Annotated in this window: 67 protein-coding genes and 2 pseudogenes (2 of these 69 only partly in view); 25 read left to right on the top strand and 44 right to left on the bottom strand. The window is 51.1% G+C overall.

Annotated features, from left to right (window positions below; genetic code table 11):
• The 4 genes from NSQ73_RS14700 to NSQ73_RS14685 all read left to right on the top strand — a co-directional run.
• Positions 1 to 71: the 3' portion of a cyclophilin-like fold protein gene (locus NSQ73_RS14700; protein ID WP_336100985.1), read on the top strand. Its footprint begins 466 nt before the window's first position; 71 of the gene's 537 nt are visible here — the last part of the coding sequence; its start codon lies off the left edge, out of view; it ends in the stop codon at positions 69 to 71.
• A gap of 84 nt (positions 72 to 155) precedes the next feature.
• On the top strand, positions 156 to 1,175 hold the full coding sequence (locus NSQ73_RS14695) for an SDR family NAD(P)-dependent oxidoreductase (RefSeq protein WP_340987002.1): 1,020 nt from the start codon (positions 156 to 158) through the stop codon (positions 1,173 to 1,175).
• A gap of 175 nt (positions 1,176 to 1,350) precedes the next feature.
• Positions 1,351 to 2,199 carry an SDR family NAD(P)-dependent oxidoreductase gene (locus tag NSQ73_RS14690; protein WP_336100981.1) on the top strand — a complete coding sequence of 283 codons (849 nt, stop codon included), beginning with the start codon at positions 1,351 to 1,353 and terminating at the stop codon, positions 2,197 to 2,199.
• A complete protein-coding gene (locus NSQ73_RS14685) occupies positions 2,189 to 3,367 on the top strand; it encodes an MFS transporter (RefSeq protein WP_340987001.1) in 1,179 nt (392 codons plus the stop codon). The genes NSQ73_RS14690 and NSQ73_RS14685 overlap by 11 nt, the downstream gene beginning before the upstream one ends.
• Before the next feature lie 63 nt (positions 3,368 to 3,430).
• On the opposite strand, the gene NSQ73_RS34970 is transcribed toward NSQ73_RS14685, so the two are convergent.
• Positions 3,431 to 3,631, bottom strand: a complete 201-nt coding sequence (locus tag NSQ73_RS34970; RefSeq protein WP_418793862.1) for a TetR-like C-terminal domain-containing protein — start codon at positions 3,629 to 3,631, stop codon at positions 3,431 to 3,433.
• 1,012 nt (positions 3,632 to 4,643) lie between these two features.
• Here NSQ73_RS34970 and licT point away from each other — a divergent pair.
• The 3 genes from licT to NSQ73_RS14665 all read left to right on the top strand — a co-directional run bounded on the left by licT (position 4,644) and on the right by NSQ73_RS14665 (position 9,065).
• Positions 4,644 to 5,498: a BglG family transcription antiterminator LicT gene (licT, locus tag NSQ73_RS14675; protein ID WP_336100976.1), complete on the top strand. Its 855-nt coding sequence runs from the start codon at positions 4,644 to 4,646 to the stop codon at positions 5,496 to 5,498.
• A gap of 151 nt (positions 5,499 to 5,649) precedes the next feature.
• The gene (locus NSQ73_RS14670; protein WP_340987000.1) at positions 5,650 to 7,512 is read left to right on the top strand and encodes a beta-glucoside-specific PTS transporter subunit IIABC; all 1,863 of its coding nucleotides are present in this window, start codon (positions 5,650 to 5,652) and stop codon (positions 7,510 to 7,512) included.
• 35 nt (positions 7,513 to 7,547) lie between these two features.
• Positions 7,548 to 9,065 carry a glycoside hydrolase family 43 protein gene (locus NSQ73_RS14665; protein ID WP_340986999.1) on the top strand — a complete coding sequence of 506 codons (1,518 nt, stop codon included), beginning with the start codon at positions 7,548 to 7,550 and terminating at the stop codon, positions 9,063 to 9,065.
• Positions 9,066 to 9,935: 870 nt separating this feature from the next.
• Here NSQ73_RS14665 and srlD read toward each other — a convergent pair.
• The 6 genes from srlD to NSQ73_RS14635 are packed head-to-tail and all read right to left on the bottom strand — an operon-like array spanning position 9,936 to position 14,113.
• A complete protein-coding gene (gene srlD / locus NSQ73_RS14660) occupies positions 9,936 to 10,715 on the bottom strand; it encodes a sorbitol-6-phosphate dehydrogenase (protein ID WP_340986998.1) in 780 nt (259 codons plus the stop codon).
• A gap of 21 nt (positions 10,716 to 10,736) precedes the next feature.
• A complete protein-coding gene (locus tag NSQ73_RS14655; protein WP_340986997.1) occupies positions 10,737 to 11,102 on the bottom strand; it encodes a PTS glucitol/sorbitol transporter subunit IIA in 366 nt (121 codons plus the stop codon).
• A gap of 14 nt (positions 11,103 to 11,116) precedes the next feature.
• Positions 11,117 to 12,121: a PTS glucitol/sorbitol transporter subunit IIB gene (srlE, locus tag NSQ73_RS14650; protein WP_042219936.1), complete on the bottom strand. Its 1,005-nt coding sequence runs from the start codon at positions 12,119 to 12,121 to the stop codon at positions 11,117 to 11,119.
• 18 nt (positions 12,122 to 12,139) lie between these two features.
• Positions 12,140 to 12,685: a PTS glucitol/sorbitol transporter subunit IIC gene (gene srlA / locus NSQ73_RS14645; RefSeq protein WP_340986996.1), complete on the bottom strand. Its 546-nt coding sequence runs from the start codon at positions 12,683 to 12,685 to the stop codon at positions 12,140 to 12,142.
• Positions 12,686 to 12,701: 16 nt separating this feature from the next.
• Positions 12,702 to 13,124 carry a transcriptional regulator GutM gene (locus tag NSQ73_RS14640; protein ID WP_340986995.1) on the bottom strand — a complete coding sequence of 141 codons (423 nt, stop codon included), beginning with the start codon at positions 13,122 to 13,124 and terminating at the stop codon, positions 12,702 to 12,704.
• A gap of 26 nt (positions 13,125 to 13,150) precedes the next feature.
• Positions 13,151 to 14,113 (bottom strand): sugar-binding transcriptional regulator, encoded by a 963-nt coding sequence (locus NSQ73_RS14635; RefSeq protein ID WP_340986994.1) that lies wholly within the window; start codon positions 14,111 to 14,113, stop codon positions 13,151 to 13,153.
• Positions 14,114 to 14,920: 807 nt separating this feature from the next.
• Here NSQ73_RS14635 and NSQ73_RS14630 point away from each other — a divergent pair.
• Positions 14,921 to 15,109 (top strand): hypothetical protein, encoded by a 189-nt coding sequence (locus NSQ73_RS14630; RefSeq protein WP_340986993.1) that lies wholly within the window; start codon positions 14,921 to 14,923, stop codon positions 15,107 to 15,109.
• Positions 15,110 to 15,326: 217 nt separating this feature from the next.
• Here NSQ73_RS14630 and NSQ73_RS14625 read toward each other — a convergent pair.
• A pseudogene (locus tag NSQ73_RS14625) lies at positions 15,327 to 15,568 on the bottom strand (TetR/AcrR family transcriptional regulator); the annotation flags it as partial.
• Positions 15,569 to 15,794: 226 nt separating this feature from the next.
• Here NSQ73_RS14625 and NSQ73_RS14620 point away from each other — a divergent pair.
• The 17 genes from NSQ73_RS14620 to NSQ73_RS14540 all read left to right on the top strand — a co-directional run bounded on the left by NSQ73_RS14620 (position 15,795) and on the right by NSQ73_RS14540 (position 35,530).
• On the top strand, positions 15,795 to 16,514 hold the full coding sequence (locus NSQ73_RS14620) for an MFS transporter (RefSeq protein WP_340986992.1): 720 nt from the start codon (positions 15,795 to 15,797) through the stop codon (positions 16,512 to 16,514).
• On the top strand, positions 16,514 to 16,714 hold the full coding sequence (locus NSQ73_RS14615) for a carboxymuconolactone decarboxylase family protein (RefSeq protein WP_340986991.1): 201 nt from the start codon (positions 16,514 to 16,516) through the stop codon (positions 16,712 to 16,714). Before NSQ73_RS14620 ends, NSQ73_RS14615 begins: the two co-directional genes overlap by 1 nt.
• A 37-nt stretch (positions 16,715 to 16,751) precedes the next feature.
• Positions 16,752 to 17,621, top strand: a complete 870-nt coding sequence (locus NSQ73_RS14610) for an aldo/keto reductase (RefSeq protein WP_340986990.1) — start codon at positions 16,752 to 16,754, stop codon at positions 17,619 to 17,621.
• 40 nt (positions 17,622 to 17,661) lie between these two features.
• On the top strand, positions 17,662 to 18,069 hold the full coding sequence (locus NSQ73_RS14605; protein WP_336100961.1) for a cupin domain-containing protein: 408 nt from the start codon (positions 17,662 to 17,664) through the stop codon (positions 18,067 to 18,069).
• 704 nt (positions 18,070 to 18,773) lie between these two features.
• A complete protein-coding gene (locus tag NSQ73_RS14600; protein ID WP_340986989.1) occupies positions 18,774 to 19,052 on the top strand; it encodes an ArsR/SmtB family transcription factor in 279 nt (92 codons plus the stop codon).
• Between the two features lie 66 nt (positions 19,053 to 19,118).
• Positions 19,119 to 20,300, top strand: a complete 1,182-nt coding sequence (locus NSQ73_RS14595; RefSeq protein WP_340986988.1) for an MFS transporter — start codon at positions 19,119 to 19,121, stop codon at positions 20,298 to 20,300.
• A 329-nt stretch (positions 20,301 to 20,629) separates the two neighbouring features.
• The gene (locus NSQ73_RS14590) at positions 20,630 to 21,979 is read left to right on the top strand and encodes an NtaA/DmoA family FMN-dependent monooxygenase (protein ID WP_340986987.1); all 1,350 of its coding nucleotides are present in this window, start codon (positions 20,630 to 20,632) and stop codon (positions 21,977 to 21,979) included.
• Positions 21,980 to 22,131: 152 nt separating this feature from the next.
• The gene (locus NSQ73_RS14585; protein WP_340986986.1) at positions 22,132 to 24,132 is read left to right on the top strand and encodes an oxidoreductase; all 2,001 of its coding nucleotides are present in this window, start codon (positions 22,132 to 22,134) and stop codon (positions 24,130 to 24,132) included.
• 665 nt (positions 24,133 to 24,797) lie between these two features.
• Entirely contained in the window at positions 24,798 to 26,168 is a 1,371-nt protein-coding gene (locus tag NSQ73_RS14580) for a hypothetical protein (protein WP_340986985.1), read from the top strand.
• A 21-nt stretch (positions 26,169 to 26,189) separates the two neighbouring features.
• Positions 26,190 to 26,561: a hypothetical protein gene (locus NSQ73_RS14575; protein ID WP_340986984.1), complete on the top strand. Its 372-nt coding sequence runs from the start codon at positions 26,190 to 26,192 to the stop codon at positions 26,559 to 26,561.
• Between the two features lie 25 nt (positions 26,562 to 26,586).
• Positions 26,587 to 26,949 (top strand): hypothetical protein, encoded by a 363-nt coding sequence (locus NSQ73_RS14570; RefSeq protein WP_340986983.1) that lies wholly within the window; start codon positions 26,587 to 26,589, stop codon positions 26,947 to 26,949.
• Positions 26,950 to 27,417: 468 nt separating this feature from the next.
• Positions 27,418 to 28,518 carry a hypothetical protein gene (locus NSQ73_RS14565; protein WP_340986982.1) on the top strand — a complete coding sequence of 367 codons (1,101 nt, stop codon included), beginning with the start codon at positions 27,418 to 27,420 and terminating at the stop codon, positions 28,516 to 28,518.
• Between the two features lie 1,137 nt (positions 28,519 to 29,655).
• Entirely contained in the window at positions 29,656 to 30,474 is an 819-nt protein-coding gene (locus NSQ73_RS14560) for a YkgJ family cysteine cluster protein (protein WP_340986981.1), read from the top strand.
• A gap of 19 nt (positions 30,475 to 30,493) precedes the next feature.
• Positions 30,494 to 30,988 carry a hypothetical protein gene (locus tag NSQ73_RS14555; RefSeq protein ID WP_340986980.1) on the top strand — a complete coding sequence of 165 codons (495 nt, stop codon included), beginning with the start codon at positions 30,494 to 30,496 and terminating at the stop codon, positions 30,986 to 30,988.
• A 26-nt stretch (positions 30,989 to 31,014) separates the two neighbouring features.
• The gene (locus NSQ73_RS14550; RefSeq protein WP_340986979.1) at positions 31,015 to 31,908 is read left to right on the top strand and encodes a hypothetical protein; all 894 of its coding nucleotides are present in this window, start codon (positions 31,015 to 31,017) and stop codon (positions 31,906 to 31,908) included.
• Complete coding sequence (locus NSQ73_RS14545; protein ID WP_340986978.1) at positions 31,898 to 33,991, top strand: AAA family ATPase; 2,094 nt, start codon at positions 31,898 to 31,900, stop codon at positions 33,989 to 33,991. The genes NSQ73_RS14550 and NSQ73_RS14545 overlap by 11 nt, the downstream gene beginning before the upstream one ends.
• A gap of 936 nt (positions 33,992 to 34,927) precedes the next feature.
• Complete coding sequence (locus NSQ73_RS14540) at positions 34,928 to 35,530, top strand: hypothetical protein (protein WP_340986977.1); 603 nt, start codon at positions 34,928 to 34,930, stop codon at positions 35,528 to 35,530.
• Positions 35,531 to 35,734: 204 nt separating this feature from the next.
• Here the strand turns inward: NSQ73_RS14540 and NSQ73_RS14535 are convergent.
• From NSQ73_RS14535 to NSQ73_RS14360, 36 genes and pseudogenes are all read right to left on the bottom strand, one after another.
• Positions 35,735 to 36,706: pseudogene (locus NSQ73_RS14535) on the bottom strand (aldo/keto reductase).
• 16 nt (positions 36,707 to 36,722) lie between these two features.
• Positions 36,723 to 37,145, bottom strand: coding sequence for a MerR family transcriptional regulator (locus tag NSQ73_RS14530; protein ID WP_340986976.1), 423 nt, complete (start codon positions 37,143 to 37,145; stop codon positions 36,723 to 36,725).
• 129 nt (positions 37,146 to 37,274) lie between these two features.
• Positions 37,275 to 37,838: a GNAT family N-acetyltransferase gene (locus NSQ73_RS14525; RefSeq protein ID WP_340986975.1), complete on the bottom strand. Its 564-nt coding sequence runs from the start codon at positions 37,836 to 37,838 to the stop codon at positions 37,275 to 37,277.
• Between the two features lie 65 nt (positions 37,839 to 37,903).
• On the bottom strand, positions 37,904 to 38,356 hold the full coding sequence (locus NSQ73_RS14520) for a hypothetical protein (RefSeq protein WP_340986974.1): 453 nt from the start codon (positions 38,354 to 38,356) through the stop codon (positions 37,904 to 37,906).
• Positions 38,357 to 38,529: 173 nt separating this feature from the next.
• A complete protein-coding gene (locus tag NSQ73_RS14515; protein ID WP_340986973.1) occupies positions 38,530 to 40,488 on the bottom strand; it encodes an ABC transporter permease in 1,959 nt (652 codons plus the stop codon).
• Positions 40,478 to 41,245: an ABC transporter ATP-binding protein gene (locus tag NSQ73_RS14510; protein ID WP_039291976.1), complete on the bottom strand. Its 768-nt coding sequence runs from the start codon at positions 41,243 to 41,245 to the stop codon at positions 40,478 to 40,480. Before NSQ73_RS14510 ends, NSQ73_RS14515 begins: the two co-directional genes overlap by 11 nt.
• A gap of 87 nt (positions 41,246 to 41,332) precedes the next feature.
• Positions 41,333 to 42,364, bottom strand: a complete 1,032-nt coding sequence (locus tag NSQ73_RS14505) for a sensor histidine kinase (protein WP_340986972.1) — start codon at positions 42,362 to 42,364, stop codon at positions 41,333 to 41,335.
• Positions 42,361 to 43,065 carry a response regulator transcription factor gene (locus NSQ73_RS14500; RefSeq protein ID WP_042137605.1) on the bottom strand — a complete coding sequence of 235 codons (705 nt, stop codon included), beginning with the start codon at positions 43,063 to 43,065 and terminating at the stop codon, positions 42,361 to 42,363. Before NSQ73_RS14500 ends, NSQ73_RS14505 begins: the two co-directional genes overlap by 4 nt.
• Positions 43,066 to 43,110: 45 nt before the next feature.
• A complete protein-coding gene (locus tag NSQ73_RS14495; RefSeq protein WP_171715731.1) occupies positions 43,111 to 43,359 on the bottom strand; it encodes a phosphopantetheine-binding protein in 249 nt (82 codons plus the stop codon).
• On the bottom strand, positions 43,356 to 44,726 hold the full coding sequence (locus tag NSQ73_RS14490; protein WP_340986971.1) for a radical SAM protein: 1,371 nt from the start codon (positions 44,724 to 44,726) through the stop codon (positions 43,356 to 43,358). The genes NSQ73_RS14495 and NSQ73_RS14490 overlap by 4 nt, the downstream gene beginning before the upstream one ends.
• The gene (locus NSQ73_RS14485) at positions 44,723 to 47,653 is read right to left on the bottom strand and encodes a non-ribosomal peptide synthetase (protein WP_340986970.1); all 2,931 of its coding nucleotides are present in this window, start codon (positions 47,651 to 47,653) and stop codon (positions 44,723 to 44,725) included. Before NSQ73_RS14485 ends, NSQ73_RS14490 begins: the two co-directional genes overlap by 4 nt.
• 5 nt (positions 47,654 to 47,658) lie before the next feature.
• Positions 47,659 to 47,922 (bottom strand): acyl carrier protein, encoded by a 264-nt coding sequence (locus NSQ73_RS14480; protein WP_340989274.1) that lies wholly within the window; start codon positions 47,920 to 47,922, stop codon positions 47,659 to 47,661.
• A gap of 30 nt (positions 47,923 to 47,952) precedes the next feature.
• Positions 47,953 to 49,560 (bottom strand): amino acid adenylation domain-containing protein, encoded by a 1,608-nt coding sequence (locus NSQ73_RS14475; RefSeq protein ID WP_340986969.1) that lies wholly within the window; start codon positions 49,558 to 49,560, stop codon positions 47,953 to 47,955.
• Complete coding sequence (locus NSQ73_RS14470; RefSeq protein ID WP_340986968.1) at positions 49,553 to 50,707, bottom strand: acyl-CoA dehydrogenase family protein; 1,155 nt, start codon at positions 50,705 to 50,707, stop codon at positions 49,553 to 49,555. The genes NSQ73_RS14475 and NSQ73_RS14470 overlap by 8 nt, the downstream gene beginning before the upstream one ends.
• Before the next feature lie 74 nt (positions 50,708 to 50,781).
• Complete coding sequence (locus tag NSQ73_RS14465; RefSeq protein ID WP_340986967.1) at positions 50,782 to 52,410, bottom strand: class I adenylate-forming enzyme family protein; 1,629 nt, start codon at positions 52,408 to 52,410, stop codon at positions 50,782 to 50,784.
• Between the two features lie 22 nt (positions 52,411 to 52,432).
• On the bottom strand, positions 52,433 to 53,467 hold the full coding sequence (locus NSQ73_RS14460) for a hypothetical protein (RefSeq protein WP_340986966.1): 1,035 nt from the start codon (positions 53,465 to 53,467) through the stop codon (positions 52,433 to 52,435).
• A 16-nt stretch (positions 53,468 to 53,483) separates the two neighbouring features.
• On the bottom strand, positions 53,484 to 54,557 hold the full coding sequence (locus NSQ73_RS14455; RefSeq protein ID WP_340986965.1) for a 3-oxoacyl-ACP synthase III family protein: 1,074 nt from the start codon (positions 54,555 to 54,557) through the stop codon (positions 53,484 to 53,486).
• A 26-nt stretch (positions 54,558 to 54,583) separates the two neighbouring features.
• The gene (locus NSQ73_RS14450; RefSeq protein ID WP_042137619.1) at positions 54,584 to 54,853 is read right to left on the bottom strand and encodes an acyl carrier protein; all 270 of its coding nucleotides are present in this window, start codon (positions 54,851 to 54,853) and stop codon (positions 54,584 to 54,586) included.
• A 4-nt stretch (positions 54,854 to 54,857) separates the two neighbouring features.
• A complete protein-coding gene (locus tag NSQ73_RS14445) occupies positions 54,858 to 55,880 on the bottom strand; it encodes an electron transfer flavoprotein subunit alpha/FixB family protein (RefSeq protein ID WP_340986964.1) in 1,023 nt (340 codons plus the stop codon).
• 139 nt (positions 55,881 to 56,019) lie between these two features.
• Positions 56,020 to 56,718, bottom strand: coding sequence for an electron transfer flavoprotein subunit beta/FixA family protein (locus NSQ73_RS14440; protein WP_340986963.1), 699 nt, complete (start codon positions 56,716 to 56,718; stop codon positions 56,020 to 56,022).
• Between the two features lie 85 nt (positions 56,719 to 56,803).
• A complete protein-coding gene (locus NSQ73_RS14435) occupies positions 56,804 to 57,316 on the bottom strand; it encodes a flavodoxin domain-containing protein (protein ID WP_042137623.1) in 513 nt (170 codons plus the stop codon).
• A 33-nt stretch (positions 57,317 to 57,349) separates the two neighbouring features.
• Positions 57,350 to 58,123: a 4'-phosphopantetheinyl transferase family protein gene (locus tag NSQ73_RS14430; RefSeq protein WP_340986961.1), complete on the bottom strand. Its 774-nt coding sequence runs from the start codon at positions 58,121 to 58,123 to the stop codon at positions 57,350 to 57,352.
• 10 nt (positions 58,124 to 58,133) lie between these two features.
• Entirely contained in the window at positions 58,134 to 58,916 is a 783-nt protein-coding gene (locus tag NSQ73_RS14425; RefSeq protein ID WP_340989272.1) for an enoyl-CoA hydratase-related protein, read from the bottom strand.
• A 12-nt stretch (positions 58,917 to 58,928) separates the two neighbouring features.
• A complete protein-coding gene (locus NSQ73_RS14420) occupies positions 58,929 to 60,161 on the bottom strand; it encodes a hydroxymethylglutaryl-CoA synthase family protein (RefSeq protein WP_336101711.1) in 1,233 nt (410 codons plus the stop codon).
• Complete coding sequence (locus NSQ73_RS14415; protein ID WP_340986960.1) at positions 60,162 to 61,466, bottom strand: beta-ketoacyl synthase N-terminal-like domain-containing protein; 1,305 nt, start codon at positions 61,464 to 61,466, stop codon at positions 60,162 to 60,164.
• Positions 61,453 to 61,692: an acyl carrier protein gene (locus tag NSQ73_RS14410; RefSeq protein WP_039291935.1), complete on the bottom strand. Its 240-nt coding sequence runs from the start codon at positions 61,690 to 61,692 to the stop codon at positions 61,453 to 61,455. Before NSQ73_RS14410 ends, NSQ73_RS14415 begins: the two co-directional genes overlap by 14 nt.
• Positions 61,689 to 65,270 carry an ACP S-malonyltransferase gene (fabD, locus tag NSQ73_RS14405; RefSeq protein ID WP_340986959.1) on the bottom strand — a complete coding sequence of 1,194 codons (3,582 nt, stop codon included), beginning with the start codon at positions 65,268 to 65,270 and terminating at the stop codon, positions 61,689 to 61,691. Before fabD ends, NSQ73_RS14410 begins: the two co-directional genes overlap by 4 nt.
• Positions 65,271 to 65,296: 26 nt before the next feature.
• Positions 65,297 to 65,974 carry an MBL fold metallo-hydrolase gene (locus NSQ73_RS14400; protein WP_340986958.1) on the bottom strand — a complete coding sequence of 226 codons (678 nt, stop codon included), beginning with the start codon at positions 65,972 to 65,974 and terminating at the stop codon, positions 65,297 to 65,299.
• A 141-nt stretch (positions 65,975 to 66,115) separates the two neighbouring features.
• A complete protein-coding gene (locus NSQ73_RS14395; RefSeq protein WP_340986957.1) occupies positions 66,116 to 68,674 on the bottom strand; it encodes an alpha/beta fold hydrolase in 2,559 nt (852 codons plus the stop codon).
• Positions 68,671 to 77,676, bottom strand: coding sequence for an SDR family NAD(P)-dependent oxidoreductase (locus NSQ73_RS14390; protein ID WP_340986956.1), 9,006 nt, complete (start codon positions 77,674 to 77,676; stop codon positions 68,671 to 68,673). Before NSQ73_RS14390 ends, NSQ73_RS14395 begins: the two co-directional genes overlap by 4 nt.
• A 53-nt stretch (positions 77,677 to 77,729) precedes the next feature.
• Entirely contained in the window at positions 77,730 to 86,975 is a 9,246-nt protein-coding gene (locus NSQ73_RS14385) for an SDR family NAD(P)-dependent oxidoreductase (protein WP_340986955.1), read from the bottom strand.
• Positions 86,976 to 90,791, bottom strand: coding sequence for a beta-ketoacyl synthase N-terminal-like domain-containing protein (locus NSQ73_RS14380; protein WP_340986954.1), 3,816 nt, complete (start codon positions 90,789 to 90,791; stop codon positions 86,976 to 86,978).
• Positions 90,788 to 103,174, bottom strand: a complete 12,387-nt coding sequence (locus NSQ73_RS14375; RefSeq protein WP_340986953.1) for an SDR family NAD(P)-dependent oxidoreductase — start codon at positions 103,172 to 103,174, stop codon at positions 90,788 to 90,790. Before NSQ73_RS14375 ends, NSQ73_RS14380 begins: the two co-directional genes overlap by 4 nt.
• Before the next feature lie 60 nt (positions 103,175 to 103,234).
• The gene (locus NSQ73_RS14370) at positions 103,235 to 105,430 is read right to left on the bottom strand and encodes a type I polyketide synthase (RefSeq protein ID WP_340986952.1); all 2,196 of its coding nucleotides are present in this window, start codon (positions 105,428 to 105,430) and stop codon (positions 103,235 to 103,237) included.
• The gene (locus NSQ73_RS14365) at positions 105,423 to 111,875 is read right to left on the bottom strand and encodes an SDR family NAD(P)-dependent oxidoreductase (RefSeq protein WP_340986951.1); all 6,453 of its coding nucleotides are present in this window, start codon (positions 111,873 to 111,875) and stop codon (positions 105,423 to 105,425) included. The genes NSQ73_RS14370 and NSQ73_RS14365 overlap by 8 nt, the downstream gene beginning before the upstream one ends.
• A gap of 34 nt (positions 111,876 to 111,909) precedes the next feature.
• Positions 111,910 to 115,343, bottom strand: the 3' portion of a protein-coding gene (locus NSQ73_RS14360; RefSeq protein WP_340986950.1) for a beta-ketoacyl synthase N-terminal-like domain-containing protein. It continues 2,872 nt past the right edge of the window; only the last 3,434 of its 6,306 coding nucleotides appear in the window; its start codon lies beyond the right edge, outside the window — the gene reads right to left on this strand; its stop codon occupies positions 111,910 to 111,912.

Here is a 115,343-nt window from a genome sequence, read left to right as displayed (position 1 = left end):
TTGAGGGTGACTTATCTATTTTGAGAGGTAATACTGAATCAGTAATGGTGACAATAGAACGAGTAGAATAGATTTTTCAATAAAATAAAATCCAAGTGAAATAAGGGGAGTGAAACTAGAATAAAGAATATTAGTAAATATATGGAGGAAAAATATTGAGATTTAAACGATTAATAGCAGGATTGGTTGTTGTGATTGTTGGAGGACTACTTATAAATACACTTATTCAATCTAATCAGCCTAATCAAAATCCTAGCGTAACTGTAAATAATGAAACTCCTGATAACGGAGATAGTGAAAATAACAGCAGCCAAAATGAAGGGACTGAAGGGAGATTCGGTTTGGGAACATACAATACAGAAGAAGTGGTTGAAGAACTTCTATATATAGAAGAAAACACCGAACCAGTTGATAAAGCCTATCGAAAGAAAATTTTTATTACTGGATCAACAGGTGGGTTAGGAGAACTGGCTGCTAAGTATCTTATAGAGAGAGGTCATGAGGTTGTCGTTCATGCTCGAAATGAAAGTCGTGCAGAAGATGTTCGAAGAGACTTACCAGAAGCACTTGGTGTAGTTATTGGGGATTTCTCTGACCTAGAACAAACAAGGCAGTTGGCGGATCAAATTAATGCATTTGGTACGTTCGATGTCATTATTCATAATGCAGGTGTATACGGTGCTCCATCAGAAGAGATGTTAAATGTTAATTCTCTATCCCCGTATATTCTGACTAGTTTAGTAAATAAACCACAGCATCTGATTTACATTTCGTCAGATCAACATTTAGGAGGAAACCTTAAAGTTGAAGAAATCGTAAATGATGCCCCTAATATTAACTACAATGATACTAAACTTCAAATTCTCACTTTAGCAATGACCGTGTCTCGTTATTGGCCAGACATTCAAGTGAATGCAATTCAACCAGGATGGGTTCCGACTTTAATGGGATTCCATAATGGTAATACTACTACACCTGATGACTTACGTGCTGGATACATGACTTATGTTTGGCTGGCTGAAGGTATCGAAGAAGGCACGGATGTTACAGGAAAATACTTTTTTCAAAGTAAGGAAGATCCAAGGGTTAATTCAGTTATTTATGATGCAACTGCTCAGGATCAGTTAATTGAAGCATATGAAACTAAGACAGGAACTTCTTTCCCAAGAGATTAAATAGTTAGTTTAGTCTCATTTCGTGCGTTCCTCTCATTTGCTTTAACACACCCAGAAAAACAGTTCCGATCACCGTTATAGGCGGGACATCGGCGACGATCCGGGTTTTGCCTCGGAGCAGCCGATAATCGGCGTAATTTAAATATATTCATCACATGATTGGAGGCTGGAGGGAATGAATTACATGAATACAACAAAGGTTTGGTTTATCACGGGAGCAGGTCGAGGTATGGGTGCCCATTTCGTGAAAGCAGCTTTAAACGCCGGGCACAAGGTTGTGGCTACCGGCCGTAATCCGGATGCGGTGACTAAGGCAATCGGCGAAGCCGAGAATCTATTGGTCGTCCAATTGGACGTTACCCGACCTGCCGATGCAGAGTCTGCAGTCAAGGCGGCAATCGACCGGTTCGGGACTGTCGATGTGCTGGTCAATAATGCCGCACACTTCTATGGAGGCTTCTTCGAGGAACTGACCCCGGACCAAATCGAAGATCAGCTACAGGTGGCTTTGATTGGCCCGATGAACGTTACCCGGGCGGTGTTACCTGGAATGCGCAAGCAGCGTTCCGGCCATATCATCTCGATTTCTTCGGGCGCCGGCATTTCCGGATTCGAATTTAATTCCGCCTATTGTGCTTCGAAATTTGCGCTTGAGGGGTGGATGGAGTCGTTAGCGCCTGAAACAGCTCCATTCAGCATTCATACGACCATTGTCAACCCGGGATTTTTCCGTACGGAACTTCTTACAGAGTCGTCGTCGACTTACGCCAAACCGTCGATCGAGGACTACGCTGACGGCAGGGCTAGCTACATGACATTTTTTAAAAGCCAGAACGGGCAACAGTCCGGCGACCCGAACAAGCTCGCCAAAGCACTCCTCATGATTACAAGCGAAGTTAAGCCGCCGCGACGCTTTATTGCAGGCGCCGACGCGATCGGCATTGCAGAGCAGAAGATTGCCGACCTCCGGTCGCAGATCGATGCCTACCGTGATCTCTCGACGTCTATGGCCTATGAAGACTAATCGAAATCATTTAATTGTCTATATATTGACTTTGGGTGTATTCGGTATCTTGAATACCGAGATGGGCGTGATTGGAATCTTGCCGTTGATTGCGGAACACTACCAGGTCAGCATCTCCACCGCAGGGCTCCTCGTGAGTCTATTTGCGCTTGCGGTTGCCATATCCGGTCCCATTTTGCCTTTGTTGTTTTCACGAATGAACCGCAAGCATGTCATGTTGCTTGTGCTTGGTATTTTTATTGTGGGCAGCCTTGTCTCCGTCTTTACAACAAACTTTACCGTATTATTGATTGTTCGTGTCGTCCCAGCTTTTTTCCATCCTGTTTATTGTTCATTGGCATTTACCGTCGCGGCGGCGTCGGTCCGCAAGGAAGAAGCTTCGAAGGCAGTGGCCAAAGTATTCATTGGCGTGTCTGCAGGGATGGTGCTTGGCGTACCGGTCTCGAGCTTGATTGGCACCTACACTTCGCTTGCCTATGCGATGTTGTTCTTTGCTGCCGTAACGACAGTGGCATTCGTCGCGACCCTCCTGTTCGTACCATCAATGCCTGTTGCAGAAAGGCTCTCTTATGGCACTCAATTGCGTATATTAAGAAGATCCGTTACCTGGCTTTCCATTGCAGGTGTCATCTTCATGAACGGAGCTGTATTCGGAGTGTACAGTTACCTTGCTGAGTATCTGAAAACCGTGACGAATTATGCCTGGAACACAATCAGTTTGATGTTATTCCTATACGGTTCAACCAATATTGTTGGAAACATGATTGCAGGGAAGCTGCTTGCTAATCATGCATTAAGAACGGTAAAATCTTATCCATTTGCAATGGGAGCAGTTTACATCATGCTTTTTCTCATGGGACAGTTCAGCGTACCGATGGCCTTTATTATTTTGATGTGGGGATTCTTGGGCGGCATAGGAGGCAACATCACTCAATATTGGATTGTGTCTGCAGCGCCGGAGGCTCCCGAATTCGCGAACGGCGTCTTTCTGACATCTGCCAACTTGGGTACAACGATTGGCGCAGCTGTATGCGGAATATTCGTATCGGGAATAAGTACGCAATACGTCGTAATGGGGGGGATTTTGTTCTTAGTATTAAGCATAGCAACGATATATCCAAGGGTTTATTTGTACAGACGAATGGAGGATTCCAATGTTGTAGGATAATCAAATAGCTCTTAGGTAATCCCTTACCTTCTTGTCATTCATATTATCACAGGTGATTCGGATTCATGCCCTAACTAGCCTAATCATGGTTGGACAAGGAGTGGGATGAGCGTAATAGCCCTCTAGGTCCGAGTCCAACGGCAGAAACATTCCCACTTGATTTGCCATGACATGAGGTGGATAAGGCATACCTTTCCTTATCCACCATTCCACTATCCCTACAAAAGCTGTTCCTATAAAGCAACCCATAACATCTTCATTCAATCCGTGATTTCTTTCTTCATTTATATTTACTCCATTTCACATGCATATTCGTTGATTATCAATGTAATGAAGATATATAGTTGCACGGTTAAAATTCGCCCTGTTAGGCTCACAATATTTTCTTAAATAATCAACACTTACTGATGATTTGTATAATAATCGACAAATATCGTTAATTTAACGATTGCAATTAGCTTGATTCTATATAATATTATATACATATGTCGCCTAAACGATCAATATCGATTATATACCGAAAAGATGGAATTGGGAGAAGCCCACATATTATGTTCAAAATTTTTAGTTTTACACGAAAGTAACGTGTTAGCTCTTTACGATCGATTTGGCATCTAATCTTTTCGTCTGGGTAGCAGAATGTAGTTTGGCTGCTTACAGAAAACGGGGAGGTGGTTATTTATAAATGACAAAGTATCCAATTATCATCAGGGAAAACGATAAGTTGCACAGCAAACGGGCGATTAGACATATTGAGATGGGATTCATACACGAGGGAAACAGAGTTACTCGCATTCATACGGTTTGGAAATTGGAACATGGCCCTATCATGGTTCATGAATATACCACAAATAACCAACCTTCGAGCACTATATGCTTTTTCGATACCATTGATGATTACATCGAAGTATTTGAAGATGTTGATTGGATTATGGGAGCTCCCTTGATAATGTAATAGAGGAACTCGTTACCAAGAGTCCTGGAAGGATACAACCATTCAACAATAAATAGAATTCCATCAGCCACAGGTATCATGGTTTAGTCTGTTCGATTCCGTCTTGCAATTAAGCATTTCTCGTTTCGTTTCAAAACAATCACGTGCTAAAATATTGTACTTTTTTTAAGTTGAAAACGATTTACTTTTTTGTTATACTGACCTCACAACAATTAGGATTGTTACTGTGTACACAGGCAAAACCTAAATTGAGTCAGAGCATTTAGTTCTGAATCGATTTAGGTTTATTTTTTATTAAATGTTAAAGGGCGAATGTTACGAATGATTATCAAACGGATTTTCAATAATAACGTCGTTTTGGTGGAAAAAGAAAACCGCACTGAGATGGTAATCATGGGCAAAGGAGTTGCTTTTCAGAAAAAAGCAGGCGAAGTTCTCGATGAAACCCTGATCGAAAAAACATTCGTACTTGAGACCAGGGAACTTGCGGCAAAGCTGTCGGAGCTGCTCAGCGAGATTCCCACCAGGTATTTGGAATTGACGGACCAAATTGTAACACTTGCTGAACAGCAACTTCAGCATAAGCTGAGCAATAATATCTACTTAACGTTAACAGATCATATCAGCTACTCTATTACCCGGATCGGCGAAGGGATGCAGATCAAGAATGCCCTGCTCTGGGAAATCCAAAGATTCTACAAAAAGGAATTTGCGGTTGGATTGAAGGCACTTCATATCATTGAATCTGTTACTGGGGTAACGCTACCTGAAGATGAGGCGGGATTTATTGCTCTTCATTTTGTGAATGCAGCTCAGGGCGGTCATGAAATGCAAGAAACAATAGCTGTGACCAAAATTGTCAAGGATGTGCTGAACATCGTCAAATATGATTACGGGATCGAGTTCAACGAGGATTCTTTAAGCTATACGCGATTTGTGACGCACCTGAAATATTTTGTGTACCGGTCCTTGCGCAATGAGTTGTTGCATGAAGAAGAAGACTTCCTATTTGAACAGTTGAAGGGGAAATTCCCTAAGACCTACCATACCACCAGAAAGATCCAAGAATACTTGCATAAAAGCCACCACATCGAGCTCACCAAAGAAGAGATGGTCTACTGTATGCTTCATATCCGGCGGGTCACCAGCCGCGAGGAAGCCAAAACTGAAGAGTAGTCAGGATTGTTACTGCTTAGGCAGGCTAAACCTGATCCAATATTGTCAAAGGGGGATTTCTCTCCGCAGGCAATGTTGGTTCGGGTTTTTTCTATTTCTATAAATGTTCTTATCAAGATGTGCTGTTAATTCTAAAAGAGGAGTGAGTAAGATGAACAATCGTGAATTGGCCAATAATATTCTGGAAAATGTGGGTGGAGAGAAGAATGTGTCTTCCGTAATACACTGTACCACACGGCTTCGCTTCAGGTTGAATGATGTCTCCTTAGCGCAAAAGGCAGCGCTGCAAAACACAAAGGAAATTATAAGTGTGGTAGAAAGCGGTGGGGAATTTCAGGTGGTCATTGGCAGCCATGTATCTGAGGTATATAAAGAATTACCGGCTATAGGAGCTGTGAAAGCTTCAGGGGCAAAAGCTGATTCCAACAAAGAAAAATGGAGTGCACGAATATTCGGGATTATCTCTGGCACATTTACTCCACTATTGTCAGCCCTGATTGGATCAGGATTGGTAAAAGCCATGCTGGTTGTATTTACAAGTCTGGGGTGGATGTCTACAGAAAGCGGCGCTTACCATATCTGGTCTGCCGCAGGGAATGCCGTCTTCTATTTCATGCCGGTACTGGTTGCGATTACGCTCGCCCTTAAGTTGGGGGCTAACCCGTATGTCAGCGCGATTATTGGAGTAGCGTTGCTGGAGCCGAACTTTACTGGGCTGCTGTCAGCGCAGGGTCCCGTTGACTTTTTGGGTATTCCTATTCTGACTGCGGACTACTCAGGCCAAATCTTCCCGGTGTTTATCTCAATTGGCATTTATGCCGCGCTGGAACGGTTCCTGCTAAGAATTGTTCCTAAAAATCTGCAGTTGATTATTGTCCCAACGGTATCCATAGCCATTGTCGTGCCATTGACTGCTCTATTACTTGGGCCATTCGGAGTATATGTCGGGGACGGGATCGCTGCAGGAATTGACTTTCTCATGAATACCAGCGGCTTGCTGACCGGAGCCGTGATCGGGGCAAGCTTCACTTTTCTGGTTGTGCTGGGATTGCACTGGGGTTTGTTCCCGGTAGTAATGGCTGACATCGCTTCCACAGGACATACGAAGATCCTGGTTATGACCGCTGCAGCTAATATGGCGCAGATTGGCATTGCACTGGGGATATACTTGAAAACAAAAAATAAAGAACTCAAACAAGCTTCAGGTCCAGCTGCTCTGGCGGGAATCGTGGCAGGTGTTACTGAACCTATCGTTTACGGGCTCCTCTTGCGTTACAGACGGACAATTCCCATGATTATTATTGCGGGAGCTATCGGCGGTGCCATAAGTGGTGCAGCTAATGTAGAGATGACCGGTTTTGTATTTGCAAATATTTTTTCACTAGGCGCGTTCTCACCGCTCGTTCCATTATTGATTTCTTTTATTATAACGATTGCCATTTCAGCTATTCTTGTCGTAGTCTTCGGCTATGAGAGCAAAACAGATGCCGCACAGACAGAAGAGCTAGCGGATGCTGCTTCGGCGCTTGTACAACAACCCATTTATACAGAAGCAGAGGAAATTGTGGGCAGTCCATTAAGTGGACAGGTTAAGCCGCTAAGTGCAGTGAATGATGAGGTTTTCTCATCAGGAGCAATGGGTAAAGGGATTGCGGTTGAGCCAGGTGAAGGAAAGATATACTCTCCGGTAGATGGTGTTATCTCAAGAATGTTCCCTACGAAGCACGCTGTTCTAATTACTACAGAAGCAGGGGCTGAGCTCCTAATTCATGTCGGAATTAACACTGTGAAACTGAAAGGTGAACATTATCAGGCCCATGTTATGGAGAATGCAAGGGTCCAAAAAGGGGACCTGCTGTTGGAATTCGATATAGACAAAATTAAAGCGGCAGGCTTTGAGCTTACGACGCCGATCATTGTAACGAATACGGATCAGTTTATAGATGTAGTTGTTTTAAGCATGAACGAAACTATCCAGCCTGGAGCTGATTTAATGTCGATACTTATAAAATAACCATAGTGGGACACACAAAATGGAGGTGGGCTGGTATGCAATATATGAATCCGGTCATTCCGGGCTTTCACCCTGACCCGAGCATATGTAGAGTAGGTGAAGATTACTATCTGGTGTCCAGTTCCTTTCATTATTTTCCGGGCGTGCCCATCTTCCATAGCCGGGACCTTATTCACTGGCAGCAGATCGGGCATTGTCTGGACCGGAAAGAACAAATCAATCTCGCCCGTATTCCCAGCTCCTATGGAATATTCGCACCTACTCTGCGACACATTAAGGGATATTTCTATATGATTACCACGAATGTAAGAAGAATAGAGGGCGGGAATTTCTACGTACGTGCACTCAAACCTAGTGGTCCCTGGTCTGAACCTGTTTGGCTGGATTGGCCCGGAATTGATCCTTCCCTATTCTGTGATGAAGATGGAAAGGTGTATATTACTGGCACCAATGACTTCGAAGGTGAAGAAGCGGGAATCTATCAGGCGGAAATTGATCTGGAATCAGGCAGATTACTGTCGACTCGCCGTTTAATCTGGAAGGGGACGGGAGGGAAGTCTCCTGAAGGCCCCCACCTCTATGTCATTCAAGGGGAATACTATCTTATGATTTCCGAAGGGGGCACGGAATATGGCCATATGGTAACGATTGCCCGCAGTTCGCAGCTATATGGCCCCTTTGAAGCTGACCCGGAGAATCCCATTCTCAGTCACCGCAGCTTAAGCTGTTCGGTTCAGGCTACAGGACATGCTGATCTTGTACAGGCTCATGATGGAAGCTGGTGGGCTGTGTGTCTAGGGATACGCCCAGTGTCAAGGAAGCATCATTTGGGGCGAGAGACCTTTCTCGCACCTGTCCAGTGGTCTGAAGAAGGGTGGCCTGTAATCGGGACGAAAGGCAGTATTGACTTACAGATGGCCGCACCAGCCTTTATGTCCGCCGAATCAGCGATACCTGTTACACGTGAACACTTTTCTGAACAGAAGCTGTCAGACAACTGGAATTTCATACGGAATCCATACTCAGCAGATTGGTCACTTACCGAACGTCCAGGCTGGCTGACACTCAGGGGTTCTCGCTTAACTCTAGATGACCCGGATTCCCCGGCGTTTGTAGGCCGTAGACAGCAGCATATGGAGTGCACTGTTTCGTCTCTGATCGAGTTTGATCCTGCTCTTGAAGGCGATGAAGCAGGCTTGACGGTCATCATGGATGAAAGATTTCACTATGAAATCGCTTTGGCATTTAAGAATGGACGAAAGGTTGTCCTGCTGCGCAGAAGACTCGGAACGCTGTCGAACATCGAAGCGGAAGTAGAATACACAAGTCAGAGTATAATCCTGGAAGTCGAGGCTGATCCGAAACTGTATACCTTTGCCTTCTATGTTCCGAACGGGGAAAGAATAATACTTGGACAAGGGGAATGTGGCTTGCTCTCTAGTGAAGTTGCAGGGGGTTTTACAGGAGTATATTTCGGATTATACGCCACTGGTAACGGCAAGAATGCCGGAAGTCCTGCATACATTGATTGGTTTGATTACAATGCAAGATGACTTTCTATAAGTTAAACAGGATCGGCCTCATCCAGTACCGGTAACGGAAGCAAGTCGTGGACGTACAACAGCGTGACGGCTGAATATGAGCTTAGGCTAATATTTAATAAAAGTTATGTTGAAAATTCTACGTGTTATAATACCCGTATGGGTATATCCGTATTTTGCGAAATAGGGGGAACGCGAGGGAAACAGAGTTACTCGCATTCATACGGTTTGGAAATTGGAACATGGTCCTATCATGGTCCATGAATATACCACAAATAACCAACCTTCGAGCACTATATGCTTTTACGATACCATAGATGATTACATAGAAGTATTTGAAGATATTGATTGGATTATGGGAGCTCCCTTGATAATGTAATAAAGGAACTCGTTACCAAGAGTCTTGGAAGGATACACGACAATTCAACAAAGAATAGAATTCCAGAAGCCACAGGTATCATGGTTTAGTCTGTTCGGTTCCGCCATGCAGTTAAGCATATCTCGTTTCGTTTCAAAAATAATGATCTGCCGGAGGATCTTCCTGCTGCAACTACGGAGCGCCCTTTATATGGCTATAAAAACAACAACCGAAATAACCGGTTGTTGTTTTATTGTTTGATTAATAATTCGGCTGCTGCTAAGGGTAAGGGAAAAACGAACTCTTCCGAGAAGCCGATTTTTCAACGCAAATATGAATCCAAATCTGCGCCACGCATTGCGTTTAGGGTATGTCGCATTTTCTCAAAAAGGACGTCATTTAATTGGACAATTTCAATCTGACCTTAAAAGGATTAATTCATTTTATCAAGTGAAAGAGGGCAAGAGGCACCTGGGGTGCTTCTTGCCCTCTTTTGCAAACGATGCCCTTTTTTGCGTGTTTGGCTAGTGCATCACCTGGCCTCCGGTTACATTGATAGCCTGGCCTGTCATGTAGGAGGCTTTATCGGAAGCGTAGAAGATAACCGCATTGGCGATATCGTCATAGGTGCAGCCTCTTTTAAGAGGGACTTTGTCCGTATACACCTGCTCCACTTCTTCAGGAGCAATGCCGAGTTTAGCGGCATACTGGGGAAGCAGGCTTTGGAACATGGGTGATTTCAGCAGATTTCCAGGCATGATCGCGTTTACGCGGATATTGTGTTCGGCCAGATCCAGCGCTAGGCTCTGGGTAAGGCCCACGCCACCGAACTTAGAAGCGGAATAAGCAGAGTTATGCTTGCTTCCGACTTTGCCTGATTTCGAGTTGATTTGAATGATGTTGCCGCTGCCTTGCTCAATCATGATCTTGGACACTTCGCGCGCGCAGAGGAAATATCCGGTCAGATTGACATCAACCGTCTGATTCCAATCTTCAAGTCCGAAATCCGTAATTTTACGGCTTTTGGCCACACCAGCCACATACACCAGCAGATCGATGCGATTAAAGGCAAACACAGCTTGCTGGACCATTTCGACAACCTCAAGTTCGTTCGTGAAATTCACCTGAACCGCCAAGGTTTCAACCTTATATCGCTCGCCAGTTTCCTTCGCTACTCTTTGGGCATTTTCTTCATTAATATCCGCGACCACAATTTCATACCCTTCTTCAGCCAAACGATGACAGAGCGACTCGCCCAGACTTTGTCCGCCTCCGGCAACCAGTGCTACTTTTTTTTCACTCATATCTCTATCTCCCTTAATGAATTATTTTTTTATAATTTCGATTTCGCTGCCGATTTCAGGTTTGTGAAAAGCGGTATTCTCCAAATACAGCGTTCCTGGAAGGCCTTCGTCTTCCTTGCCGTCAAATTGAAGCGTGATATGTCCGAGCTGCTGCAGGTTCAGGGCCACTTTATTCCCGACGGATGTGATGGTGTAAGATTTGCCTCCTAAACGAAATAGATCTCCTTTTTGAATCTCGCCATTCACTTTCGAGAGCTCAATCAGCAGGCAGTATTCCGCCACATCCTCGGGAGCATCGTTTCCAAACAGCACAAATACTTTATCTTCCATAAAATCAAAAGCTGCTGATCCGAACTTTGTAATACGGGTCTTATATATGGTCTGCATTAAGCGTTCCTCCATTATTGGTATAATCCAAAGCTGGCCAGCCAGGCGATGAACACCGTAGGCGCACCGGTAAGAAAACGCGAGTAGAGTACTGAAGGAACTCCGACTTCAATCGTCTCAACCTCGGCTTCAGCGAGTCCAAGCCCTACAGGCACGAAATCTGCAGCAGCCTGGGAATTGATGGCGAAGAGTGCGGGGAGGGCCAGATGGGCAGGAATGTTACCTTTTCCGATTTCAACGCCAATTAATGTTCCGATTACCTGTGCTATAACTCCTCCAGGTCCTAGAAACGGGGACAGCAGAGGGAAGGAGCAGATCAGCGATATCAACAGCAAACCCGGAAGTGATCCGGCCAGAGGAGAAAGGAATTTGGCAATGATATCTCCGATGCCTGAAGCATTAATGATACCGATAAGCATGGCTACGAAGGCCATGAAAGGTAGAATCGTTTTAATAACAGTCTCAATTGTTTCCCGGCCGGCCTGGTAGAAGACACCTATAATAGAGCCCATAGCCATACCTACACGGGCAAGCAGACCTTTTGGCTTATGCTGTTCACTAATTTTCTTGTTTGCGCTATACTTAGGTTGTGTAATTTCTTTATCAACGATTTTTTCGGCTTGGGCTGTATGGGGTGTTGCAGCACCTTCATACGGCTCAATGTTCGAAACCTTAACCCCTGAAACATAGATATCTTCCGTAATATGTTTGGCTAAGGGTCCGCTTTTGCCGGTCGGTAGCAGATTAATGGTCAGGATTCCTTTTTGCGGATAGAGGCCACATCTTAAGGTTCCGCCGCAGTCAATAACTACACAAATGATTTCCTGCTCGGGGACACTAGTTTTGAATCCATCCACCAGTTCAGCACCTGTTAATTCTCCGATCCGTTCTGCGATTGCCGGCCTTGTTCCTCCCGTCACGTAGACTACTTTGTTCTTCACCTCTGTCGGGGTGATAATGAGTGGTCCGCCAAAACCGCCGGGTCCGGCTGATACCCTCACTGATTTGTAAGTCTCCATTTCATTTCTCCCTCCTTCCTAAAGATTCACAGTCTCTTTTAATTTGACACTTTGCTGCTTCGATACATAAGCTGTGGTTAAATCTGTGACCCAGCCTCTGAGGAAGTTCGTTACTATACCCACGAGGAAGTAGCGTACTGCTAACTCCGTAGTATCGAGTCCCAGAGTGGTTATGCCAGCCGCAATGCCCAGAAATACGAATAGTTCGCCTGGATTCACATGTGGAAACAGTCCGTTATGGGTATGGCAGGAATAAGAAGCTGCGGCATAATAGCTGGGTTTATATTTCTCTGGCAGAAATCTTCCCAAAGATAAGGTCATCGGGTTCGCCAAAATGAAAGTACCTATGACAGGAAGGACAAAATAGCGTGTGAAGGGATTCCTGGCTGATTTACGTGCGACTTTTTCAACCTTATCCTGACCAATCAATTGAATCAGCGAGTTCATGGCTACCAGCAGCATAATAAGCAGGGGAATAATTCCTGTGACCAGGCTCATAAACGTTTCACCGCCGGCACGGAACAAATCCATGAATCCTGAAGCCAAATTTGTAACTACATTCATACTAACCTCACCTCTTTTATTTTTTTGCGGGCATTAACCGCTCAAGCCAGGATTGTCTGACCTTAAGCTCACCCCCCTTCAGGATAATATCGCAGTTGTTCAGCGCATCCATGATGGCGGCACGGGTCAGCCGGTTGCAATGGAGTATATCTTGCTCAGTCAATCCGAGCAGATGCCGGCCTTCAAATCCCTTGAGACGTCGTACCCTGGAAAAGACTGTAACACCTTGCATTTGAGCGGCCTGCAGAATTCTGGCATCCTTATCAATGGCGAACATCACCACTGTTCCGGCTCTGAATTTCCCGGTTTTTTTGCCGATGGCTACGCGTCCGAGTCTTCTAAACTCTGTATATTTTTTATTGAAATTCCTGATTTGCAAAAGTCCCAGCATTCCCTGCAGCAGCCAGGCGAGAGCGGCTATTATAATCAGTAAGCCCATCCGGATCATTCCCCCCCGTAGTAGTGTTAAACAGCTGCATTCCCGGCCAACCGAAGCACCTCGGCGGCGGTCTCTTCGTTGGTGACCAGGGCATTGATATATTTGCCGCGGATGGCTCCAAGAATCGAAGGTGCTTTCTCGACGGATTCGGCCAGTGCCAATGTAAATCGGGTATCACGCAGCCGTTCAAGCGGAATGGCAATTGTACGCTCGGCCAGCTCCGAATTCACCACATTTCCCAGTGAATCATAGAACCTAGAACAGATATCACCGACAGCATCATGGCTGTTCAAATGTTTGATTTCCTTATCTCCCAAAAAGCCGGTCCAGATCATATTGGAGTTGCTGATGGGGGCACCAATACCAACTACTGCAACGGTAAGCTTATCCCATAGATCATTGATTTTCCGGAAGTAGTTGGAGTTAATGATTTCATTCCTGGTTTCCTTGCGTTCGAGAACAGCCGCTGCATCAATCATATGTGCTTCGCCGCCAAAATCCGTTGCGATGCTGTAGACGATTGCATTGACGTGATATTTGGTGTCCATATCTCCTGGGCCTCCAACAAGAGGTACAAAATGCGCCGATCTCTGCGGACAATCGTTAAATTCCCCTATAAGGCTGCCCATCGTTCTTCCCCAGGCAAACCCGACAACATCCTCGTCTTTAATCAACTTGCTCAGCAGTTCAGCACCGGCTTTGGCAACAGATTTAATTTTGTCGTTACCGGACATGCTATCTCTGGAAGCGACGATAATCACCTTCTGCAGACCAAACAACTGCTTGAGGCGGTTCTCCATTTCGGAATGGGTACGGTCCTCATCTATAATGTTGATCTGCACAACGCCTTCATCCCGTGCCTTTTTGAGCAGACGGCTGATGGAGGTACGGTAGATCCCCAGACGTTTGGAAATATCACTCTGGGTCAAATCCTCCAGGTAATACATCTTCGCGACCTGAACCAATAATTTCTTCTCTTCTTCATTCATTTGATTAGCCTCACTCTCGTATAACCTGCACAAATGTGCTTATTTATTTAATCAAATGTGCATTAACTTGGGTTTAGTATACGCTTACAGTTAATTCCCGTCAATATCATTGCCATAATTTTTTACGATTTTCGAACCAATTTCTGCAGATGAGCATTCTATAGTATTTCTTAATTCCAAAATGAATGAGAGAAGCAATTGAGAATGCTCATGATAGGCCGTCTATAAGAACGACTTCAATATTAAATATGAGAAATACTGGAACATGATGAAGAACCCTAACGACGGTCTAAGGGGTCCCGACAACATTTTAATGAAAATATACGCTAAGCCCTCGTATGTAACCGGCTTAGTGTTTTTTCTTACTCTAAGCCACCCGGATGGCCATGCTTCACGCGCCTTCTATATGCAGAAAGTAAATGACGATGGTTTAGCAACGAATAATGATCTAAACGGAAATGGAACGGCTGAATACAACTTTTCCATTCAGAACACGGCAACAAGCTATTACCGTAAACGGGCTGCAGGCAGGGAAGCGGTATCGTTTAATGGTTGTAGATTGGGCCGTCGCCGGTAATATGGGGCAATATCATTATATTTACTTTACGACGAACCAACCACCGGCTGCTGATTTTGATTGCTCACCTAAACCGGTCTATAATGGTGACGATTTTAAGCTAAAAAACCTATTTGTTTCGGACGGAGATGCGATGACGTACTCCTGGATGATCTCTGGACAAGCAGGCTACTACAACAAATCCTTTACCACAAACGACGTCACGATACCAGGCTCAGTAACTAAGAATCATGCCTCACAAGTATGTCGTTTCGTTACAGGCGACAGATGCACTTGGTCTGGCCAGTGAAGTGAAAAGTAAGACGATTATGGTCAATGAGCTTGGCATATTGGCAACCGTGACCCATACACCCGAATGGGAGGATACCGGTACGTGCTCCACAAAAGCGCAGACCGTGAGAGCAACAGCTAAGTATTAAGCTCGACCGATAAAATAGCCTGGTTCGGTTATATTGGAAAGGAGATCGCGGATGTTGAGCTGGAGACCATCTCAAACGGGGATTACGTCTTTAGCTTTGTGGACACCTACTAAGGCGAAATTAATGTTGAGTTAACTGTCTGATAAAAATAAAGTGTTTTCTTTGTGCTTTGATTAAGATAGGGTGCCTTTTTAAGCATTACATGCTACCCGCATACCCAATCCATCTCACATGCCCAATCGCTAATTTCTCGCAAGGCCTGAATATGTTCCTCGATAAGCTTGTTTAAAAGGTCGAACTTGTCTTGGTAATGGAGACAAATCGTAGCGCGGCGTACATTCCCTTATCAGAAATATCCTGTATGGTAATGTCATCGAAGCTATTTTTCGACATAAGTTCGATTACCGCTTTCTTAATGGCATCTTGCGACTTGAGAATTCTTCTGTCTATTATAGGCATTCTAGATGTATCCACCTTTTCCTGAATAATTGACACATTTAAACGGTATGTCGATTAATCGACAAACCAAGGGTTTTTAACGATTGAATCCAATTGAATTTGGTTTATTATATACACATGTCGATTAATCAATCAACATCGATTAATTTATTATGATACGAGGTGAGTATAGTATAAAAAATCATACGATGAAAATATACATGCTTGCTTTCATCAGTTTTTTTGTGTGTACCTCGGAGTATGTAATCGCAGGTATTTTGGACAACATTTCTCAGTGGGCTCATATTTCAGTGGCTGCGGCTGGACAGTTGATTACTGTATTTGCGTAGCCAATGCCATTGGATCACCACTATTCGTCATAGCGACAGCAAAATTAGACCGGCGGAAACTTATGATTTTAGCGCTCTGGATCGTTGTGATTGGAAGCGTCATGACGATTATGCTCCCTGGTTTTGGCTTTCTGATCGTTTCACGAATCGTTCTGGCTATCGGCGCAGGTGTTTTTGTCATTGCCGTCAAAACGATAGCTGCAAAGCTCGCGGCACCAGGCAAGCAAGCCGGAGCGATCGGCACGGTCATCCTCGGATTCAGTGCAGCCTTAATCGTCGGTGTCCCGATCGGCCGGGTTGTGGCTGCGGTATTCGATTGGAAATTTATTTTTGTGGGCATTGGCATTCTTAGCATATTGGCCGTTTTTGCGGTGTGCCGAATGATCCCGGCTACAGAAGGAGAAGCTGCTGTTCCGCTTCGGAAGCAGATTGCCCTTATGAAAAGCCCGATGATATTGACGGGTTTCGGATTCACTTTTTTCTGGCAATTGGGTTATGCCATTCTTTGTGCCTATATCGTTCCATTCCTGCTTAATGTCACCATGATGGGAGGGCATCAGATTAGTCTGGCGCTGTTCATCTTCGGCATCGCGACTTTAGTCGCGGACTCGATTTGATGACAAGGGAGCTATTGACGCTTTGCATCCTGTGTGCGCTTGGAGGCGCCGATGGACAAGTCAAGGCACATTTACAGGGAAATATAGGCCATGACAAGCAAACCTTGATTGCTGCGATTACCCAATGCCTTCCCTATATAGGCTTTCCGCGCACACTAAATGCATTAGCCTGCGTGAATGAAATCATTCCTGAAGTTTAAGTTTAATAAACCAACCATTCAAAGGAGTCAAAAACATATGTTTAACGAAACGTACGAACTATCTAACGGTGTAGTCATTCCCAAATTAGGACTTGGCACCTGGCTGCTTAACGATGAACAGGCTGAACAGGCTGTATGCGATGCGATATCGATCGGATATCGCCATATCGATACGGCTCAGGCTTATGCGAATGAAGTTAGCGTGAGTAAGGGAATCCGTTCCTGCGGCGTCAACCGAAAAGAACTTTTCATTACGACAAAGGTTGCCGCAGAAGCAAAGAGCTATGATGCAGCCACGCAGTCCATTAATGAGTCTCTAGCTAAATTGGGTCTGGATTACATTGATCTTTTGATTATTCACAGCCCACAGCCATGGAGCGAGTTCCGTGAGGGGAACCGTTATTTCAATGAAAATAAAGAAGTATGGAAAGCCATGGAGGATGCTTATAAAGCAGGCAAAGTTAAGTCCATCGGTCTTTCTAACTTCCTTCAAGACGATGTGGAGAATATACTTTCGAACTGTGAGATCAAGCCTATGGTCAATCAGATCTTGGCACATGTAAGCAACACACCATTCAAGTTAATTCAATTTTGCCAGAAGAATGACATCTTGGTCGAAGCATATTCACCAATCGCACACGGTGCAATCCTTGATCATGCAGAGGTTAAGGCAATAGCAGTGAAGTATGGTGTATCTGTTGCTCAGCTTAGCTTGCGATACGATATCCAGCTTGGTCTTGTAGTCATCCCAAAGACGGCAAATCCGGACCATATGAGAAACAATGCAGAGCTTGATTTTGTGATCAGCGTTGAGGACATGAAGACTTTGAAGCAGATCGAGGCTATTCAGAACTACGGCGAGCACAGCTTCTTTCCGGTCTTTGGGGAGAATAATAAAGTAAATTAATCAGCAGATACTCATTTTGATTGAAATTGGAGGATGCGAAATGGCTAAACATGAAGAGGTCCAAAATGGCGTGATTTTTTCCGTGGGAGAGAAGAACGAAGCTTTTGCAAAATATTTTGTTGGACAGAGTTACCTGAAATCGTTGGTTGCCGATCCTAAAGTTAATGTTGGCGTTGGGAATGTGACCTTTGAACCCGGCTGCAGAAATAACTGGCATATCCATCGAAATGGGTTTCAGCTTTTATTGATAACTGGTGGTGAAGGCTGGTACCAGGAAGATGGGAAAACTCCCCAATTCCTGAAAGCCGGCGATGTTATTGTTACCCATGATGGCGTGAAACACTGGCATGGCGCTACAAAAGACAGCTGGTTTGAACATATTGCAATTACTGCGGGCACACCAGAATGGTTAGAGCCCGTATCAGATGAGGAATACAACAAACTTTAAGTGAAGAAAGCACCAGGAAACCCAAGCTGCCGTTTCCTGGTGCTTAACAAATTATGTTAGGACTAATTTAGCAAAAATGGAGTGGATTAGACAGTATGAGGCAAGTAATCGATCAACAAATGCAAACCGGGGAAAGGGCTATTTTAAAAGTAAAGGTCTTAATATCACGAATTCTGTTTTTGCTGATGTGTAAGAGGACAAGAACATAAACATAATAAAATCCACGCTGGGCGTGGTTTTTTTGATTTATGGATACATGTTCTTGTCCCGAGCAAAGGACAAGAACATGTATCCATTGCCGAAAATGGACAAGAACATATATCTATTGCCGCAAGAAGCGGAGAGAGGTTCTAAGGAGACATTTTGATGTTTATCAAAGTACACATCAATTCAGGTGCATTTACCCAGATACCGAGAGAAAGTCTTCTCCTAATCTGGGGACAGTTGTAAGCAGTCAAACAAGTAGTTCATAATGTGGCTGTCCCAAGCAGCCATTTCATGGCTTTTGGGACAACCCTGATTTTATAAAATGTGAACCGGAATATTTTCTCAAGTATTAGGTAATATAACAGATGTCGTTCAGAGTTAAGTAAAAGACGATAGAAGTCCCATATTGACAGGTAAATAACAGTTGTGTTACGATATTTCCGCAATCATAGAAATATACATTACCCTAGCCTTTGCGGCAAGAGGAGGATATTTAGATGCATCAAGAAGAAGACATCAAACAAGCTGCCAAAGTGCACAAAGCATTAGGAGAACCGATCCGCTTAAAAATCACTATCATGCTGGCCGAGGGTCAACCCTTGTGTTGCCACGATATGGGTACAAGGTTAGGCAGGGTTCCAGGCTCTACGCTATCTCATCATCTGAAACAATTGACAGAATGCGGACTTCTCGAATCGAGCAAGGAAGGAACTTATATTTACTACTCGTTGAACCGGGAGGTCGCTAAACGGTATTTTCCAGAGATAGAATCATAATTATTTGACCATTATTTCCATGATTTTAGAAATATAGAATATTAAATAGGATGTGGCTAAGAGAACATGGTTAATAGCTGGAAAATGAAAGTATATATGCTGACTCTTATCAGCTTTTTGGTGGGCACTTCACAATATGTGCCCGTAGGTATTTTGGATAAAGTAGCTGCTTCCGTTGGCGTATCGGTATCTGCCGCTGGTCAACTAGTCACCATATTCGCACTTGCAAATGCCCTTGGAACACCGATTGTTATGTTGGCTACAGCAAAGATAGATCGGCGTAAACTGTTGATGATTGCTCTCGCAATAATCGTTATAGGTAGTGCTTTGACCCTGGCTCTTCCAGGTTTCGGGTTTCTAATGGTTTCACGTGTTGTACTTGCAATTGGAACAGGCGTTTTTCTTGTTACGGCCTTTTCCTTCGCTTCAAAACTGGCGCCCCCTGGACATCAGGCCGGTGCCATTGCTACGGTTACCACGGGATTCAGTACAGCTCTTATTCTTGGAGTACCTATCGGGCGTGTAATCGCTTCAGCTTTCGACTGGAAGGCTATCTTTTGGGGGATCGGTGTCCTATGTTTGCTGGCGATCTTTGCCGTAGCACGGACAATCCCAGCTACCCAAGGGGATGCTCCAGTACCACTTAGTAAGCAACTCGCTCTATTGAAGAATCCAAAGATTGCTATTGCTCTTAGCGTCACTTTCTTCTTATTTATCGGATACGCGGTGTTTTATACGTATATTACGCCGTTCCTGAATGCCGTCTCGCCGATGAGCGAACAGGCAGTGAGCATAACTCTGTTTGGGTTCGGGATTGCAACCATGATCGGTTCCAAGCTTGGTGGCTTTATGGCAGATAGAGTAGGAATTACTCGCACTCTTGTCGGCGGGATGTCCATAAATGCTGTTGTCCTCTTATTATTGTCTACAATTGCCGGCCCGTCAGTTATCACCTTACCTTTACTCATGCTCTGGGCTATCGCTTCATGGACGTCAGGACCTACCTTGCAATACAATCTTGTTTCACTCGCTCCCGAAGCTTCTGGCATTATGCTTAGCTTAAACAGCTCATTCTTGCAACTTGGGATGGCGGCTGGTGCGGGTATCGGAGGATTGGCCACTGGTGGTTTGTCTATCCAATCAACTAGTTGGATTGGTGCTGCTGCAGTCTTAATTGCAATTATTACTTTACTCGTTTCAGTAGGTTCTTCCCGTTCAACTGTACAAATTCAAAAAGGGCAGTCCTAATATTCTTAAACCGTGTATATCCATACCACACCGAAATGAAATCATAATTAAAATGACCCGATCTTTTCAATTTTTCGCCGATTCTATCCGAGAGGTGCTAGGTGTATCTGATCAATTAAAATTGCTTTTGGGAATTTCATTCGGTTATCCCGGCAAAGAATCCCCGGTGAATAATTACCAGATGGGCCGTGCTCCACTTAATGAGAGTATAACTTTTCACAGTTAACAATAAGTCACTATCTATCACAATTTGAGCGGGGATACGGCATTGTTCGATTCAAAACTTTGTAAATGCACTCAAGAGTTTGTTATAGCAAAGGAGTGGAAAGATGAATAAAAGTAAACATATGCAAATCGCATTGAACTTGGTTTCGGGTTACGGTGCAGAGCCCAGTGCTTGGAGATATCCTGGCAGCATTCCAGCGGCGTATACAAATATCAATCATTTTGTGAAGTTGGCCAAAATAGCTGAAAAAGGCAAAATTCAAATGATCTTCATTGCCGATTTCCCTGCATTAACAGTAGATCTGGAAACAAAAAACCCAACATCTACATTAGATCCAATGCTGGCATTAATGGCGATAGCTCTTGAAACAGATCGAATCGGGCTGGTTGCAACTTTATCAACGACCTTCAACCATCCTTATAATATAGCTCGTCAATTTAAAGCTTTGGATGTAATTAGTCATGGACGTGTGGGATGGAATGCCGTAACAACATCGAGTCCTGTAGCAGCTGCGAATTTTGGTGTCTCTGTATCTGAACGTAAAGAACGATATGAAATGGCTGATGAATCCATACAAATCGTACAAGCATTATGGGGAAGTTGGCATGAAGATGCCTGGACGTTAGATGTAGACAATGGTCAATACGCTGACATGGATAAGATACAGCCAATTAATCTATCTGGGAACTATTTTGCTTCTCGTGGTCCATTGCCTATCCCGCCTTCTGAGCAAGGCCAGCCGGTTATTTTTCAAGCAGGCGGTGGGAGAGAAGGTCTAGAACAAGCGGGTAAGTTTGCTTCTGGAGTATATCAAAATCCTTTTGATATTGAGTCTGCTCGTTCTCATAGGGAATTGATTCGTGAAAGTGCTATTCGGCATAATCGTAATCCTGATGCTGTCAAACTATTTGCCGGATTTATGTTCTCTATTGGCTCAACAGCAGAAGAAGCTTTGGAGCGGAGAAGGAAGTTAATGCATCTTGCTCCTGAAGAAATTCCAAGCAGGGTCAATTATCTGGGAGCCATGATCGGATTGCCGTTATCTGTGAATACAATAGATATTGATCAATCCATTCCAACAGAAATGCTAAATCGAGCGTATGCAAGCCCTCATGATCCGCGTTCTCCAAGAGCTCTGCAACTGGCTCAACAAGGTCTTTCCATCCGGGACATTTTAGCGCATGGTGTGATAAATTATCATCCGGTTGTTGCAGGTACTCCAACACAGATAGCAGATTTTTTAGAAGAATGGTTTTTGGCAGGAGCATGTGATGGGTTTTCTATTTCACCGGATGTCGCAAATGATGGCGTTACCGATTTTGTTAACCTGGTGATTCCGATATTACAGGAACGAGGTTTATTCCATGAAGATTATGAAGGTAGCACTTTACGTGAAAATATGGGAGTTCCATACCAATATGGAATTGATTCGATCTCAATACCATCATATTAAGCATTATTAGAAACTGATCTACAATATGACCGCAAATAAACTTAACTGTACATGTTTGCGGCCATTTTGTATGCACGATTGCGTTTTCCATCCTAACGGATGTTTAAACATATATTAAAAGTGAAAAAAATCACAAAAATGGAGGTATTATTATGTCTTTAAAGTATCCCGCTTTATTTAAACCATTCTATATTGGAAAATGTAAAATTAAAAATCGTGTTGTAATGTCCCCCATGCATATTACAGGCAGAATGGATGAAGATGGCATACTAACAGATGCTGCAATTGATTATTACGAAGTAAGAGCCAAAGGCGGCGCTGGACTGATCATTACAGGTGGTCATAATCCAGATTGTGACCTAGTGGAGCATTCCCCATTTAAAAATCCTACCTCATTTGTAAGCCAAACCAAAAAATTAGTGGACAAGTTACATACCTATGATACAAAACTATTTGTTCAAATTGGCCTAGGGGCGGGGCGTGTTAGTTTTCCCGACAATATTGCCCCAGGGAAAAATAATTTGGCTGCTCCCTCTGCTATTCCCAATCGTTGGAATCAAGATATTTTATGTCGTGAAGCCACCATTGAAGAACATCTAAGCGTAGTTAAGGGATTAATTAGTGCAGCGGTATTAATTAAAAAATCAGGTGCAGATGGTGTTGATATTGCCGGTATATACGGTGGATATTTCACAGATCAGTATGCAACAAGAGCCTTTAACTTAAGAACAGACGAATATGGATTTGAACAAAATGGCGAAATTAAGATGCTGATTGATACTATAAAAGGTATAAAGGCAGCTTGTGGAGAAAATTTCCCGATTTCTGTCCGGGTATCTCCCAAACATTACATGAAGGCTATTGGGCAGGGCGCATTACCGGGTGAAGCTTTTGAGGAAATGGGCCGAGATATTGACGAGACAATCCGATTAACAAAGCAAATTGAAGCAGCCGGTGCGGATGCCATTTTAATTGGAAATGGATCTTATGATTCTTTTTATTGGCTGTATCCGCCTATGTATCAAAAGGATGGTTTATGGCTTGAAGATGCCAAAAAAATTCGTGATGCTGTCGACCTTCCTGTTATTTGTCCAGGGAAAATAATCACCCCAGATTTAGCTAATGAAGCTATTCAATTAGGGCTGGTTGATGCAGTTGCCTTGGGTAGAGCACTGCTCGCAGATGCAGAATGGGCCAACAAAGCAAAAGAAGGTAAGGATGAAGATATCCGGCCTTGCATCGGTTGTGAAACAGGCTGCATTGGACGAATATTTAGAGGCCAACCGCTTACCTGCTCAGTAAACCCTGGTTTGTTTTATGAAACATCAGAACCTGTTACCCCTGCTATAACAAAGAAATCCGTGACTATCATTGGCGGAGGAATTGCGGGCATGGAAGCAGCTCGAATTGCACAAACCCGTGGTCATCATGTCGATCTATACGAAAAATCAGATAAACTCGGTGGAGCAGTCATTGCAGCAGCAGTCCCTGATTTTAAAGATGCAGATAGACGGTTATTAGATTGGTATATTCGAAGTCTTGATCAATCGGGAGTTACTATTCATCTTAATAGTCCCATGGATCTTGAGAAGGTAAAACGGTTGAAAGCTGACGAAATCGTTATAGCTGCAGGTGCTATTCCAAGAATTCCGCCAATTAAAGGACTAAACAGAGAGGAGGCAGTGACAGCAATTGATGTTCTTCTAGGTCATAAAAAAGTTGGTGAAACCTGTGTGGTTATAGGCGGAGGACAAGTGGGTTGTGAGGTCGCTGTCTGGCTGCAAGAGCAGGGCAAACAGGTTACAGTGGTCGAAATGTTGGGTGAACTTATGACTGGTGGCGTTGAGCAAATACCGATCCCTAATCGGTTGATGTTAATCGATATGGTCACATATAATAAAATTCAAGTTAAATTAAACTCAAGAGTGGATAGCCTTGATGGTAATTTCGTAAATCTTATAACGAAAGATGGAACGGAAACGATTGAAGCGGATACCGTTATTATCTCTGCAGGATTTAGTGCTAATGAGAGCCTATATCATGCTATAAACGAAGAGTTTTCAGTAAAAGTCTGGAATATTGGTGATTCCAAAGTTCCCACAAATATTGAGAATGCTGTTCGGGATGGATATGCAATTGGAAGAAGTATCTAAAGACCAAGGAAAGGATCTCACATGATTGAGGTCCTTTTCATTTTCAGAATGAAGTCATGTATCTATTGCCGAAAATGGACAAGAACATGTAACTATTGTCGATTTGATAAGTGTCTAATTTTGATATGTTCAAAAAATTACATTAATTTTAGAGCGAAATTTGTTCGTAATGGACGACTTTTGCTGATTAACGAATAAATGCATTTAATCTGCTGTTGGCAACCAAAATCCTCTTCAGTAAATCACCACAATATACCGACATGATGCAAAGCCCTCACAACTTCTTTCGCATACAGCTAAATTGTAAAGATAAAATTTATAGTATTTAAAAGAGCTCCATAAGGAAGTACTCATATTTACTTATCAGGAATGTAAAATGCTAACTGTGTAAGTATTATAAGGTGAAACACCATCTATTAAGAGAACTTTTCAGAAATTCAGAATGCTGAGTGACTTCCTAGAACGATAAATATTTTAGCTGAAAGACCGATTTAATCCATAAAGATGTATAAAAATAGGTCAACCGAATCTTGGTGATTGTAACACAATTCGACAAAAGAATTCTAAATCAGTTGATATACTAAATCTATGAGAGGTGGAACTATGCTAGAGGATCATATATCCAAATTATTAATACACTTTTGACTGTGATGGAGGAACTATTCATGTTAATAAGGCCTAGACTAAACGATTTTCATAACCTTTCATTTACACAGGAAGAAGTTGATTTCGCCATTCCTTTTTTAAATGAAGATATACCATTATACTTGGATCCATTTTTATTATGGAAGTCACCATCTTTGCAAGACAATTCCTTACATACCGCTATTTCAAATTCTTTCAACCACTTGGGCTACCTTATAAAGAAAAGTCAAACAAAAGATGCCCTGGATATCCTAATGAGATCCTCTGAATGTACTGAAGCTGGGATGGGTTCCTCAGCTAATAGAATAGGAATGAAAATTGGTGAAAAGACAGCAACTTCAATATTAAACCTTTTTTTAAGTGTTCCTCAATTATCAAATAACGGCTTTACTCATTTTGAAGAAATACAGCTATACATCGATCAAATTTCTAAGGATAGAGTGAGTGACATTGCTTGCAACTTTTTAAAGTCATTCTTAATAGATTATACAATTCAACAAAGTGAATCACATCAGGTACCTATTGAAAAAGTGAGAATTTATGATCTATACGATTACAAGAAAAATTTATTCATAGAAGAAGATACCTATTTGCCAATAAATCCCGAAACAAAAAAACCGATTCTGTTTGTTCCAAAGCGCTGGCTTAGGTATATTCCTTGGATTAATTATGAAGACTATTTTAATGGTTATTTTGTGAAAGAGATATTACAGGGAAAAGATGCCCCGCCTTCAAGAGTTGAAATTCTTGAATATAATCGAAAAAACTATGATGTAGTGCAAAGCTACATTAAAGAAAAAGAAAGAACTCTTGATGATTGCAAAAACGATCCTTTGTTCAAGCAAATTCCAATATTGTCGGCAAAGAGAAAATTAGATTCCATTATTAAATTACCATCTGGAAAAACAGATAATTCTGATAAAAAGTATGAAGATTCCATTTGTCTAGTTATGGCCTCAGCACTTTATCCTCATTTGGATTTTGCTGAAGCACAAAGCAGAACTGATTCAGGGACACAAATAAGAGATTTGATTTTTTATAATAATCGGTCTTATGATTTTTTAAAAGATATATATGACGATTTTCAAACACGTCAAATTGTTATGGAATTAAAGAATGTCGCAAAAGTTGAACGAGATCATGTCAATCAACTTAATCGTTATCTAACGGAATCTTTCGGTAGATTTGGAATTCTCGTTACTAGAAACCCTTTACCAAAATCGATTTTTAAAAATACGATTGATCTATGGTCTGGTCAAAGAAGATGTATTATTGCACTAACAGATGAGGATCTGAAAATGATGATATCGGTGTATGAAAGTAAACAGCGCCATCCGATTGAAGTAATTAAAAAAAAATATTTGGAGTTCAGACGCAGTTGTCCATCATAATATTTAAAGGAGAGGTTTAAAATGATCAATGTTAGCTTTTTTGAAAAAACACAGGCACAGCTGCAAGGTTTGTTTGATGAAATTGGAACTCTATCTAAAAAGAAGCCGGATGATGCTATCAACAAGTTTAAGCTCAAAATCATTAATCCAATATTGTCACAAGCAAATGATTTGTTGGATAAAGAATATAAACCCTTTTCAGATTTTGAATTTTTTGACGACGAGAGTCTTCCAACAAATAGTGATGTTTTATTGATTTTATCACAGTATTTGAATTGTTTAGAAAAACTTAGGGCTGATAATATTGTCCAAAATAATATACGTTGGTTCTGGAAAAAGAATGGAGTTAAGACTGACATACCTACGGCTCCCCCAAAGAAAATATCTTGGTAATTATTAAAAAGGAGAAATTAATTATATGTCATATAATAACAAAACTAATTTACCGACAAAAGAATTTGTAAGTAAATTTGAAATGTTCGCACCCATGTTAGATTCGGCGCTATTGGAAATGCGTGAGTTTTCAAAAAAGAAGCAAGACGGAATATTGAATCCATTAAAGGTAAGAGTACTAAACCGACTCTTAGTGGACATTAAAGATTTATTGAGTTCAGATCATAGCATTACCTACCTTGATTTGTTGGATGATGAATTGTTACCACAAAATAGTGATGCGGTTCTAATTCTCGGTCAATTCAAAGCAGCAATGGAACAATTTAAGGCGAAATACTATGGTTATGATAACGGGATTTATCGTTGGAGAACTGTTGAAAGACCATGATTGATGTTCAATATATAATAGTGGAATTCATGTCTGAAGGAAACTCTCTTTAATTAGCTTTTAGAAGTGAAAATGAATCTCTAAAATGAATATACGAAAATTAATAATCCATAAAAATCGCTTATCGCTTTAATCCACCCAGTGTAAATGAAACCGGAATCGCTTTTAGTAAGGATTCCCGGTGCACTAGTGTGCCCCCTTATGTCCGCTCTAATGTCAATATAACTATATATACTCGGGTGAGTGCACTTATGTTGTGGAAGATAAAACGATAATATTGAAGGAGGGTGAAGTATGCGTTTTTGATAAAGACGTTAGGGGCAAGTTCTTATGGATAAGGTTAATACCCAGAAGAGAAAAGATGAGATTAAAGTCCTAATGGACGAATTGTTTGAAGATTAAAGAAAGGTCTAATATCAAAACTTTTAAAGGATGATCAACTATGTCTCGAAAGAAAAACCTATGGGAATGAATATGGACAGCTGCTCAATCTATGGCGTGCTAGCTCAAGCTTTCTCTATGATATTAGAAGATATAAAACTGGGGAAATCAATAGATAATCACACTTTGAAAATAGATTGCATAAATCTTGAGAGACAACTGGAGACAGAATTTGAAGAGCCATGTCTAGATTGTGATGGATGCATGTCATTTGTCGAGAACAGACGGATAGTGTATGGTTACTTGTTTAAAAACAAAGACCAGCAATGGGTAATACAACAGTATCAACATGTAAGAAAAGCAAGAGGCCGGGATCAAATTCTCAGACACTTGTCATCGATTGAGATAACGCCTGAGGATTATTGCAGGCGCCCATTCATCACGAACAATAAACCGCTTGTATATTTAGACCATAATGTGATGGACAAATTCCATAAAGAAGAAGAAAAGTCGAAAAGATTAGTTCCTGGCTATGCAGAAATCCAATACGTCTACAGTCCTTCCCATCTCGAGGAAATTAAACGGATGAATAATAATGAAGAGGAAAATAGCGTAATATCAACAATCCGGGAAATCACTTCTTCGCTCTTCATTTCCCATTATGAAGGTAGCGAATTAAGTCTTGCCTACGAGGACCCCGATTATGGTATTCGAAGGGTAATGAAAAGTGAGGTATCACCGGATGTCGAAGCATACCGCGTTATTACCACTGATGACCGTAAAATATTTCATCCTGAACGTACGTATCAAGTCTATTTAAGAAGTTTAACTTACGACCAGGTGTTTAACCATCGGACAGTCGCCGCGATTAGTGAGAAGTTTCAAGATTACGAACTCACCGACGAGAAGGGACGCTTAAAACAATTTAATTACGTTCATCAAGCGATACATGAACTTGTTAAAGCGTTGGATAATCTAGGATACAAGACTGATAAGAACCACTCAATAAAGAGCAGTGCACATGATATAGAGCATATGGCTTACGCAGCCGGTACGGATAATTTTGTAACCATGGATCAAAAGCTTAAGGATCGCTCTGCTCTCATATATCAAAGGCTCGGCATCAGTACAAAAGTTATGGATTGGAAAGAGTATATGGAGTACGTAGATTCTTCGAACATAGTATAAGAGAGAAATTTTATGCAGCAAAGACTCACGGGATTAACGAGGCCGCTCTCATAAGGTTCAATGATAAACCATCATTAATGCGGTTGGAATGTCTTTCTTTGACTATTTGGAAGAATCCCAAGTGTTTATATTGTTGCATGAGATCAGACATTGAAGGCAAGTCAGGTGAAGTTGTAACCCTGCTCTTCAAGACACTTCCTGATCTGAGTGAATTGGAGAAAATATGCACCTTGATATAACAAATTTACTAAAGGAGACAACAGCTTAATTCCAGACGAGCTTGAAGTAGTCTTTGAATTCGGAACTATAACGCAGCGCAGGGACTTCAACATTCCAGAAAATTCTTAAGCCACGTGGTTTCTCGAACCGTGTGGCTTTTTTGTATGCCTATCCCGTCTCAGATACTATAAAAAATGAATACTACATATCAAGATTGTAGTACTTAAGTTATAATTGAATGCTCTTTTAAAAAGAGGGTATTTGTCGATTATCCAGGTTACCGTTTCAAGTTTATCTCGATTGCTAAGGATGCGGATAAGCTCTGCGAAACAAGTTTTACCAATCCACACAACGCTGCTTTTTCCCCTTCAGATGATATTGTAGATGTTAGTCTTTACTAAAAACTTTGTACAATATGAAAATCAACAAGCAACGAGAGGTAATTGAGTTTGTCAAAAAAGAACTTGGAAATGATGTTGAAAGTTGATACCTACCTTACGACCATCATAAATTCACTTGCAAGCGAGAACTTAACGAACTGATAGATTTGACGAGAAACATTGTCGGATGATGAATTTGGTCAGACAGGTCACCCACTGCCCGATTTTGGTGGGATGAGTGGTTCATTTGCTTATTCGTATCAAAGAGAAGATACTGAAAATCAGTTTCGATTACTAGGTATATTATCTAATGGGAATAAAGAAACAGGTTTTTTATGGGTCATACCTATAAATGAAGTCGTTGAATATTAGAGAAGGAGTTCTTCGGTAATTAATGGGGTCGAGCAGATTGCTGCTCGGCTCTTTACATTTTAAGTGGAGTTAAGCTTCTATAGGTCTTTCACCCTACGGGAGAAGGAATACAGTCATATTTTGGCGAATATTTACAGGTGAATATTATACATGCTGGAGGTAGTTTATGGCTAAGAAAGAGCGTTGCTTCTGTGGAAGCGGGAAGGCTTCGAAAAATTGTCATCGGGTCTCTTCTGACAGTCGCGCGGCACATCTATTCAAACTTTATGATCAAGTTGATACTACAGTTGAATCATACTTTAAGCTTAATGAGAATTCCCACCAGTGTTTTTCGGGATGTAATAATTGTTGTAGCGATTTCTTTACAGTTTCAGAAGTTGAACTTGAAATAATCATGGATGAAATTCATACTACGTGGACTGAGCAGGAAATTATCAACCTATATAAAAAGGTGATGGACAATGTCAGGGTTTTTCAAGCTGAACATCCAGATTTAGATAATGCAATCCTGACTCAGCTTGATTACGAAGGCGACCTAAGTAGTAAGTTCAAGTCTTTTAAAGGTGGTAAAACAAGAACAAGCTTCCCGTGTCCCCTTCTTAATAAGGAAGATGGAAAATGTTCAGTCTATAACAAACGCCCAATGGTATGTAGAACGCATGGTACAACTCATTTTGAGCTGGATGAAATGCTAAGCTCAATTGAGAGTACAGTGTGTGAATATATCCCGAGTCGATTACAAAATAATGTAATTACTCCTGATGTATCTGACTTACAGAGAAAGTACGAGGAGACAGTCAATGTCACTTCTAAGATGGGGTCGCTTTATATTCGGAAAATGCCACTATTTTACGGGATTCATACTTTAGCTTTGATGCAGCGATATAACCCTACTAAGCCAATGGTGGTAAACAGACACAATTTAGATATGTCGATTCAAGAGAGTAATTTTATGCAGCTTAAAAGAGCAGCAGCTATTAAGTAAGTGACAAGGGAGTTACTGTATGGGACATGGAAAGCAAATATTTATAAGAAGAAGTCGCAGCAATAACAAAATGAAGCTGAATAGAGATGAATGGGATTATTACTTCAACCTCGATAATGTCAGAGTTCGAGTAAAGGACTTTGATTTGAGTGGTAAATCAGTCAGCTTTTATTTTCATGCTGGTAATTGTCATGTTTATAAAGATTCCTCGAAGGGGTGCTCATTATTTCTTCAAGGTTTAGTTGATTTAGAAAAGCACAAAGATACAGATAAATCGAATCCCAAGCATTGTCCATATGTTAATCAGTTAATGCAGGAAGAGCCGGATTGCATGTTTCCGATTAATCTATACAAATATAAATGTGGTCACTACAGTACAGGTCAAGGGCAGCACAGGTTTTGTATTTCTGGCACATTAAGCAGACCCATTCCGGTAGTCATTTTGGGGTTCATCTATCATATGAATTGTGGTTCATGTTCAGAGGAAGGTTACTATACACTCAAAAGTTTTTAATTCAGTTGAAGGGAGTGATAATTCTCATGTATACAATAAATCTGTTTGAGTCATCTATGCACTCAAATCATCTGAACAATAATACATACATAAAGTTAGAGTTCGATTTGAGAGTTTCTGAAAACATTCATTTTTCCAATATCATGATGTCGGATCAAACACTCAGACTACAAAATATTTTAGACATACAGGTATCTGCTAAGCTTAACTCCACTCTTTTGAAGAAAGTTGTTGGTGAAGTCCAACCTAATATTAGGGTGTTTAATCAAAGCTCCGGTTACAGGGAGTGGGAGTGGATTTTTGATTCAAATGATATTTCTGCTCTCGAAAGAGTTCGATCCGGCGACTTATACTTTACTGTTGAAGTAACGGCGCTTGTCGAAGTACGGGAGAATGGAAATAAGTTTATTGCTGTAACTGGTAATCAGCAAATAAAGATATCTGAATCGGACTGGATTCGATTTCTACAATATTTTGGCTATTCCACAAAGTACGGAATAACCCTTCCTGCATCGTTGTTAAACGACAAGAGTTGGATTCAGGCATATGAGCAGCTCGATGTTGCTCGTGGGCATATGCAGCGGGGTATGACCTATGATGCCCTTCGGCAGTGCCTCTCAGTAATTGAATCGTATACTGATGTTGGAAACGGTCGAGGGGGACCATACAGCCCCAAATTATGGGAGGACTTCCTAAGTGATATTACGGAGCAGAAAAGAGATGGAATTAATGGATTGCTAACCGGAGTATCGACTTACTTAAATAAAGTTGGGCATCATCGTAACTCAAAAATAAAAGATAACGGAAACCTACCTGCTGTTCCTATTGACCAGTATGAAGCTGAGCTAATGATAGGTGTATCTCATTTAGTAGTAGCATATTTAGAAAGACTGAGTGGGGGAAATTCAAATGAAAATTAAAAAGGTGAAAATCCAAAACTTTAAGAGTTTTTACGGGGAATTCGACTTAGAACTTAGTGAAGGAATGAACATCCTAGTTGGCAACAACGAGGCAGGGAAAAGTACCATTCTTGAAGCTATTCATTTAGCACTCACGGGGCTTCTTAATGGTAGACAAATCAAAAATGAGTTAACACAATATTATTTCAACAATAGAGTTGTTGGTGAATATTTAACGAAATTGGAGCAAAGACAAAGTCATGAGCTACCATACATATTGATTGAAGTATATTTGAGTGGTGATGATATAGCGTTGTTTGAAGGTAATGGTAATAGCAATCGTGCGAAGGAGAGCGGGATCGCACTTAAAATTTGCTTCGATGAAAAGTATCAAGCTGAGTATGAACAGTTAGTAAGTAAGGGAGACGTAAAGACACTTCCAATTGAATATTACGATTTGGTTTGGTCTACATTTGCCAGGGAGATAATAACGCCAAAAAGTATCCCACTAAAGTCTGCGATGATTGATTCATCAAGTAATCGATACCAGAATGGCTCTGATGTTTATATTTCCAGAATTGTTCGGGATAATCTTGAGCCCGAGGATATAGTTGATATTTCCCAAGCACATAGAAAAATGCGAGATAATTTCATGGGTTCTGAGTCAATTCAGAAAATTAATGCGAAAATTCAAGAAACTGCTGTTCTAACCGGAAAGAAAGTTGAACTTTCTGTTGAGCTGCTTTCTAAGAATGCTTGGGAAAACAGCTTAGTGATGTTTATCACTTCGATATTCAACACCTTCATACTGGATATAGGGCTTTTTACCAAGTTGATATTTGGCATAGATATTGTGAAATTTACAAAAAAATCAATTTGGTCACTAGCTGAGCCATTAGCCAAACATAAGTATCCGATCGAATCTTGGTTTTATCAAAACTTACGTTGGTGTAAACGTTGTATCTCAAATGGATATCATAGTTGGCTACATCAATTTAAACTATTGCAGAAATGCTCATTTCATAACTGTGATTTAATAGATGCATGCCCTAAATGTAACCGGAAAATTCCTTTTCTTTTATCAAACAAACAGATGGGAGAACCATTTACTTGTAAATGTTCATATAGAATGGGAGACTTTAACGAATCACTTTGGTCTACGTGGAATAGAAAAAGCCAAATTATCGATGAAGCTACTTTACTCTGGCTTTCGAGTAAAATTCATCTTGATGATAGATACCTTTTAGTCCCAGAAATGAGTAATATAAATCTATTGGTTAAACCAATCTCATTTTTTTTAAAAGTACGTGCCCATCAAGATGAAAAGCTTGTCTCGATAGATGATTTTTATTTTGAAAAGAATATTAGTAAATATCTATACAGGAAAAATGCTGCTTCCTTTCATACACTTGATCGATACATTCGTAAAAAACTAATTAATCATCATTACCAATGTATTAGACAGTTTGAACAACTTTTAAAGAATGAAAATGATGAGTTTCCTGAAATCTGTCCAATTGCTTATGCATACGTGAATTGGAAAAAGGGTGTTTTAAAAAAGGAACACTTTTATAGAGATACTATGAGAAATAAGATCCCTTTAATTAGTGGCCGATATGGGTATGAATTATTAACGGCTTCGATAACCGAAGAATTAAAGAACATATTAGTGGGATTTATAATGAAAGAGGAGAAGGGAGTTAACATAAAACTCTTAGAATGGATTCAAGAACAATGCACCTATCACTTTTGCTTGAACTATTTTTTTAACTGTTTATTATTTTCCAGTTGCATTCTAAAACAAAGAAAGAAAACGCTTAGTTGGGATAAAATACTCAAAAAGACAAAAGAAGAGTTTAAACTAGTAGTCAGATATACCGAAAAACAGGCAGTTGGTCGACTGAAAAATATTCTGACATTAGAAATCATTACGGAAAATAGAAAAAGTAGCTATTTCACAGGAAATATATGTCCTAACAATAGCACAAGGAAAAAAAGAGCCATTTCTAAGATGGAATCGTTCATTCCACTAGAACTGGCTATTGACGGTACAAAAAGAAAACAAATAAATTATGTGAGAGCATATATTAATAAGCATGATTAGATCCAAGTTATATAAAGTCCCAGTAAAACAACCGATTTGTCACGGTTGTTTTTTTCAGTATATAGGATTTCCTCTGCAAGTGTTTTTACAAAGAGGGGCTTGCTTACGACAATAGATACATGTTCTTGTCCTTTAACGATATATGTTCTTGTCCTCCGACATGATGGCGAGTCCTCAAATAGATAGAGGCTTTTAGTCTTCATACATACATATGTACAAAATACGGGTTTTGTGAAGTAGTACTAAGTAAATAAATAAGACCAGCCTAATTCAAGCTGTTTCGATCCGTTTTTGCATCTGATTTGGCTCATTGTACTTATGTACTTTTAATGCTGATTTGATCCTCTTATCTTTACATAGATCGATTAATAAATTGTTTTTGTATTTCCTTTTATCGGCATAACACTTTTCATTTAGTTAGTACCGTCATTCAAATATTGATAATGTTTATGACGTTCTTAATTAGGTTCTGCTTGATGGTCTGTAACTCGACCACCTGAATCATCCCGTGAATTCTAGGTTATTCATAATAGTCTTAACTATAATTCTGAATCTCAGTATCATAATTCGGGCTGATTTATTTAACTCTTGTCATATAGTTCTAAGTTAGTCCTGTTGCTAACCACATCTTCAATAAAATTCCCACCCCCGCCCTCATACCAATTAATTATCATATTATGTAATTTATATATCTACGCTATTTCAAAATTATTTATGGAATTCATAAGTCCACCCACAATACAAGATCCCTCACCCATTGGAGATGGCGTTGCCGTCTGATTTCCCAGAAAAATATTGTCAAATCCTTAATAATCATGTCATTATAAGTAGGTTCGTATTATAAATAACATTAAAGGGAGTGTGTATTTGAGTCGGTTTAATCTAGTTCTCATCTTTGTTTTATCCATCATGATAGCTTTTCTCCTGGGGATCTATGTGGCCCCTAGCATTGACCCGCGTCTGAGCGGGCAGACTGTGGCAAGCAGTCTCATTGCGGCAGAAGTCCCGCCGAGCCCTACTGAGATCCCCTCTACTGCTGCAGTAGACGTCGCACCTGCACCTTCTCCTTCTCTGGAACCCGTTGTCTTGGAAGATATGCCATCGGACAATGATACGGGTACCATCGGTGATGACTCTGCCGGCTATGACGCTGAGGAGCTACCGGCAGACGTCCCATCTGGAGAAGGCATTGGAGAGCCCATTGATTTCAAGTACAGCATGAACTCAGCCGATGCTGTTAAGCTTACCTGGGAAGCCTACAATCTAACCGGAAAGACGATCAATTATTACACCGCACATATCAGCACGTATAATCCGGTAGGCGATCCTTCTTATGATCAGCTGAGCGGTGAAAGCAGCTTTCTCGTTAAATACGTGGGGCCGGTTGAGCCTGATGAAACTTTATTTATTTATAGTGACTTTACATACCAGAACACACTGGAGCGGATTATTATTGACCAGCTTACTCTTCAATATGATGACGGTACTATAGAAACCTTCGACTATGGTTACGAAACCACCGAAGAACGCAGCTTTTAATCGGAAGACTCAATTGGCGCGCAACGTCAATGGGTTCTATCCGATTTCTGTCAGGCTCGTCCAGAAGTCCAGAAGCCTGAAGCGATTTTGATTCGATCTGTAAAACGAGAAAACGAGCGTTCCTGGCTGCCTACCTCCTAAAACAATATCCAATTGCAAAAGGTCCACGGAGCCCGTGGACCTTTTGCTTTTTTTGATTCTAGCCTAGCCGTCGAGCAGCGTCATCTGTTCTTTCATATAACGCGTGCCGTGAATGACATTCTTGGGGCTGACCTGATCGATTTGTTCGAGGTCCTCCTTCATGAGAAGGATATCAGCTGCGGCCACATTTTCCTCCAGGTACTTGATACGCTTCGTACCCGGGATAGGCAGCGACCCGTTGGCAATCGTCCAGGCAATGGCCAATTGGGATGGTGTACAGTTCTTCTCCATCGCGATCTCCTTAATCTTGTCGACAACCTCAATGTTCTTCCGGAAGTTGTCTCCTTGGAACCTCGGCATCCATCTGCGAAGATCATCGGCGGCCAGATCCTCGAAAGTGCGAAGCTCGCCGGAGATAAAGCCCCTGCTCAGTGGACTGTAGGCCACATGGGTGATCCCCAGCTCTCAAACGGTAGGGAGTATCTCCTCTTCGATGTCACGGCTCCAGAGCGAATACTCACTCTCTAGCACGGAGATCGGATACACGGCATGAGCGCGGCGAATGGTGGAAGCGGAAGCCTCGGACAGGCCGAGCGCCCGAACTTTACCTGCCTTGACCAAGTCTGCCATCGCTCCGACCGTCTCCTCTATCGGGATTTGCGGATCGACGCGGTGTTGGTAGTATAGATCGATGTAATCCGTATTCAAACGGCGAAGACTATCCTCCACTACCTTCTTAACGTAATCAGGATGGCCGCTGATGCTCTCGTAATTTGGGGTGTACGAGAACTTGGTGGCGATAATGGCTTGCTCGCGGCGCCCTTGAAGAGCACGGCCGAGCAGCTTTTCGTTATGCCCGTTCCCGTACACGTCCGCGGTATCGAACATCGTGACGCCAATGTCCAAAGCGCGATGGATCGTTTGGATCGACTGTTCGTCGTTAGTCTCCCCGTATATGCCTGGAGACATTCCCATAATTCCCAGTCCGATCGAAGAGACGGGGATATTGCTATTGCCCAGAATTCTTTGCTGCATTTGTTAATCCCTCCTTCTATGTTTGTTGTCGCTCTGACTCTTCCATCTTGATTAACAGTTGGCTCTCGGAAGGGATTCTCCCTTTCTCGATGTCTTCGTATATCGACAGTTTGTTATTGACGGCGTCGAGCGCTTCGGCCAATTCGTTCTGGCGGCGAAATAAATCCTCCTTGTACTGGTTTAAGATCGCTTTGCGCTGTGGAATCGTGGAATCACCACCCAGTGCAAGATTCACCATCTCCTTCAGCAACGACAGCTTCATCCCAGTCGCCCGGAAACATGTCATCAGCCGGATCCAATCTAGGTGATCTTGTTCGAACAGTCGATTCCCGTTCTTATCTCTCTTAATGTAAGGGAGCAATCCCTCCTTCTCATAAAAACGAATCGTATGAGCCGGGCAACCAAGCCGCTCTGAAGCTTCTTTGATTGTGAATGCCATGGGCCGGATCGCTCCTTATCGGTTATTTCCAGGGCGGAATCAGCTGTTCTTCCTCATCCTAAACCTTAAAGTACACTTTAAGGCAAGCGTTATTTTGGGAGAATAAACTGCCGATTGGTTGTTAGATTCTTATGTTTCCGGATTTTCCTTCACAGGATTAAGTATCCCGTAATAAACAAGATCCTCATATGAATCGTTCTTGTAAATATGATCTTTCAGCGTCCCTTCATAGCTCATTCCGCACTTTTGCATGATCTTACCGGATGCCGGATTAGATGCGAAATGACGTGCGTATACCCGGTGGTAATTCTTTTCGGTGAAAACAAATTCAATAACTGCCCGGGCTGCTTCGGTTCCATAACCTTGACCCCAATGGGCTTCCCCGATCCAATAAGCGATCTCACCGTTATGATATGGCTGATGGTTGGAAATACCGACTGCTCCATGCAATTTGCCTGTGTTCCTATCTGTGATTGCGAATTCATACATCCGGTCCAGGTCAAAGTTCTGCTCATGATTAGCCATCCAGGACACAGCGCATTCTAGTGGATACGGATACGGCAAGGTCAATGTACTCCGGTAGATTTTGTAATTGTTACAGTAGTCTCTAACTTCCTCCGCATCTGCTGGTTTGAATAGACGCAGAAGTAACCTGTCCGTTTCAAGGGTCCGGTCTGTCCGGTTATAGTTCATCTGATTTCTCCTTCTCTCTATGTCATATAATGAACACCTATGTAATTCTTGTGTATTGGAACCCCTCAATCTACATAACTATTCTCAAAAATATCCATAAAAGCGGTCACCAGTTGCGATTGCGCTACTGTATCCGCATCTTCCGTCTCCGTCAGTTGCCATCCGTATGTACCATACTGCTGATAGTTCTCCATAGACAATGGACGCAGCTCAAACTCTTTGCGGATAGCTTCAATACCTGCAGCATAATCAATCTTCATCCGGGCGAACGCCCGTTCCAGATCCTTAAAAACTGCATAACCTTTGCGGTCTGCCCCAATGTGATATGCCGGATCATCTCCCCACTGCGTAATGTCTACAGAACCTTTGATTCCCTGAGCACCAATCACATACTCTCTAACATACTTATTCTTGTTACCGGACGGAGAATGGTTCGAATACACCCACAGTGCGGCCAATATCACGAATGACAGCAACGCCAAACAACCCATAACCTTAGATTTATTCATAGATTTCATGAGGCTCATCCTTTCCTTAGATGGATGCAACAAAAAAGCGGATGCACCAGGACCGGGAAACCAGCCATTGACTGCCGCTTTTGGGAGGAATAAATCAAAAGATCCATATCATTTAAACAGGCCAAGAATCAGAGACGATTCCCAGCCTGCCTTGTTGCCAGCTATACTAAACCTTATGCCGCACGGGTCAGCTTACGGACAACCTCCTGGCTGTACTTGCGCTTGGTGATGAAGTAAAAGCTGAGCTGGAATACGAAATAGATCGCGACCACAATCGTTGTGTTCTTCATGAATTCGCCAATGATGTCGGACCCGCTCATGACGTGGGTGATCAGATAGATGAAGCAGTAGCCGAAGATGCTTCCCAGCAGCAGCGGAACAAAGAAGGTGATGAGCAGCTCTGCCGATACTACCGACCTTATCTCCTTATCACTGATCCCAATCTTATACAGCTTGCGGAAAAAGACGGTGGCGTTCCCGATTTCGGTATATTGCTTGAAATACAGCACCATTCCGCCTGCTACAAAAAACAGTACGCCGATCAGCGAGGTGACGAACACGAAGAGTGAATAGTTCTTCTTCAGCTCCTTGAAGGCATCCACTTTGGAGGCTACCGCAAACATTTGCCCGCTTCCATCCTTATCCGTAGCATTCAGCGTATCCTTGAGCTTCTGGACAACCCCTTCTGTCCCTTTCCAGGCTGTAAAATCAATTCCATAGTGGGTACCCATTGCATTCGGGCTTACCTTGGACTCCATATTCTTGTAATCCTCATTGCTCACTACGATCCCGGAGCTTGTCGGATAAGAGCTCGCTGTGGCAAACCAATCCCCGTGATAGGATGATTTCACCTTATAATTGAAGGTTTGCGTACCATCCGTGAATTGAATAGCCTCCCCTTCGCCAATACCATGAGTACCCGGCTCCCAGGCCGTAACAATATTCAGAACTTCCCCGGCGCCAACCGTTACCTTCTCCCCGGTCAGAGAGTTGTACATGTCCTGCGACACAATCGGCTTCGTCTTCAGGACATCGTATTTATCTCCTTCCAGATTCATTTTGAGGTTCAGGAAGCTGGTTTCCTGGACCGACTTCAGCGGCTCGGAGGACTGCTTCAGCACCTGCTCCAATTGTCCGCTCTCCAGCACATGCACGCCGGCTACCGAAATATACTCGATATCATACTTATTTCGTTCTGCGATGCTCTCCGACAGCTGCAGCAACGAGAATGGCGAAGCAACTAGAAAGATTGTCATCCCGCTAAGAATGCTCAGAATGAACATAATCCGCTTATTCTGATTGAATTTGTGATTGATTTCGGTGATGGACAGGATATGCCGGTAATAGAATTTCTTATTCTTCAGGAAGCTGATCAATGTGTTCCCAAGATGAGAGATGACCATGTAAATCCCGATGAAGCTAAGCAGGATATAGGTAATAATCATAAAAGGATTCGTATTCAGACTTTCGTGATTGGAGATTACCACCAGGAAAATGATCGAGGCCACAACCAGCCCCACACCCACCAGCCCAAGACGGGTGTCACTTGTCTTCGCCTGGTTATCCTGCTTGCGGGAATCCTTCATCAGATCTGCGATGTCCAGCTTACCGACCTTAACACTTGAAATCATCTGTGAGGCGGCAAAAATCACGGTAAATACAACCGCAGTGACGATGAAGCTCGCCGCGCTCAGTGAATAGGACACCCCTTGCAGATCCAGCAGATCAATCGCCACATTCTGGAACAGCCGTGAAAAGATCGCGCCCGTGATAATCCCGGCAATGAGCGAGGAGACACTGATAATCAGATTCTCCAGCAGGATAATCTTCTGCAGATCGTTCTTGTGCATCCCAAGCGACATAAAGATGGCAAATTCCTTGCTTCTCGACTTGATGAACGAGGAATGCGCATAGTTGATGAAGAACACCGAGAACAGGGTCAGTGCAGCCAGACTCAGCATTAGCACAATCTGGATCACATCCTCTGTCGCCCCTTCCCGGATGCTGTTATTGAACAGCAAGGCGGCATAGAGGAAAAAGATCGTAATTGCAAAGGCGCTGCAAATGAAATAGGAGAAGAAATTCCGCACATTGCGTTTGAAGTTCTTAATCGTGACATCTCTAAAGGTCATTTCGTTCCCCTCCGATGATCGCCAGGCAGTCGAGGATTTGATCAAAAAACTCCTTGCGGACCCCGCTGCTGACAATCTCCATGCTGATGGCACCGTCCTTGATGAAGATGATCTTTTTGCAGAAGCTCGCGGCGAAGGCGTCATGAGTCACCATCAGGATGGTGCTCTCCCGTTCCTGGTTCATCTTCTCGATACATTTCATCACTGCATTGGAGGACTTGGAATCCAGGTTGCCTGTAGGCTCATCGGCGAAAATAATATCCGGATCATTCACAAGCGCCCGGCTGACCGCCACCCGCTGCTGCTGGCCGCCCGATATGTTGTAGGGATACTTGCCGGCGATTTCCTCAATGCCCAGCAGCTTCATAATCTCTTCACTTTTGGCTTCCATTTGCGCTTTGTCCCGCTTGTCAAGGATCATGGGCAGCATGACGTTCTCCTTCAGTGTCAGACTGTCCATCAGATTGAATTCCTGGAAGACAAAGCCGAGATGCTGTCTGCGGAAGAGCGCCATTTCATTCTTATCCAGGGAGGTGATATTCTTGCCCCCGATAAAAACCTCGCCGTAGCTCGGCTTACCGATGCCGCTCAGGATATTCAGCAATGTGGTTTTGCCGCTGCCCGAGGGGCCCATAATGCCGATGAACTCCCCCTTCTCTACGTTAAAGCTGACGGAATCCAGTGCCACTGTGGAATTCTCACCGTTCTGCACACCATAAACCTTCTTAACCTCTTTGACTTCCAGTACTACGCTCACAGTTTCATCTCCCGTTAGTCATATATTTATCCTCAATTACAGCTTATAGCTTCATTGTAGTAGACACTGGATTCCATATCCATCCATTTACCTTACGTTATCTTTCATTTTTGAAAGGTAAGAAATCTGCACCTCTGTGCCTTGATTGACTTCCGAGGTAATCGTGAGACGGTGTCCCAGCTTCCGGGCTATTTCTGAGCAGACATAGAGGCCGATGCCTGTCGCCTGGTGATGGGTACGTCCGTTTTTTCCGGTGAAAAAGGGCTGGAAGACCCGCTGCAAATCGACGGGCTCAATGCCGATCCCCTCATCCCGGATGGACAACACCACCTTGTCGCCACGCTGCTCAATGCGGAAGTGGATGGATTTCGCCGCTTCGCCTGAGTCAGAGTATTTAATTGCATTGGAGATGATCTGATCCAGCATCGCCGTATTCCATTTGCTGTCCGTCATGACCATGATGCGTTCTTCCTCACATTCGATCACCGGGTAGACATTATTATAGATATATTGATTCCGCTTGCTGTTAATCAGGCTTCTGAGTGATTCCAGCAGGTTGATAGGCTCCGGATTATAGTCCCGGGTGAAATACTCCAGGCGGAAGAACTTCAGCATCTGGTTCAGCATGCTAAGGATTTTATCCTTCTCTTCCTCGATATGCTGCAGGGCCAGGGCATGGCCGGTGGGGTTCATTTTGTAGTTCTGCAGAATGAGGTCGATGACTGACAAGGGCGTTTTGAGATTATGTATCCACTGCGAGATGAACTTATGGGTGTTGTCGGCCTGGGCTTTGACCTCATAGATCTGGTCCTGATAGCTATGGTGTATCCGGTGAATGAGCTGAATAACAGCTTGCTGCTCGTACGAATAGCCCTTCTCCTCAATCTCGATATTCTCGGATAACCGCTGTATTTCCCGGTGGGTGGAGACGTATTTGATCAAGCGGAAGCACATAAATATAATAAATACGTAAAAATAGATGCTAAGCAGGTACATGAGCTGGATATTGCTGCTGATAAAGAAATTGCAGTATACGCTCACCAGGATATGACTTAAAAAATAGACAAGGGTGAACGACAGATGATCACGCATGAAACCCCGAAACAGCTTAATGCTCACTGGCGGGTCCCTCCGATCATAGCCGAATCAAAAATGTAACCCACGCCTCTTTTGACTTTGATCACATCCTGAAAGCCGAGACTGGCCAGCTTGCTTTTGACCCGGGTGACATTGACCGTCAGCGTATTATCCACGACGAAATGCACATCATCCCACAGCTCTCCCAGCAGTTCTTCCCTGGTGACAATGGTATCCATATTCTCCATCAGCTTCTTCAGCAGCTTGTATTCATTCTTGCTGAGCTCCTCTACGGCTCCTTTGCAGGAAATACTGAAATTGCGGTCATCCAGATGAATCGGCAACGGCTCCTTCTCCGGCTCCGGCTTGCCCGCATACTCCCCGTAATTCCGGCGCATGATCGCCATAATTTTCGCCAGCAGCACTTGAATATTCAGCGGCTTCACGATATAATCATCCGCTCCCAGTTCCATGCTGAGCACCTGGCTGGATTCCTCATCCCTTGCAGAGATCACAATAATCGGCACCGTTGTTTTCCTTCTGAATACCCGGCAATAGTAGAATCCGTCATAATAAGGCAAATTCAGGTCAAGCAGCACAAGCTGCGGCGCTTCCTGCTCGAAGATCTTCTCCACCTGCAGGAAATCCGCAACCTCCACCACTTCATAGCTGTATTTGCGCAGGATATCGGTCATCAGGGTTCTGATTTTGATATCATCCTCGACGATCATGATCTTGAACAATTGGCTCACCTCTTAGCAGCCCTGGCAGTCCTGAGACAATCGCTGTTATGAAGCCTCCGCCAGCTTGTTATCGATAAACCCGATAATTGTAGCAATGCTCGCGAAGTGTTCATGAATCAGTTCCTCGGGCAGAATAATAAGCTTGAATTCCTGCTCCAATCTGGCAACCAGATCCAGGAGACCCAGGGAGGTCAGCAATCTGGACTCGAAAATATCAGTGTCCAGGTGCAGCTCCCCTGCCGGAATACGGGTCAAACCCGCTACGATCATTGTAACTTGTTCTGTGATTTTCATATACTATTTTCTCCATTCCTGGTGGATTTGTAGTAGGGATCAAAAACATGGGCAATCGCCCGGATAAAGTACGTACCGGTAAGGGTTACTGTAATTCGCGGAGAGTCCACACCCAGCAGCAGGCCATCCTTCTCCATGCCTCTAAGCACGCTCAGCTCCTCCTGAAAATAAGAGTCGAAATCGATACCAAAGCACTCCTGAAGCATTTGCTTGTCAATAGGGTTACCGCCCAGCAGCTGCTTCAGAATAATATCCTCACGAATGGCATCCTCCCCGGACAAAAGATGGGTCTTGCCGGTCTCAATAGGGAATCTGCCCAGATCAAGCGCGGAGCAGTAACGATCCATCGCCGGGACATTCTTATAATAGAGTCTGCCAATCTTACTGACTGCCGACTTGCCCAGACCCAGCAGATGCTGGCTGCTTCTTTCGGAGGAGCCCATGAAATCACGAACCACATGCATTCCGGGATGCTTCTCCCGCCCGTTGTTGCGGATAAAGGTATCACTGCCCATCTCAGTGTAGTCCTGGGACAAATACTGGCGGGCCAGCTCGAACAGGCGGGACACCATATAATTGTTAGGCAGGCTGAGATGCGGGATTTTGCGCTGCAGGGGGTAGATGGCCGGGTAATGGGCATAGGGAAAAGCCACGATTTTATCGGGGGCAATCCGCACGATCTCCTGCAAGGTACGCTCGAATTCTCCGAGTCCCTGAAAGGGCAGGCCATAGCATAAATCCACATTGACGGTGAAGCCCATGCTCCGGGCAAGGCCGATAATCTCCCGCGTATCCTCAAGATCGCATTCCCGGTGAATCGCATTCAGTACCCGGGTATCAAAGTCCTGAATGCCAAAGCTGATATAGTTAAACCCCAGTGTCTTCAGCAGCCGGAGCTTGCCTTCGGTAACAATCTGCTTGTCCGGGTAAGCCTCGAGCTTTATTCTGGCGTTGTCTTCAAAATCCACATACTGGGCAATAATTCCGAACAGCCGCCCGATCTGCCGTTCATTTAAATAAGCGGGAGTCCCGCCGCCCCAGTGCAGATTACCGGATTTCAGCTTCCGGGCACGGCCGGAGAGCTTGAGTGCCACCTCCTGCTCCAGCGCATCGATATATTGATCCTTGTCTTCATCCTTGCCGCTCAGCACCCGGTCACAGCAGCAGTAATAGCAGATCGACTTGCAGAACGGAACATGCACATAAACCTGTGCTTCTTCGATTTCCTTAAGCTCCTGAGCTATAGCAGATTCATCCGCAGGCTGGCGCCAGTGGCTGTCCACCGGATAGCTTAAATACATGGGAAGGTTATATTCGTTGTACTTTTGCGATAAATAATGCAGCTGATTCTGAATGGTCTGATTCATTGCCAAGCTCCCTCCTTGCCCCAGCTTGCCGGGCGGTACATCATCTCCATGACTTCCTGCTCCTTGTGTACAATGTCTTCCAGTAAGCGGCCATGTACAGTTCTCCAAGTGTCCGGCAGCGCAATGCCTTTGCTGCACCTGATCAGGTCACTGCGGATGTCCATCCATGCACCGGTAATTTCTCCGAGCCTGGCCGCAGCCGCTTGCCGTTCGGTAAGAAGACGCTCCAGCCGGTACTTTTCAGCCCGCTTGAAATCAATGATGGCGTTCAGGCCAGCAATCTGGCGGTTGACGTGCTGCTCTGTATAACTCCAGTGCTGTGAAGTATAGTGATCTTTGAAGGCGGACAACATCAGCAGGCTCTGCGTAACGTCGTCCCGCTGTGTGCGGTACAGGCAATTAAGTCTATTAACATCTGGCAGCAGTTCATAGGTGTATGTCTGCTGGGCACGCGGGAATTCCATCAGGGTGTACGTCTGCGCAGATGACATTAGATGCTGGCGGTACCCCTGATAACTGTTCAGCAGATCCTCTGCCGCAAGGGTCCGTTCCCTGTAGTTCAGCGCATCCTTATGGCTGTGCTCCAGCACAATAAACTGATCCTGCGCCTCACTATAACCGTAGACCAGCAGCGTGTGGGCAAGATGCTTCTTCATATAAGCATCTCTGCGGGCTGGCTCATAGAAGCTGTCCACCCATAGAATGAACAGGCTTTGCCGGGCCAGTCCAGCGGTAAGCCTCTCCTTCAGCCCGTTCCCGCCCTGCGGGGACTCATACCGGGCCGTAAGGTGCAGCTGCTCCAGAATAGCTTCCGGGGGGGCGGATTCCATGCAGGCCGCAGAGAGGTACGGCTCTACCAGTGCAGATTCCAAAGTATACACAAACATATCGCTGCTCAGAAACGTATTGATATTCCGGCCAAAGACATTCACTACAGGAAATAGTGAGTTATATAGACAGCTTTTGTAATAGAGATCATTGAACGGCTGTGGCTGTGTGAAGGGCCGGGGTTCCACGGGTTCCGGGAAACTCCTTACCGGGAGGCTGGAGGCAGCTGCAACTTCCCCGCAGTGAACCTGAACCGGCGGGATACAGGCTGTACATACCCGCGGAGTAACTCCCGCTTCCACAAGCACGGCCTGCGCCCTAATGGTAGAGGCGCTCAGCAGCTCTTCGTAAGAAAGGGGGATGCCTCTGCGGGCAAGCTCACTCTGCAGCGTAACCGCCTCAATCGAGCTTCCGCCAATTTCGAAGAAGTCATGGTCCAGTCCGATGGGTTCAAGCTCCAGGACAGCCCCCCATGCCTGGCAAATGGACTGCTGCAACGGAGTAGTGCAGGGTGTGAATTCACTATCCGTAAGAATATTGTGCAGAGAAACCTCAGGCAGCTGCTTTTTGTCCACCTTGCCGTTGGCATTCAGCGGGAAGTGCTCCAGCCGGACGAACACGGACGGGAGCATATAAGCAGGCAGGCGCGCAGCCAGGTACTGCTTAAGTCCAGCGCCGGAGACGGCTTGCGCGGCAGTCAGATAGGCACAGAGGAATTTATCCCCTGAACTGTGGCTCCTGGCCATAACAGCAACATCCCGGATGCCCGGATATTCCAGCAGCAGCTTCTCCACTTCCTTCGTCTCGATGCGGAAGCCGCGGATCTTGACCTGATCATCACGGCGGCCGAGGAATTCGATAGTTCCGTCCTCCCGCATCCGGCCCAGGTCGCCTGTCCTGTACATCCGGTCTGCCTCAGATTCGCGGAAGGGGTCCGGCATGAAGGCTTGCGCCGTCTTCACCGGGTCCTTGATGTAGCCGCGCGCTACCCCGATACCGCCGATATACAGCTCACCTGTCTCTCCCGCCGCAACCGGCTGCAGGTCATCGTCAAGAATGTACCAATAATTCTGTTCAACCGGTATCCCGTAGGGAATGCTTGTCCAGTCCTCCCGGACCTCCGTAACCGGATAATAGATGGACCAGACCGCAGCCTCCGTAGCACCGCCGAGAGCGGTCAGCTTCGCCCGGGGGAAGTAACGCGAGTAGTTCCGCGCCAGCTCCAGGGGAACCCAGTCTCCGCTCAGGAAGATATGCCTCAACTCCAATTGGGCGAAATCAGGGATATACTCCGCCAAGTGCCGGACCAGATAATGCAGCGTGGTCGGAACGGAATTCCAGAAGGTGATCCTCTGCTCCAGCAGCAGCCGTGTTAAGCTGTCCGGATCAGTAATCTGCGGCTCCGGACACAGGACGATCGTGCCTCCGGCGGCCAGCAGGCCGAAGATATCATACACGGACAGATCAAAGCACACCGAGGTTACGAACAAGCCCCTGTCACGACTGCCCATATCCAGCTCGCGGTTCACCCAGGAGATTAAATTCACGGCGGAACGGTGCTCGATCATTACGCCTTTGGGCGTGCCGGTAGAGCCGGAGGTGTACATGATATAGGCCAAAGCACTACCGTCAATGGAGAGATCCGGGTTGTCTGACGGATAGCCTGCTGATGAGGAAGCCGCGGTTGCGCCAGCTTCGGCAGACCCCAGGCGGATCTGAACCGGCACAGCGAGCGGTTCTTCGTCATCACAGATAGCGGCCGAGGCCCCGGAATGCTGTAGAATGTAGTTTTTGCGGCTGGCCGGATAGCCGGGATCCACCGGCACATAGGCCGCGCCGCTTTTTAACACGGCAAGCAGGGCAATAACCAGATTCATATTGCGCTTCACACTTACGCCTACATGATCATTCGGACGAACGCCCCGGGCAATCAGTTCATGCGCCAGGCAATTGGCACGCCGGTTCAGCTGCTGGTAGCTTATTGACTCTCCGGCAAAAACGATGGCCGGATGCTCCGGCTGCAGCGCTGCCCGGGCTTCGAACGCTTCGTGCAGCGTGGCAGCAGCTGCTAGGGACGGCTTGGAAAGAGAGTCGGCCAAAGCTCTCACCTCCCAGGCAGGCTGTCCGGCGAATGTTCCCTGCTCAGCTCAGCGGTCAGCGCAGTCAGCTCGCCCAGCGTCTCACAGCTGAGCAGCTCATCTACATGCTCTTCCAGGTTCACGTCAAGCCTACTCTCCACCATCGCGATAATCTCCACAATCATCACCGAGGTAATGGCCAGATCATCGGCAACCGACAAGCCGGGATGCAGCTCCTCCTTGTCGAAGTAGCATACGCTGGCGATAATCTCATACAGCTTGTCCTGCATCTGCACAGTCTTCTCTCCCCTCATCTTCCTTCAGAGCCGCTTGCGGAATTCAAACTTCAACTGCTGCCGGTCAACCTTGCCGCTCCCCCCTGTAGGGAAGCTGTCAAAAACATGCACCATATCGGGAATCATATACCGGGGCAGCAGCTTGCCGACAGCCTGCTTCAGACCAAGGACGGTGAAGCTGCCAGCTTCATGCACAACCACGGCAGCGCAGATCAGCGGATGGCCTTCACCATCCTGGATATCCACGACAGCGGCATCCAGAATATTCTCCATGTCATGCAGCACGCGTTCAATCTCCGGCAGCTCAATGCGAAAGCCGGAACGCTTAATCAAGGCGTCTTTGCGGCCAATCAGGACGAGCGCTCCGTCTTCGTTAACCATAGCCATGTCCCCGGTACAGTAGAGCTTGTCTCCAAGACCCCAATTCGGCGGTATGCTGCGGAAGCTCTGCTCTGTAAGCAGAGGGTTGCGGTAATAGCCCTTCATGACTATTGAGCCTCTTACACAGAGTTCACCCTCTTCACCGGCACCGGCAATGCGCCCGTCAGCGGTTACCACGACAACTCCGGTATTTCCGCAGGGATACCCGATCGGTACGGGAGTATCGCGTATACCGTCTTGCTCGCTCAGCGGATAATAGGTACAGACGTTGGTTTCAATCAGCCCGTACAGATTGTAGAAATCCGCCTCTGGCAGCAGCTCCATCACCTGGTGCAGCAGCTTCGGCTGCAGGACCTCGCCCGCAAACAGCACGCCCCGCAGCGAAGGCAGCCCGCCTGCTGGCAACCGGCCGTATTTGACCACGCCAGCCCAGAGTGAAGGCACGGAATAGACCCAGCTAATTCCCCCCTGTTCGATGGCCTTGGTAAAACGCGCCGGATGCTGAATGACCTCAGCCGTCAGGAGGACGAGCATTGCCCCTACGGCAACCGGCACGAAAATATCAAACACCGAAAGATCAAAATGAAAAGGTGCGATGGCCGCGAAGCGTTCATGTCCTTCCGGTTTGAAGTAACCGCAGCACCAGTCAATGAAGGTTCTGGCATTCAGGTGGGTAATCATCACGCCTTTGGGTACTCCTGTGGAGCCTGAAGTATACAGAATATAAGCCAGATCCTCGCTGATCGGCTGTCTTCTGCTCTTGTACAAATGGCGCAGGGGCTGCTCCGGCGCAGCTTGAACGATCATGCCGAAATCTGCGTCGTCCAGTTCGGCGCCCCCCTCCACCAGCAGTATATGAAGTAACCTCAGCCGCTCCAATTGCTCTGGATTCGCACCTTGCAGCAGCTTCAGCAGGTTCGCACCATCAGTAACCAGAAACCGCGTCCCGCTCTGCTCTAGAATGGTCAACATTCTGTGTACAGGAGAGTAGCTCGTGTCCAGCGGAATGTACGCCCCTGCGGTGAACAGTACGCCGAACATGGCGCATACTGCCTGCGGGGACTTGTCCAGACAGATTGCAGCGGTCTCCCCCGGCTCCATGCCGGTATCGATCAGTGCATCTGAGATTTGAATACTGCGCCGAAGCAGCCCGCCATAGCTTAGCTCCCTGCCTTCAAAGCGCAGCGCAGTCTGGTCGGGGCAGCGCTCAGCGCTGCGGAGCAGGTAATGCTGAAGCAGGAAATCACTCATACCCTTCCCCCAGACCTTCCAGCATGATTTTCTTCTGCATCTCGCTCGTTCCCGAGTACAGCTTGGAAGCAAGGGAATCGCGCATCTGCTTCTCCGGCGGGCTCTCCTTCACATAGCCGTAAGCTCCCCAGATTTGCACTGCCGCAAGGCTGTTCTGCACCTTGGATTCGGAGGTATGCAGCTTCAGCATGGAGGCGCTGTGCATTCCGCAGCGGCCTTGGTCAAAGTCCTCGCACACCTTATACAGCATCAGCCTGCTTGTTTCCATCCGGATTCTCATCTGGACCAGCTTGTCATAGACCCCCTCGAAGGAGCGGATGGCCTGCCCGAATTGCTTCCTCTGGCCCGCATACTGATAGGTCTGTTCATACTGCTGTTCCATGGCTCCAACATGATAAGCACTGACTATAATCCGCTCCCACAGCATCGCCTTGAAAAAAATACCCATCCCCTGCCGTTCCCGTCCCAGCAGCCTGTGCGCCGGAATGCGGGTGTGGTTCAGCAGAACCTCACTCATCGGGCTGGTCCGCAGGCCCATCTTCCCGAAGACCTGTCCAATCTCGTATTCCTGCTGCCGTGCTTCCAGAATAAAGGCCGACACATCCAGCATGGGCAGTCCATTCGCATGCTTGCCATACACCAGCAGGATGTCGGACTCCGGGGCGAGTGTTGCAAAGGTTTTGATGCCGTTCAGGATATAACCTTCCGGTTCCTTCTCGACAGAGGTGGTCATGGCGGAAGAATCAGAGCCCGCCCCAGGTTCCGTAATTACGCTGCTGCCGATGAATCTTCCATCAATGAGCGGTGCCAGATACCCGGCCTGCTGCTCCTCACTGCCGTATACCCATAGCGGCACTTGGGCCGCCGACATTTGAGCGCATACCGAGAAGACCAGGCCTTCATCCTGGCAGCGGCGCGCCAGCGAACGGATCGCCAGCGCCGTGGTCAGCATTCCCTGCTCCGCTCCTCCATACGCTGCCGGAAAGGGAAGTCCGAGCAAGCCGGTACCGGCTAATCTGGACCATTTATCCCTGCGGAAGGTGCCGCTCTCGTCATCCGCATACACTCCGTCATTCAAGTACCGCTCACAACATTCCTCCATTAAGCCGCAGATCTGCCGCTGCTCCACGGTATAGCTGAAATCCACAATAAGCGCCCCTCGACCTGTGATTTATTGAAATATAAGAATTTGAAGCCAAAGCCTCACTTTGCGGGGTTATCTTATAGCTCCCCGGCCATGCCTCTGACGATCATGTCATTGAGCAAAAACTGGCTTTCCGCCGGAATACCCTCTACAGCCCATCTTCGGAGGATGTTCTTCTGCACCTTCCCGGATTCCAGCACCGGCAGCTGGGAGACGAGATGCACCCGGTCTGGAACCTTATAGTTCGCGATTTTACCGCGGCAATAGGCTTTGACCTCACCTTCGGTAAGCAGAACTCCGGGCCTTGGGATCACAAAAGCAGCCAGGGCCTCACCCAGAATCTCGTCCGGCTCCCCGACAACCGATACATCCTCAACCTTGTCCATGTTCAGCACACATTCTTCAATATCTACCGGGTAGATATTGAAGCCGCCGCGGATGACCATATCCTTGATGCGGCCGGCAATGCAAATATTGACGCCGTCCTTGTAATAGCAGGCCAAATCGCCGGTGTACAGCCAGCCCTCCTCGTCAATTACCTCACGTGTCTTGGCTTCGTTGTTATAATAACCCTTCATCAGATAGCCTCTGATTGCCAGCTCCCCGATCTCGCCCTTCGGCAGCTCCTTGCGGTCCCGGTCTACAATCTTGACCTCGAAGCCTTCTATCGGCCTGCCGACGGTGTTCAGCCGGACCTCCGGCGGATCATCCAGCCGGGTCATTGTGACCAGACCCGTAGCTTCAATAATGCCGTAGGCATTGATTAGCGTGCAGCGGGTCGTTTCCTCGATGGAGCGGGCTAAATACGGGGTACAGAGGGAACCGGAGACCACGACCTTGCGCAGCTCCCTGAACAGCCCGGGCTTGCAGTAAGGCATGGCCAGGATCAGGCTCCACATCGTCGGCTGGGTGTGAAAGAGGTTGATCCCGTTTTTGGCGACATGGGTCAGAATATCATTCGGATTGAAGTTGGAGATCCATTTCATCGTGATACAGGAGACAAAGTAGACGAGCACGGCATTGAAGCCCTGCGCAGCATAGAGAGGAGCAATCGAGAAGCCGATATCATCGTGTATATCCAGCAGCTGCCCGCCATAGTAGGAGGTGGCCACCAGATTGCGGTGCGTGATCATCACGCCCTTGGGGTGGCCGGTGGTTCCGGAGGTGTAGCCGAGAATCGCAATATCCTCAGGATCAATAGCTTCGAGCTGTCTGTTCTGAAAAGGGACGGAGAGCGGCTTCAGCAGTCCGGCAAAAGACATGCTGCCCGGTGCAGGCTCATCGCCAAGCACGATATAATTGCGGATCGCCGGCAGTTCGGGACGAAGCCCGGTCAAGAGAATTTCCTCATAGTTAAAAATGCCCAGCCGGTCCTGGTAAATGATCGTCTCCGCATCGGAATTATCCAGAATCCGCCGGATTTCATCCGGTTCATACCGTGTGCTGACGGGAACAATCCACGCGCCGATTTTGAACAGGGCGAAGTAGACGTACAGATATTCAAGACTGTTGGGCAGCAGCACGGCCACCTTGTCGTTCTTCTTGATCCCGAGGTCCAGCAAATTACCGGCAATGGTGAGGGAATAGTCATACAGCTGCGCGAAAGTGACAGTCTCCTGCTCGAACACCACCGCAGTCTTGTCCGGGAAATCCCTCTGTAGTGTGTCCAGCACGCAGTCAATGGTCAAACGTTCATATTGGATCATCGGTGTGCCCTAGTCTCCTTTGTTAGCCCAAATAGGATAAATCAAAGCCTTCGAAATGCTGCGCTGCCTCTTCCTCATTCAGAATGGCGCCGATACAGCCCGGCAGCCTGCGGGGGCGCTGCATGGCCGTCATAATATACTGGATATAATTGAAGTTGTTCGAGAACGAACGGATGCCGATGGCCTGCATGATGATCCCGATGAACGCGCCGGGAGCCAGATTGGTGTTCATCATTTTGTCCGCAAAATCCGGAAACAGCACCGCCTTCAGCTTCTCCACGCATACGAACAGAAACTTCTGCATACGGATGAAGATATAATCCTTTTCCTTCTGGTAGATTTCGTCTGTATGGACCAGCTCCCCGTCCAGGTAAAACTCCGCCAGAATCGGAGATTTCAGCTTCATATAACCTTCCTGGTCGAAGGTAATATGATTGAACACATCGTACAGGACGACCGTATACTTGATGTCCTCCTTACCGCTGAACGCCTGGAGCCCGGTCAAATACAGATTGCCTTCAGCAGCGTAAATGTCTACGATATCTTCCTCATAAAATAAAGCGCCGGGTCCAGTGTCCCCATGCTGCTTGTGCATGAAATAGGAGCTGTAAATCCCGCTCATAATCTCAAAAATATGAAAACATTTAAACCGGTCAAAGCGGAGCCGGGCAGCGAGTTTTTTGTCAAACCACTGACCCTCCAGCTCCTCCTTCAGCTTCTGCTCCAGGTAATCCCTTGAACAGAGCACACCCTTGCCTCCGTTAAAAAGATCATCCACCGCCGCTTCCAGAATCAGTCCGTCCGGGCTGACGGTAAGATGAACCATGAAGGACAGGGAGACATCCTGCTTGCGCATGCGGGTGATATCCCGCTGCCAGCCGATAATATGCAGATTCCCTTCATCATCCGTCTGCAGATTGGTGCCACGCGCCCTGATCATGGGCACAAGCTTGTCCGTGCAGGAATAGTTGCCGTAGGCGACCTTTTTGCGGATGATTGCTGTGTCGAGCGGTTCTCTTACAATCAGCTTGGGAACGGGAAAATTCGTGGCCGTCATAGTCTGCCTTCCTCCCTTACCATATGAGATATGCCGCCGCATAGGTTAAGCCGCAGGCACTGCCCAGCAGCAGGATCGAGTCTCCCTTACGCAGCAGCCCCTGCTCCTCGGCGATCGCCAGACCGGCGGGAATATTGGCGCTCCCCATGTTGCCGTTCTCGGGGAAGGTATTGACGGGGAAGACTTTCTCCGTCTTGACCTCCAGCTTGTTCAGCAGTGAGTTGGTGATATTCCGGCCCAGCTGGTGGGAGAAGATGTAATCGATGTTGTCCTTGCGCAGCCCATGCTCGTCCAGGAATTCATAGACAAAACCGGGCATGTCGCGGATGACCTTGGCGGCAATCCCGCGCCCGTCCGCCCAGCTCATGAAATCCATTCCCTCGAACCTTGGTGCGGGCATATGGATTTTGGGCGATACATAGAGCGACAGCTCCCAATCCGCATGGTTTCTCTGCTCCCCGTAGTACTGGATGGACTTCTCGCCATTGTCAGCACTCAGCAGCATCGCAGCGGCTCCGGCCCCGGCGAACAGCAGATTCATTTTGTAATCCGCTTCTTCAAGACTGCCGACCTTACCTGCATAATTGGAGGCCTCCAGCAGCTCCAGCGGATTCTCACTGGTTACAACGAGGATATTGCGGTATTTGCCCGATTGAATGTAGAGGCTGGACAGCTCCATCGCTTTCAGGAACCCGTTGCAGGTGTCGTTGATGTCGTAATAATTGCCCCGGGTCATTCCCAGCTCATGCGCCAGGATAATCGCATAAGACGGTTCGCGGAAGGGATTGCACACACCCACGAACAGCAGCAGATCAATTTCGCTTGCTGTGATGCCCGCTTTGCAGATTGCTTCCCGCGAGACCTTAACGGCCATCTGCACAGAGCTCTCCTCCCGGTAGTCCGCTGAGCAGGAACGGGTCGTAATTTCCAGAAAATCGAGCTTGCGCTTGCTGCCATACACCAGCTGCTCCAGATCATCCTCCGGCAGATGCTGAAAGTACTTCTCCGCGAACAAATCTACGATCTCCCCGTTGGTCATCCGCCCCTTGGGGATGTAATAGGATAGGGCACGTATAGACAGATTCAACATGGTCATGCTCCTCTGCATCAAGATGATTAACTGCCGGTCTGCGCGTCAAGGACCAAACTTCTATAGTTGTCAAACAGCTCATAGGCTTCGCCCAGTGTCCGGGTCATTACCCGGTCTTCGGGATTGAACATGACCTGGTACTCTCTTTCGAGCCTAAGCATCACATTGACCAAAGATAAAGAATCAACCCCCAGCTCCAGCAGCAGATTGACCTCCGGGGTCAGTCTTGAAGCCTCAATCCCCAAATATTCGGCAAAGATTCCCTGGAACTGTGCAAAGCTTATCCGTTCTTCCATATGCTCACCTGCCTACTGTTATGTTTTGTCTAACCTGGTCAATCAGGAGCGGCACCGCCTCGAACAGATCGGCAACAATGCCGTGCGCAGCCAGTCCCAGAATAGGGGCTGTCCTGTCCCTGTTGATAGCAATCACGGTGTCCATTCTGCGGATGCCCACAGTATGCTGAACCGCTCCCGAGATGCCGACCGCGATATAGATTCTGCCGCTCACATTCCGGCCTGTTAAGCCAATCTGCCGGGAATAATCCAGCCAGCCCTGGTCAATCACGGGTCTTGTTGCACCCAGCTCTGCACCCAGGCATGCGGCAAGCTCTCGGACCAGCTCCATTCCTTCCTTGCTGCACACGCCCCGTCCTGCGGCGACGATAATACCGGAAGCGGCGGAGCCCGGCGCTTCTCTGCTCTTAATCACCTCAAGGATAGAGGTGCGTAGCACGGATGGAAGCTGGAGCTGCGGATGAATAATCCGTCCGGTCCGGTACGGATCGGGTACGCAAGGGGACATGGCCCCGGGCCGGACTGTCGCCATTTGCGGTCTGGCCTCCGGGCAGCAGATGGTCGCCATTAACGCCCCCTCCCGGGCTGGCCGGATCTGCAGCAGCACCCGGCTAGGCAGATCAATGTCAAGCTCTGTGCAATCCGCAGTTAAGCCGGTGTTAAGCCTTGCAGCTAATCTAGCAGCGATGGATTTGCTATGTATAGTGGAGGGAAGCAGCAGGATTTCCGGTTTAACCTCCAATACCAGCTGATGCAGCAGCTCCGTATGAACCTCTTCGCTAAGCGGACTGAGGCCGGGCTGATCGAGCGCATAGACGGTGTCCGCGCCATGGCTGATGCAAGAGGGCGCATAGGCTGAAGTACCGCTTCCGATAAGCACGACGGCAATGTCCGTCTGCAGTTTCCGGTTCAGCTCACGGGCTGAGCCCAGCAGCTCATATACAGCCGGGCTAAGCTGTCCTTCCGCGTATTCACCGGCAATCATGAGACCTTCATATTCTCTGGCCCGCAGGCTCTGATCCGGCATGGAAGCCTCCTTATCTGAATGAAAATAACAAGTGGAAACGGCTTTGCCGTCCTTTTGTAAGGACGGTACTGTTTCAGCGAGAAATAGAAGGATAAGTTATCATGTGAAACATATAAATTCTTATATTTTAGAAAAAGCATCATATACTTGGTGACATATTCTTATCTGTCAAAAGCTGCGCGATCTCCTCAATCTGCTCCCGCAGGCTCTTGCCGCTTACTGTGAAGGGCACCTGCCGGTCTGCGGCATTCCGGGTTGCCTGCACCCGGGTAGGCGATCCCGCAAGCCCGCAGGCTTGCTTGTCCAGGCTCAGGTCCTGGGCGGACAGCCTGGTGATTTCACAGCGGTTAGCCTTCAGAATTCCATTAATGGTCGCCATCCGCGGCTGATTAATGCCTTTATGCACCGTTATCAGGGCCGGGAGCATCAGCTGCACAATTTCAAAACCGGTTTCTGTCATCCGCCTGCAGGTGATGTGCCGCTCTTCCAGGGCGAGGATATCCAGCACATGCGTGGTGTGCGCAGTGCCCAGCTTCTCCGCCAGGGCCGGACCGACCTGTGCGGTCTCCCCGTCAGTCGAATGGGTGCCGCAGAGAATCAGATCCGGCTTGCCTATTAGCTCAAGCCCACGGGAGAGCACAGTGGCCGTTGCGAGTGTGTCCCCACCCGCGAACAGCCTGTCAGTCAGCAGCACGCCTGCATCCGCACCCAGTGAGATGCAGCTCCGCAAGATTTGCGCTGCGGATTCTGCTCCCATGCTTACGGCGGTTACGCTCCCGCCCTGGCGCTCCCTGATCCGCAGCGCCTCTTCCAGGGCAAAGACATCCGCGGGGTTCATAACAGGCCCCATGTGAGCGGAGGGTACCTGCTTGACACATACTGCTATCTGCAATCCGCTCACTCCTTCCTGCACAAGGGTCTGCTCATGAGGTTTGGCGCAGTTCCTGAAGAATCGGCGAAATGTTTTCTTTGCGCACATCGTCGCAGTTTCTGACCATTTCTTCTGCCATTTCCTTGCCCATGAACAGCCGGGTCATTTTCTGTCCGACCTTCATCATGGTTTTATCCTTGTCGGCCAGCTGCTCAAAGTTAAACCGGCCTTCCAGCGGGAAATATTTCAGCCCGGCACGGATTTTTTCGGGAATGCTTTTGTTGTAGTTCTTGATGGAGGCTTCGCTTTGCACAGGCGTTTTGGAGACGGAAAAGAGGATGACCTTCTTATGCTGCAGCTGGTCCCAGACCTTCTTGAGATAATCGGCGATGACCAGCTTCTGAACCCGGACATAGGTACCTATAATTACGGTGTCATATTGGCCTGCCTGCTTAATGTCAAACGTGTCGATGTCCGCGAGATCGGCTCCAAGCTCCTCCGCGATCCATTCCGCATACTGCTTCGTACTTCCGTAGACGCTTGTGTAAAGGACGAGACTTTTCATAAAGCACCTCCTGAAATGGTTGATACTCTTACGTTATAATGGCAGCATCTCTTGTAGACATTGCAATAACCGGTCTTCCGAGCTGTCAGTCATGGCCTTGGCCGGAAGCACAATGGTAAAAACATATTCACGGCGCAGAACGGATATGGCCTTGAATTGCGGGAAATTCTTGAACTGGCTAATCACTCCCTGCTCACCGCGGGTGCAAGCTTTGATTTCGAACAGGTCGGTGGGAACGGTGAATCCGGTCTGAAGCACTTTGGACATCGCTTCCTTGGCCGTCCAGAGCAGGGTCAGGAAGTGCGTCGGCGCAAGCTCAGGTCCTAGGTCCTTCGTCAGCGCCTCTTCCTCCTTGGAGGTAATTCTTCTTAACGCGTCCATCGCCTTCTCATCCACAAGCTCCATGTCAACGCCCAGCAGAAGGCGCGGGTCATAATCAACCGCCGCTCCCAGGGTGTCGCAATGGGTAATCGTAATCTTCCGGTCGCTTCCGGCCACCAGCGGCTGGCACATAATCCCGTGATTGATCCTAATTTCGGACAGATCATCCTGCTCCTCAGCCACGGCCATCTTGGCGGCCAGCTTGCCGAGCAGGTAGCTGTTGCGGCGTCTGGGATATTTGAACCCGGAGTATTGCTCCTTCTCCGCCGCGCTCAGATAATCCAGAGGCCCGTCCTCCTGCGGCAGGGAGACCACACTCAGCTTCAGCCCATAATGATCCTCCGGGCCTTCCAGCTCAAAGCTGATCCTTCTTACCGTCTGGGAGAGGAACTGTTCGTATTGCCTTGCGAAGGTTGTATATAGCATCTCTGTGCCCCTATTCTTTTTCCCAGGGAAATCTTTTGTAACGCACATAATTCTGAATGTTCTCTCTGACTTCTGCGGAAGCGGTCAGCTTGTCAATCTCGGCTACGGCGGCATGTTCCATCGTTTCGTTGATAATCCACATTTGCCGGAAATAGCCTTTGATCTCCCTTACTGTCTGCGGCGTGATCCGGCTGATTCTCCGGTATAGCCGCAGAATGCTGGCATCCGGGTCAGCAGTCACTTCATCGGCCAGTCTGCACCCTAGCGCTTCTTCCGAGGACAAGGGCATCGTGGTCAAGGTCATCTTGTATGCCTGCCAATAGCCGGTCCGCCGGATTAGATAAGGACTGACGAGAGCAGGCACGAGGCCCCAGATTGCTTCAGGCAGGGCAAAGGTGGACCGCGGCGAAGCGACCACATAATCACAGGCAGCCATCAGCCCCACTCCACCGGCAAGCACCTGCCCGTCTACCTTGGCGATCACCATCTTGGACAGCTCGCCGATCCTTTTCATCGTCTGCAAAAAATCTACGGATGGCGGGGCGGCTGAATCACCGGGTGCGTCGTCCTCCCCGTCCGTAAACGCCTGAAAATTCATCCCGGTACAGAAATACCCGCCCGTACCTTCAAGGACAATCACCCGGCAGGCGCTCAGCTCCTCCAGCATCCCTAAGGCATGCTGCAGCTCTGATACCAGGGTGGCAGTGATACTGTTCTTGTGCTCCGGACGGTTCAGCCGGATGCTGTAGAGCCCTTCTTCCAGGTGACTTACGGCAATAGAATGATACTCCATGGCAGTCACTTGTCAGCTCCACGCATATTTGCGGTGAAAGTCATCGACTTCGGTCAGAACCAGATAACCTTTGCCCTTAAAGAAGTGATCATAGACGCGGCTGAATCCGGAGAAATCCACCTTCTTGTCCCGGATTCCGAACAGCCACTCCACGTTCTGGTCCAGGATGTCGTCATATTCCTCAAAGCTGAGCTCATAGCGGCTGTCCAGGCCCGCCTGAATGTTCATCGCTCTTAGCTTCTTTACGGATTCCGGCGTAATCACCCCGCTGTAAAATTCGGAAGAGCAGCCTGAGCCGTAAGAGAATAATCCGACCCTGTGGTAATCCGAGATATCCGCCTGATCAATCAGACTGCACAGACTGAGGTATAAAGCTGCGGAATAGACATTGCCCACCTGCATGCCGTAGGTCAGGGACGGGGCGACTCTTTTGTCAAAGTCCTGCTGGACTACTGCGCCTCTCAGTTTCAGCTCCTCATGGATCAGCTTGCGGTGCGCGCCTTTGACCATGCCGCCGAAGGGCGTATGGAAGGCCAGGAAATCAAAGGTCTCCTGAAAATGGACGCCGTCCACCTTCTCCTTATAATTCTTATAGGCATTCTCCAGGCAGTCCAGATAAGACAGCAGTGACAAATCCGGGTTCCCGGTCTCGATCTCCGGCAGCGGCCGGCAGGTATCCATCACCTCATAGCTGTAATGTCCGGTTGCGCCGAAGTCCAGCTCCAGAATCTCCGGATTGGCACTGATAAGCATGGCTACGGCTCCAACAGCCTGAGTCGGCTCACCGTAGGTGCTCTTGGCTGCTGCTCTCGCTACATCCGTGGCGATGACCAGCGCCTTGGCTCCGGGGGAAGCACCCGAGGCGATGAAGCAGGCAGCCATGTGCAGCCCGGCCGTTCCGCCGTAACAGGCCTGCTTCAGCTCGAACAACCGGCAATGGCGGCTCAGCCCCAGATAGTCATGGATATAGGTACTGAGCGATTTGCCGAAATCCACACCGGACTCGCTGGCAGTAATCACCAGCTCGATCCGGTTCTTGTCCTCTTCGCTTAAGGCATCGATGATCGGCTTCGCCGCATTGACTCCGCCTGTTACAGCATCTTCGCAGGCTACACCCACAGATTTCCGGTCCATCATCAGATTATCGAACCGGCTGAGGTCAAGGCCTCTGCCTTCAAAGATACTGCGGGCGGAGATCACCGCCGGTCCCCCGTAAAAGTTGATACTCTCAATTCCTACTCGCATTCAGCTTGCTCCTTTTCTGATGATAATGCTGGTATTGATTCCTCCGAAGCCGTAGGAATTGCTAAGCCCATAAGTAAATCCCGCCGGTTCCGCCAGGCTGGAAGCGAAATAGTGCTCCCGGCTGATCGGGTCCTCCAGAGAGGGCAGCGGATGAAGGAAATTCCCCTGCAGCTGAAGGATCGTCGCCACAGCTTCCACCACTCCGGCCGCATACAGGCAATGTCCGGTCAGCGCTTTGGTCGAATTCAACCGGATGTGACTTAGCTGGCCGCCAAACACCCGTGAAATTGATTTCAGCTCCGTCACATCCCCCAGCGGTGTAGAAGTGCCATGCGCATTGATGTAATCAATGACAGAGGGAGCGATTCCGGCGGTGCGGAGCGCCTGCTCCATCGTCCGCACCTGTCCGTCTTCACTCGGATCAGACAGGCTGTGTCCGTCCAGAGCAGCCGCACCGCCGGCTATAGTCGCCAGCACCTCCACTTCCCGGGCTTGGGCACTGTCCGCCCCCTCCAGGATCAGGCAGGCGGAAGCCTGCCCGAAGATGAAGCCTTCATGCCTGCTGTCAAACGGCCGGCACGCTGCGGCGGGTGCATCATGGAAGCTGCGTCCTCCGTACGCCCCTATATTGAGGAAGCCCTGCAGCTCAAGCGGGGACAGATCGGCCAAAGGTCCGATAACCATACAGACATCGACAATCCCGAGCTGGATTAATTGCGCTGCCCTCAGCACCGCCGCATTGCCGCTGGCTGAGGCGCCGCCAACCGTCGCTCCCTCTCCCTGAATGCCGAACATTTCACTAAGTACCCCGAGCTGATTGGTATCCATGTAATTCAGCGCATATCTGGGATGCAGCAGCTCCAGCTGGTGTCCGCATTCCACCATTGCTGCATAGCTGACCGCCGGAGAAATATTGCTTCCGGCAATGATCAGGCCGATCCGCTCTGCCCCCGGCCTGCTTACATTCAGCTTCGCCTGCTGCCATGCCTCGGCTCCGGCCAGTGCGGAGGCCTTAACCGATTTGCCGGAGATTCTGAACAACCGGCCGGCATTCCGTGACAAATCCCCTTCATAACGGCGGAAGGATTCCTGCAGCCCCTCCTCGCGCAGCTCAGCACCGATCAGCGGCTGTCCGTCCGGATAGGTTAACCCCTGAAGATAGCCAATTCCGCTGCGGCCTTCTTTCAGGGATCGCCCGAAGGCTTCTACACCGCTTGCCGCCGCGCTGAGGACCCCCATCCCGGTGACGGTCACCGGGCGGAAATCCTCAAACCGCCAGCCTGTTGCACCGTTATAGATTTTCATGCAGGAAATCTACGACCTCCCCGATATTCTTCAGGCTCCCGAACTGCAGCAGCGGGATTTTAATGTTCAGCTCATCCATGGTGTCGGAAATAATATCAAAGCGGTCAATGGAGTTCGCGCCGAGGTCCTTCATGCTTGCTTCCCTGTGAATCTGCTCTGCTGTCAAATCCGGCAGGATATCGATCATTTTACTCTTCATAATCTCCAGTACCTGGTCTTTGTTCATACAAGAACCTCTCCTTTTATGATCTGGGCAGCCCCGTTCATCATCTTGATAGCAATCTCGCCAGCCCGGCGGTGTCTCCAGGCTTCCAGCGGTGTACCCTTCACCCACTGGTTGAAGGCTCCCATGGCCGGACCGCACATAATGCTGTAATTGACCTTATTGCCGGATTCGCCGGCGATGGCGGAGGCTTTGCCTCTGGCGATATACCACTTGAAGACGGCCGCCAGCTGCTGCTTCGAATCTCCCTGGACAGCAGCCCTCTCCTCCGCAGACATTCCGCGCTTGCATATCTCCAGAACGTCCGTCATCGGCTGGCCGAAATATTTATCTTCGAGCTGAGACTTCGTCTTGCTGTCCAGCTGCGCGATAGAGCCGGTATTACGGTACAGCTCATACAATTTGTTGGCTCTTGCCGAGAAGAACAGCCCCTTCTTGAGCACCTGGGCCTTGCCGCCCAGCTCGAACAGCTCCAGAGAAGGAACATAGGCCATGTCGTAGACATTCACCTGCTCCAGAAGCTCCTTCACCTCCGGGCTTGCCCCGCTCTCCACCGTGCATTGATTAATCGATCCGGTCAAAATAAAGTCCGCGCCCATCAGGAATACGCCAGCTGCAGCTTCCGGGGTTCCAATCCCTCCGGCGGCACCGATGTGCATCTCCTGCACCGGAGCGAAGGTACGGGACAATTCCTTCTTCAGACGCAATAGCGTCGGCAACAGGCTGATGAGATTGGCCTGATCGGTCGGACCTGCCGAATCTCCTGCTGCGCAAAGATCATCCGCCACCGGAACAAGCCGGGCCAGCTCTGCCTGCTCTGCCGTGATCTGCCGGTCAGCCAGCAGCTTGTCCACGATACGGGCCGGAGCCGGCAGCATGAACAGTGTAGCGATATCCGGCCGGGATACCTTGGCAATGATCCGGTTGGCGCGGTGCACAGTTCCATCCTCAGCTCTCGTAAGTCCCAGCAAACGGTACTTTACAAGAGCCGGTGTCAAGGTGAGGTACGAGGAGGCTTCAACCAATTGAATCTTCTCTCTTAACAGAAGCTCTATCAGCTCCTCTTCCCGGTTCGGATAGATCGGATGATAGGTTACGGCAACCCCAATAGCTTTGCTGTTCCCCAGCTCCCGGCGGATATGGCGGATGGCATCTGCAAGCTCTGCCGGCTTCATCCCGCCTGCTCCCAGGAAAGCGAGACAGCCCGTTTTCCCGGCTTGTACGACCAGTTCTGAGGAGGAGATTCCGTCATTCATCCCTCCCAGCAAATACGCATAATCCAGTCCGTAGCGCTGCTTGAAAGCCGCGCTTCCGAGCCGGGTTCCGGTGAAGGCAGTCTGTACCAGCGTCTCTTCCTGCGTCAGGACAGGCTCCAGCTCCACTGTGAAATCTGCGGCCGGAGCTTCCGCAGCTGCGAACGGTTCAATTCCTGTAGAGACCTCAGAGACCTCAATCGCATCTACTTCATTTGTGGCATTTGCAGCGTGAACGATTACAGTATTCTCGGAAGAATCCTCCTGTTCCGCGGCTTCAGCCGTGTTCTGTACCTCAACTGCTGCAACAGCTTCAGCTGTGACAGGGGCTTCAAATGCTACAGCGGGCTGAGCCGTGACCTGAGCTTCAACTGCTGCGGCAGGCTCAGCCGCTTCCGCTACTGTGTCGGCTTCGGCAGTTGATGCCGATTCGGCAAATAACAGCCGGGCCTCGGCGGCATCATCCACAATCAGCGGCTCCGCTTCCCGTTTGATTTTGCTGACCAAGCCTGCGATGACGTGACCCGGGCCGATCTGGGTCAGCTCCATTTCGGGATGCCTGCCCATGAGGTAACGGACCGATTCGGACCATTTCACGCTGCTGACCATCTGCTCTGTCATATAATGTACGGCATCGCCTACGGAATAAGGCCGCGCCGTCAAGTTGGCGATAACCGGAATAGAGGGCGGAGCGAACTCGAACTGGCTGAGGAACTCCTGAAATTGCAGCGCCGAGCTGCGCATATACCGGGAGTGGAAGGCGCCGCTGACATTCAGCACGACATAAGCGGAAGCTCCATTCTGTTCAAAAATCTCTTTGGCGGCCTGCACATCCTCCATCAGCCCCGAAAGGGCAATCTGCGTAGGCGTATTCAGGTTGGCCACATCCAGCTTATCGAGGCGGTGGTCGGCGAGAATCCGGTGAATGGCTTCCTCGGTCAGCCCGATGACGGCGGCCATACCGCCGCCGGTCGCCGTGTTCATCAGCGCGCCTCTCTTTTGCACAATCTTAAGTCCGGTCTCGAAATCGAACACGCCTGCCGCATACAGCGCACTGTACTCTCCTAAACTGTGTCCGGCTACGAAATCGGGGGCCTCCCCGGAATCCCGCAGCTCCTTAAGATAGGACAGGACATTAACGACATAGAGCGCGGGCTGTGTATAAGCGGTAGTATCCAGCAGCCTGCTGCTGTTCTTCAGACACAGCTCTTCAATGGAGTAGCCCAGCACCCGGTCGGCAATCGCGGTGTATTCGGGGAACTCCTTGAACAGCGTGCCTCCCATACCCATGAACTGCGCGCCCTGCCCCGGGAATAAATAAGACTTCATCTTCATCTTCGCCTCCGACGCCTCCTTCTTAAGGTTCATTTGCCCATACTCTGCCACGATCTCATTCAGCTTCTTCAGCTCGCTGCCCATTGGCGTAATCACAGACCGTACCTGCCGGACCTGCGGCTGCTCCAGAATGTATTTGCTGAAATTCTCCAGCGTACCCGATGGACCCAGATCGAGGAACAGCAACTCCCCGCCGGAGGACAGACTCTCTAGTGCTCCGCGGAAATTCATCGGCTTCCTTAGCACATCCCACAAAAAGGACTCTCCCACAGCCTGCACGCTTCCCCCGGCCATAGCCGATACCAGACTGATTCCCCGGGCTGGAGTCTTATAGTCAATCTTCTGCAAATATGTACGGTAAGGCTCCTCCAGTTCATCGATGGATGCGGAATGAAAGGCATAGTTCACAGGCAGCTTCAGACTGGCGATGTTACGTTCCTTGATAAACTGCTGGATTTCTTTGACATGCTCGCGTTTGCAGGCGATTGTAAAATGCTTCTCAAAGTTCACGGCAATCAGCTCTGAGCGGGTGTTCAGCTCCGCATTCCCGTGATACAGCTGTTCATTGTCCAGAATGGCAATCATCGCACCGGTTTTGCAGGTCTTTTTGAGCAGCTCGACTTGCTTCACGATAAGCTCCAGCGCCTGCTCAGCCGTCAGCACCCCAGCCACCGCCAGCGCCACATATTCCCCCAGGCTAACACCCAGCGTATAGCGGGGAGTCATTCCCTCAGCCTTCAAAGTCTCCGCCAGCGCATATTGAACCATGAAGATCGCGGGATGGGTATACAGGATATCCTCAAATCTGGAACCCTTGCGCTTGGTGTTGAGATATAGCTCTTCTATTACGCTTTTGCCGGTCAGATCATGAAAAATACGGTCCAGCTGTTCCATGGATTGACGAAACACAGGCTGATTCTCGTACAATTCAAGACCCATTTTGTTGTATTGCGAGCCTTGCCCGGAGAACATAAACACCATTTCGCTGTGCATTACGGTACCTCCTGAATTTGAGCAGCTTATTTGAAATCAAAAACTCTGGCATTGTTCTTTCTGTTCCTGTATTTCACAAAATGATTGATGTCATCGATTTGGAAATACAGATTTCTTTTATAGAGATAGCTCATCTCTTTGCCCGGCGGATCGCCGAAGGAATGGCCCGGGAAAACCCGCACATGTGCCGGAATCATCCGGATCAGCCGGTGGATGCTATAATACATATCCTCTGCCGAGCCCCCCTCGCTGTCGCATAAGCCGCAGCCTTCGATAAATACCGTATCCCCGGAGAAAAGGTTGTCTTCGCCCCAGTAGCAGACACTTCCCTGCGTATGCCCTGGAGTCACCAGACAAGTAATCTGGGTGTCCCCGATACGTATCCGGTCCATGTCTTCAACGGTTCTGAGCCGGGTGCAGCGGTATCTGTAGTAGTCCGCCTCTGTTCTGGAAATATAGACCGACGGATGATAGAGCATTTCCAGTTTTTTGACCATATTGGTGTGATCGAAATGAGAATGCGTCAGCAGTACAGCCTCCAGGGAAGCGCCCTGCTTCTCCAAAATCTGAATCATCTGCGATACATCCCAGGACGGATCAACAACAAAAGCTTTACGGGAGGTCTTGTCAATTCCGAGATAAGCGTAGTTAGAAAAAGTCATACACTGCGTTTTGATGGTAAACAGATCATACGTTGCTTCCATGTCCGCCTCCTCGAAAATCTGGTTTGTCATATTTCCACAATTTTCTTTATGAATCTACTAAATTATCATCTACGATTTCCTTCAATGTCAATGAATGTTTATGCTGTATAATGTTAAAATTAGTATCATATTTTTGAATTTTTACCTTTTGTGCGCTGCGACAAGAACACAGTCGGCCATAAAGCGCCGTTCATCGTCGCCAGGGAAGACCTGAATGTCCTGATAACCGGCGTCCACGAATACTTTTTCCCAGGCATAAGGGTCAATAATCGGAGATTTATCGCGCAGGCTCCGGTCCTCGAACATCCACCAGCCTTCGGCCAGCCCCCAGACCATATCCACCCAGCGCAGGCGTTTGCAGGCCTCAATCAGCAGCATCAGACCATCCGGCACAAGCAGCGGCCGCAAATTGGCCAGCGTACCGCCGATATCCTTAGTGGCATGGACCACGTTCAGCCCGAGCACAACATCAAAGCTGTGAAGTGTCAGGCCTTGCTCTGCCGGATTTTTGCTGATATCAAAAGTTTTAAAGTGAAGAGAAGCGAATCCGGGCTCATCCTTCGCCTTGTTAATAAAATATTCGCCGATATCGGTGAAATAGTAGTTCACATTCGGGAGTTCTGCCAGATCCAGCAGCTGCCGGGTCAAGAGTCCGGTTCCGCCGCCGACCTCAAGAATATTGAGCGGTCTACCGCCTCCGTCCCTGGCGATCAGCATGGAGAGAATATCATGCACCACCCGGGCATAGACCCGTTCCCTGCCATGCTCCACGGTATCCCGGTTGCTCCGCTCCAGGGCGTCCGAGCTGCCCTTAGGGAACAGCACGCTGACAGGAGGGACCCGTCCGCTGAGCGCATCCTTATAATTGCCGGTGCAATAATCCAGGAACTGGAGCATCCCCCGGAACTCAGGGAAATCCTGCAGACAGGCCTCATACAGCTCCTGCGGCTGCGGAATCTCCGCTTCGGCCTTGATGAATTTGACGCGGCTGTTCAACAGCTTCACCACGCCGTCTTCCGCCAGCATGTCGATCATGCAGTCCAGCAGCTTGGTATACCCGGGGAGGATCTTCAGCCGCTTCACCCACTCTGTCCGGTCATGAATCGTGCCGGGAGTGGTGTCGAGACCGCACTGCCTGATATAACGGTAGGCATAGCTCATGCACAGCTCATTCAGACGCTCTTCCAGTCCCTCGTAGCCTTCGATTCCCCGTATGTCCAGCTCTGCTCTGCGCAATTGCTCAGCATCCAGAATTTGCGCGTAGCTGTCCCGCAGGCTGAAGGGTTCAGCCTCGGGCCGGAAGATGAACTCTTCCATCGCCCGGTGCAGCTGCTCATGATGCGTCATGAACAGGAAGTGGGCGGCGTCCTCCATTTCAACGCAGCGGGCCCCCGGAATTGCAACTGCCATTTCTCTGGATTGCCGGGTATTGATGATGGTGTCTTTTTTGCCGTATACGATCAGTACCGGCACCTGAATGCGGCCGATCAGCTGGATGGTCGAGTAGCTTTTGTGATTGCCGGGCAGATAATATTCCATGTACTTCGTGAAAATCTGCTTGTTGATGCTCTTCCCATACTCCATCAGCTCCAGGGAATCCAGTCCCCGCTCGACTGCTTCAAGATCCTTCTTCATCGCTGCGTCAGCATTCATTTGCGGGTTCTCATTGACGATTTCATAGATGGAGCTGACCAGGATCAGGCTGGAAACCCGCTCCGGATACTCCACGCTGAACGTTTGCCCGACGAGTCCCCCCCAGGAAATGCCGACAAAATCCACCGGCCCGCTCACTCCCAGATTGTCCAGCACCTCCGCAATCACCTCGACCCTGTGCTCCAGCGAGTAATTGTCGATATCCTCACTGAGTCCGCAGCCCGGATTATGGATACTGATGACCCGGCAGCGGCTTGAGAAATAATCGAGCTGATGCAGAATCATCGGCGAAGCCATACCCACACCTCCGACAATGACCAGCGGCTTGCCCTGACCGGAGATTACTACCTCCATCTTCTGACCGGCCGAGGTATTCACCAGCAGCTGGATGTATTTGTGCCGGACGCTATCCAGCTCAGCTGTGGACAGCGAAGGATAGTCCGTCCCGGGAGCATTGATGGAGGAATCTGCAAGCTTGCTCCAGAAGTCGAGGAAAAAGGTATCCGCACTGTTGACCAGCCACAGGGAATCCTGCCGGGCAGGGGTGAACTTCCCAGTCTCAGCGGGGCTTTGAGAAAGCAGGTGACCCGTAGGCTGTACTGCAGGCTCCCCGCTGAAGCTGACCTCTGCACCGGAGGATTGGGTCAGCAGGAATCCGGTTAAGGTATTGATCGTACTGTATTCAAAGAAGACATCCAGGGGAAAGCTGAATCCCAGCTTCTCCGTCAGATAGCTGTGAAAGGCCGTGAAGCTGATGGAATCAAACCCAAAGCTTTTCCAGTCGGCATCCGGGTGGATTTTGCCCGCCGGTACCTTAAGCAGCGTGGCTACTCCCTCCACCAGGAGCTTGTTCAATTGCGAGCCCAAATCCTGCCGGTCCGCAGGAGCCGCGATTAGCGGCTCCTCCTGGATCGGCGGCTGCGGCTGATGCTGTGGCTGGCCTGCATTACGCTGACTGTTCTCCCTGATGATCTTCAATGCTTCCTCCGGAGACATTTGCTGGCTCTCCACCAGCTTTAACAACTGCATTCTCGAATAGGTGCTCATTCCAAGAGATCCCCCACTAACAGATTTAAGTTCTCGGCGCTTATTTCCCCTTTGTGTACTTTGTTCAGCCACAGCAGCAGCTGATCGTCATCCAGAACAACCGGCTCTTCTTCCGCAAGTACTTCTGCTTCCGGAGTATGAGCCGGGCTTAGGGCAGACTCTGGCGCGCTTATGCGGTCCGGTCCGGGGAGCCAGTATCTTTCCTCATCAAAGGCGTACTCGGGAAGCGGCGTCTTGCGCAGCGGCTGCGGGTACCAGGCCGTCCAGTCGATGGCAACGCCCTGCACCCATAGCTGGGCAATCTTGTCCAGCTTCTCTCCCAGCAGCAGCTCATTCATGAACAAGCGGCTCTCCTCGCCGTCGAACAGCTTGCTGAGCGCCGAACGCTGGCTGCTCTGTCCTTCATGTATGCCCGCCTGATCCTGCTGCCCGGACAGGTACATTCCCAGCTTCCCGTGAAGCATGCTCAGGCTGTCGGCCACAATGGCCAGCCGTTCAGTCATTTCAGCGCGTCCGGTCTGCAGACTGTAAGCCAGCTGCTCCAGGGTGAGGCTGTCCGGCAGAGCAGTTCCTTCCAGGTGCACTCTACTGCGTCCCGCCGCGTAGTAACTGCTGATCCCCTCGGGATCGTGCTGCAACAGGAACATCACCAGACTATTCAGCGAAGAGAAGCCGTACACAGCGTCCTTGAATTCGAGAGTGAATTTGTCCTTCAGTAATTCCAGCAGCTGCACGTTCTTGACTGCGTCCAGTCCGTATTCCTCGAGCTCCGCTGCAGGATCAATGTCCTCACCGTCAAGAACCATCACCTGTCTGAACAAGGCAATGACATCGCGCCGCAGGCTTGTTTCCAGACTGTGGGCGTTGTCCTCCGCTGGAAGAGCCGCCTCTCCCGCAAGGCTGCGGGCGACAAAGGCCTGGAGTCTGCGGCTATTCTCCCTTAGACTGCTTTGGCTTTTGGCAGACAGAATAATGATGTGCCTGGAGCGGCTCTGTGCAGGCAGCTCAACCGGCGGATTGCGGTATTCTTCCAGAATGATATGCGCATTGCTTCCGCCTACACCAAAAGCGCTGATGCCCGCCCGGCGCGGAATCTCACTGCCCCGGCTTCCGGCAAGCGGCTTCCATGGGACAGTTTGCCCTGCAATGCTAAGACCGCTGCCTTCCAGCTTGATATAGGGATTCAGCTCCTTGAAGTGAATATTGCCCGGAATCTTCCCGTGCTTCATGGACAGCAGCACTTTGCTTACACCCGCTATGCCTGCCGCCGATTCCAGGTGGCCGATTGCTGTTTTGACCGAGCCGATTACGCATTGCGGCAGCTCTGATTCCGGCTTGCCCCACTCTTGATACAGAGCCCTGAATGCCTTTTTCAGTCCCTCTACTTCAATCGGATCGCCCAGGCTGGTACCTGTTCCGTGCGTCTCAATATAAGTGACCGTGGAAGGGTCTATGCCTGCCCGCTCATGTGCGCGGATAATGACTTCCGCCTGGGATTTGGCATTCGGGGAAGTAATCGAATTCGATTTCCCGCCGTGGTTGACCGCTGTTCCCCGGATCACGCCATGAATATAATCCTTGTCCCTAAGCGCGGCAGACAGCGGCTTAAGCAGCAGCGCCCCTGCCCCTTCGCCTCTCACATACCCGTCGGCGTCCTTGTCGAAGGTCTTGCATTTCCCGTCCTTGCTCAGCATCCCCAGGCTGCTGCCAGCGATGAACAGGTTCGGGCTGGCGATCAGATTGATTCCGCCTGCGACTGCATATGGACAGCCTTCATGCCAGATCGATTCCACCGCCCGGTGGATGGCTACCAGCGAGCTGGAGCAGGCCGTGTCAATCGGCTCGCTCGGTCCGCTCCAGTTGAAGAAATAAGAAATCCGGTTCGTCAGCATCGTGCGGGTCAGCGTGGTGGCAATCTCATCCTTCAGCAGCAGCTCCTGATAATCCCCGTTCGATACCCCGATGAATACCGAGGTCCGGGTACCCGACAGCTCCTCCGGCTTGTAGCCCGCATTCTCAAGCGTATGCCATACGGTCTGGAGCATATGTCTTTCCTGCGGGTCCATCTTCTCCGCTTCCACCGGCGAAATGCCGAAGAAGAGCGGATCAAAGGTGTCGATGCGCTTTAGGAAAGCACCGTATTTCACATCGGTTCTGCCCGTCTCTCTGCGCGGGTCGCCGTAGCGGTTCTGCCAGATCCAGCGGTCTTCAGGAATGGTGGTGACCATGTCCTTCTGCGCTTCCAGATTGGACCAGAACTGCTCCAGATTGTCCGCTCCGGGCATCATCCCGCTCATGCCCACGATAGCGATAGGCTCCCTGGTGTCCGGCAGGGCACCGGTGTTCCGCCCTGATCGATCCGCCAGGTCCGGGAACACGGAGGTATCGGGTTTGCGGTGCAGCAGCCTGAATGCAGTCTCCGGCTGAAGGTGGGGTTGCCGTGCTTCCGCTTGCAGGGCCTGAACCGGGAGGCGTTCGCCGCCTCGTTCCGGCGGTGCAAAATGAAGGTCAATCACCGTCCGGTATTCACCGTATATCGCTTCCGCAATGGCAGCCGGAGTAGACTGCTCGAAGAACAGCGTTGGTGTAATCTCCACTCCCAAGGCCCGGTTGATAGCATTCGACAGCTCAGTGAACGAGATCGAATCAAAGCCAAGCTCACTGAGATCAGAATCCCGGCTGACCTCGCTCCGGCTGCTCTTGAGAATATCCGCCATGATGCCGATGAGCGCTTCCTCCAGCTGATGGCTTCGTCCGTTATCCCCAGACGCAGCGGCCGCAGCGGCGAAACTGCTCTCCGGCTGCCGGCTTTGCCGGCTGGCTTGGCGAAATTGGCCGGTGAAGGTACGGATGAGCTTCTCCCTGTCTCCCGATACCGACATCACCTGGTTCTCCCGGAAGGACAGGCTGTCTTCCAGGGCCCGCAGTCCCTGTTCATCGGACAGCGGGTTCATCCCAAACCTGGACCACAGCAATTCCCTGGTTGCGCCGTCCACCTGCATGCCGCCATTTTCCCACAGGGACCAGTTCACTGCGGTATCGCTTCTGCCCCGCTTCTCATTCATCAGTGCTACATAATGATCCAAAAAGCTGTTGGCATAGGCATAATCGCTCTGGCCGATATTTCCGACTAACGCGGTTGAGGAGGAGAAGGGCACGAACAGCAGCTCCGGATTTTCCCGTGACAACGCCCGGTACAGATATACGGTTCCGTATACCTTGGGACTGAGCACATCGGCAATATCCGCCATGTTCTTCTTAACCAGCAGCGAATCCTTGATTACTCCGGCGCAATGAATGACCCCATCCAGCTGGTTAAACAAATTCTTAATCTCCGCTACCGTAAGCTCCACCGCTTTCGCATCGGCCAAATCCATCGAAAGATAGACCGCCTCTGCACCCAGCGACTTCAGCCGCTCAAGCTTGGCCGGGTCACCTTCCGGGCTTCTGCCGCACAGCACCAGGCGCGCCTGGTAATTCTCTGCGAGATGCTCGGCAACCCTATAGCCCAGTCCGCCGAGTCCGCCGACAATCATATAGACACCGCGGGCCTTCAGCCTGCGCGTATGCTCCCGGGGCGGCTGTGCAGGGATTAACTGGCGGGTATATCTGCAGCCCGCTTCATATTTCACCTCATGCTCAGGCTGGCTGCCTGAAAACTCCTGTTCCAGCACATGATTCAACCTGCTGTGATCCTTAATATGGATCAGACTGCCCTGCAATTTGGGACTCTCCAGCACGGCTGAGCGGAAGAACCCGGACAATGCGCTATAGGCGGCCACCGTTTTCTCATCGCGGTATATGCAGAACAGGCGGACCGGGCTTCGGAACCCGAAGGAAGCCAGCCATTTGGACAGATGGAACACGGGATAGACGTCCTGAGCCACACACTCTCTGACCGTCCGGGCGCCTGTGCCGCTAAGCAGATAAACAATCTGCAGCTTCGTATCCTCAGCAATGCCGCAGGCTTCGGCCAGTCTCGTATAACTCTCCGGATCGGCTGGATCAATCTGAAACTGATTAACGGCTAGTGCCTTGTACACTGAGCCAAAGCTCACCCGAATGGCTGGGTCCCCAAGTGTGTTTGTCAGACTCGCCTCCTTCTCCGCCAGAGCTCCGCCCATGAGCAGTAGTCTGGTTCCCGGTGCGGACGGCAGCGCAATTGGCTCTAGGGGACTCTCCACCCAGCCCGGGGCCAAATAGACCAGCTCACTTCCGGCGGACTTTGGCTGCGGCACTGCTGCGGAAGCTCCCGCCAGCGGGTTCACCTGAAACGGACGGATGGCAAGCTCTTTCATTCTTGAAACCACTTGTCCTGCTTCTGCCACAAAAGCGATATCGAATTTCAGTCCCTGACCCGGCGAACGCTGAACATAGGCGTAGGCGGGCTGTACAGAAGCATCCAGAATTTCGAGCTGCCCCAGCACGAACGGCACAAACAGCACCTGCCGGTCAATCAGTCCGGTCCGGTAGGCAAAAGCCACCGCAGACTGCAGGCCTCCGTCGGTCAGGGTCGGGTGCAGCTGATAATGATCCAATGTGGTCATAAGACGGTCCGGAACAGCCAGCCTGGAGACGGCTTCGGACGGATTGCAGTACAATGCCTGAATCCCCGAAAACCGGCTGCCCAGCTCAGCGCCCAAGCTGCCCAGCAGTTCATAATAGGCACACGCTTCCTGCTCCCCTCCGCTGCTTCTGCCGATTATGGCGTCGATATCCAGGCTCTCCTGCCGGAAGTCCCTGGAAGAACCCAGCTCCAGCTTGCCCTGGGCATGCTCCACCCGCTGCCCGCCTTGCTCGGAGTAAATCCTGAAGTCAATCCCTTGGGGTCCGGGCTGCAGAGCGGTTCTGACCAGTAACGCTTCCTTGTCCACAAGCACCGGACTCGACCAGACCACATTGCGGATTCCGGTTACAACATGCTTAGGATCGGCCAAGGCTCCGGCTGCCCGGACCATCTCCAGATAGACAACGCCCGGCAGAACATGCCCATGATCCGCCAGATAGAACTCATCGCCCTGAAAGGTCTTCCCGAACTCCTGTTCATACAGCGTCGACAGGTTGCGGTCGATCAGGGCGTGCAAGGCTGGCTCCGAGACCATAGTCTTGACGGAAGCGGGGTCTGCCTTCTTCAGCGGCATCCAATACCGGGTCTGTGCAAATGGATAGCTCGGTAAGGAAACTCTCGCCGGACGCGCATTCCCGTATAGCTCGGTCCAGGAAATACGGGCTCCGGCTGTCCAGGCCTTGGCGAGGGTAACGTGATCCGCAGACGCCAAGGCATGGGCGATAACCGCTTGTGAATAGTCCTCAGCTCCTGTCTCTGAACGGGATTTCTTAACGCTGCCCGTGTACAGGCCGGGTGCTTCGTATCCGCCGCAATAGGCGGCCAGCCTGTCCCGTAACTCCTCTGCAGTGGCTGCGACGGTAGCCAGCCGTTCCTCCAGCTCTTCGCGTCCCACCTGGAGCGTGTAGGCGATCCCTCGCATATCTACAGCCTCGGCTAGAGCGCCGCGGAAGAGTGCGGCGTATTCGCGCAGCCGGTCACTGTTCTTGGCCGACAGGAGGAATACCACAGGTTCATCCGCAGGTTGCGCAGGAGCCGCAGACGGCACATACTCCTCGATGACGGCATGGGCGTTCGTGCCGCCGAAGCCGAAGGAGCTGACACCCGCGCAGCGTGGTAAGGACTGGCCAGACGCGTCCACCTTGGCCTCCCAGGTCTTCGTGCGTTCCAGCACGTAGAACGGGGAGCCTTCCAGTTGAATGTAAGGATTCAGCTCCTTGAAATTCAGGTTACCCGGCAGCTTGCCCCTGGAGAGGGATAGCAGAACCTTAATCACTCCGGCAATACCGGAAGCCGGCTCCAGATGCCCGATGTTCGTCTTGAGCGCGCCCAGACCGATCTGCGGACCGGGGGCCGGAGCCTGTCCCCGGCTCTGGTACAGCTCGGAGAAGGCTTTTTTCAGCCCGTTGATTTCCACCGGGTCGCCCAGCTCCGTTCCTGTTCCATGCGTTTCGATATACGATACCGCAGCCGGATCTACGCCCGCTTCGGTGAAGGCCTGAACCACCAGCTCAGCCTGTGCATCCGAATTGGGAGCGGTAAGGGAATGACCCCGGCCGCCGTGATTCTCGGCTGTGCCTTTGATCACGCCGTAAATGTGATCGCCATCCGCCACGGCCTGATCCAGCGGCTTCAGCACTACGACGCCGACGCCTTCTCCTTTGACATAGCCGTTCGCACTGCGGTCAAAAGTTTTGCACTGCCCCTCCGGTGAGAATACACCCATGACTCCAGCACCTACATAGGTATTGGGATCAAGCATCAGGCTCACCCCGCCTGCCAGCGCAAGGCTGCTCTCGCCATGCTGAATGGATTTCACCGCCCGGTGCAAGGCTACGAGACTACTGGAGCAGGCGGTATCAATTGATTCACTGGGCCCTTTGAAATTGAACAGGTAAGAGATGCGGTTGCTAAGTAAGGCTGTTGCGTTGCCGATACTGGACTGGGCCTGAATCTTCTCCATATTCGCGGACAATAACTGCTGGTAATCGGTAAACTGAACGCCGGAGAATACGCCCACTTGCCGGGAAGCAAGTGTAGACATTTTATATCCGCTGTCCTCCACCGCTTTCCAGACCGCCTGAATATATAATCTGTGCTGGGGGTCCATCAGCTCCGCTTCGCGGGGCGACAGCTGGAAGAACTTGGCGTCAAGGGTATCGTGACCGCCGATAAAGCCGCCCCAGCGTGAATTGGTGCGGTTCTCAGCCTGCGGGTCGGTGCTGTAATAGGCCTTCCAGTCCCAGCGGTCTGCAGGAATCTCCCGGATCTGATTCTCCTGGCGCTCGAGGAAATTCCACAGCTCCTCCGCCGTGTCTGCACCCGGCAGCTTGAAGCTCACGCCAATCACCGCCACATCCCGCCGCATCGCAGCTTCCGGCACGGCCTTTGTGCGGCTGGTCTTGCTGCGGCCGGAGAATTTCTGTGCCAGCGGCAGCAGCGCGGGCGGCTGTGCCTCCCCTATACCTGCACCTGCTCCATTGGAGCGGGGCAGACCGGCAGGATTTTCCTGCGGAACGGATTGTGCCACCGGAGCAGATAGTGCAGCAGGATCAATCTGCGGATTCGGCTGGATTGCCTCCTGTGCCGCCAGCGGTGCAATACGTATCTGCTGCTCAAGTGAATCAGTCACAGGAGTCGCCGCAGCATAATGCGCCTGAACCTCCCGGCTGAATTCCTCCAGCAGGAACGGGGTCAGCTCGCTCAGTGTGGTTTTGGCGAAAAAGACAGCCGGAGAGAGTTCAATTTCATACAGCTCGCTTAACCCGTCAGCAAATTCCTTCAGTGAAATCGAATCAAAGCCGAAATCGCCCATGTTCTCCTCCGGGTTCAGCCTGCCGGGCTGTGTCTGCAAAATTTGCGCCGCCAGGTGCAGCACATCGCGCATTACCTGTTCTTCCATGGACTCGGTTGTATTCCCCGTATGCTCCTCCAACTTTGCTATTCCTCCTCTGGCCTGCTCGGCCTCCTTCGGCTTCAGCCTCAGCTGCGTTTCCAGCCTTGTTCGTTCCCCGTATACTACTGCAGCTTGCTGCTCCTGGCCCGCCAGGATGGCTTCAAAAGCGCTGATGCCCAGCGCCTCTGTTAAATACCCCATCCCGGAAGTCTGCAAATAAAGCTGTTCCCCCTGATTGTCCAGGTGCATTCCGCCGGCTTCCCATAGCGGCCAGTTTATGCAGACGCTTCTGCCCAGCCGTTCGCCTTTCTCCGCCCGTTCATGCCTGCGGCGGCAAAACCGGTCCAAAAACCGGTTCGCTACAGCATAATCACATTGTCCGAAATCCCCAAGCAGGGATGAAGTCGAGGAAAAGGCGGCAAAGAAATCCAGCGGCACCTGCTGCGTGGCTTCATCCAGAGCAGCAATACCCGCAATTTTCGGCTGAAGAATCTCTGTGAAGGCAGCCGTGCTTTTCTGAAAAATAAGCTGATGGCTCGCTTGTCCCGCCGCATGAATCACACCGTTAATGAGTCCGTAATGCTGCTTGGCCAGCCGGACTGCCGAATGTACTTCAGCGGGCTTCGCAATATCGCAGGAAAGATACAGCGCTTCTCCACCGTGGGCACGCAAGACCGCCAGTTTATCCTCCACGGAGGCTGAAAGCGGACTTCTGCCCAGCAAAACCAGCTTCGCCCGGTAATTCTCCGCGAGATGAGTGCCCAGGATCATGCCAAGCGCACCGGCTCCGCCAGAAATCATATACACGCCGCCTTGCTTCAGAAGAGCAGGCCCGTCTGCCCCCAGGTTAAGCTCGCTGAACTGCTGCTCAAATCGGCAGCCACCCGTATATCTCACTTCATGTGCAAAAGCAAAGCGGGTCAGCAGGCTTTCCTCCCGGATGAGTTCCGCCAGATTCGCAACTCCATCCCGTAGCTCGACATGGGTGAAGCGAAGTCGCGGATATACCCGCTGCAGCGAGCTGCCGTAGGCTCCCAAAGCTTCGATTGCAGGCTGCTCTCCGCCGCCGCTCCGGGAGATGGACAGCCAGCGGATATTAAGCCGCAGCTTAAGGGCATGAAAGGCCTGAACCCAATGAAAAATAGTGAAAATAGCACCGGTATCCGGCGGTGTCATTGAATCATCCGGCGGCGCGGTATTCTTCCAGAGCATCGCCATATAGGCGATTTGCAGGTTGTCCCTGGCAGCTTCAGCCAGCACAGCGGTATAATCCTGCTCCACCGCAGGATTGATCGTGTAAGTATGACCGTCTTGTTTGTGGAAGGAGCTTCCCGCCAGCACGGTAATTACAGTGAAATCCCGGCTGAGTTCCCTCGCTGCCGCCTGGCCTTCCATGTCCTCTGCCTCTATAAACAGCAGCATTGCCTTAGCCTCTTCCTTAGAGGGGATCGCCGGGGCTTGCGGAACGGGGGCGGATTCCGCCCACAGCTCCTGGAAAAAGATTAATTCCTTACGGTCTTCCGGTTTGTCCATGCTCATTGTGCTGACCACCAACCTATGTTTGATATGCTATATTCTGGCGCTAGCCCTGTTCAGACGGTTGCCGGTACTACCGGCCGTTCTGCGTCTAAGACTGGGGCTCCTGTGAGCTTCAGGGTCAGCTCTTCCATGGTCATCAGAACCCGCGCTTGCGGATCAAGGATCGAGATGTCAATTGCTGTCAGCCCGTCACTCATCGTCCGCCACCGGGCGAGTACCTGAACGTCCCGGGTCAGCGGACCGAGCACTGTACATCTCAGCAGCTTGCGGTATTCCACCCGGTCTGCCTGTGCAGCCAGCCGCACCAGGCAACCCAGCAGTTCTTCAACAGCCGAATAGTGAAGCAGCGCCCGGTTCTGCGCCGAGTCCAGAGGTTCTTTAAGGCGAACGCTGATTGCTGCCTGATGTGCGCCGGTCCGCAGCTCATGAATAGTCTCAATATGCTGAAAGGCGGTGGCATTAGGCGCAGGCCACGCAGCGGACGCGCCCAGTTCAGCCATACGGAATGGCATTACTGCGGCTGCAGGCCTGTAAGGAGCTGCTGTGACTTTACCCTGGGCGCAAATAACATAGTCGCCTTGCTCGTTGTCATAGCCTGTCTCACATTCAATGTGCGCTCCAGCTTCATACAGCGAAGTCACTAGGCTGTCCGCTGCCCCAGGCTGCGGCTGCACTCCCCATATCACATCCTCAATCACATGGCAGGGCGACTCCAGTGACAGCTCTGCGGTGATGCGGAACAGCTCGATAAACGCTGTATTCGCCAGTCCGCTGTTCCTATCAGACGCCTGAAGGACCGTCTCGTACCGCTGCTTGCTGAAGCTGGACAGATTGCGGTCCACCAGCGGATGCAGCTTGCGTTCTTCCCCGCCCTTTGCGGAAGCCGGCGATTCGGTCCGGGTGATCCAGTAACGCTCTCTTTCAAAAGCATAGGTCGGCAGCGGTATAATCCGCACTTCCTCGCCCGAATGCAGCTTCGGCCACTCAACCTCGGCCCCCTGCACCCATTCAGCTGCTACTTCTGCAGCAACTCCGGCCGTGAGCACTGTCCCTTTCGTCCGCTTGGATACTCTGCCGGAATAGATGTCTTCCAGGTTCTCACCGGCCAGATAGCTGTCCAGCTTCGCCTGTAATTCCGTGATGCTGGTACAGGCAAAGGCCAGGCGGCAGGTCATTTCTTCCCGTCCGGTCTGTAAGGTGTATGCGGCATCCGCAAGCGCGGTATCCGGATTGCCTTCCAGGAATGAGCGCAGCTTCATGGCCATTTGCTTCAGGGAATACGGTGTCTTGGCTGACAGCACGATGACCTGAGCATCGCTGCTGTGTCCGTTGCCGGAACCAGGCTGTGCCGAAGGAACACCCGCCTGGACTTCAGCGCTGTATTCCTCAATAAGCACATAGGCATTGGTTCCGCCGGCCCCGAAGGAACTGACACCGGCCCGCCTTACGGCTGATCCGTCCGGTCCGGCCACCGTCCAAGGTGCCTGCTCATGCTGTACACGGAAATAGGAATTGGCAAAATCAATATTGGCATTGGTCTGCTCAGCATGGATGGAAGGGGCAAGCTGCCGGTGTTTCATCTGCAGAAGCACCTTCGTAATGGAGGCAATGCCTGCTGCCGCTTCCAGGTGGCCGATATTGGATTTGACCGAACCGATGGCACAGGACTGCTTGGGCGGATTTGCTTCAGCAAATACCTGATTGAGCGAATTAATCTCGATGGGATCTCCCAGCTTGGTCCCTGTGCCGTGCGCCTCGACATAAGAGAGGCTGCTTGCATCCACTCCCGCCTGCTTCAGCGCCTTGGAGATCAGGCTGACCTGGGCATTCGGATTCGGAACGGTATAACCGCTGACCTTGCCGCCATGGTTGATTCCGGTCGCCTTAATCACGCCATAGATATGATCTTTATCCTTAATCGCTTCGCTCAGAGGCTTTAAGAGAACGGCCCCCACCCCTTCGCCGGGGACAAAGCCGTCAGCGGCATCGCCGAAGCTGTGGCATTTCCCCGTCGGAGACAGCATCTTGGTCTGGCACATCAGCACATATTTATAAGGATGCAGATATAAGTTCACTCCGCCCGCTACCGCGAGGCGGCATTCTTTGTTCTTCAGGCTCTCGCACGCCGCATGAATGGCGGCAAGTGACGACGAGCAGGCGGTGTCTATCGCCAGACTGGGACCGCTGAAGTTGAACATATAGGAAATCCGGTTGGCGATGGACCAGGGCGACACGTTCGGCATGGCCGAAAGATTGCCCCTTTCCCATTCCTCCGGTCCCCACAGCTGGTACGAATAGGTGGTCGCTCCGGCAAAAACGCCGATATTCGCGCCGTGTTCCTCCCCGTCCCGCTGCAGCTTCTTCTTGGTGTAGCCCGCATCCTCCAGAGCCGACCAGACCGTCTCGGCAAACATCCGTTCCTGCGGGTCCATGATCACTGCTTCCCGCGGCGCAATATTAAAGAATGCCGGATCGAATTTGTCCACATCATCGAGGAACCCGCCCCACTTGCTGTACATCTTGCCTTCCTGCACCTTCTCGAAGCTTCCGCCCAGATATTTCTTATAATCCCAGCGGTCTGCGGGAATCTCGCGGATACAGTCTCTTCCGCCAGCGATATTATCCCAGAATTCGTAAATATCTCCGGCCAGCGGATATTTCCCGCTTAGACCGATAATTGCGATCTCTTCGCCCTTCCCGGCCGCCGCATGGGCTGTACCCCTTTGCCCGCCTTGTCCCGAGAAGGAGGTCAGTTCTTTCCATACCAGCGGCTGGGCGGCAGAGATTACCGGCTGGCCTGCCAAATCAGCGGTTGAAGAAGAAACAGCCTGCTCCGGGAGCTCCCGGCCTGAACCGTGAGAGTGGAACAGCTTGTTCAAAGCACCGGTGTAGCGGCTGACCATATGTGCAGCGAGGCTCTTAAGGGTCTGGTATTCAAACAGCAGGGTCTTGGAGATCTCGCCGAGATCCTCTTCCAGCTTGCCGTTGAAATAGCCGACCATCACCGATTCAATGCCGTATTCCTCAAATTCGGCGGTAATATCAATCTCTTCCGGCTGAAGCTTAAGCAGTCCGCTGAACAGCTCCGTCAGGTAGTGCAGCGTCCGGTCCAGCAATTCAGTGCCAGAGAGGCTGCTATCTTCAAGCTCCTCCGGGTGAATCTCCGCTTCCGCCGGATTAACACGGTTAATCCGTTCCAGCAGCCTGCTTACGCGCTCCGGCTGACCGTATCCGACAATCAGCGGATTGATATTGCCCTGCTGGAGCAAGTATTCAAAAGCTGCGATGCCCTGCTGAACAGGGAGCGGCGTCAGGCCGGTCTGCAGCTCCAGCATTCTCCGCTGTTCCGTGGTCAGCTGCATGCCGTCCGCTTCCCACAGCGGCCAGGCCACGGAGAAGGTGCGCCCGGACCGGGCACCTGCTTCAGCCAGCCGTTCACGGTAGACCGCGAATTCATTCATGAAGCTGTTCGCATAGGCGTAATCCGCCTGCCCGGGATTGCCTGTCTCTCCTGTAATGGAGGAGAACAGCAGGATGAAATCCAGCTTCTCCTCCTGCGCAGCCTGATCCAGATTCAGTGTGCTGAGGATCTTGGAGGAGATGACCTGGTCAAAGTCTGCCTGGTCTTTGTTCAGAATAAAAGCATCCCGGTGAATCCCCGCACAGTGCAGAATGCCGTCAATCCGGCCGTATTTCTGCTTCACATAGCCGACAAGCTCCCCTGCTTCCTGCCCGTCTGCGGCGTCCGAAACGAGGTATTCGGCAGAACCCCCGTGCGCCCGGAGCGCCGCGAGCTTCTCCTCCTTCTCCCGGTCCAGCGGCGAACGGCCGGTCAGGACAAGCTGCGCCTGCGCCGTTTCGGCCAAATAAGCGGCGAACACGCGCCCCAGCCCGCCAAGCCCACCTGTAATGATGTACACACCGTTTGCTCTGACGGTCACCGGAGTGCCGGGCTTTGCTTCACTTCCGGCTTGAACGAGCCGCTTGACGAACCGGCCCGCGCTGCTGTATTGAACCTCTTGCTCCCCAGGGTCCAGCAGCAGCTCTTGTTCCAGAATGGAATGAAGCTCCTCCTGCGGCAGCGAAGCTGCCAGGGAGACGGTCTTGAAGTTGTAATTCGGGCTCTCCAGATGCAGCGTCTTGATGAATCCGCCCATTGAGGCATCCAGCAGACTGCCAGCATCCCCTGTCTCCCTGAAGGCATACAGCAGCCGGATGCCGGCCGCAGCCTTACTCTCCATCAGCGCCTGGGTCAGGAACAGCAGCGGGTATACGCTGTGATTCATCTTGTCCTGTGGCTTCATTGCAGCCGAAGCTGCCAAATATATAATCTGCGTCAGGCTTACACGCCGCGCCTGTAGAGATTCCAGCAGCGTATGAATATGCTGCTTGTCGTCAAAGCGCAAGCTGTAGAGATTGTCACCAAGCTGGGCATATTGCTCCCCGGCGGTGACGAAGATCAGCCTTGCGCCCGCTGCGAAGCTGCGCTTGAAGTGCGGCAGCTCCTGTATATCATCCAGGAACAGCACCACATCACCGGTCAGATTTCCGGCCGTCTCCTGCGGACTTGGGGTCCACGCGGTGGTGTAATACTGGACGGTTTCCCGTTCCTGTACCTCCTGTGCCTGAAGAGCGGCAAGACGAACGCCTTGCATTATCCAGATCACTGTCCCATCTCCGGTTAATACAGCCAGTGTGTATTCATCCCCGGCAATGTGCTCGGCACGAATCACGAATTGCTGCAGCGGCTTGTGCCGGAATGACATTTGGCGGATGGAATGCAGCACCGCCGGATGCTGCGGCTGCTCCAGCGCAGCGAGGGCCAGCAGAGTGTGGCAGGCTGAATCCACGGCCTCTGCGGAGAGGGAATCCGCTGCCGGAGCTTCCCCCAGATCAACAAAGGCCAGCAAGCTGTTCTTGTCTTGCCGCAAGCCGGTGACATGCTTCAGTCCGGACTCAATGCCATAGAGTAAGCGTAGTGCCTGCCGGGCCTGCTTCAGAACCGGCTCCCCTTGTCCTGCTTCCGGGATATCCTTCATTGCATAGACTGCATCTACGGTCTGGTTAGCCTCTTCAACTGCCTCACATTGAAAGACAACGTGCTCACCGACCCGGATCTCGGCCGCTCCGGTTCCCCTGTCCGGGAAAATGTGAACGTCCAGTGCCGGCGGAAGCTGCTGCCGGTCTATCAGACCCGACCATGCCATATTCTCCAGCAGCAGCCCTTCCTGCTTGTAACCGGCCAGCTCCAGTGCTTCCCGCGCAAACGCCAGCAGCCCGAAGCCGTTCATGTATTCTTGTCCCTGCCAGGTGTAGGGCTCATAGAAGCTGCTGATCACCGCAGACCGGGAAGAGAAACGGTAGCCGTCGATGGTGGACAGATTATGCTCGACCAGCTCTCCCATACCAGCAGTCTCCGGGACCAGAGCCGGGACGCGGATTTCCCGCCGCTTCACCTCGCTGACCCAATAACGGTTCCGGGCAAAGGGGTAAGTCGGCAGCGGAACTCTTGTACAGCTGTCTGATTCATACAGCTTCCGCCAGTCCACATCCAATCCCAGGGACCAGAGCTGGGCTATTTTACCGGTATTGCCGCCGTCCAGCAGCAGGTCTACATAAGAGATTCCCGCCTGACCCGCATTGAACAGCTCGATATAATCCTTGAAGCCTTTGACATTGCCACGGTATACCTTGCCGCCCGGTAATCGGCCCTGATTGAATTCGTCCAGCAGCGCTTTGAGCTCGGAGACCGAACCGGCAATGATCGCCAGCCTCTCTGCAAAAGACTCCCGTCCCACCTGCAGCGTATAGGCAATGTCCTTAAGACTGGCCGCTTCCGCTTCTGGCAACTCCAGATACTGTGCCAGCTTCAGCGCGTAAGCCTTCAGCCGGTCCTCTGCTCTGGCGGATAAGACAATGATGTACGGCTCTCCGCTGCCTTTGCTGTCTTGACTGCTGCTCTGCGGGGCCGGGATATATTCCTCCAGAATAATATGCGCGTTGGCTCCGCCTGCCCCAAAGGAGCTGACCCCTGCCCGGCGCGGATATTCCTTCTGAACTCCGCCTTCCGGCAGCGATACACGATCCCACGGACCCGCCTGCCGCTGCACATAAAAAGGCGTTTCCTCAAAGTTAATGTGGCCGTTGAGCTCCTCGGAATGAAGCGAGGGAACAATCACACCGTACTTCATTTGCAGCAGCACCTTGGTGATGGCCGCGATCCCGGCCGCAGATTCGCAGTGTCCGATATTGGACTTCACTGAGCCGATGGCACAAAACTGCTTGTCGCCTGTCCCCTCCTTGAATGCTTTGACCAGGCCGCTGACTTCAATCGGATCACCGAGCGAGGTTCCTGTGCCATGGGCTTCGATATAATTGACCGTACGCGGATGAATTCCCGCAGCCTGCAAGGTCTCCTGGATCACCGCACCCTGCATGGTCGGATTCGGCACGGTATAGCCTGTGGTTTTGCCGCCATGGTTGATGGAGCTGGCTTTGATTACGGCGTAGATATGATCGCCATCCTGTACTGCCCGGTCCACCGTTTTCAGTAGAACAGCGCCAACGCCTTCCCCGGGAACATATCCGTCTCCGCCTTCACCGAAGCTTCTGCACCGCCCATCACTGGCCGCGAACTTCTGCTGGCTTAGGAATATGTATTTATCGGGATGAATGGAGACATTCACACCCCCCGCGATGGCAAAATCGCTCTCGCCCCTGCGGATGCTGTCACAGGCAAGATGGATCGAAGTGAGCGACGAGGAACACATCGTATCCAGTGCGATACTCGGTCCATTCAGGTTGAGATGATAGGACACCCGGTTGGCAATCGACGCATAGACGGAGGATAAGGCGATTTTATTGCCGTCAATCTCGGCATCCAGGAGCTGATACTGGCCATACATCACACCGGCAAAAACACCGCCCTTGCGGCTGCCCAGCGTATCACGTGTATATCCGGCATCCTCAATGGCACTGTAGGCGCACTCCAGGAACAGCCGCTCCTGCGGGTCCATAATCTCCGCTTCCCGGGGCGATATATTGAAGAACAAAGCGTCAAAGCGGTCCACATCGTCAAGGAATCCGCCCCATTTGCAGTACATTTTGCCGAGCTGATTCTTATCGGTAGTGTAATATTCGTCAATGCTCCAGCGGTCTGCGGGAATCTCGGTAATGCAGTCCTGCGCCTGAAGCAGGTTATTCCAGAAGGCCTGCAGATCCGGGGACATCGGGAATTTTCCGCTGACGCCGACGATCGCAATATCCTCATTCACCCGGCTGCGGTCCCGCTGCCTGGCAGCTTGCCCGGCGTTTGCGGAAGGCTGAATCCGCTTAGGCGGAATAGGCGTTTTGCCTGGGAGCTGCGGACGCACATCTGAACGAAGTCCTTGCGGCGGCACGGCAGCCTTCTTGGCGGCAGGAGGCTCAATCAGACCGGCGAGTGCCTCCCTGTGCTGCTCAGTGAAATATTCGCTTAATTCCCGCAGCGTCTGGTATTCGAACAACAGCGTTTTGGACAGCTCGCCGAAGCTGGCCTCCAGCTCCTCGTTGATGCTCATCGCCATAATGGAATCAAAGCCGATCTTCTCGAACGAATCATCCAGTCCCAGCGCATGCGGCGGGATTTTGGTGACTTTGATGAAAATACTCTTCAAATATTGCTCCGCGCCTTGCTTCAGCGCCTCCGTATCTATAGATATAGCGGGTGATGCTTCAGGCAATAATACAGCTCCGCCACCGGCAACCGCCGTGTCAGCCCTTGACTTGTCCCCCTGCTGCGGATAATTGATTGCCTCTACCGCTTGCTCTATCCGTGCAGCATCGCCATAGAGTACTAAGGCATTCTCCGCCATATGGCAGCTGAGCTTATCGAAGGCATCCAGTCCCTCGGCCGTAGGCAGGACCGATATCCCAAGGTTCCTCCGCATAATGTCCAGGCTGTCCGCTGTCGTCATCATCCCGCCCTCCTGCCACAGCGGCCAGTTGACGGAGAGGATGTTTACACCGGCAGCGGCTCTTTTTTCATTGGCAAAATGGTCCATGAAGCTGTTGGCGTAAGCATAATCGCATTGCCCCACATTGCCGGTCACGGCGGAGATGGAGGAGAACAGCAGCATGAACTCCAGCGGCTCTTGCCCAAATGCCTCATACAGGTTCTGCGTACCGGCAACTTTCGCGGTCAGCACCCGTTCAAGCTCTTCCCGCTTCTTATGCAGGATGAAGGAATCGCTGGTCATTCCGGCACAGTGCAGGATGCCCTGAAGCTGGGGGAAGCTGGCTTTGACTTCGGAGAGCAGCGCCAGGGTATCGGCTGGACTTGCCACGTCGGCACAGACATACCTCACCTGATTACCGTTTCTGTGCAGCGCCTGCAGCTTCTCTTCCAGCGCACGGTTCAGCGGCGTTCTTCCGGTTAGAATAAGGGTGGCTGAACAGGTATCTGCCAAATGGCGGGCCAGCGTGTAGCCGAGCGCACCCAGACCGCCTGTGATGAGGTAGACCGGATGAGCTGCGGGACTTTGCTGCCGTACAGGGAGGTGATCTGCCGGAGCAGTATACCGTTCAAGAACCGGCACATACCGCCGGGAACCCCGGTAATGAATTTCCCGGTGGCCGTTCTGCATGGAGCCAAGCTCCAGCAGCAGCTGCTCCAGCAGTTGCGGGTCAAAAGCTTCGCGGCTCAGATCGGTGGATACCGTCTTGTACAACAGGCCGGGGTTCTCGATCATGACACTTTTCACAAAACCGTCCAGTGCAGCATGCACCGCGTGATTCTCCGCTTGTTTATATTGGAACAGGATATTAACCTTTGCGCGTTTTTTGAAGGACAGAAGGGCTTTGGTCAGCGCAAACATTGAATATACGCCGCTCTCCATGGCAGCATCCGCCTCTCCATCGGCCACTTCCTCCTGGGACAGGAGATGAAGAATGCTGCCGGGAAAACGTCCCTGCCGCTCCAGGCCGGACAGCAGCCGTGTATAATCCTCCTGATCCTGCAAAGGAAGCCTGTCCTGACCTGTTTCCGCCCCGGTGCCTGCTTCATCCGCCGTCACAAACGTAAGCGACTGGAACAAGGAGGCAAACTGGCCGCGCAGCTTAGGCTCAAGCCCCCTATCGGCTGCCAGAACGAGCACATGTCCGAGAGTATCCCCTTTAAGGTCTGTAAGCGGCTGTTCCGCCAAAGTCTTGGTGAAGGTTAGGAGCACTTGCTTATCCGAGCGCTTAAGCGCCTCAATCTGCCGGAGGCCTTCCTCCTTGGAGATGGCTCCGCTGGCGATCCTTTCAATAATTGATCTCACTTAGATTCCCCCCAGCATTCTCTCAACTTCATCTACCCCGGCTTCTCCGTTCAGCAGCTTGGTCAGCATCTCATCCAGCAGCGCAGTCCCAGCCGAAGCGCCCGTATCTGCTTCCGCCGCCTTGGTGTTCTGCGCCGCAGAGGTCAAATCTCTTCCCGAAAGACAGGAGAAACGCACTACCGGCAGACCTGAGCTGTCAAGCAGCAGCAAATCGAACTGCATGCCCTGCTCCTTCGCAGAAGCAGGAGCAGCAGGCGCAACCAGACAATAGCTTACAGGGGTCAACGGTCTGTAGACCTCTACAGTCTGCAGGGCAAACGGGACAAAGGTTCCATTCTGCCGCTGGCCGCTGAGCACCGAATACAATGCTGTCTGCATCGCTCCGTCAGCAAATCCGGGATGAAGGATATATTCCTGAAGCGGCATTTGCGTGTGTACCGGCAGTGTCAGCTTGGACAAGGTGCCGTGATCTCCGGTATATACCGCTTCAATGGTCCGCAGATTCGGGCCGTACTTCATTCCGTGAGCCGAGAACAGCTCATAACAGTCTTCGCGGTAAAGGGTGCGGCTGGCTGTTTGGAGGATATGCGGAATATCCACAGCATCCGCATCCGCGGCTTCGGCTTCACCGTCCGTATAATTCACCGTACAGGTGCAGTGCAGTACTCTTTGACCGTTCCCGTTCAGGGAATAGATACTGGCTCCGATCCCGTCTTCCTGGGCAACCAGCCCCACAAAGATGTCCTGGACATCCTTGTCTGCCGGCAGCTCCAGCGTTCTGCGCCATTTCACATCGGTAACCGACTGCACCTTCCACTCCCGGCTGGAGAGCGCCCCTGCCCGCCAGGCCATTTCGAGATAGACCACTCCCGGCAGCAACATCCGGCCTTGGACCACATGATCGCGCAGGTAGGCATCGGCTGCACTTAAGCTTTTTTTGTAGCATTGCTCCTCAAATACAGATTCATTGGAATCGATGACCGCCGCCAGGGCTGCGGGTTTGCTGCTGTATACTGCTGCAGCGGCTTCCGTAGAGTTATACCAGTAGCGTGTCCGGTCGAACGGATAAGTCGGTAAGGAGATTCTGCTCGGCTTGCTCTGCGCATACAGCAGCTGCCAGTTGAAGCTCACCCCGCTAACCCACAATCTGCAGAGCTGGCTCAGCTTGCCGGACTGCACCAGGGACAGCAGGAAGGCTTCCCCTTCCTCACTTTCCGTGAATACATCGCGGATCTCGCTGCCGGAGCTGATATTTCCCGCATAGACCTCGGAGACTTTGCGGCTGCCGGCCAGAAACTGGCTCAGCTTCTCCCTCAGCTCCTGCGTACCGGATACCACGATCGCCAGTCTTTCTTCCATGGGCTCCCGGCCAACCTGAAGCGTATAGATCAGCTCTTCCAGACGAAAATCATAGGCGGCCGTACGGTTCGCATCTATTGCGCTTTCCACATCTTCCGTTGATTCTGCCGTTCCCGCTCCAAGTCCATGTCTGGCCGCAATGGCTGCTGAACCCAGCTGTTCCAGCAGATGACCGGCAATGCCTTCAATCGTGGCGCTGCCCGTCAGGAGGCCCACAGGCAGCCGGACCGGATAAGCTTCATATAGAGCGTCCGCAGCAGCCATCAGCTCTTCTTTGGACAGGCCGTATTCCTCAATGGCCTCCTGGGCGCTGATGTATGCAGGCAGGAGGGCCGATTGCAGGAAGCAGGCGGTGATGTCGGCGATCACATATTTTCTAAGTGCAGTGCTGCTGATCTCTTCCGGCGCATTTCCCTGCCACACCGTGTGCAGATCAATGTAATCAAGGACATGCTTGGCATAAGCGTTCAGCCGGTCCTTGTTTTTGGCGGATAAAATAAAGATGTACGGCCCGCAGCCGCGGTCAATGTGCGTTGCGGACAAGACACTTTCCGGCTTCCCCATGTATTCCTCCAGGATGACATGCACGTTCGTGCCGCCTGCGCCGAATGAGCTTACCGCCGCATAACGCGGGCATTCCCTGGACACGCCTCCCTCTTCAATAACGGCAGGCTTCCACTCTTCCAGGCGGCGCTGAACATAGAAAGGGGTCTCCGCAAAGTTAATATTCGGATTCAGCACCTCGGAATGGAGCGAGGGTACAAGCTGCCTATGCTTCATTTGCAGCAGCACCTTAATGATGGAGACCACCCCGGCCGCCGATTCCAGATGACCGACATTGCTTTTGACCGAGCCGATCGCGCAGTACTGGTTATCTGCCGTCCGGGTCCTGAAGGCTTTGGTCAAGCCGCTGATCTCTATCGGATCACCGAGCGCGGTTCCCGTTCCATGTGCCTCCATATAGCTGATATGCCGTGGATGGACGCCCGATTTGCGCAGCGCCTCCGCGATAATATTCGACTGCGCATTCGGATTGGGAACGGTGTAGCCGTTCGTCTTGCCGCCATGGTTAATCGAGGTTCCCCGGATCACCCCATAGATGTTGTCTCCGTCCTCCATTGCTTTGGCGAGCGGCTTCAGCAGCAGTGCACCCACCCCTTCGCCGGGCACATACCCGTCTCCGCCGCTGCCGAAGGCGCGGCATTTGCCTTCACTCGAGGCGAACCGCTGATTGCAGAGGAACAGATACTTATCCGGGTGAATGGTGACATTCACTCCCCCCGCGATCGCAATCTCGCTGTCTCCCCGGTAAATGCTCTCGCAGGCGAGATGCAGCGCGGTAAGCGACGAGGAACACATCGTATCCAGCGCAATGCTGGGCCCGTTCCAATTAAAGAAATAGGACACCCGGTTGGCGATGGAGGCATACGACGAGCTGAGTGTCAGAGTATTTCCCTTGGCTGTCTCCTCCGCTCCGTACAATTGGTAGTGGCCGTACATGACGCCGACGAACACACCTGTCTTACTGTTCCACAGGGATTGCCGGGTATAGCCGCCATCCTCAATAGCGCTGTGTGCACTCTCCAGGAATAGGCGCTCCTGCGGGTCTAGCTGCTCCGCATCCCTTGGCGTCAGCTGAAAAAACAGCGGATCAAAGCAGTTATATTCGTCGATAAAACCGCCCCACTTGCTGTACACTTTGCCTTTCTTGCCTTTCTCCGGATCGTAGAATCGGCTGTGATCCCACCGCTGCGGCGGAATCTCGGAAATGCAGTCCACACCGTTCTTCAGATTATTCCAGAATTCATCCAGATTACGGGCACCCGGAAAAGCGCCGCTGATGCCAATGATCGCAATCCCCTCGTCCTTTGCCGGATGAGCTTGCTCCACTGCCTGGTCCCGGCTCTTGCCGGGCGTTACGAAGGTCCTGTATTTCTTCGAAGGTTCTTCACTCTTCTTCTGAATCGGTGCAAGGTCTGCCGCCGGTACGGCGGGCTTGGCCGCCTGGTGATTCTCGCGGGTCTGCCGGTACCCGGCCTGCCCTTCCAGCAGCTCCCGCTGATTCTGTACAAAATACCCGGCAAGCTCAGCCAAGTTACCATATTCGAACATCAGCGTCTTTGGAAGATTCGGAAAATCCTTGTCCAGCAGCGAGTTGATCTCCATAATCGCCACCGAATCCACCCCGTACTCCTCCAGGCTCTGCCCCGCATTGATCCGGTCTGTCTCCAGACCGATGACCTGCGAGAGCAGCCCCTTCAAATACTGGACAGCATAGTCATGCAGCCCTTGGCCTCCCTGTGCGTCTGCATTTGATCCGGTTGTCCGCTTGGTGTCTGCTAGCACTGCGGGCTGGCTTTTCAGCTGCCGGATCAGCATATAGCCCTGCTCGGGGTCTATCTCTCCCCGCTTGATCTGCTCCAGAATTCTGCCCATTTCCAGGTTTGCGTCACTCATCGTAGGCCCCCCATCCACTGTTCCACTTCCGCTTCGCTCATCTCTCCGGCCTGCAGCCGGGTCAGCAGGTCAACAATGGCCTCCTTGTTCTCTAGCGGAACTTCTTGCACCGGTGTGTTTTTTTCCAGCTTGAACGCATGATCAATCTTGGACTTGTTCCCCGCAGCAACTATGATATTGCCGCAGCCCGCCTGGCAGATGGCTTCAAAAGCCCGGATGCCCATATCCTCATCCATCATGCTCATGCCCAGGTAGCTGGAATAGAACGCCGACTCACTCTCAGGAATTTCAAATCCCCCGTCCTTCCACAGCGGCCAATTGACCGAAATCGTCTGGCCCTTGCGCTTCCCTAGTGACACTGATTCATTTCTGAGCCGTGCATATCGGTCCATGAAGCTGTTGGCCATGGCATAATAACCGACGCCCAGATCACCCAGCTCCACCGAAATGGAGGAAAAGAGGATCAGAAAACCGAGATCAAAATCCGTACTGAACAGGTCCAGGTGGATCAAGCCTTGTACCTTGGAATTCATGATCTCCCGGCCTGCCGCGCGGTCCGCTTCCGTTACTGGTACTGATCCGCCCTGGCCTGCACAGTGGATGATACCGTCAAGCACGCCGAACTCGTTCTTGATGCTGCCCATGATCTTCTTCACATCCCCGCCGCTTGCGATATCGCCCTGAAGATAACGGCCCTCTCCTCCAAGCCGCTCCAGCTCCGCCATGAAGACATCCGTCCGCTCACTTGCCGGCTGTCTGCCTGTGCAAATAACGGCGGCCCGGTAAGTGCGGGCAAGATATCTGGCAAAAATCATGCCCAGCGCGCCTGTACCGCCCGGAATCAGATACACACCGTTCTCTTTAAAAGTCACGGGGGATGCAGCTGCCGGCTTCCTGCCGCCATGCTCCAGCGGTCTGATCTTCCGCACCTGCCGCTGTCCTCCGGTATAACGGATATCCGCTTGACCTGTGTTCTCTGAAGAGAACAGCTCCTGATAAAGTCTCTCCTGGAAGCCCGCACCGCTGATTGTATGGTCATCCGCCGATACGCTGGCAATCTGGAACTTATGGTGCAGCGTTACGATCGACTTCGCGAAGCTGGCAAGCAGTTCATGAGGAGCCGAGAAGGCTCCCTGGTCTGTCCGGTAGATGAACAGCAGCTTCAGCGGCTGCTGTCCGTATACCTGGACGAAGGCTTTGAACAGTGAGACGACGGAAAATACGCCGTTCTCCAGCATCTGTGTCAGCACAGGCTGGATCATGTCATCACTTAGCGCAGTCAGCGGCAGCGGCGCTGCCGTTCCTGCCCACTGATGCAGGACATGGGTGGCGTCAAAGCCGCTCTCCCGCAGCTCCTGCAGCAGTCTCACATAATCCGCTTCCCTCTGCGGGTTAATCGCCATATGATTTCCCTGACGTGGCCGGTATTCCGTATGCGGTGTAATCCAGACGCAGCCGTCTGCTCCGCTTGGCATCATGTGCAGCGGCGGATGAGTGGCATCCTTATCACCGTTGCCCCCGCCGCCTGCCGGTTCGCCAAAGATCAGAACATTCCGCCGCTCTGCACCCATTACCGGGACAAGCGCTTCATTCTCATAGACCGGAGTATAATAGAATATCTCCTCCTCTGGGCGACGGCCTTCCGGCTTACCGGCAAACGGTCGGACGATGAAATCCTCGATTCTGACCACTTCATGGCCGTCCAGGTCGAGAATGGCAATATCAAAAATGTTCAGTCCCTGGTTGTTCTCTCCCGGCTGCTCCTTCACCCGGGTGTACACATAGCAGTCGGCAGGAATCGGTGCGAATATCCCGATGTTCCCCATCGAGAACGGAATGTGCGTGGCTCTGCCTGCTTCATCCCTGCCTGCGGCCACCGAGCGTACCGCCCCGTCGAATAACGCCGGGTGAAGTACAAATTCAGGCAATGCGGCTCTGTAGGCCTCATTCAGGGACAAACGGGCCAGCGTCTCTTCCTTCCCGCTCAGCACCTCTTCCGTCACCTGGAAGGAAGGACCGTAATCGAAGCCAATTCCTTTGAATACATGCTGGTAGCATTCGTATTTATCCTTGCGGCCCGGGCAGCGGCCCTTGATTCCATCCAGGTCCAGGCTCCGGCTTCTCCGGGATGCAGGCACCTCAGCGAATTCCAGAACGCCTCTGGAATGAACAACCTTGCCGCTCCGGGCATTACTGAAGATTTCATAATGCACGGCCTCCCCTTCAGGCTCCAGAACGATATCCAGGTCCATGGAATCCTCGGTCATCACCACCGGCTTCAGCCAGACAATGTCCCGGACCGCGCTGACCGTGGCTTCGGCAGCAATTTCACCTGCAGCTCTGGCCATCTCAATGTAAGCGACCCCGGGCAGCAGCATTTGCTCCGCAACGATATGATCCCGCAGGTAGAACTGCTCGACAGAGAGCCGCTTGCGGAACCGCTGCTCGCGCAGAGTGGAGATATTGACATCCACCAGCGGATGCAGCGGGTACAGGGAGAGCAGCCCTTCAGGCATTAGCCCGTTCCCCGCTTGTCCGTTCGCTGCTGTTACAGCTGTTCCCGTGCTGCCGCTTCCCGTGTTCTCCAGCCAGTATCTTTCTCTGGCAAAAGGATACAGCGGCAGGGAAACCTTCTGCGGCTTATAGCCTGCAAAGAGCAGATTCCAGTCAATCGGCGTGCCGAGGACCCATAGCTTCGCGATCCGTTCCAGCTGATTCCTGCGGGCCAGCGCGGCGATATAAGCAATGTCCTCGGGGTCATTCCCGAGAATGGCGGCTCCGTTCGTTAGCGCCGCAGCCGAATTGCCTTGGTGTACCCCTTCGTGGACAACGCCTGCCGCAATAGCTTGCAGGGCTGACTTCAGTTCGTCCAGTGTTGAGGCGGCAAACGCCAGCCGTTCCTCCATTTCCTCCCGGCCTGTGCTCAGCGTGTAGGCGATATTTGCCAGTGTGTATTCTCCCGTAAGCGGTGCTTCCAGGAAACGGTGCAGCTCATGAATCTTCTCCATGAGTCGTTCCCGGTTCTTGGCGGACAATACGATCAGCTTGCTTCCGGCGATTTCTGCAGCGGCCTGTGCCGGTACGTATTCTTCGGCAATCAGGTGCACGTTGGCCCCGCCTGCCCCGAAGGAGCTGATGCCGGCTCTGCGCATCTCTCCGCTGCCCGGAGCTTGCTCCCAGCGGTCCAGGCTGCGCTGCACATAGAACGGCGTATCCTCGAAATGGATGCCGCTGTTCAGTTCCTCCGTATGAATCGACGGTGCGAGCATCCGGTGCTTCATCTGCAGCATGACCTTGGCTACTGAGGCAATCCCGGCGGCAGATTCCAGGTGTCCGATATTCGATTTGACCGAGCTGATCGAGCAGAACTGCTTCTCGTCCGTGTACTGGCCGAACGCCTTGGACAGCCCGGCAATTTCAATCGGGTCGCCCAGGGAGGTCCCGGTGCCATGCGCTTCGAGACTGGTGATTGTTCTGGGATGTACGCCCGACTTGCGGAGGGCCTCGGCAATAGCCGCAGCCTGAGCACCCGGATTCGGCACAGTGTAGCCGCTGGTTTTGCCGCCGGAATTCACTGCCGTTCCCTTGATGACTCCGTAGATATGATCTCCGTCTTCTATGGCCTTGCTGAGCGGCTTGAGCAGAACTGCCCCCACGCCTTCACTGGCTACATAACCGTCTCCGCCTTCGCCGAAGGCCCGGCATTTGCCTTCGCTCGAGGCGAAGCGCTGGCTGCACAGGAACACGTATTTGTTGCGGTGGATCGTCACATTGACGCCTCCGGCAAGCGCAGCCTCGCTCTCACCGCTGCGGATACTCTCGCAGGCCAGATGAATCGCGGTCAGCGAGGAGGAGCACATGGTATCAACCGCCATGCTTGGCCCCTGGAAGTTGAACAAGTACGACACCCTGTTGGCGATGGACGCGAAGGACGAGTTAGGCGCTACCAGATTGCCTGAGGCGTAGCCTTCCGTGCCGATAAGCTGATAATGTCCATACATGACGCCGACAAAAACTCCGACCTTGGAGAGGGCGAGCTTCTCACGGGTGTATCCGGCATCCTCGACGGTGTGGTAGGCGCATTCCAGAAACAACCGTTCCTGCGGGTCCGTCAACTGGGCATCCCGCGGTGTCATTTGGAAGAATAACGGATCGAATTTGTCCACATCGTCGATAAAACCGCCGTATTTGGTGTAAATTTTGCCCTTCTTGCCCTTCTCCGCATCGTAGTCACGCGTGTAATCCCAGCGGTCAGCGGGAATTTCAGTAATGCAGTCCCGGCCTTCCCTCAGGTTATCCCACAGCTCGGAGATATTGCCCGCCATCGGGAATCTGCCATCCATGCCGATGACCGCGATATCCATACCGCCGTTGTTCACCGCGTTTCTTACCGGCGGTACAGCTTCCCCTGCCTTCGGCAGGAAGCGTCCGCCCTGCGGATTTACCGGGAATTTTACCGGCGTCTTCACCGCTTCCGGGTTCTGCGGCTGCTCAAGCTTCAATAGGGAAGCAAGCTGTGCTCCGTAATGCCCGGTGAAGTAACCGGCAAGCGATTCTACCGTGTTATATTCGTAAAATAATGTCGTCGGCAGTCCGCTGAACTCGCGCTGGAGCGACTCATTCAGCTCCAGAATCATGATCGAATCCAGACCAAAGGCATCCAGCGGCGAAGCCTGGCCGATCCGGTCCCTGGAGATGCCCAGAGTCTTGGCAAGCAGGCTGACAAGATAAGCCTGCGTCCGTACCAGCAGTTCCCCGCTGTCAACGCTGCTGCTTGCTGACTGCGCCGCTGTGGCCGCCTGACTAGCTTGACCAGTTTGAAATGCTCCGCTTATACCGAGCGCCCGGGCGATTTTGTGCGGATCGCCGTAGCCGACGAAGGCCTGCACGACATCCTCTTTTAACACAGCCTCCAGAATATCCAGGCCTGTTCTGCTATCCAGCAGGTGCATGCCGTAATAATCGGCCAGCACCTGCTGCTGTGCTGCCGCAACCTGATATCTTCCATCCTGCCAGAGCGGCCAGTTGATGGATACGGTCTTGCCCTGCCGCTGATGCTGTGCGGCAAGACGGTCACGATAGACGGCAAAGCGGTCCATGAAGCTATTGGCAGCCGCATAGCTGCCTGTTCCCATATCCCCGATCTGTGCAGAGGTGGACGAGAACAGGATGAACAAATCCAGCGCTTCATCCTTGCTGGCCAGATCCAGATTCAGGGTCCCGCTGACTTTGGGGCCGAGAATACGGGCAAAGCCTGCTTTGCTGCTCTCCGCCGCCTTCACCGTCTCCCCGATTCCAGCGCAATGAAGGATGCCGTTAATCACACCGAAGCGAGCTTTGGCTTGTCCGATTAACCGGACTGCGCCACCCATGTCGGCAACATCTGCCTGAAGGTAGACCGCTTCTGCGCCAAGTCCCGCCAAATGCTCCAGCTTCGCCTGAATGGCCGCATCCACCGGCTGCCTTCCGGCCAGCACCAGCCTGGCTTGAACCGTAGCGGCCAGTTCAGCCGCCATCAGCATGCCGAGTGCTCCGGTGCCGCCGGTAATAATATAGACACCGCCTCTGATGAACCTGGATTCCCCGGCCTGGTGAAGCATGGGCTGCGGAAGGAGCTTCCGCAGATACCGTGCTCCGCCGTCGTATCTGATTTCTGTCCCGCTGGCAAGCTGCGGCGGCAGTAATTCTCGGACCAACCGCTCTGCGGCTTCTGCCGGGGCCGCTGCATTTAGCTGAACAAGACTCAATTGGAACAACGGATGATCGGCAGAGATCGAATGGGCCAATCCGGCAGCCATTTCATTCAGCGGCGTCAGCACATGTTCTGCACTGTCATAGGCATATAAGCATCTGATTCTGGACATCGGCTTCGATGCTGCCGCCGCCTGCAAGAGATGCAGCAGTGAATACAGCCCTTGATCCATTTGCGCCTCCAGAAATTCCGCCAGCCCAACTTGCAGACTTCCCGTATCTTCCAGCGCATCCCCAGCCCCAGCCCCGGCAACGGCATTCACATTCCAGCCATGCACAATATGCTGTAGCTCCACGCCCTGAGTGTTCAAAGCTTCCAGTAACCGGAGGTAATCCGCTGCCTGTCCCGGGTTGATCACATACTCTGTGTTGCTCAGCCGGGCATATTCGGCCCCTGCCTGAACCTGAATGCAGCGGTCTGGCGCCAAGCCTTGCTGTGTAGCCTGCTCACGGATAGAAACGGCCAAAGCCGCTGAGCCGAACACTATAATAGAGGACAGCGCAGCGGATTCCTGCGGCAGACCAGCCTCTACCCATTCCGGCGCATACAGCGATAAACCGGCAGCTTGCACGGGTGCAACTCCTTTGGATGATGCGTAATGCTTAATTGAGAATCCGAACAGCCGCACAACCTCTTGGCCTTCCATGTCGGTAATCCGGATATCATACTTCCGCGTTCCCTCATCATCCGTACCGGTTGCCCCCTCTGCAGGCTTCGCATAGGCGTAGCACTGCCGGGGAACCTCACCGACCAGCTCCATACGGTCCAGGGCGAACGGCACCCGGAGCGTCAAGTCCTCATCGCTGCGGCTTCCTGCCCATGAGAGCGACCGCACCGCACCGTCGATGATCGACGGATGCAGCACATAGTCGGCGTAATCCGCCTCAAGATGCTGCGGCAGAGAAATTTCGGACAAGCCTTCCTGTACAGAGCAGTAAGCAGTCTTCGTCACCCGGAAAGAAGGGCCATAATCGAAGCCGACGCCCTTGAAGATATGGTCATAACACTGTGCATGATCGAAGGTGGATGTACTTCTCTCCTTGATCTTCGCAATCTCCAGCGTTTGGGCGGAAGCCGTTGTCTCCTGCAAAATAATCCCCGAGGAGTGCAGAACGCGCTGATCCCCGGCTTCACTGAACACCCGGTATTCCAGCTCTCCTGATTCAACAAGCCGGAAAGAGGTGTAAATTTCCTTCCGGTCTTCCTCCAGCTCCACGGCCTTAATCCATCTGACATCCTTCAGCCCCGTTACCGGGGTGATTCCCGCCAAATCGGCAGCGGCTCGTACCATCTCCAGATAGGCTACACCAGGCAGCAGAACCTTGCCGCCGACCACGTGATCCTTCACAAAAAACTGATCCAGCCGAAGTACCGTTCGGAATTTTTCCTCTTCCATAGTGGAGACATTGCTGTCAACCATCGGATGGAGTACGGCGGCAACCGTTTCTGCGGAAGACAGCTTGGGAGCGATACGGCGTGTATTTTTACGGACCCAGCAGATTTCTCTGGCAAAAGGATACACCGGCAGCGGAATGCGTCTGCCCTTCCGGTTCACATACAGGCGGCTCCAGTCCACCGCCTCTCCGGAGGTCCATTGTTCAGGCAGCTCCGAAAGCTCCAAGGCTGTAACCGGCTGCGCCGATAACCGGTCTCCGGCTTTGGCGGACAGCGATGGTGCAGCCGCAGGCTGTGCGGATACCTGACCGTAGCACACTGCATAGGCTTGTTCCGACCCGGCGAGGCAGCTGCGCAGAATGTTCACCAGCTCCTCCTTGCCGGCGGCGGCAAAAGCCATCCGCTCCGCCATTTCTTCTCTTCCTGTCTGCAGCGTGAAGGCGATGTTATGCAGCGTAAGCTCTTCCTTATCGCCATGAAGCGTCAGGTAGCTGAGAAGCTGCTGCACTTTTTGCTGAAGCTGGGGCTTGGTCTTGGCGGACAGGATGATCACGTTGCCCTGCCCCGACTCCCCGGATTGCCCGGAACCTGAACCAGAACCGGAAGAATCCATGGCGGCTGCAGGCGTATAATCCTCCAATACCACATGGGCGTTGACTCCGCCGAAGCCGAAGGAGCTGACCCCTGCCCGTCTTGGCACACCTTCAAGCGCTGTCCATTCCTGCGTCTTCTCCACGATATAAAAAGGCGAATGCTCAAGCTCGATATACGGATTCAGCTGGTTAAAGTGAACGTTGCCCGGTAAGGTCTTATGCTTCATCGCCAGCACAACCTTCAGGATTCCGGCAATACCTGCGGCGGCCTCCAGGTGGCCGATATTGGTCTTGACCGCACCCAGTCCGCAATACTGCTCCCGGCTCACCGGGATTCCGTGTCTGTGATACAGCTCCTTAAAAGCGCTTTTCAGCGCATTAATCTCCACCGGGTCACCCAGGCTGGTGCCGGTGCCATGCGCTTCGATATAACCGATGGTATCCGGGGAAATGCCGGCTTTATCATAGGCTTCCACCAGCACCTCAGACTGCGCCTTCGGATTCGGCACCGTCAGCGAGCTGACCTTGCCGCCATGGTTGATCGCCGTTCCTTTGATAACCGCATAAATATAATCCCCGTCCGCTTCGGCCTGGCTTAACGGCTTCAGAAGAACAGCTCCTGTACCTTCTCCGCGCACATAGCCGTTTGCGCTTTGATCGAAGGTTTTGCAGCGTCCGTCCGGTGACAGCATGCCTGCCCGGCTGAAGGAGATGTGCAGGGTTGGGGCGGCAATCACGTTCACACCGCCGGCAATCGCCTGTTCACAGTCGCCGTTCTGAATACTCTCCACCGCCCGGTGCACGGCCACCAAAGAACTGGAGCAAGCCGTATCAATCGGCTCGCTTGGGCCGCGGAAATTGAGCAGGTAAGAAATCCGGTTGGCGAGTACGCAGTGAGAGCTGCCTGTGGAAGAATAAGCCTCTATCTCGATATCGTTGTCCTGCAGTAGAGTGCTGTAATCATTCGTAGAGACCCCGACGAACAGCCCCACCTTCTTGCCTGACAGTGCCGAAGCTTTATATCCGGCATCCTCAAGGGTAGACCACACGGTTTCCAGGAATATCCGCTGCTGCGGGTCCATCAGATCGGCTTCACGCGGGTTAATGCCGAAGAAGCCCGGGTCAAACTTGTCGATGTCCTTCATGAAGCCGCCCCAGCCGGAGATCGGCTTGTCCGGGCCGCGGCCCTTCAGCCGGTTCAGTTCCTGAATATCCCAGCGGTCACCGGGAATCTCAGAGATCAGATCCTTCTGCTGCCGCAGCTGTTCCCAGAATGTCTTCAGATCTCTCGACTCAGGCATAGCTCCACTGATCCCGATAATGGCAACCGGTTCGCGTTTGACGGCTACAGCTGACTCCGACTGAGGCACCTTCCACCCTTGTCTGGCCTTCGTACCGGAGGTCCCCGCCTTAACCGGCCCATAATCAACAGAGGCTACAGCTGCCTGCGCGGCTCCTTGACTGAAATATTCAACCAATTCGTCCGGATAGCTCTCCGCCAGATGGGCAGATAATGCACGGACCGTCGGATATTCAAAAAAGACCGCCGGCGTCATCCGCACCTGGAACGTATCATTGACCGCACCCGCTGCATCCGTGAACGTAATGGAACTCATACCGTATTCGCCCAAATCCTGATCCGGATGGATCACAGCTTCATCCAGCTTCATCAAGCGGCTGATGACTCCGGTGATGGCTTGCTGAGTCTGCTCCAGTAAATCGGCCGCCAGATTCGCCCGGAGAACGGCTCCTTCTCCGGTTATAGCTGCACCGGAAGCCGCTGATTCAAGGCCCAGAATGCCGCTGATTTTCTTGCGGTTTGCCTGAAGCGGCAATATTTGTGGTACATTTCCATTCAGGATTACCTCGAAATAGCCCAGTCCCGCCGCAGTCTCCAGCGGTTTCAGACCCACGGTATTCCGGAAGAACAAGAGAGTCTGTTCCTCCACCTGCATCCCCCCGTCTTTCCAGAGCGGCCAGTTGATGGAGATGGACTTTCCGTATCTGTGACCCGATCGCACCAAGGCATGTCGGGATAACATATATTCGTCCATAAAAGCATTGGCATACGAGTAATCGCTCTGCCCGGTATTTCCCGTGACCGCAGCTATTGAGGAGAATGCCGCTATGAAATCCAGCTTATCCTCCTGCGTTGCCTGGTCGAGATAGATCAGCCCCTGGACCTTTGCCCCAAGCACTTCGCCGGCCTGCTCCGCGTCCTTCACCTGGATAAGCGCATCGCGGGTGACTCCCGCCGCATGAATGATGCCATGCAGGCTGCCGAACCGGCTTCTTGCTTCGGCAACAGCCGCTGCTGCCTGTTCCTGCGAAATATCCGCCTGCACGTACAGCACTTCTGCCCCGAGCTTCTGTAAACGGATGATTTGCTGTTCCTGCTCCGGCTGAAGTACGGATCTGCCAATCAGCACAAGCTTGGCCTGAACCTGCCCGGCAAGATGCTCCGCCACAATCAGCCCCAGCTTGCCCAGTCCGCCTGTAATGAGGTAAACGCCCTGCGGCCGGATGATATCCCGCGTGGCTTCCTTCTCCGGCAGTGCAATCTCCTTCAGTGCATGAACATACCTTCTGCCCTGCTGGTACAGCACTTCATCGTCAGCTGATTGGACCTCGGCGGCAACCATCCGGTATATCTCCTCCGTGCTGGCCTGTCCGGTGAACAGCGTGCTGAAATGCAGCTTGGAATGCTCCAGCTTGAGCGTTTTGTTGAATCCTCTCAGTGCTCCAAGCTCCGTTGGTATAACCTCTTTCTCTCCGCCCATGCATAACTGAATCACCCGGGTATGCCGAATTTCCTTGTCAGCCATCAGAGCCTGGGCCAGATACAGCTGGTGCAGGTAAGCTCCGGCGGCAGCTGCCCCGGCAGAAGCAGCAGCGACCTCCGGCTGTTCATACACGATGGTCTCCAGCGTACAGCCTCTGTTCTTCAATTCACGAATCAAGCGGGTATAATCGGCCGGCTGCTCCGGGTTAATCCGGTAATGCGCTTCTCCGTCCTGATGATACTCGGCACCGGCTTCTACAATTGTTAACTGCCCTGAATCAGCATGATTATTGGCCTTGGCAAATTCCTTATATAGCTCAGACTGCCCCGTGAATAAGAGCACATCGCCTTGAATATTTCCTTGTGGCGGAAGAGCCGTACCGTTTTCCTTCCATTCGTAAGCGAAACTCATCTCCTCCATGCTCTGATGTCTTCCCTGATGGAAGACCTTCAGTACAAAGCGGGTGAACTTCAACAGGACCCGGCCCTGCCCGTCGGCCAGCACGACATCGAACTCCTGGTCACCGCCGCTATTGGCGGACTCCAGCTTTTTCACATAGGATACACAGCTCGCCGGCAGGCTCCCGAAGATTTCCAGCTTGTCAAAAGAATACGGCAGAGCCACCGCACCCTCCAGTTCTTCCTGAGAGCTGACCAGCCCGATGACCGCTTCCAGCACTCCGTCAACCACGGTGGGATGCAGCGTAAATTTCTTGAAGCCTTCGCGCAAATGTGCAGGCAGTTCGATGAAAGCTAACGCTTCTGTCTCCCCGGCAAACATTTCGGTTATCGACTGAAAGGACGGGCCGAGCAGCAGCTGATGTTTTCTGAACTTGTCATAGATTTGGCTTCCGCTGATGCGCGTCTTCCCTTGGCTTAACGCGGTAATATCCAGAGTGTCCAGCAGACTCCCGGACGGTTCTTCCGCTGTATAACTGATGCTTCCCTGGCTATGAATGACCGTATTTCCTTCGGACAGGCTTGTAATCTCGTAATCTAGTTCAGCTTCCGCTTCCCCCGGATATAGGCGCACCTGCACAGTCTTAGCGGCTTCGCCGTCTTCCAGTTGGATCGGGTAAGCCCAGACAACACCGGTTATCCTGCGGACCGTTGTACCCGGCAGGGAAGCGGCCGCAGCGGACAAGGCCATCTCGAGCTGGACCACACCCGGAAGCAGCTTATGGCCGGATACGATATGATCGTTCAGGTAGAACTCTGCGCCGGTCAGCTTTTTCGCAAAACACTGCTCATGCACCGTAGACTGGTTGCTATCCAACACCGGGCCTATCGCTTGTAACGCAGCGCCTCCTGTTGCGGCTAAAGGCGCTGCCGTGTTCAGCTCCAGCCAATACTTGTGTTTCTGAAACGGATAAGTAGGCAGCGGTGTTTTGTTATATTGGCGATCGCTGTACAAGACGCTCCAGCTGCAAATGCAGCCTTCCATATACAGTCCTGCGGCCTCATCCAGCGCTTGCCGGGAGACTGGAGCCCCGTTTTCCCCGCCAGCTGATCCTTTCCCCACAATGTCATCAAGCCTGCGCTGATCCTCACGCCCGTTCTGGTTCCGCCGCAGCACGCGGGAGGTACTGCCCGTATCCGCAGCAAGCGCCTCCAGGGTGCGCAGCAGCTCCGTTTCCAGCTCCTGCAGATCGCCGGCAATCACGGCCGCCCGCTCGGGAAAGTGGCTTCTGCCGACGGATAACGTGTAGGCGATATTTCCGACATCCGTACTGGCGTCCGCCTCTTCCTTGATCCACTCTTTTAGATCCGCAAGTCTCCGAATCAGGCCCTCCCGGGTCTTGGCTGAAAAGAGAAACAGATAAAAAGGGCGTTCGCCGCTATGTATGCCATTATTGCTCATCTGTTTAGCCTCCACTTCTCTTCCTAATGAATGTATGAATTTCGGCCGCTCTTACAGCTTCTAGCTTCCCCTGCGGTATTCTTCGATGACGATATGGCAGTTCGTGCCACTGAAGCCAAACCCGCTGATTGCAGCCATTCTGGAGCCCCGTTTGTTCTCCGGCCAATCTACCAGCTCGGTGTTGATGTAGAAGGGGCTTCCGTCCAGCCTGATCTTCTCATTAAGCCGGTTATAGTGGATCAGCGGCGGGATTTGTCTGTTTTTCAGGGACAGCAGGATTTTGATCATTCCGGCGACACCGGCGGCCATTGTGGCATGTCCGATATTGGCTTTGACGGACCCAAGCGCGCAATACTGGCTGTCCTGCGTAAATTCGCGGAACGCTTCGGTCAGGGCCTTTACTTCGATCGGATCCCCCAAAGCGGTGCCCGTTCCATGCGCTTCGACATAGTTGATCTCGGCCGGATCGATGCGGAACTTCTCGTACACCCGTTTCTCCAATTGAATCTGCGAGTTCACGCTTGGTGCGGTAATGCCATTGGTCCGGCCGTCCTGATTCACACCTGAGCCGCGGATTACACCATAGATATGATCCCTGTTCTCCAGCGCCTGCTTCAGCGGCTTCAGCACCACGACCCCTACGCCCTCGCTCAGCAGGGTCCCGTCTGCTTCCTGATCGAAGGGCCTGCATACACCCTGCGCTGACAGAATCTCCATCTGGCTGCTCTGCACCATGCTGTCCGGGGTAATCATCAGCCGGATACCTCCGGCCAGCGCCATGTCGCATTCCTCATTCCAGAGGCTGACACATGCCTGGTGTACGGCAACCAGCGACGAGGAACAGGCGGTATCTATTGAAATGCTCGGACCTTTCAAATTGAGAAAATACGAGATTCGCGCAGCCAGGATCGACGAAGAAGTTCCGGTAAAAGCATCTGCGGTATTGCTTAGACGGTTCGCTTCCAGATGCTTGGTATAATCGCTTGGTGCACAGCCGACAAATACGCCGCAGCGGGTATCCTGCACCGCCTGGTCGGAATATCCGGCATCCTCCAGCGCCTTCCAGGCCTCCTCCAGAAAAATCCGCTGCTGCGGATCCATAATCTCCGCTTCCTTAGGAGAAATATTGAAGAATAACGGATCGAATTCATCCACATGGTCAAGCAGTCCGGCAACCGTACAATAAGTCTTCTGATCCGCTTTCCGGTCTTCGTCATACCATGCCCGAATATCGAACCGGCTGGCGGGAATTTCACCCGTGCTGGCTACACCGTCACGGAGATTACGCCACAGCTCTCTTGCCGAAGCGGCGCCGGGAAACCTGCCTGATAACCCGACAATCGCAATGCCTTCTGCCGCAGCGGCTGTGGCTTGGTCAGCGGAAACTCCTGGAGGAGCTTCCGGCGTGACCTTTACCGGTTCTTCCGCAGGGCGGGAGGCGGCAAAGCCCAGTTTGATCTTGCCCGTAGCCTCTGTACTTGAAGCTGCGGGAGCTATGGGGGCTGCGCCAGTTTTCAGTGTCAGCTTGGGCGCTCCAGAGGCCGGTTGTCCAGCGGATAAGGGAGCCTGCGCCGCAAGTGCTTTTTCCTCCTTGGCCTGACGCCCGGTTAGTGGCTTCAGGGATCGTGCGGCGTGCGGCGAGACAGTGGCTGGTTCAGAAGCTTTTACCGGCTCCTTGAAGTCGTTCACTGGCTCGTTCATTGGCGCTTTCGGTTTGGCCGGCGCTGCCGCCGGTTTGTTTGTCGAGAATTGATCGATTAGATCATTCATATATTCATATCTGTGGTTTAAGCGTTGGGACTGCACAGGTTCGTGTATCTGCTCTTGCGAGTTTGCATTCGCAGCACTGGCATTGATTCCCTTCACCGGCATTGCGCCGCTGTTCTTCTGAATCTCATCTACCATATACCGGGCCAGCTCGGGAATGGTCGGATAATCATAGAGCACGATGCCGTCAAGCTGGATATGCAGCGCTTCATTCAGATCGCGGACAATTTCCACACTGCTGATCGAATCAATGCCCATTTCCTTAAAAGAAAGCTCATGGCTCAGCTCCTCCGGCTGAAGCTTCACTACCCGGCACAGCACATCCTTGACCTGCTGCTCCACGGCTTCCGGAGAGAGGGTCTGCTCTGCACCGGAAACCGCATCTCCCCGCTGCTTCAGCTCATGGATACGTCTCAGACCTTCGCGTGCCTCCAGCTTATGGTCCTTGATCTGCTGCAATATGTCCTTGATCGTCTCGCCGTTACTCATAGTACACCTCCAAAAACTGGGCTACTTCGTCCACATCCAGCTCATCCTCGTTCAGCCTGGACAACAGCTCCAGCAGATCACGGTCCTCCTGGTTAACCGATGGGGGAGTATAGTTGGCAGAACCCCCGGATACTCCTGAACCGGCATGTCCTCCTGAAGCTCCGGCTTCTTCAGCTCCCCTACTCGTACCTGAAGATGTTCCTGAGACTGCGGGTACTGCCTTTAATCCCGATATTCCCGGTACTTCCGCTTCCTTAACCTGTAAAAACGACCCCAGCTTGCGCCCGATATGCGCGGCAAGAAGATTAATAGAGTAGTAGTCATAGATATCGATGGTGTCGAGCTGCAGGCTGAAGCTCTCATTGAGATCGCGCACAATTTCAACGCCGCTGATGGAATCCACACCCATATCCTTGAAATTCATATCCTCGTCCAGTTCTGCTTCATCCAGTTGTATCCGGTTAGCGATGATCCGGGTCAGTTCGTCCTTGAAGTTCCGCTCAATGTTCCGATCGGCTTCTGAAGCATATATGGAAGGAATGGAGTCAGCAGGGTCTGTTGAACTGGCAAGACCTGCTGAACCGTCATGGTCCGTTAAACCGGAATGTATACCCCCGGTCGGCAGGCTTGCCTTGTTTTCTTTATCTTCAGGTGCAGACAGGGTTGCTGCCGTTACAGCTTCCCGCTCATTCCCCCCTGATTCCGCGGCCCGGTATAAGTGGCGGATCTTTGCTTTGACCTCTGAGGTGGTGAAGGTAATCCGGTGCATTTCATTCTCACGTTCCACACATTGCAGTAATGAATCCAGCACCCGGCTGGACAGCTCCTGCTTCAGCACACTGACCGTGGTCCTCGGCTTCTCGGCAATCAGCCGGGCAACCGACACCGCCTCCTGCAGCACCTTGTCCTTTGCCCGGAAGATGACGGAGGCTGATCTGCTTTTGAGCTGTTCGCCGGAATACATTTTGGCTGTGAACATCATCTCAACAGCGAGATTCTTCCCCAGCTTGTCCTCCAGAATGAAGGTTGCGCCCATCCCCGGAGTGAAGCCGTATTTGGCAAAGGCAGCGGAATACAAGCTCTCCTCAGCCATAACCACAATATCCGCATACAATCCGAACAGCAGGCCGCCGCCGGAAGCGTGGCCTTCCATTGCAGAGATCACAGGGATAGGGCACTCCAGCATCCCCCTGTACAAAATCGGCGCATCCGTGAAGCTCAGCTTGGAGTCAGAAATATCCAGCAGCTGCTCCTGGGTTCCGCCCATGGAGAAGATCCGCTCGTTCCCGGCAACCACAATCGCCTTGATCTGCTCATCCTGCTGTGCAGCCTGGAAGCAATGGGTAAGCCCCTGTATAACCTCATGGGTAAAAGTATTGTTATGCTTGGCATCCTGAATCCGGATAATAGCGACGCCGCCCTCCACATGCTCCAACATAACTTCATTTCCCGCATACGCCGGAATTGCTTCAGGCGCTGCGAATCCGGCAGTTGGAGAGGGTTCTGCATACTCTTGTATAGTTGAAATTAGTTGTGATGGGTTAAGCGGTTCGATCCAATAGCTTTTACGGGCAAACGGATAATGCGGCAGCGAAAGAAGCTCAGGTACGTCATTCCCGTATAATGTCCGCCAGTCTATAGCTGCGCCTTCCGCCCATGCCTGGGCCAGGCGTTCAGCATCGCCCGGCGTATACGGATTAGCCTGGATTTGTACATGTCTCTGCATTTGCGCCTTACTTGCCTGCCCTTGTGCAGCCAAGCCTGCCTCTGACGTGAACAGTTGGGCGGATGCCCGCTGCTCCAAATAATCCCCGATCGTCACCAGCAGTTCACTGAGTGTACGGTACACGACAGCCAGCCGGTGCTTCATGGGTTCCCGGGCTACCTGAAGTGTATAGCTGAGCCCCGGCAACGACAGTTCCTGCACCGCCCCGGCCCTGACTTCAGCAGCCTCATAACCTTCCATACCTGCCACTCCGTGTACAAGCTGACAGCTGAGCTCTTCCACTGTTAAGTCACCGCTAACGGCAGAAGCGTTTGCCTGGATGCCAAAGCTCGCCAGGAGCCTGTCACACAGCTGGATGAATTCAACAGGCCCGAGACCCAGCTCCTCCAGGGAGTGATCCTGTCCGATCCCGGTGACCGGAAGGTCCAGCATTTGAGCAATGACCTCCTGCAGGGCAGCTGTCATGTCCTTATGACTACCGTGGCCCTCTGTTGTTCTTTGTTCCATAAAAGCTTTCATCCGCCGGGCATAAGCCTGCAGCCGTTCAGGGGTCTGCGCGGATAATATGAAGATATACGGATCATTATTAACATTCTGCTGATCCTGATTCCCGCTGCTTCTGCTGCCGGTATATTGCTCCAGAATGACATGGGCGTTAGAACCTCCCGCACCAAAAGCACTGATGCCGGCGCGTCTCGGGTACACCGTTGTCCGCCCGTTTGCGGTACGGGTGACCGGCTTCCACGGCTCCAGCTTCTGCTGAATGTAGAAGCCCGAATTGCCAAGCCGGATATGCGGGTTAATTCGTTCAGAATGAATTGATGGTACAAGCTGCCCGTGCTGCATCTGCAGAAGCACCTTGGCGATGGAGGATATGCCCGCAGCCGCTTCGGCATGGCCGATATTGGACTTGACTGAACCGATGGCACAGCTGAAGGCTTCGTCCTTATGGGGAGCAAAAGCATTCATCAGCGCTTTGATCTCAATCGGATCGCCCAGCGAGGTCCCCGTGCCATGCGCTTCAATATAATTGATGGTGCCTGCATCGATGCCGCTTCTGCGGATCGCTTCGGACACGGCTTCCTCCTGCGCACGCTGATTGGGAACCGTGAACCCGCTCGCCTCCCCGCCATGATTAATGGCGCTGCCCTTGATAACTGCATAGATCCGGTCATGGTCCCGCTCCGCCTGCTTCAGCGGCTTGATCAGAATTGCGCCCGCTGCCTCGGCGGGCACGTAACCATCGCCGCCTTCGCCGAAGCTGCGGCACCGGCCATCCGAGGAAGCGAAATTCCCCTGGGACAACAGAAGGTACTTATCCGGGTGCACGGAGAGATTCACCCCTCCAACCAGGGCCATGGCACAATCCTGATTCTTCACGCTTTGACAGGCCATGTGCAGCGCCGTCATCGAGGAGGAACACATGGTATCAATGCCCAGCGAAGGTCCGGTCAGTCCAAAATAATATGAGACCCGGTTGGCAATCGACGAGAGGGTGGAAGTGGAGACCTGCCGGCTGGTGTTGTACAGCTGGTACTGCATCCACATGGCTCCGGCGAATACGCCTACCTTTTGACCCTTGAGTTCAGACCGGATATACCCGCCATCCTCGAATGCTTCCCAGGCCAGCTCCAGAAACACCCGCTCATGCGGGTCCATCAGCACGGCTTGATAAGGTGCCACATTGAACAGCAGTGAATCGAACTTGTCCACATCGCGGAGGAAGCCGCCCCACCGGGAGCTGTCCTTGCCCCAGCTCTCCCGGGCAATCCGCTGCTGCTCCTCATGACTCCACCTCTGCGGATCGACCTCCGATACGGCGTCCCGGCCTGCCTTGAGCAGCTCCCAATACTCCGACAGATTGTCCGCACCCGGAAATCTCCCGCTGATTCCGATAATCGCGAGGTCATCCTCTTCTGTACCTCCGGCAGAACGGATAGTCGGATTCGGTGCCATCTCAGGCTGTGTAGCCGCCGTTTCCTTATGTAACTCCTCATTCCACTCCCCGTCCCGGACCAAGACAGCGTCAATCCTGCTTTCTTCCCCCGGAACCATGAGCAATAGGGTTTCTTCCCGCTGCAGCGCCCATTCCAGCGCCTCTATCCCTGCGGAGGTCTCCAGGAGCGAGATGCCAAATCTGTGTTTTAGCGCAAGCTCCGTATGTTCGTCGCCCTTCATGCCGCCCTCGCGCCAGAGAGGCCAGTTGACGGACAGGGATTTGCCGCTTCTCAGCCCCTGCGCTCTCCAGAGTTCTCTTTGCTGTATATAGCCATCCATATATAAATTGGCATACGCATAATCACTTTGACTTGGATTGCCCAGAATTCCCGCCACGGAGGAAAAAGCGGCAAAAAACGTGAGCGGCTCCCCCTTGAACACTTCATCGAGATTGGCCGTCCCCTCCGCCTTTACCCGCAGCACCTGACGCAGCTCATCACTGTCCTTATGCACCAGTAACGAATCGCGTGTAAGTCCCGCACAGTGAAAGATTCCGTCCAATTCCCCATACTTCTCTTTCACAAAAGCATGCAGGCGCTCCACCGATGTCCGGTCCGTTACATCACAAGCTACATAATCCAGACGCTGATGCGCGCCTAACCCTGCTGCAGCCTCTTCCGGCAGCTTGGCAGCTCTGCCGCAGAGAATGGCTGTCCCGCCTTGCTGCAGAACATGAGCTGCCAGCTTCTGTCCAATGCCTCCGGCTCCACCTGTAATCAAGTAGACCTGATTGCTGCGAATGGCCGTTTTACCTCCACCAGCTACGTGTCCTGCCTTACGGTAGGTCTGTATTCTCCGTATGTCCCGCTCATACACCACACGGCGCCCGCTGTCCCAGCCCCTGTAGAGTTCATCTTGGAAAATTGTCCGGAGCTGCCTACGGTTCTCCGCATCCAGGCCGATACATTTATAAGCCACCTTATCCGTTTCGGATTGGATGCAGTGCAGGAATCCCTCCATCGCTGCATCGCCCGGATGAGCGGCAGCCCCCTCTTGATCGAAGAAATACAGCACCTTTACTGCCGATTTAATTCTGCTTCTCAGCAGCTCCCGCAGGATGTAGAACATGGGGATCACCTGCTGCTCGGACTCCGGCAGACCGCCTTGCTTCCGCCCGCCGCAATTCAGACTGTTGACCAGAACTGTGGGCATGCGGTCCGCTGCCTGTAATTCATCTGCCAATTGCCTGTAATCATCCCCGCGGTTAAAGTTCATGCGGTAAATGCCGGCTTCTGCTGCGGCAAATTGCTCTCCCGGAAGCACGAAGGTGTAGCGATTGCCTGCCGCCATTCCAGCCAGAGACAGCAGTTCATCCTGCTGCCCGCACAAGACCAGTACCTGCTCCTGCTGCCCCGGGTATCCTGACTCGCTATGCTCTGTTAGCGGGCTGTTGATCCAAGCGGAGGTATAGGCGTGAATGGCCGCAGCGGACGGTTCCGGTTTGTCCGATTGGTGCACATCGCCAGCCGCTGTATCGGAGCCAAAAAACGAATCGCTATGCTCCCGGAGAATATACTGGCTTAACTCCTCCATCGTGGCGTATTCAAACAGCAATGTTGGGTAAAGGGGGCTTCCCAGCTTCTCTTCCAGCCGCTTGACGATGTCCAGCAAATGCTGTGAGTTCAGCCCTTGATTGTAAAAGCCCTCATCGGTCCGCAGCTCAGCCTCATCCCTTCCAGACAGACCGCTTACCAGCCGCTTCAGATAAGCGGTGACAGCAGCCTTGCGCATACCTTCTTCCGCCGGAACTCCTGTACGGGCCAGCGGAGATTGGGCTTTGACTTGGACCGGCTCCAGCTTAGCAGGTGCGGGCGAAGCCAGTGGGGACGCAGCTGGAGATTGAACCTTCTGAGGCCCGCTGATCAGTTCCCTGGAGCGGATCTTCTTCAGGCCCCAGCGTCTAAAGCTGGCAATCTCCTGTCCTTGCCCGTTATACACCTCGATATCGAAATACATCAGGTCCTTGATGTCTCCATCCGGATAACCCTCATCCTTGATATAGACATAGATCTGCTCCTTCATCGGTTCATAGGAACGGAAGGATTCGATGAACATCGGAATGGAAGCCTGAATGTCCCTGGAGAAATCCAGCTCCTGCAATACGACGAATCCCTGAACCAGCGTTGCCGCATCCAGATAACAAGGGTGCATGTAGAACTGGTCCATATATTCCCTCGCTAGCTCGCCCAGGGTAATCTCAGCCAGGATACGCTGATCGCCGTAATACAGCTTACCCAAACCCTTCATAAATTCCAGATGGCGGATATCAATTCTCCGCACATAGCTGTAGGCATGGTCCATATCTTCCACGCGATGACTCAGACTTTTAATCTGCTGAATGTCAATTGATTTCCGCTCGCCAGCGCGCGCAGGGGACAAATGCAGCTCACAGCGCAGGTTTTCATCCCAGGTACTGTCCAGGAGCTCATGCTCCTTAATCTTCCGGCTCTGCGCCACGACCTCGTATCCGTCTGCTTTTTTGGTGAACGAGATTTGGATTTTTTTATCATATTGTCCGCTGGTGGAGACCGGCTCGCTGAAAAGAACCTTGCGCAGCTCGATATCCCGCAGGTTGATGCCCTTGGTCTGCAGGAACCGGTAGATCATGTCAAGCAGCGTCACACCCGGCATGATCCGTACACCGTGAACCCGATGATCTCTGACGATATAATTGCTGTTTTTAATTACTGTACTGAACTTCACACCGTTTAAAGCGTCCATGCGTGCACACCTCTCCGCTCTCCCGTATTCATGCCTACTCTTCCACGAATTGCAGAAAGGACAGCTGATCCTGCTCATCCTGTGTCTGCCTGCCCTCTTCCTTCCCGCGGTTTACCCAGGCCTGCTGCTTGTTATACAGCGGTGCAGGCAACGGATATCTGCGCCGGGTATAACCGCTGAGTGCATCCTCCCCGCACTCCCCGATGATCATATGAACATTGGTGCCGCCGAATCCGAAGGAGCTGACGGCTGCCCGCCGGGCCTCCCCGTGGCTGTCCCAGGCTGCGGCCTCAAGCACCGGATAAAAAGGCGAGTGCCCGAAGTCGAAGCGCGGATTGGGCCGGCTGCAATTCAGCGTGGGAACAAGCATCTTGTGGTGGATGCACAGCGCCGCCTTAATGAAGCTGGCAATGCCTGCCGCGCTGAGGCAATGGCCGATATTGGTCTTCACGCTGCCCACACCGCAAAAGCCTGTGGCACCGGTATATCTTTTGTAAACCGAGGTCAGGGCCTTCAGCTCAATGGGATCGCCGATCATCGTACCTGTGCCGTGGGTCTCCACGTAACCAATCGTCTCCGGGTTAATACCGGAACGGCGGATCGCTTCAGCGATAACCTCTTCCTGGGCCTGCATGCTTGGGGTGGTAACCCCCATCGTACGGCCGTCATTATTGGTTGCCGAGGCTTCAATAACCGTGTAGATTCTGTCCCCGTCGGCGAGGGCCTTGGCCAGCGGCTTGAGCAGCACCGCCCCGCAGCCTTCTCCCGGCACGATGCCGTTTGCCTCCTCATCAAAGGTATGGCATTTGCCGTCCGGCGACATGGCCTTGGAGGCGCTGAATACGAGATGGGGACGCTCATCCAGAAGCAGATCCACCCCGCCCGCTATAGCCATCTCCGACTCGCCGGAGCGGATGCTCTGGCAGGCCAGATGCAGACTGAGGAGCGAGGAAGAACAGGCGCTGTCCACCGTTAGGCTGGGACCCTTGAGATTGAAGAAATGGGAGGCATAAGCCGCGATGAAATTTTGCCCGATGCCGATGATCGTATTCTTATTGATATCCTGCACCCATCCCGGATAAGAGCCTGGATGGGCGCCGATGAACACACCGACCTTCTTCCCGCTGATGTCCTCCATTTCATAGCCCGCATCCAGAATGGTCTCCGCTGTAACCTCAAGGGACTGCCGCATAAGCGGACTGATCTGCTCCACATTCTCCTTAAGGCCGAAATACCCGCCGTCGAAGCGCTCGATATCGTCCAGGAACCCGCCCCATTTGCTGATGCTTTTGCCTTCTGCATAGACAGGAGCGTACCATTCATCCTTGTCCCAGCGGCTGGCCGGAACCTCCGTAATACTGTCCAGTCCCTGCCGCAGATTGTTCCAGAAGGCGTCCTTGTCTCCAGCCCCCGGAAAATGGCAGCCCATGCCGATAACGGCAATCCGTCCGTCATGCCTGCCTTCAGGGCTAGGCGTTTCGTCCTGTACGTTGTGTACCGCTTGCATTCTTGCTTCCCTGCCACGGCCGTAATGAAATTCCGGCACCCGGTTATACGGTTCAGCGAATCTGATTCTATTGCCTGTCAGCAAAGGCGGGTCATCCTGCTCCAGCTCCGGCTGACTCTTATATTCTGCGCCGTTTGAGCAGAGATGCTCTGCCAGCGCGCGCATGTCTCTAAGCTCGAAGAACAACGCCGGATCCATACGGGTCTGAAAAGCGGTGTCCAGCTTCTTAATGACCTCGATCAGCAGAATGGAATCCACGCCGATTTCGGCAAACGGAACATCCTCACGTACACGGTCCCCCGGCAGCTTCAGCTCTGCACAGAAGATATCCAGAATCAGGGCGGACGCTTTTTGCAGGTCACTTGGGGTACTCAGTGTATTCTGTACATTCCCCCCGGCTACCGCAGCGTCAGGACTGCCTTGACTCTTCACAACGGCCTTCGCCCCAGGTAAACCCTTCCCCCGTTCAGCGCTTGCCTTGATCAATAATTCCGGGCGGTAAAGATCCATGTCCAGAATAGCCGGAATCACACTTGGCGAATCACTGCCAATGATGATTTCCTCCAGCATGAAGAGGCCATCGGCAAGGCTGTGTGCGGTAAGTCCGGACTGTGTATAGAGCGGGCTAAGCTGAAATCCGGAATCCGCCAGCATCCCGACCTCTGACCAGCTCGGCCAGATGATCGACTGATAATAACTGTTTCCGAGGGTGTGCTGATGCTGTGCATACAGGTCCAGATAATAGTTGGCTGCGCTGTAATCGCTAAGCCCGGCAGACAACAGCGGCGCCAGAGCTGAAATGGAGGAGAATAGAACAAAGAATTCCAGCTTATCCTGGGCAAAAATGTGCTGGAGTGCCGCCACCCCTTCAACCTTAGGTTCAAAGACCTGCCGGATATCGGCGATTTTTTTGTTCACAAAGGCCGGGTGCTGATTCAGATTGGAGCCTGCGCAGTGCACAACACCGCCAATTCCGCCCCACTGCTGCCGGATGCTCTCAACAAAAGGCATAAGCTGCCCGGCATCGGTCAGCGAACCGGAATACACCTCAACCTGGGCACCGGAGGCTTCCAGCTCCACTACCCGCTTGATTCGTGCCAGACTTCCCGGATCATGGATAGTGCCGGACAAGATGTCCGGCCAATCCTCCCGGGCAGGAAAAGCCTGAACCCCCATCAGCACCAGCTTCCGTGCGCCTCTTCGGACCAGCAGACGGGCCACCTCGGCCCCGATCCCCCGCGTGCCTCCGGTAATGACGTAGACCTTCTTGGGGTCTACCTTCAACCGGTTATGCCGTTCGCGGCCGATCCATTTATTCTGCTGCTTCAGCGTGGTGATAACCGGCTCATACCGCAATCCGTCCGCATAGCACGCTTCAGCGGTATCGGATTCCAGGCTTAATTCGCCTAGAACAATCCGGAGCTGCCGGTTAATATCCGAAGCATCCAGGCCGATATCCACGGTGCGGGCGGTGACTTGTCTATATTCTGCGCCAAGCGTGCGGATGATCCCGGCGATATCCGCTCCGGCCAGAGTAACCGTGCGGTTCTCCGGATTCTGAACCCCGCCGGTCAAATGGACAATCCGAAAATCCTTGCCCGCCTGCTTAACCAGCGCTTGCAGAAGCATGATTTTACCGTAGCTCTGCTTGGACATGGGCTTCGGCTGTGCATGGAGATCGGAGAAATCAACGATTCCCTTGAGTTTCAGCTTCATCCCGAGTACGGCTTCAATCGTCTGCTCACTATCCTCTGTAAGCGTGAAGTCAACGGGTAACACGGAGTCACGGGCTTGCTGCGCCTTTCCGTCACACAGGATTAGCGGTTCTTCAAAGCTTGCTCTGACCGCTGCAAGTGCGTCATCATCCATCTCTTCATTTACGATGATAAGATACTGCCCTTTACCCTGTTTGGGCTCACGAGGCTGCTCCGACTTCATCCATTCCTTCTTAAGCAGAGCAT

Source organism: Paenibacillus sp. FSL R10-2736 (genome assembly GCF_038000245.1).
GTDB classification, from domain to species: Bacteria; Bacillota; Bacilli; order Paenibacillales; family Paenibacillaceae; genus Paenibacillus_AQ; species Paenibacillus_AQ phytohabitans.
This window is presented reverse-complemented; position numbering and strand designations above follow the sequence as displayed.

Bases quoted from the DNA above. Each gene is read 5' to 3' on its own strand.
- NSQ73_RS14600 (WP_340986989.1), top strand. From the start codon at position 18,774: ATGCATCAAGAAGAAGACATCAAACAAGCTGCCAAAGTGCACAAAGCA.
- NSQ73_RS14495 (WP_171715731.1), bottom strand. From the start codon at position 43,359: ATGAAAATCACAGAACAAGTTACAATGATCGTAGCGGGTTTGACCCGT.
- NSQ73_RS14415 (WP_340986960.1), bottom strand. From the start codon at position 61,466: ATGAAAATCTATAACGGTGCAACAGGCTGGCGGTTTGAGGATTTCCGC.
- NSQ73_RS14370 (WP_340986952.1), bottom strand. From the start codon at position 105,430: ATGAGTAACGGCGAGACGATCAAGGACATATTGCAGCAGATCAAGGAC.
- NSQ73_RS14430 (WP_340986961.1), bottom strand. From the start codon at position 58,123: ATGCTATATACAACCTTCGCAAGGCAATACGAACAGTTCCTCTCCCAG.
- NSQ73_RS14580 (WP_340986985.1), top strand. From the start codon at position 24,798: ATGTTAATAAGGCCTAGACTAAACGATTTTCATAACCTTTCATTTACA.
- NSQ73_RS14490 (WP_340986971.1), bottom strand. From the start codon at position 44,726: ATGAATCAGACCATTCAGAATCAGCTGCATTATTTATCGCAAAAGTAC.
- NSQ73_RS14420 (WP_336101711.1), bottom strand. From the start codon at position 60,161: ATGCGAGTAGGAATTGAGAGTATCAACTTTTACGGGGGACCGGCGGTG.
- NSQ73_RS14565 (WP_340986982.1), top strand. From the start codon at position 27,418: ATGAATATGGACAGCTGCTCAATCTATGGCGTGCTAGCTCAAGCTTTC.
- NSQ73_RS14380 (WP_340986954.1), bottom strand. From the start codon at position 90,791: ATGAGTGACGCAAACCTGGAAATGGGCAGAATTCTGGAGCAGATCAAG.
- NSQ73_RS14365 (WP_340986951.1), bottom strand. From the start codon at position 111,875: ATGGACGCTTTAAACGGTGTGAAGTTCAGTACAGTAATTAAAAACAGC.
- NSQ73_RS14435 (WP_042137623.1), bottom strand. From the start codon at position 57,316: ATGAAAAGTCTCGTCCTTTACACAAGCGTCTACGGAAGTACGAAGCAG.
- NSQ73_RS14440 (WP_340986963.1), bottom strand. From the start codon at position 56,718: ATGAACCCCGCGGATGTCTTTGCCCTGGAAGAGGCGCTGCGGATCAGG.
- NSQ73_RS14425 (WP_340989272.1), bottom strand. From the start codon at position 58,916: ATGGAGTATCATTCTATTGCCGTAAGTCACCTGGAAGAAGGGCTCTAC.
- NSQ73_RS14570 (WP_340986983.1), top strand. From the start codon at position 26,587: ATGTCATATAATAACAAAACTAATTTACCGACAAAAGAATTTGTAAGT.
- srlD (WP_340986998.1), bottom strand. From the start codon at position 10,715: ATGAGTGAAAAAAAAGTAGCACTGGTTGCCGGAGGCGGACAAAGTCTG.
- NSQ73_RS14480 (WP_340989274.1), bottom strand. From the start codon at position 47,922: ATGCAGGACAAGCTGTATGAGATTATCGCCAGCGTATGCTACTTCGAC.
- NSQ73_RS14390 (WP_340986956.1), bottom strand. From the start codon at position 77,676: ATGAGCATGGACAAACCGGAAGACCGTAAGGAATTAATCTTTTTCCAG.
- NSQ73_RS14605 (WP_336100961.1), top strand. From the start codon at position 17,662: ATGGCTAAACATGAAGAGGTCCAAAATGGCGTGATTTTTTCCGTGGGA.
- NSQ73_RS14530 (WP_340986976.1), bottom strand. From the start codon at position 37,145: ATGGCATTCACAATCAAAGAAGCTTCAGAGCGGCTTGGTTGCCCGGCT.
- NSQ73_RS14400 (WP_340986958.1), bottom strand. From the start codon at position 65,974: ATGGAAGCAACGTATGATCTGTTTACCATCAAAACGCAGTGTATGACT.
- NSQ73_RS14610 (WP_340986990.1), top strand. From the start codon at position 16,752: ATGTTTAACGAAACGTACGAACTATCTAACGGTGTAGTCATTCCCAAA.
- NSQ73_RS14550 (WP_340986979.1), top strand. From the start codon at position 31,015: ATGTATACAATAAATCTGTTTGAGTCATCTATGCACTCAAATCATCTG.
- NSQ73_RS14445 (WP_340986964.1), bottom strand. From the start codon at position 55,880: ATGCCGGATCAGAGCCTGCGGGCCAGAGAATATGAAGGTCTCATGATT.
- NSQ73_RS14595 (WP_340986988.1), top strand. From the start codon at position 19,119: ATGGTTAATAGCTGGAAAATGAAAGTATATATGCTGACTCTTATCAGC.
- NSQ73_RS14475 (WP_340986969.1), bottom strand. From the start codon at position 49,560: ATGAGTGATTTCCTGCTTCAGCATTACCTGCTCCGCAGCGCTGAGCGC.
- NSQ73_RS14555 (WP_340986980.1), top strand. From the start codon at position 30,494: ATGGGACATGGAAAGCAAATATTTATAAGAAGAAGTCGCAGCAATAAC.
- NSQ73_RS14575 (WP_340986984.1), top strand. From the start codon at position 26,190: ATGATCAATGTTAGCTTTTTTGAAAAAACACAGGCACAGCTGCAAGGT.
- licT (WP_336100976.1), top strand. From the start codon at position 4,644: ATGATTATCAAACGGATTTTCAATAATAACGTCGTTTTGGTGGAAAAA.
- NSQ73_RS14525 (WP_340986975.1), bottom strand. From the start codon at position 37,838: ATGAACTATAACCGGACAGACCGGACCCTTGAAACGGACAGGTTACTT.
- NSQ73_RS14615 (WP_340986991.1), top strand. From the start codon at position 16,514: ATGACAAGGGAGCTATTGACGCTTTGCATCCTGTGTGCGCTTGGAGGC.
- srlE (WP_042219936.1), bottom strand. From the start codon at position 12,121: ATGGAGACTTACAAATCAGTGAGGGTATCAGCCGGACCCGGCGGTTTT.
- NSQ73_RS14410 (WP_039291935.1), bottom strand. From the start codon at position 61,692: ATGAACAAAGACCAGGTACTGGAGATTATGAAGAGTAAAATGATCGAT.
- NSQ73_RS14465 (WP_340986967.1), bottom strand. From the start codon at position 52,410: ATGATCCAATATGAACGTTTGACCATTGACTGCGTGCTGGACACACTA.
- NSQ73_RS14515 (WP_340986973.1), bottom strand. From the start codon at position 40,488: ATGACCTTTAGAGATGTCACGATTAAGAACTTCAAACGCAATGTGCGG.
- NSQ73_RS14450 (WP_042137619.1), bottom strand. From the start codon at position 54,853: ATGGAAGAACGGATAAGCTTTGCACAGTTCCAGGGAATCTTTGCCGAA.
- NSQ73_RS14585 (WP_340986986.1), top strand. From the start codon at position 22,132: ATGTCTTTAAAGTATCCCGCTTTATTTAAACCATTCTATATTGGAAAA.
- NSQ73_RS14665 (WP_340986999.1), top strand. From the start codon at position 7,548: ATGCAATATATGAATCCGGTCATTCCGGGCTTTCACCCTGACCCGAGC.
- NSQ73_RS14395 (WP_340986957.1), bottom strand. From the start codon at position 68,674: ATGAGCACCTATTCGAGAATGCAGTTGTTAAAGCTGGTGGAGAGCCAG.
- NSQ73_RS14670 (WP_340987000.1), top strand. From the start codon at position 5,650: ATGAACAATCGTGAATTGGCCAATAATATTCTGGAAAATGTGGGTGGA.
- NSQ73_RS14690 (WP_336100981.1), top strand. From the start codon at position 1,351: ATGAATTACATGAATACAACAAAGGTTTGGTTTATCACGGGAGCAGGT.
- NSQ73_RS14685 (WP_340987001.1), top strand. From the start codon at position 2,189: ATGAAGACTAATCGAAATCATTTAATTGTCTATATATTGACTTTGGGT.
- NSQ73_RS14640 (WP_340986995.1), bottom strand. From the start codon at position 13,124: ATGGGCTTACTGATTATAATAGCCGCTCTCGCCTGGCTGCTGCAGGGA.
- NSQ73_RS14655 (WP_340986997.1), bottom strand. From the start codon at position 11,102: ATGCAGACCATATATAAGACCCGTATTACAAAGTTCGGATCAGCAGCT.
- NSQ73_RS14635 (WP_340986994.1), bottom strand. From the start codon at position 14,113: ATGAATGAAGAAGAGAAGAAATTATTGGTTCAGGTCGCGAAGATGTAT.
- NSQ73_RS14590 (WP_340986987.1), top strand. From the start codon at position 20,630: ATGAATAAAAGTAAACATATGCAAATCGCATTGAACTTGGTTTCGGGT.
- srlA (WP_340986996.1), bottom strand. From the start codon at position 12,685: ATGAATGTAGTTACAAATTTGGCTTCAGGATTCATGGATTTGTTCCGT.
- NSQ73_RS14375 (WP_340986953.1), bottom strand. From the start codon at position 103,174: ATGAGCAATAATGGCATACATAGCGGCGAACGCCCTTTTTATCTGTTT.
- NSQ73_RS14455 (WP_340986965.1), bottom strand. From the start codon at position 54,557: ATGTTGAATCTGTCTATACGTGCCCTATCCTATTACATCCCCAAGGGG.
- NSQ73_RS14460 (WP_340986966.1), bottom strand. From the start codon at position 53,467: ATGACGGCCACGAATTTTCCCGTTCCCAAGCTGATTGTAAGAGAACCG.
- NSQ73_RS14520 (WP_340986974.1), bottom strand. From the start codon at position 38,356: ATGAAATCTATGAATAAATCTAAGGTTATGGGTTGTTTGGCGTTGCTG.
- NSQ73_RS14630 (WP_340986993.1), top strand. From the start codon at position 14,921: ATGCCTCACAAGTATGTCGTTTCGTTACAGGCGACAGATGCACTTGGT.
- NSQ73_RS14545 (WP_340986978.1), top strand. From the start codon at position 31,898: ATGAAAATTAAAAAGGTGAAAATCCAAAACTTTAAGAGTTTTTACGGG.
- fabD (WP_340986959.1), bottom strand. From the start codon at position 65,270: ATGCACAGCGAAATGGTGTTTATGTTCTCCGGGCAAGGCTCGCAATAC.
- NSQ73_RS14560 (WP_340986981.1), top strand. From the start codon at position 29,656: ATGGCTAAGAAAGAGCGTTGCTTCTGTGGAAGCGGGAAGGCTTCGAAA.